Genomic DNA, 115,343 nt, shown 5'->3' with positions numbered 1-115,343 from the left:
CTTCGAACATGCCTGTTTCCTCGACTGGCTGCTGGCCCAACTCCAGCAGCAGCGCCCCGACGTGCTGCTGATCGCCGGCGATATCTTCGACACCGTCAACCCGCCGCTCAAGGCGCAGGAACGTCTGTACGACTTCATCATCAGCGCCCACGAACAAAACCCCGACCTGACCATTGTGATGATCGCCGGCAATCACGACTCCGGTTCACGCATCGAATTGCCCGCCCCCTTGATGCGCCGCTTGCGCACCCATGCACTGGGGCGGGTGCTGTGGCTCGATGACGGACACCTGGATGTCGCGCGCTTGCTGATTCCACTCCCCGACAAGAGCGGTGCCGTGGTGGGCTGGTGCCTGGCGCTGCCATTCCTGCGGCCGGCGGAAGTCACTGGCGCGCAGTTGGGCGACGATTATCTGCGCGGAATCGGCCAGGTGCATGAATGGCTGATCGCCGCCGCCAATGCCAAGCGCCAGCCCGGCCAGGCGCTGGTCGCCATCAGTCATGCACACATGGCCGGCGGCTCGGTCTCGGAAGACTCCGAACGCAGCCTGATCATCGGCAATGCCGAGGCGCTGCCGGCCAGCCTGTTCGATGCGAGCGTGAGTTATGTCGCCCTGGGGCATTTGCACAAGCCACAACGGGTGAATGGCGAAGAGCGGATTCGCTACTGCGGCTCGCCGATTCCACTGTCATTTTCCGAAATCGGCTACCAGCACCAGATTCTCGATGTGCAATTGGACGGCGAAACCCTGGTCAGCGTCGAGACACGCCTGATCCCCCGCGCCGTCAACCTGCAGCGCCTCGACGCCGAGCCGCTGGCCGAGATTCTCAAGCAACTGGCGGACTTGCCCGATGTCGACCTGCTGGCGGAAACCCAGCGCCAGCCGTGGCTGGAAGTGCGGGTGCGGCTCGACGAACCGCAGCCCGACCTGCGCCAGCAAGTGGAAAACGCCCTGCAAGGCAAGGCCGTGCGACTGGTGCGGATTGCCGCCGAATACGCCGGTACCGGTCGCGACGAGGACAACACCCCAGACCAGTTGATCGAGCTGGACCAACTCACGCCCCAGGAATTGTTCAGCCGCGCCTGGCTGGAGAACTACGGTAATGAAGTCGACGAACAGACCTTGAAGGATTTCGCCGTGCTGCTCCAGGAAGTGCAACAGGAGGCAGAACAGCCATGAAAATCCTCGCCATCCGCCTGAAAAACCTGGCCTCGCTGGCCGGCCCGTTTGAGATCGACTTCACCGCCGCCCCCCTGGCCAGCGCCGGGCTGTTTGCGATTACCGGCCCGACCGGCGCCGGCAAAAGCACCTTGCTCGACGCGCTGTGCCTGGCGCTGTTTGGCGCAGTACCACGGTTGGGAGACACCGGCCAGGCGAAAATGCCCGACGCCGACAGCGATATTTCCATTGGCGATCCGCGCACCCTGATTCGTCGCGGCACCGGTGGCGGCTATGCCGAAGTGGATTTCGTCGGTGTCAGCGGCCGTCGCTACCGTGCCCGCTGGGAGGCCAACCGCGCACGGGACAAGGCCAGCGGCAAACTGCAAAACAGCCGGCAAAGCCTGATTGACCTGGACAGCGAGCAACTGCTGGCCAGTCAGAAAACCGAATACAAGACCCAACTGGAACTGGCGCTGGGTTTGAATTTCGAACAGTTCACCCGCGCCGTACTGTTGGCGCAAAGTGAGTTCAGCGCATTCCTCAAGGCCAACGACAACGAGCGCAGCGAACTGCTGGAAAAGCTCACCGACACTGCGCTCTACACGCAGTTGGGGCGCCGCGCCTTCGATAAGGCCAAGGATGCCAAGGAAGCGCACAAGCTGTTGCAGGACCAGGCCACCGGCGTCACCCCGCTGGCCGTCGAAGCCCGTGCCGAGCTGGACGCGCAGTTGGACGAAGCTCAGCAACAGCTCAAGACCCACCAGGCTCAGCTCAAGCAGTTGGAACTGCAACACACCTGGCTCAAGGCGTTGCGCGAATGGCAAGCACGCCAGCACAGCGCGCTCGAACAACTGCAACAGGCCGAACGGGATTGGCAAGGCCAGGCACAGCAACGCCTGGACATGAGCCGCCTGGAACAGCTGGCACCGCAGCGTCATCATTTCGCGCGCCAGGCCGAGCTGGCCCATCAGTTGCCACCGCTGCGGGTGCAGATCCGCCAGCACCTTGAGCAAGAGGCGTCGCTGCACGCACGCCAGGCGCAATTGCAACAGCAACAAGGCAACGCCCAAAACGCCTTGAGCGACGCCTTGAAACAGCAAACCGAGGCCGTGCCGCTGCTGCGCCAGGCATTCGAGGAACACAGCACCCTCGCTCGCCTGACCCGCGACCTGAGCCAGAGCGGCGAACAGAAGCTGCTCAGTGAAAAAGCCTGTACCGAAGGCCAGGCCACCCTGGGTGCCCTTCACGAACGCCAACAGCACGTCGCCGCCCGTTTGCAGCAATTAGCCGCGCAACTTGAGCAGAGCGCCACGCTGGCGCCATTGGGCGAGGCCTGGAACGCTTACCGCGACCGTCTGCAACAGTTGATGCTGATCGGCAATCGCCTCAACCAAGGCCAGGCCGAACTGCCCACGCTGGAACAACAGGCGGCACTCGCCCAGGATCAATGGACGCAACAGCGCAGCGCCCTGGACCTGCTCTATCAGGAGGCGGGCGCGGAACCCCATGCGGTCGCCGAACAGATCCAGTTGCTCGATAGCTTGCTCAAAGACAATCGCAAGCAACAGCGTGCCTTTGAAGACCTGGCACGGTTGTGGGACAGCCAGCAACAGCTGGAGCAGCGCACTCAGGAACTGGCGGACAAACAGGCCACGGTCCAGCAACAACGCGAACAATTGAACCAGGCAGGCCTGCAAACCAAGGCAGAGCTGAGCGTCGCCGAACAAACCCTGACCGTCACCCGACAACTGCTGGAACGCCAACGCCTGGCCCGTAGCGCCAGCGTCGAAGAGCTGCGCACACAGTTGCAGGACGACCAGCCCTGCCCGGTCTGCGGAAGCGTCGAGCATCCCTATCATCAGCCCGAAGCCCTGCTGCAGAGCCTGACGCGGCACGATGAAAGCGAAGAAGCCAACGCGCAGGCGGCCGTCGACCGCCTCAAGGAAAAACTGACCGAATTGCGGGCCGATGTCGGCGGGCTGATCGCCCAGCAAAAAGAATTCCTGATACAGCAGGAACACCTGAGTAGCCAGCTGCAGGCGCTGGCGCCCACTCTGGCAGCCCATCCACTGTCGACCGCACTCTTCAATCAGGACGCCGCCAGACGCGGCGCGTGGCTGAGCCAGCAGTTGAGCCAGCTCACCCAGAGCATCAGCCAGGATGAGCAGCGCCAAGGCGCCCTGCTCAACCTGCAACAAAACGCCGGCCGCCTGCAGCAACAACTGCAAGCCGCCCAGGAGGCGAGCCAACTGGCCCGCCAGCGCTTGGTGGACCAGCAACGCGAACTGGGCAACGACCGCGAGCGCCTGGAAGAGGAACTCAATGGCTTTTCCGAGCTGCTGCCGGCGCAGATCCTTGAAGGTCTGCGGCGTGAGCCTGCGGCCACGTTCATGCAGCTTGATCAACAGATCAGTCAGCGCCTGGAACAGGTGGGCCAACAGCGTGAAGAGCTGGCCGAACACCAGCAGCGCCAGCAAACCATCGAGAAAGAACTGGACCGGCAACAGCACCGCCAGCAGCAATTGGAGGTGTCGCAACAGCAATTCATCGAACTAAGCAACCAGCAGCAAGCCGCCCAGGCCCGGCTGAGTGAACTGCTGGGCAAGCACACCAGCGCCGAGCAATGGCAGCAGCAACTCGAGATGGCCGTCGAGCACGCTCGCAGCAGCGAAGCCCAGGCCAGCCAAGCGTTGCAAGACACGCGAGACCAACTGATCCAACTGGCCGCCGACCTCAAGGCCCGGCAAGCACACCAGCACGCCCTGGAAACCGAGCAACAGGCACTCGCGCTTCGCCTGGGCGACTGGCGCGCCTTGCACCCCGACCTCGACGACGCAAGCCTCGCCCAGCTGTTGAGTGTCGATGACCAGCAAGCCAGTGCGCTGCGGCAGCAGTTGCAACACAGCGAAAAAGCCGTCGAGCAAGCCAAGGTGCTATTGCAAGAACGCGACCAGCGGCTCAAGGATCACCAGGCCCTGCACAACGGCAACCTGGAGGCCGAGCAGTTGGACAGTGCACTGGCCGAACTCAACCGCCAGTTGAACGCGGGCGAAAACAACTGCGCCGAACTGCGCGCCCGTCAAGCCGAGGATCAGCGCCGTCAAGACGCCAACCAGGCCCTGGCGCTGGCGATCGACAAGGCGTATGACGAGTGGCAGCGCTGGGCCCGCCTGAATGCGCTGATCGGCTCGGCCACCGGCGATACGTTCCGCAAGATCGCCCAGGCCTACAATCTTGATTTGCTGGTGCACCATGCCAACGTGCAACTGCGCCAACTGGTGCGACGCTACCGCCTCAAGCGCGGGGGCAGCATGCTGGGGTTGCTGGTGCTGGACACGGAAATGGGGGATGAGCTGCGCTCGGTGCATTCGTTATCTGGCGGTGAAACCTTCCTGGTGTCGTTGGCGCTGGCCTTGGGGCTGGCGTCGATGGCCTCGAGCACGCTGAAGATCGAGTCGCTGTTTATCGATGAGGGTTTCGGCAGCCTCGATCCCGAGTCACTGCAATTGGCGATGGACGCACTGGACGGCTTGCAGGCGCAGGGCCGCAAGGTTGCGGTGATTTCCCACGTACAGGAAATGCATGAGCGGATTCCGGTGCAGATTCAGGTCAAGCGCCAGGGCAATGGCTTGAGCACCCTGGAGGTCAAGTGAGCGGCGTGGTGGTGTATTCGTTTCGCCGCTGTCCCTACGCCATGCGGGCGCGCATGGCGCTGCACTACTCACAGGTAGCGGTGCGGATTATCGAGGTCAGCCTCAAGGCCAAGCCGGCCGAGATGCTGGCGCTGTCGCCCAAGGGCACTGTGCCGGTGTTGAGTGTCGACGGTCAGGTGCTCGATGAGAGCCTGGCGATCATGCAGTGGGCGCTGGCCCAACACGATCCCGAAAACTGGTTGCTCCAGGATCAGCCGGCGGTACAGGCGGCGATGGCGCAGTTGATTGAAGAGAACGATCAGCGCTTCAAACTGCACCTGAACCGCTACAAATATGCCGAGCGTTACCCGGAGCAACCAATGGAGCATTATCGGGCCGAAGGCGCGGTATTTTTGCAGAAGCTGGAAGCCTTGCTGGCTGAGCGCGACTATCTGCTGGCTGACCATCCGAGCCTGGCGGATATCGCCCTCATGCCGTTCGTGCGGCAGTTTGCCCATGTTGATCGGGCATGGTTTGCACAGACCCCGTATCGACGTGTGCAGGCGTGGTTGCAGCGATTCCTCGAGTCGCCCCTGTTCATCGCAATAATGGCAAAAACCCAAGACTGACCGTGGAGCGTGGCAACCGGAAAGTGGCGAAAGGCTTGTCCTGATGCTGATCAGTCAAGCCTTTATGTAGGAGCGAGCTTGCTCGCGAAGAACTCAATGCACCGCGATTATCCAGAAGGCACGCGTTATCGTTGATGTTTTTCGCGAGCAAGCTCGCTCCTACCACGATCGGGGTTCGTTTGACTGCGCAGCAGCCCCACGGCAGTACCGTAGCAGCGACCGAGATGCACACGCTGCACTTACTCACTCAGCTTTGGACTTTATGATCCAGCGCCGCATAAAAGTTGGCGCTTTGTTGCAGGTATTTCTGGGTGTAGCTGCGGGTGCTGGAAGCTTTGCCGGGGATGTCCACACTGGCGCTGGCAGGCAACGCCACCGTGGCCGAAACAGCGGAAGCGGCGATGATCGAGAAGAGATTGAAATTCATGTCGGTAACCCTTGTGTCTGGTTGGCTTGATGGCTTGTGAAAGCCTTGAAGCAAACTTACGCCTGGGAGGATTAGCCCTTGAAATTCTTTGAAACAGTAGCTGTTATCACTGCCATTGATAGAAGCAGGCAGGCCCCGTCGTGCGGGGCCTTTGGTTCATTTCCCGAGCAGGAACTTGAGATCGCTCGGGGCGTCGATCGGTAATTTCTGCGTGGTTTTACCCAGCAGACCGGTCTTGGGATCGCGTTCGATCACCACGATTTCATTGCTTTTCTGATTGGCGATCAGCAAGAACTTGCCACTCGGGTCCAGGCTGAACTCACGGGGATGATCGCCTTCCACGGAACGGCGCTGGACTTCCTGCAACTGCGCGCAGGCCGGATCGACGGCGAACACCAGGATCTGATTGGCGGTGCCACGGTTACTCACATAGAGAAACTTGCCATCATCGGAGGTATGCAGCGCGGCACCCGCCTTGTCCGATACCGGTTGCCCGGCAGCCATGTCGACCAATTGACGCTGGATCAACTTGCCATCCTGATAGTCGAACAGCGCAATCTGCGCGCTCATCTCCAGGGTCAGCCAGGCATGCTTGCCGTCCGCGCTGAACAACAGGTGGCGCGGGCCGCTGCCGGGCGGCAACTGCACGAAAGCCGGAGCGGCCGGCGTCAATGGCCGTTCATGATTGGCCTTAGGGTCATAGTGGTAGACAAAGATCCTGTCTGCCCCAAGGTCGTTGGCAAACACGTACTTGCCATCCGGTGATGACACCACCGAATGCACATGGTTGGACGCCTGGCGCTCGGGATTGACGCGGCTGGCGACATGCCCGCTCAGTTGCACCGGGGGCGACAGCTTGCCCTCGGCATCCACGGGCAACACCGCCAGACTGCCGCCTGGATCTTCCAGCACCGAATAGTTGGCGACGAACAGATGACGCTCATCAGTGGCGCTGCTTGAATGTGTCGGCTCGTTGCCGAGGCTTTGCACCTGGTTGATCAAGGTCAACCGAAAGGTCTGCGGGTCGATGCTGTAGCTGCTGACGCGCCCCACTGGATCCTGCTGGCCCGGGCCGTTTTCATTGACCACATACAAGCGCTTCTGGTCTTTGGACAGGGTTAGCCAGGACGGATTATGGGTGTGCGCAGCCAGCACCGGCTTACCGTTGAACTGGCCGGTACGGCTGTCAAACTGCAGGCGGTAGATGCCTTCACTGGCACCTGCGGTGTAACTGCCCACCAGCAGCTCATAGGTGTCTGCGGGCGCGGCCTGGACCGACATGGCACCCACGCTGCCAGCCATCAGCAGCGGCCAGAATTTACGCATCATCGGCTTCATCCTCATCGTTATTGTTGCCCGTGAAGGCGTTCGAGCAAATCAGCCGGTGTTCGCCCGAGTCACCGCTAAGGGTCCAGCTTTGCAAAGTCTGGTCAAATGTGGCGGCCTGGACCTGCTCCCGGCTGAAGCGCCAGCGTTTTTCCGCGCGGCCGTCCATGGCAATGATCAGCAACTGCTGTGCGTCGAATTCGAACTCGAAAGCGTGCAACCCATCGATTTCGAGCATGTCGCTGGTTTCAAGTTCAGTGGACAAGGTTGGAGTCGCGTCAGTCATCACAGGGCAATCATCAAAGAGAAAGGCGCCCATGATAGGCCAGTTTTCCTGCACTCCCAAGGTCGCCGGCCCAGGCTGATCACCCTGCGATTTCAGCGCGTGTTTCCGACCCGACCTGGCACACCCCGCGAACGGCGGGCGGGTATCTACATACCACCCGCATGGGACAGGGCTGAGGATACTTTTATCGTCGTCATTCCGACGGCCCTGAACGTATGAAAAGGACTTCCCATGCCCTCGCCCTCCCCGGTCGACCTTGTCTCTGCACTCGCACAAAACGTCAGTCGGCAATTTGCTAGTCGTCCGACTTTCGAACAGGTCGCGCAACACATGCTTGAACAAGCCATCAAGGAAATATACCCCGCACTGACCTTCGACCTCTCCACGACCCAATTGGCGACTCCAAATGTCGCCTCGCGCGGTTGGCGTCTCCAACCATTTCTACGCCGAGTTTTCGATTACCTGGCCCTGGGCACCCCCGTGGATTTCAGGCTTGAGGACCCCAGTCCGTGTTTCCTCTCTGAAAATATGCCGCACCCACTCAGGTCAGCCGGAAAAAACCTGGACATGAAGGTCATCGAAAAACGCTTGCTTGAACTGCCTGGGAGCGTGCCGATCGGATTCAAGGACGCACTGACCCGCTATTGGAACGCCGACATCGGCACCGACACGCACCCCAGCATCAGCCGCTGGCGCTGGCTCAGCGAGGTATTCAAGAACCTGCTGCATATCCGCGGGCTGCAACAGCCAGGCCTCACAGATCAGGCGCGTGAGGCGCTGAACCAGATCGTCCGTTGGCCTACGCGTGAGCAACGTTGGCAGCACAACAGCCAGGCCCCCGTCTACGCCTACAGCCTGACATACAGCCTCGCCCAAGGGCTCACCCGCAGCGTGCTGCCTGGCAACGAAATCCTTCTGGTCCACACGTCAAAAAGCACAACCGTTTTCCTGCTTTGCAGCCCCGGCAGCGCCGTGCAGTCCTTTGAATCGCTGGAGGCCTGCAACCGTCACCTGGGCCAACTGATCGCCAGCCGCTACCTCGTCGACTCCGTCACCTGCCAGCGCAACGAGATCAGTGGCGATGCCTTCGACACCCAGGCGGCGATGTTGCTGGAGCAGCAATTGGCCGACCTGAAAGCTGTGCAGTTGCCCTCCCGGATCGGCCTGCAGGATCTGCACGCGCTCTACACAGAATTGAGCGACCCGGCGCGTTTTCTGCTCGACGCTCCACGCCCCACACCTGAAATGTCGGCACGCCTCACGCCACTGCTGCCCGAATGGCTGAAAGCCGCCAGCGTCGTCGATCAAACGAAGTTCCAGCGCTACAGCCTGGCACTGGCCAGCGCCAAAAAACGCCGTCAAGGCCGAACCTTTCTCAGCGACATCCAGGACATCAAGACCTTTACGCAAGACGCCTTGCTCAAGCACATGCAGCAGGCGAACGACCGTAGCCCGACCAGGGTTCCCGCCAGCCACTACCTGCCCGACGATGTGGAACTGACCTTCATCGCCGCCGCGGGCTATCCGGGAACAACCGGCATCATCGAGAAAAAAACCATGAGCCTGACCGAGCTGGCGATCAACAACCTCGTCGCCCGCCCAGGAGGACACTTGACCCTCAGCCATCGCCTGGGCCTGACCCTTCCCGCATGGTTGACGCCGGACTTCATTACCCGCACGGACGGGCTGATCGAACAGGTCGACATCGGCACGACCTATCCCCGGTATCTGCAACAAAAACTGTTCGACGATTTGCCTCAAGCGCGGGAACATCAACAGCTGTTTGCCGAACAGGTCCCGGCACAGCTGTCGCTTGAAGCACTGAAACAGGTGCTCAACAACGAAAACGGCATGACTCGCCAAGGCCTGGGCCTTGTCGAAGCCCTTCTTGAACCCGACGCCGAGGGTCAACAGGTCAGCGGTCGGCTGGTGGTCATTCGACACCTGGCCTTGCTGCGCAAACCCGAGGCCCGGCCCGATCCCGTGACCAATATGTTTATCATCGAGCCGCAGGACGCTGAAACGGGCCCGCACCTGCTCTATCGCCCGTTCTACACGCCCTCGCTGCAGCAATTCGCGACGCGCCAGGCATTGTTGGAAGCCATCGTCGAACCTGGGGAGCTGCAAAACAGTGTTCTGACCTGGCTGTCCGACACCGCCCGCTCGGTATATGCCAATGGCGGCTTCCGTGAGCCGCACATTGTGCGTTTCCTTAGCGGCGACGAGTTCAGCCTCCCCGAAATACCCGCTCCGGCGACACTCGCCATCAACGGCGTCAACGACGAATTGCTGCAATTTCTGCACAACGGCAAATTGCTGCAGTACCTCTACGGCAGCACTGCGCGAGCGCTGGTTGCCCAGGCCGATCGAGATTCGGTCTCCAACAGCGAAAGCCGCTGGGCGGTGTTTATCGAGGGCGGCAGCCTGCTGCTCGGTACGTTGATGTTGGCGCCTTTTCTGCCCGGCTCGATCGTGGCCGCTACTTGGCTATGGAGCCTGATAGCCAGCGCCAGTCATGATATTCCGGCCCTGGCCAGCGAAGATCCGCTGACACGAGAACTCGCCACCGTCGATTTGCTACTCAACCTCAGCATGCTGGCGATCCCGCTCCTCGCCGCCACCGCTGTGCATGCACCGCTGCCCAAAACCCTCAAGCAGCACGCGATGAGCCCGCCCGCGCCACGCGTTATCCCAGAGCAGTGGCCGGTGCCCAAAACGCCGGACATTCTTGAAGGGCCTGTCGCGTTGCCCGGTGAACACCCCGACGCCACCGGCATGAGCCTGGATTTCAGTTTCGCCAGCGCCCGTCACCGCCTGACGCCGGAGCAACACGCCCGACTGCTGAGCTTGCAGGTGCCGCGCCCCGCGTCACTGCCTGAACCGCTTGAAAATGGCATATTCAGGGGTTTGTACGTGATCGGCGACAAATGGCACGCCCTGGTTGAAGACCATTTGTATCAAGTCAGCCCGCAATCGGATGGCAGCGCGACGATCGTTGATTCGCTCGATCCGGCACGCAGTGGCCCGGTGTTGCAATCGAACCCACACGGCAACTGGACCGTGGATCTGCGCCTGCGTCTGCGCGGGGGTATGCCACCCAAACGCGTAAAGGACCTGCGCCTGCACAAAGCCCAAAGACGGGTCGAACTGCTCGATGCGATGTTCAAACTGAATGCGCAAAAGACCGCTAACGAAAAGGCCCTGAACATTGCCAGGCATTTGCTGGCCCAGTCCGAGAAGGAGAAGAGGAGCGACTTTACCGATAGGCAGCGTACGCGCATACGTGAAAAGTTTTATGAACTGCTCCAGACGCACACCGACACCGTTGTGAAAGTGCTGGACACCCTGCCTGAACATGCCGAACTGGGTATTAAAACAGTCCCAGAGATCATTAGCAGCATGATGGAATGGGTGATCGAACGTGCCGACGAGGCCGTCCATATCTTAATGATCGAGCTAAAAATCCTGCTCGAAAATGTAGAGCTGGGAGAGACTGTCATCGATACGAAGAAGGATAAGGTGTGTGACATCTACGATCGTGTGACCTATTGGCATGAACTCAGGGACCGCTACCTGGAGCAGTTATTGAACCTGGATGCCGCAGCGTTCGAACGTCTGACCGAGGACAGGCCGTGGCATGAAAGTAACGCATTGACCACAAAAGCCAATCAGTTGAATGTGCTTTGGTATATGGCTATCGAAGATTTCGATTTCGGCCTGGACGACAACCTGCGTAGCATCCTCGAGTCATTGAGGGAACAGCTGCGCTCCCACTCCGACCTGCGAAGATACGACCTGACCCCAGCGGAACAACTTGAGATACTCGTCAGCCTGTCGGAGCAGTATGGTAACTCCCTCGACGCTTTGCAGGGTATGAAAACCCTCTATGTCGACGAGATTGACGAAGCCTATTTCGACAGGCTGCTCAGACTGGTCGAAGGTCTGTATCAGGACGCGTTGCAAAAATTGGCCGCAGAAGTCAAACCCGAGCCACAACCGCGCAAACGCCCGCCCCGGCAGCCCAAAACAGCTGCCGGGCGCCCTCAGAAAAAGGTCATCAAAACCCGCAAGAATGGCGTGCTGATTGGTGACCTGAAACCGGCCAGCGAAAACTTCCCCCTTGAAGTCGTCGAGCTGCGCTCCGAAGCCGATGACAAGTTGCTTGCCCGGTATTCGCGTCATGGCGACGTCTGGGACATCGTCGAAGAAGCACGTCCGGCCCCACCGCCCAAAACAAGGTCTCTCGATGTGGTCAAGGGTGATGTGCGCAAACTGCTCGGGCAGCTGGAAAAACATCTCAGTAACGCTGAAAGCTACAAAAAACGCTGCCGCTTTCCTCAGGAAATCGAGGAAATCCTCAACAATGAGGCCAACCGCTTCGGCAAGCTTTCCGAAGAGTTCGAAAGAGCCCTCGGCGCCTCGAAAACCTCCCGCACCCAGGCCGATCAAACCCTGATCGAGCAAATGTCAGACGCCATTTCGCGCCTGAAAACCAAAGGCAGTGCGTTGCGCACTGAATTAAGCCTGCACTTGCCGCCTACCGACGGCAACCTTCGGTACTTGTTCGAAAAAAAACTGATCCAGATCGCGCGACTCGGCGAACGCATTGCCTTGAAAGGTGTGCGCAAGGATTTCCTCGAAGAATACGCCATCAACGACCGTGACGGTCGTCCCCTCTGGTACGCGCATTTTCACTACGCAACGGCCGACACCCCGAAAGCCGATTACAGCGTCGCCCATTTGAAAACCAAGGAACAACGCAAGGAACACTACTATTCACAGCTGGCCAAGGCGGATAACCCTTACGCAGTGGTGGATGTGCACCGGGGCCTGCTCGGCAAAGCCCTGGCGCAACGCTGGTTCTTGCCCCTGGCGCCTTGATCTCGGCAAAGGTGCCCGGCAAGCGCCAGGAACTGGATACGACAAAGCCGCAAACCCGGGTTTGCGGCTTTGTCGTTGCAGCGTCCGGTCAGTGCGCGAACAGCGAATTGCCCTTCTGCCCCGCCAATTTCTCGGGTTTGATCAGGAACCGCGCCAGCGCCGGCAGCAGCCACAGCGCGCCGAACATGTTCCAGAGCAGCATGAAGGTGAGCATCAGGCCCATGTCCGCCTGGAACTTGATCGCCGAGAAGATCCAGGTGCACACGCCGATCGCCAGGCACAGGCCGGTGAAGAGCACGGCCTTACCGGTGGATTTCAGCGTCTGGTAGTACGCCTCCTGCAACGGCAGCCCTGCGCGCAGGAAACTTTCCAGGCGGCTGTAGATGTAGATGCCGTAGTCCACGCCAATCCCCACGCCCAGCGCCACCACCGGCAAGGTCGCGACCTTGACGCCGATGCCCATGAACGCCATCAGCGCGTTGCCCAGCACCGAGGTCAGCACCAGCGGCAAGACGATACACAGGGTCGCCGCCCAGGAGCGGAAAGTGATCATGCACATGGTCGCCACACACAGGTACACCAGCAGCAGGATGATCAGCTCCGACTCCTTGATCACCTCGTTGGTGGCGGCCTCGATACCGGCGTTACCGGCGGCGAGGATAAATTCCAGGCCGTCCTTGTTGTTCTCCTTGGCAAACGCCTGCACCGCATGCACGGCGCGGTCGAGGGTTTCGGCCTTGTGGTCATTGAGGAAGACCAGCACCGGCGCCACCGAACAACTGTTGTTGTACAGGCCATCGGCGCGGGCGATGGAGCTGTTCAGTACATCCGGGTTGCGCGACAGGGTTTCCCATTTCAGGTTGCCCTCGTTCATGCCCTTGATCATCTGCTTGGACACGGTCACCAGGGAAATCGCCGACTGCACGCCCTCGGTGTTCTGCATCTTCCACATCAACTGATCGATAGGCGCCATGGCTTCATACCGCGAGCAGCCTTCGGCCTTGGTCTTGACCATCACCACCAAGACGTCGGAACTGGTGGAATAGTTGCTGATGATGAAGTTGTTGTCTTTGTTGTAGCGCGAGTCCGGGCGCAACTCTGGCGCGCCCTGGTCAAGGTCGCCGATTTTCAGGTTCTGGCTGTACCAGAGGCCGCCGCCAAAGGCGATCAGCGCGAGAAGGATCGAGACCGGGGCCACCTTGGGGCTGGCAAATTTTGCCAGCAACCGCCAAAGCGCATGTTCGCGAACCGCATCTTTTTTGCTGCGTTCAATGGCGCGTTTGCTGATACCGACGTAGGAAATCGCTACTGGCAGCAGGATCAGGTTGGTAAACACGATCACCGCCACGCCGATGGACGCACCGATCGCCAATTCGCGGATCACCCCGATATCAATGATCAGCAAGGTGATAAAACCCACGGCATCGGCGAGGATCGCGATCATTCCCGGCAGGAACAGCTGGCGGAAAGTGCGCCGCGCGGCGGTCAGCGCGTTGTCGGCCTCACTGGATTGCAGCGCGATACCGTTGATTTTCTGCACACCGTGGGAAATGCCGATGGCGAAGATCAGGAACGGCACCAGCATTGAATACGGGTCCAACCCGAAGCCCGCCGCGTGCATCAGACCCAATTGCCAGACGACCGCCACCAGGGTGGTGATCAAGACCGCAATGGTGCTGCGGATACACCAGGTGAACCAGTACAGCAGCACCAGGGTGATGATGAACGCGATGCCGAAGAACAACACCACCATGATCAGCCCATCGATCAGGTCACCGACTTTCTTGGCGAAACCGACGATATGAATCTTCACGTTAGGGTTTTGCGCTTCGAACTTGTCGCGGATCTTTTCTTCAAGCTCGTGGGAAAATTTCTGGTAGTCCAGCGCCAGCAACGTGCCCTGGTCCTGGGGGTCCGGATAAGACTCCAGCAGCGGAATGTCAACGATGCTCGACTTGAAATTGTTGGCGACCAGCCGTCCCACTTGCCCGGACTTGAGCACGTTATTGCGCAGTTGGTCGAGGCTTTCCTGGGAGCCGTCGTAGCTTTGCGGGATCACTTCGCCGCCGGCAAACCCCTCTTCGGTCACTTCGGTCCAGCGTACACTGGGGCTCCACAGGGATTTGAGACCGGAGCGATCGACGCCGGGAATGTAGAACACCTCGTCATTGATCTGCCGCAGGGTCTCCATGTACGCCTTGTTGAAGATATCGCCGTCCTTGGCTTCTACCGAGATCCGCACCGTATTGCCCAGGTTCGCCAGGTCATTGCGGTGCTCCATCATCTTCACGATGAAGGGATGTTCGAGGGGGATCATTTTTTCGAAGCTGGTAGAAGGCCGGATCAGCGTCGCCTGCCAGAACAGAAAGACGCTGACCAGCAGGCAGATGACAATCACTGCCGGGCGGTTGTTGAAAATCAGGCGTTCCAGAAACGTCGCCTTGTCGTTGTGATGACTGCTCATGTAGATCCCCGCCTTCTTATTATTGTGCCTTGGCTTACTTGATCAGCGCGGCGCCGTTTGGCGCGGCCACGCGCACGCCGCCCTGTCCCACCAGAATCAAGTTGCCATTGCCTGCCGCCGTCACCGCCGACAGCGAAACCCGGTCCGCGCGGTTGAATACGCTGAAGCTCACTCCGTCGTCGTGGCTCACCACCACGCTGCCGCCGTTGCCCACCACCACCAGAGAACCGTCGTCCAGCAGCGTCGCGCCCGACAGACCGAACTCCAGGGCGCCACGGGCTGCCTTCAGTTCCACCGGTTGCCAGGTATCACCGAAATCCGTGGAACGGTAGAGATTGCCGCGCAAGCCATACACCAGCAACGTCCGCGGCTGAGCGGTGCCGATCACGCCGAACAGCGAACCCTCGTAAGGGCCTGCGAGTTTTTCCCAGGTGTGCCCGTCGTCGCTGGAGCGGAACATGCTGCCCTGCTCGCCGACAATGAACAGGCCGGCGTCCTTGATACGGGCGATGGCGTTGAGGTGATATTGGTCTTCGTTGTCCAGGCGATCGCTGACATCTGTCCAGGTCTTGCCGGCGTCGCGGGTCTCGACCAGTGCACCGTAGGCCCCCACGGCGAACCCGTGGTCGGCATCATTGAAGAACACGTCCAGCAATGGCGCTTCGCGGCTGCGGTCTTCGAACTGCTGGGTCCAGGTCGCCCCCGCATCGCTGCTGGCCAGAATCTTGGCGTCGTGGCCCACCGCCCAGCCATGCCGGTCGTCGATGAAAAATACCGCCGTGAGCAGTTGCCGGGTCGGGACCTTGGCCTGGGTCCAATGGGCGCCCTGATCATCGGAATAGAGGATATGCCCGCGATCACCCACCGCAACCAGGCGTTTGCCGGCGTGGGCGACGTCAATCATCAGGCTTTTTTCGGCCAGGGCCGATTGAATGGCAAACACCGCCGGCGCGGTGTCAGTTGTAGCCTGGGCCGTTGTCGAAAAGACCCCAGTCCCCATCAGCGAGAGCGCTGTGGCCAGCACCGCGACCTTGCGCGACGCTCGCGGGCGGCAAAAACCCACACCCATGACAGGCTCACTCATAGACCTTTCTCCCATTTATTATTGTTAGGTCGTATCGCCTTCCCGAGCGCTCGCGCCCAGAACACTGTCCTGAAACCTGCAATCTAGAGCCACTGGTGAAAGCAGGGCCATCCTATCGGGCTTTCGAATCGCCTGACAATCAGCGCTACGTTATCTTTTGTTAACTGAAGGCCTTTTGCCTTGGAGCTGAATATAGCTGCATTCGCCAAAGTGATGACACAACGGCTTGACGCATTCGGTATTTTTATTCCGATTATTGATATTAGAGAATTTTTATTCCATAAATACCCTTCCTGAAAATACTCATCCCAAAGGATCACCGCGATGCGAGAACTCGGAGTCGGCTTGATCGGTACAGGCTTCATGGGCCGCGCCCATGCGCTGGCGTTCAACAACGTACGAGCGGTGTTTGAATTACCCGTCACTTTGAAGCTGGCGGCCCTGGCCGACGCCGATGTCGAGCGCGCCCGACGCTGCGCCACGGCCTGGGGGTTTGCCAGGGCCTGGGGGTTTGCCAGGGCCCACAATGACTGGCAACAGTTGATCGACGATCCGACGGTGGATGTGGTCGCCATCACCACCCCCAACCACCTGCATTACCCAATGGCCATGGTCGCAATCGCGGCGGGCAAGGCGGTGTATTGCGAAAAACCGCTGGCGGTCAGCCTGGAACAGGCCGCTGCCATGCGTCATGCCGCCAGCGCGGCCGGGGTGGTGACGCGAGTCGGCTACAACTACCAGCACAACCCGATGATTGTTCTGGCCCGACAGATGATCGACAGCGGCGAGTTGGGACAGGTCCTCAGCTTCCAGGGTGAATTCAGCGAGGATTTCATGGCCGATCCGGCGTCGCCCTGGTCATGGCGTTGCGAAGTGGAACATGCCGGCGGTGCATTGGCCGACCTGGGCAGTCATCTGCTGTCCATGGCGCGGTTTCTGGTGGGGGATGTCGAGAGCGTCTGTGCCGACACTCAGACCATTCACACACAACGTCCTGCCAGCGCCGGGAGTGCCGAACGGCGTCCGATCGTGGTGGACGATCACGTCCACGCCTTGCTGCGGTTTGCCAACGGTGCGCGCGGAACCCTCAGCAGCAGCTGGCTCAAGCGCGGCTACAAGAACCACCTGAGTTTTGAAATCAGCGGGACACGCGCAACGCTGGCGTTCGATCAGGAACGCTTGAATGAACTGCGCCTGTGTCGTGCTGGGGAGGACGGTTTCCAGCGTGTGCTGGCCGGTCCGGCCCTGCCTGGGTACGCGGCGTTCAGCCCGGCGGCAGGCCATCAGTTGGGGTACAACGAGTTGAAAACACTGGAAGTGCATGAGTTGATCATGGCACTGGCAGGCCAGGGATCGACCGGCACCGATTTTGCCGCGGCCTGGGAAGTGGAGCGCTTGGCTGTAGCGATTCGGCTTGCCGCGCGGCAAGCGCGTTGGGTCAGGGTGAGTGAGGTGTGAAGCTCGTTTGTAGGAGCGAGCTTGCTCGCGAAAGACCGGAGGACGCCTCGGGAAAGCAGATTCCCCGAGGCATCGTTAGCGACCTTCGCGAGCAAGCTCGCGCCTACACGGTGAGGCGCATGCGAGCGGAAAAACCGGCCGCTTCCTGATCTAACGCAAGGCCCTGCGCAGTACCTTGCCCACCGTGGTCTTGGGCAGTTCCTCGGTACGAAACTCGACAAACTTGGGCACCTTGTACCCGGTCAGATACTCCCGGCAATGCACGAGCAATTGCTCCTGGGTCAGGCTCGGATCCTTGCGCACCACAATGATCTTCACCTTTTCCCCGGTAACCCCATCTTCCACGCCAATCGCCGCGACTTCCGCAACACCCGGGTGCAACGCCACCACGTCTTCGATTTCATTGGGGTACACGTTGAAACCCGAGACCAGGATCATGTCTTTCTTGCGGTCCACCAGCCGAATGTAGCCCTGCTCGTTCATCACGCCGATATCGCCGGTGGAGAACCAGCCGTCGGCATCCAGCACCTCGGCGGTTTCCTTCGGGCGTTTCCAATAGCCCTTCATCACCTGCGGGCCGCGTACCTGCAATTCGCCCTGCTCACCCACCTCGGCCAGCTCGCCGTCTTCACGCACAAAACGCACCCAGGTCGACGGCAACGGCACCCCGATGGTGCCGGTGAATTCCATCTCGCGCATCCGCGCAATGTCGATGGGGCTGATGCTCACCACCGGCGAGCACTCCGTGAGGCCGTAGCCCTCGATGATCGGCAAACCGGTGACCTCCTTCCAGCGCTTGGCCACCGCGGTATGAGTCGCCATGCCGCCGGCGATGACCAGGCGCAGATCGGAAAAGTCCCGCGCACAGAATTCCTTGTTCTCCAGCAAACCATTGAACAGCGTGTTGACGCCGGCGATGCCGTTGAAACGCTCCTTGCGCAGGATCATCTGCACGCGCTTCACGTCCCGCGGATTGGCGATCAGGATGTTGCGCCCGCCCAGGCACATGAACATCAGGCAATTCACGGTCAGCGAAAAGATGTGGTACAGCGGCAACAGGGTGACGTTGGTTTCCTGCTGGTTCTGGTCCAACTGATCGCCGACCCACGCTTTGGCCTGCAACAGATTGGCAATGATATTGCGGTGACTGAGCATCACGCCTTTGGCATCGCCGGTGGTCCCGCCGGTGTATTGCAGGAAAGCCAGTTCTTCGCGCTCCAGCGACACCGGGGTGTGCGTCTGCCCCCGGCCCTGTTTAAGTACGCTGTTGAAGCGCAGCGCCCCCGGCAGTTTGAAAGGCGGCACCTGTTTTTGCACACTGCGCAGGATGAAGTTCATCGCCGCGCCCTTGAAGGTGCCCAGCAAGTCACCAATGGCCGCGATCACGATGCGCTTGACGTTGCTGCCCGCCACGACTTTTTCCAGGGTGTGGGCGAAGTTCTCGAAGATCACCACGGTTTCCGCGCCACTGTCCTTGAGCAGGTGCTTGAGTTCGTGGGAGGTGTACAGCGGGTTGACGTTGACCACCACCGCGCCAGCCAGAATGGTGCCCAACAGGCAGATCGGGTACTGCAGGCAATTGGGCATCATCAAGGCCACACGGTCGCCCTTGCGCACACCCTGGGCTTGAAGCCAGGCGGCGAAGGCGATGCCTTGGGCCTGCCAGTCGGCGTAGGTCATTTCGGTGCCAATGCTGACGTAAGCCACGCGGTCGCGGTACTTGTGCAAGTGCTCGAGAAACACCTCGCGCAACGACGGGTAGTCCTCGATGCCTGCGTCGATGTCGGTGGGCACGCCGGGCAGGTAGGCGTTCAGCCAGATGCGTTCTGCTTGGTCCAGGCTTACAGCGTTCATGGCAGTCTCCTTGTTGTTGTTTTTGTGGGGCTACTTTTCGACGATAGCGGTAATGCCCAACCCGCCGGCGGCGCAGATGGAGATCAGACCACGCCCGCCGCCGCGCTGGTGAATGGCTTTGGCCAGAGCCGCCAGTTGCCGGCCGCCGGTGGCGGCAAACGGATGACCACAGCCCAGGGAGCCGCCGTTGACGTTCATCTTGGCGCGGTCGATGCTGCCCAGTGGCGCGTCCAGCCCCAGACGATCACGGCAATAGTCCGCGTCTTCCCACGCCTTGAGGGTGCACAGCACCTGAGCAGCGAAGGCTTCGTGGATTTCGAACAAGTCAAAATCATCGAAGCTCAAACCTTCACGCTTGAGCATGCGTGGCACCGCATAGGCCGGCGCCATCAGCAGACCTTCGCTGCCGTCGACAAAGTTCACCGCGGCGGTTTCGCCCGTGCGCAGGTAGGCCAATACCGTCAGTCCACGCTCCGCGGCCCATTCCTCGCTGGCCAGTAACACCACCGAGGCGCCATCCGTCAGCGGCGTCGAATTGCCCGCCGTGAGAGTGCCGTTCTGACGGTCGTAGGCCGCAGACAAACCGGCGAGCTTTTCCAGGCTGGCATCGGCGCGCAGGTTGTTGTCACGGGCCAGGCCACGATACGCACTGATCAAGTCGTCGAAGAAACCGTCCTGATACGCCGCATTCAGCCGCTGGTGGCTGGTGAGGGTCAATTCGTCCTGGGCCAGCCGCGTAATCTGCCAGCGCTTGGCCATTTCCTCGCAGTGCTCGCCCATGGACAAGCCGGTGCGCGGTTCACTGTTGCGCGGCAGCAGCGGCTTGAAGAACATTGACGGTCGCACACTCAGCAGACTGCGCAGTTTGTTCACACTGCCTTTGGCGCGATTGGCGGACAGCAGCGTGCGGCGCAGGGACTCGTTGATGCCGATCGGCGCGTCGGAAGTAGTATCCGCACCGCCGGCGATGCCCACTTCAATCTGCCCGAGGGCGATTTTATTGGCCACCAGCAATGCCGCTTCCAGGCCGGTGCCGCAGGCTTGCTGCAGGTCGTAGGCCGGGGTTTCGGCAGACAAGGTGGTGGACAGCAGCGACTCACGCGCCAGGTTGAAATCCCGCGAATGCTTGATCACCGCCCCCGCGGCGAATTCGCCCAGGCGTACGCCGTGAAGGTTGTAACGGTCGACCAGGCCTTGCAGCGCGGCCACCAGCAGATCCTGATTACTGTCGTGGGCATACACCGTATTGGAGCGGGCAAACGGAATGCGATTGCCGCCGACAATCGCCACGCGGCGGGTCGGGGCAGGACTGAAACTGTAGTCACTCATGGACGACTCTCATCAAAACGTGAATGCCAGATAAACAAGCCGCGCATATGCGGTTTGTCCCCGGCCAGGTTGCGCACCTCGAACGCACGTCGCGGACCGGCCGTCGGCGCATTCCACAAGGCGACCTGGCCGGGCAGAAAGATCGGCAACTTGAAATCGCAATGCGCCTCGGCCACGTCCAGCCCGCCCGGCGGTTGCTGGGCGGCCAGTGCGCGACCCAGGGTCCACATGCCATGGGCAATGGCGCGGCGAAAACCGAACAAGCGCGCACCGATCAACGAGGTATGGATCGGGTTGTAGTCGCCCGAGACCTTGGCAAATCGTCGCCCCAGATCAGCGGGCAATGCCCAGCGCTGAGTGCGCACCAGCCCTTGGTCGGGCAGCGACAGGTTGTGACCCCACGGCTCGCCCACTGGATCGACGACGTCACGGCGCAAATACAGGCTGTCGCTTTCCCATGCCAGCTCGCCCGCGCTGTAGGCGCGGGTGGCGATGCTCAAGGCCTGGCCCTTGGGATGGGCGACCCAACGTTCGGCATACACCTCCAGGCGTAGAGCCTGGCCTGCTTCCAGGCGCCGGTGCTGACGGATGCGATTGGCCAGGTGCACCATGCCGCTGGCCGGATAGGGAAAACTCGGCCGGGTCAGCAACATCAGGTGCAGCGGGAACGCCAGCACATGGGGGTAAGACAACGGCACGCCTTGCTCGCGACGAAAACCGCAGGCGCGGCCATAAGCGGCAATCGCCGGCGCCGAAAGCTCCACCGCCGCGCGTACCAGCCGCTCCTTGGGCAACGCGGGCGCGTCATCGAGCGTGGGTTTGCGCAGTGCCAACAGCCCATCCAGCAGCAGGCGGTTGCGCGACGGCGGCGGATCGATGATCTGCGTCACATACTCCATACTCAGGCTCCCAACAGGCTTTGGCCGCAGACCCGGACCACTTGGCCATTGACTGCGCCCGAGGCTGGATGGGCCAACCAGGCAATGGTTTGCGCCACATCGACAGGCTGTCCGCCCTGGGACAGGGAATTCATCCGCCGCCCCGCTTCACGAATCATCAGCGGGATTTTTGCGGTCATCTGCGTCTCGATAAACCCCGGTGCCACCGCATTCACGGTGACCTGTTGCGCGGCTGCCAGCGGCGCCAGGCCTTGCACCAGGCCAATCACTCCGGCCTTGGAGGTCGCGTAATTACTCTGCCCCAGATTGCCGGCGATTCCAGAGATCGACGACACGCAGACAATCCGCCCCCCGGGATTGAGCCCCTGCCCTTGCAGCAAAGCCATGCTGAGTTGCAACGGCGCCTCAAGGTTGACCGCCAGCACACTGCGCCAGGCCGCTTCGGACATTTTCGCGATGGTCTTGTCACGGGTGATCCCGGCGTTGTGGACCACTACATCAAAGGCACCGTGTTCGTGGATATGGGCCTGCAACTGCGTCGTGGCATCGCTGGCGGTGATATCCAGCGCCAATGCGCTGCCACCGACCTGACGGGCCGCCTGTTGCAGGGATTCCAGGGCTTGGGGTACGTCGACACACACCACCTGCGCACCTTCGTTCGCCAGGACCTGGGCAATGGCCAAGCCAATGCCTCGGGAAGCCCCGGTGACCAGGGCGCGACGGCCCTTCAACGGCAGGTCCCAGTCAATCTCCAGCGCGTTATCAACGGGTTTTTCCAGACGCACCACTTGCCCGGAAACGTAGGCCGAACGCCGCGAAAGAAAGAAGCGCAGGCTACTTTCCAGCACACCTTCAGCGCCAGGCGCGACATACACCAATTGCACGGTGATCGCCCGGCGCAATTCCTTGGCCAGTGATCGCACCAGGCCCTCCAAGGCACGTTGCGCGACAGCCTGGGGCAACGCCGTGCAGTGTTCGGGCGCCGTGCCCAGCACCACAACGCGAGCATGTTGCCCCAGGCGCTTGGCGTTGGTATGGAAGAATTCGTACAGCTCATCCAATTGTTTGAGATCGACAATCTCGCTGGCATCAAACACCGCGCCCTGCACCTTGACGGTGGATGGCGCCTTGATTGTCGCGGGTTGCGCCGTCACGGTATCCGTGGCGCGAAAGATCCGCTGCACCTCGCCTGCCAGGCGCCCTGCTCCCGCGACGATCACCGGGTTGACCAGGCTTTGCTGACCGCTGCGATGGCGTTGCAAGGGTAACGGTTGCGGGAGCCCGGCAGTCTTGGCAAACCAATGCCCCCATGGGGAATTGACGAAAGATAGGTAACGGTCGCTCATAGGTAATCCTGTTGCATTTCTGTGGGCGCGAACGGGCTCGCGAAGAACCATGACGATGAGGCGACCACCCTGAATAAACGCGGCGCTCTTGGGTTCTTCGCGAGCAAGCTCGCGCCTACGATTTAAGGGTCAATCGACCGATGCGTTCGCGTCTTGGCTGGCCCGACGTTTGGTCGCGGGTTTGGCCAACTGATCCAATGTCTGTTGGCGTTGCTGCAGCGCCTCCAGCAGCCCGAAGTCCTGAGGGAAATCGTCGACCTGAATGCCGTGATCGGCGTATTCCACATAGCGCGCCAGCAATGCCTCTTCGTCGTCGCTGATCAAATCCAGGGCCCGGGCCTTGACTCGCCATTGGGTAAACGCCGTGCCGGAGATCGGCATCGGTTCAAGCACGCCTTGGCGCGTCGCGCTTTTGAGCCGCGCCTCGATCAACTCCACCTGCGGCAACAGGCGGAACGCCAGCTCGCCATAGGCCAGCTTGTCGACTTCCGGCCGTGGGATATAGGAATTGGCCAGCAGCCGGTCACGACTTTCGCCCGGGGTCTGCACCAGGTCCGCTACTTCGGCCAGCAGGCGATCGGACGGCTTGCGCTGCGGGATGCCAAACGGAAAGCTCAAGCCACGAATCACCCGCGCAGCGGCTTTTGACGGGTAGTTGTCGAGCACTTCCGCCAACGCCTCATGGGCCCGCAACAGCGCGTCCTGGGCCGACCAATGCACCAGCGGCAAATCTGCCTGGGGCCGGCCATCGTCTTCGAAGCGCTTGAGTACGCAAGACAGGATGTAAAGCTGGGACAGTATGTCTCCCAGACGCCCGGTAATACTTTCCTTGCGTTTGAGCGCGCCGCCCAGCACGCCCATGGAAATGTCGGAAATCAACGCCAGTACCACTGACAGGCGATTGGCTTGTCGGTAGTAGGACGCCAGCGCTGGATCAGTCTTACCCGGTACGGAAATCAGCCGTCCGCCTGTCAGTGAATGCACCGCCGCGCGTACGGTGTTGGCCAGCACGAAACTCAGATGACCGAACATAGCACTGTCGAATTCCACCAGCGCCTTGCGTCCGTCGCTGTTGCGCGCCGCTTCCATTTCGCGGAACACATAGGGATGGCAGCGAATCAGGCCCTGGCCGTAAATGATCAGGCAACGGGTCATGATGTTGGCGCCTTCCACCGTAATCGCGATGGGGCTTTGCTGGTAGGCACGGGCGAGAAAGTTGTTGGGCCCCATGCAAATGCCCTTGCCGGCGACGATATCCATGCCGTCGTTGACAATGATCCGCGCCCGCTCGGTGACGTGGTATTTGGCAATCGCCGAAATCACCGAGGGTTGCTCGCCGGCATCCAGGGACGCCACCGAGACTTTGCGCACCGCGTCGCAGGCATACAGGTGCCCGGACATGCGCGCCAACGGGGCCTGCACACCTTCGAACTTGCCGATGGGCAGACCGAACTGCTTACGCATCGCTGCATACGCCGTGGTGCCGCGCACCGCGACTTTGCCCAGGCCGACGTTGGCCGATGGCAGGGAAATCGCACGCCCGGCCGCCAGACATTCCATCAGCATGCGCCAGCCATTACCCACTTGTTCGCGACCACCGATCACCCATTCCAGAGGAATGAACACGTCTTTACCTTGGGTCGGGCCGTTCTGGAATACCGCGTTAAGCGGCCAATGCCGACGACCGCTCTGCACCCCTGGATGGGACGTTGGAATCAGCGCGCAAGTGATACCCAAGGAGCCCGGCTGCCCCAGCAGACCTTCCGGATCCTCGGCACGAAAGGCCAGGCCCAGCACCGTCGCAATAGGCCCGAGGGTGATGTAGCGCTTGTCCCAGGTGACGCTGAAACCCAACACTTCCTGGCCCTCGTGAATGCCTTTGCAGACGATGCCCAGGTCGGGAATCGCCCCCGCATCGGAGCCGGCATAGGGACTGGTCAGGGCAAAGCACGGGATGTCTTCGCCTCGGGCCAGGCGCGGCAAGTAGTAGTTGCGCTGGGCGTCGGTACCGTAATGCAGCAACAGTTCGGCCGGACCCAGGGAGTTGGGCACCATCACCGAAATGGCGGCGGCCGAGCAACGGGTCGACAGCTTCATCACCACTTGCGAATGCGCATAGTGAGAGAAGCCTTTGCCGCCGTATTGCTTGGGAATGATCATCCCCAGGAAACCCGCTTCCTTGGTGTACTGCCACCCTTCAGGCGACATGTCTTGCCAGACCTGGGTGGTTTCCCAGTCGTTGGCGATGTCGCAAAGGGTTTCCACTTCGTTGTCGAGGAATGCCTGTTCTTCGGCACTCAAACGCGCAGGCGCCGCTTGCAACAGGCGCTCCCAACGGGGTTTGCCACTGAACAGCTCGGCATCCCACCACACGGTACCGGACTCGATGGCCGCACGTTCGGTGTCGGACATGGCCGGCATGATGCTGCGAAACAGGCTTAACGCCTTACTGGTCAACAACGCGCGGCGCAACGGCTTGAGCGTCATCAGCAACGCCGGCATCACCACCAGCAATGCGGCGACGCTGATCCCCAGTCCCGCCACCGCGTTGAACAGATAACCACCGGCCAGCCAGACCAGGCCGGCAGCTAACCACAACACAGCAGTGGCTTGTCGATAGGCCAGGGTAATAGCCGCGGCGAGCCCCGCCAATAACCAGATAATCATGGAGACACCTCGACTCAATTCAGGGTACGGCACACAAGCGAGCAGGTCGAAATGACCCGCGACTTAACGCCACACTACAAACTTGAAAAGATAAATTCAAATTATCTTTTGAAATTTTAATTTAATTGTTTACCCAAAAAATTTGCGGCTGAGCAGCTCAGCCGGATTGATCATTCATGGAAATTTGGATGCCTTCTTGTGGCGAGGGCTCGCCGTATCGCCCCCGTAGGGCTAAAACAGCCGCTATTGGGGCTGCTGCGCAGCCCAACGGGGGCGATACGGCGGTCCGGCGAGCCCCCTCGCCACAAGGTTTGCTTATTGCTCCGACTTCAACTCAGAAAGCGTAGGTGGCCGTCAGGCTGAGCACTTCGCCCTTGGCCTCGGACTTGCCATCCAGCGATCCAGCACCCAGGCGATCTACGTTCTTGGTCTTGAGCTTGACGGTTTCCACAAATTGCCGGGAATACGCGCCGTCGATACTCAACCCCGGAATCGCCCGGATGTTGTAGCCAAAACCGAGGGACGCGAAGGTCCGGTCACCATCCGGAATACGCGGGTCACGGGTGGAGTTGCGGGTCGGCGTCTGGTCGAAGGCCACACCGGCGCGCACGGTAAGGTCATCGGTAAGCCGGTAGTCGCCGCCGAATGAGTACATCCAGGTGTTCTTGTAGTTATACGGAATCGACACAATGGTGTTGCCTTCGGACTTCAAGGTCAGCGCCTTGAACGAAGACCATTGGGTCCAGGTGACGCTGGCCCCCAGGCTCAAGCGGTCGGAGAACTGGTGTACCCAGTCCAGCGACGCATTGGCTGGAATGTCCAGTTGCGTTGAAGCGTTGGCACCACCTGGATACAGTTTCAGGCCAGGATAGGCCAACTCGACCAGCGTCTTGCCATCCACCACAGGGGTGGTCATCAGGCCTTCCGATGTCGGGTCGGCGTAGACGTTGTACTTACCCTCCAGCTTGTTCTTGACCTTGGCGTGGTAGTTCAGGCCAATGGTGTCCTGCAACGTCGGCTTCCAAGTCACACCGGCAAACCAGCCCAGCGAGTTATTGTCGACCTTGACCCGCATCAAGGCATGGCCCTGCCCTGCGGGAAACGGAATGTTGCCCAGATCCGGCGACTGCGATGCGGCGGCAAAGAGATCGACGTTCTGGCTTACAAACCCTTTGGTGTGCTGAAGAATCGCACCGGCGCCCACGGAAAACTGGTCATTGACCTTGAACGACAGCGAGCCGGTCAAGCCAACGGTTTCGATTCGCGTGTCCACCGCGAAGTCCCGACCTTTCCAGTCGGAATCCCAAGTGGTACGGGCGCCCATCGGCACCACCTGGCTCAGGCCGAAAGCAAAACGGTCGTTAATCGGGATCACCATGAAGCCGGTCGGTATATAGGCTTCGAAGCCGCCTTGGCCACCGTCACCGGTACGGGGTGTCGAGCTGAGGCCCGTGCTGGGGTCAAAGACCGTGTTGGATGCCGGATTGCCCGCGTAGTCATACGCGGATCCTTTGTATTTGATGTCAATGTTTGCGTAGCTGAGGGTGAACTGCGAAACGGTCTTGTCAATGAACGCCATGGCAGCCGGGTTGTTGAAGGCGGCCGACGGGTCGTTCTTGAACATCGAACCACCGCCGAATGCCCGCCCCCAGCCCGCGGCGTTAGCAGTCGGAGCCATGAAGCCGCCCGCCTGAGCCGAGCCGGTTGTCGCCAGCAGTCCACTCAGCAGTGCCAAGCCGAAGAACACCTGCGCCTGTTGTTTCTTATTATTCATGCTCCACTCCTAATTTTTTTTGTCCGCCACGGTCCGTCGAACCGATGCGGTTTACCTCAACAGGCGCCTCTTGCGAGGCGCCTGCACTTCAGAGGTGATCAGCTCTTTGCTCTACAGACTCGAGGGTTCAAGGAGCGAGGCTCAAACCGGGAGCCTTGACACTCAAGGATTGGACGGCGCAATTGCCGGAAAGCGCCTGGTTAGACGCAGTCAGCATCTTGGTCGCCTGATTCCAGGCTACGGTGATCGTGCCTGCGCCACAGTTGGAGGACGGGAATGCGACCGTCCAGCCCACGTTCTTTACGGTACCTGCGCCGATTCCGGTGCTTGGGGTAAAACTGGTAGCAGTCAATACCCAGCCCGGAGCCGGAATGTTTTTCAGCGTGGGCAAGCCGCACAGACCACCGCCGGTCAAGGCGGCCGAAGTGATGGTGGCAACGCCGCCGGTGACTGTCCCGCCGAAGGTGATGCCGCAGGTAACAGGTGCCCCAAAGGAAGACGGCGACGTCACCACAATGGTGCCCGGGTCAGTGGTGAACGCACCATTCGGAGTAATCGACGCCGCACTGGCCATCGATGCGGCACCAAAGCACATTGCAAAAGAAGTTGCACAAACGAGGGTTTTCAAGCTTTTCATTGTTTTTCCTCACATGTAAGGCGAAATATTTCGCCGGGGTAATGGCCATGATCGAGAGGTCACGGTGAAACTGCGGAACTTCCCTTTCCAGCCAAATCTCAATTCAATTACCACTACAACTTAAATGGCTTATTCGACGACCTTGAACGTCGGCGGCATCTTGATCGACACCGTCTTGATCGTGCAGTCTTCGCCGATCGGCACGTTGGCCGCCTCCAACTTCCCAGTGGCGTTATCCCAGGTGCCTTCCGCCGTGGATGGGCCGCACTTGCCGCCCAGGCCGAAGGCGTGGACATCCACGCTGATGTTCGACATCGAGCCGCTTTTTGTGTCTTTGGCCACCAATACCCAAGGCAGGTTGATGGCCTCGACACGGCTGCACTTGAGGCCTCCATCGAATTCAACGGCGTCGACATTGACGGACGAACCGTCAGGCGCGACTTTTCCGGCGACCTTGATGGTGCAATCGGCACTGATAAGAGCGCCCTTGGAAAAACTGATCGGCCCCTGGGCCGTGAAGGAACTGCCGGCAGGCTCGATACGCGCGGCCTGGGCCTGGTGGTAGGCAATAAGACCCAGTGCGGCGAGCACAATATGGGTGGTGAACTTCGCTGTTTTTTGCATGTGTACGTCCTTCCCTTTATCTTGTTTTTTTTCAGGGGCAAACAATCTTCTTGTCACTTGAGCAGCACTCGATATCGGCAAATCGTGGGCGATAAGGTCCTGCGCGATATAAATCCCGAATAAGCCTTACACTCGTTGATTCACATTAAAACTTACGTGTATTGCCGTACTGCTCAAGTAGCCTGGAGCGCTTTGGCGGATGAATATTGGCCAGTGTTACATCACCCGAATAGTGTTTGAGTACCCGGTGATCCATGCGTCGCCGCCACAAGTAAGGTACATACGCCCAGACAATCATGCTGGCGTAGCCATACGGCAGTTGTGGCGATTCATCAAAGTGGCGCAAGGACTGATAACTGCGCGTGGGGTTGGCGTGATGATCGGAATGGCGCTGCAACTGGAACAGAAAGATATTGGTGACGATCCGGTTGCTGTTCCATGAATGCCGGGGCGAGCACCGCTCATATCGACCGTTGGGCAACTTCTGCCGCTGAAGGCCGTAGTGCTCGACATAGTTCACCACCTCCAACAGGGAAAAGCCGTAGATGCCCTGGATCAACAGAAACGGAATCACCGCCACCCCCAGCCAGGCGATCATCACCCCCCACAACACCACGCTGTACATCCAGGCGCTGAGCACGCCGTTCTTCCAATGCCATACCGGCAGGCCGAGTTTGCGCAGGCGTTCACGCTCCAGGTTCCAGGCCGAGCGCGCGCTGAACCAGACCGAACGCGGCAGGAAGGCCCAGAAACTTTCCCCCAGTCGCGAACTGGCCGGGTCTTCCGGCGTCGCTACGCGTACGTGGTGGCCACGGTTGTGCTCGGTGTAGAAATGTCCGTAGAAGGTCGGTGCCAGGGTAATCTTCGCCAGCACGATCTCCAGCAGACGCGGTTTGTGACCCAGCTCATGGGCGGTGTTGATCGCGATGCCGGTGGCGGCGCCAGTGGACATGGCCATGCCCAGGTAGGTGAACCCACTGACCGCACCGTGCAATTGAGTACGTGAAGTAATGTAGCTGGCGGTCTGTGCAACCCAGCTCGATGGATCGAGGGACGCGGTGAGTTGCAGCAGGCCGCCGCTGATGATCCAGTCTATGCCGCTGACCGCCAGCCAGCCGGTAATCACCAGCGATGAGATGACGAAGAGCACGCCGGTATAGACGATCCAGCGGTAGTACTTCTGCGCTTCCAGACCGTTGACGGCAGACTCCGGCGGGTTGCTGACGTCTTCGCCCAACAGGCCGTCAATCAATGGAATCAAACCGAAGATCACCAGCACGCCGACCCACCACAGTGCTTGCACGCCCGTGGTGATGGCCAGGGTTCCGGACAGTAAAGGCGTGGCCAACGGCATGATGCCAAGCCACCACAGATGACGCTTGCCATCGGTCCATACCTGTGGAGCCGTGAGGGTCTGGTTCATGGCAGCCACCGGGCAGCAGGTGCAACCAGGCTGGCAAATGAAGGGATACGGGCAGTCGACAGGCTTGAACAGCACTGGCAGCTGCTGAAGTTCGGATATGCGATAAAAGGCGTTTTTTTCATTATTTTATTCGCTCTTCGGCATTTCAAAAATCATTTCAAAACAAACATTGAAATATTTTTTTAAATAGATAGCGCGGAATCGATAGGTCGTCAACTACTTTCTCGAGGCCTTTTTTACGTGACTGCTCAGTCTCTTTTTCAGCCGTTCGGTCACGTGTCTAGAGCAGGCCTTACGAAGTCTCGCCCGCGCTGCAAGGACCACGATTATTTGCTCGCCACAACCAAGGTCGGCTGCAGAGCGGCGTCGGCTGGCGCGGGTCCGGCACGCTTGGCGATCTGTTCGACCAGCGCCGCCACACGCTCGACAGCGGTGATCGGCAACATGTGGCCGCGTCCTTCGACCAGTTGCAGCTTCAACCCCGGCACCTTGTCTGCCAGCGCCTGGCCGTGCTTGCGAAAATCCAGGACCTGATCCTGGGCGCCATAGATCAAGCCGATCGGCAGTCGCAACTGTGGATAGCGCTTGACCATGTCGGGCAAGTAATCGTTGACCTGGGAAATTTCGCTGGAGGCCGCATAGAAGTTGTCAGGACGCATCCCCAGCATGCCTCCGCCACGGGTGGCGAAGTCCGCCGGAGCCGGGTCTGGCGCAAACACGCCTTTGACGACCGAAGCGCTGGTCAGCATTCCCAGCGGCGCGGTCAGCGTGTGCGAGACCCAACGGCGCAACCATCCAGGACGCACAGCCAGTGAAAGAAATACCAGCGGCAACATGCGCTGGGGGTGAGTCAGAGGCGCCACCAGGACCAACCCCGAGACCGCGTGCGGATGATCCAGGGCCAGGGCCAGGGAAATCGCCCCGCCCAGGGAGTGCCCCAGTACTAATGGCTGCCCCAGGTCCAGAGTCTGAATAAACCTGGACACTTGCCGTGCCTGGCTTCGCAGGTCGGCCCCGGTGCCTTTATGCCGAGTGGAATAACCCGAGCCGGGCCGGTCGAGGGTGATGACCCGAAAGTGCTCGCGCAATTGCGCGGACAAGGCATATGTCAGGTTGCGACTACTGCCCATCAAGCCGTGGATCATCACCAGCGGCGGGCCCTTGCCCTCTTCTACATAATGAAAGCGCTCGCCATCGACCTCCAAAAAGCGTCCGTTGACGGGTACAGCCGTTTCAATGCGCCGCGTCATCCAGGCGCTCAGGCCCCACAACACTGCGCTGACGCCTGCAAACACACCCACAGCGATAACCCACTCGACAGCCATAGCTCGGTCCTCTGCTTTCCCTGCTGCTGACCGTCCGACCGGAATTGATCAAGACCTCAGCCACCGCCCTCCCCTTGGACCTTAACTGCGTGTGTGAGGTGCGCGTCCGTCGGACAAGTCGCACATCAGCGACAGGTGGGTAGCGTAGGCGATATTTTCAGGTAGATTATTTAAAATCTTTTTTAAAATAATTAATTCATTTTTCCTTTGCAATGGTGTCTTATCTAAAAGCCAAAACAAAAACAGGAGCAAATCCGATGTCACAACCCGTAAGGCGCATGACTGATTCAGTCGATATCGCCATCATCGGTTCCGGTTTCGCCGGTCTGTGCATGGCGATCAAACTCAAGGAAGCCGGGCTGGATGACTTCTTTATCGCCGAACAGGCGGACTCATTGGGCGGCACCTGGCGCGACAATCACTACCCTGGCTGCGCCTGCGATGTGCAGTCCCATGTGTATTCATTTTCCTTCGCGCCCAACCCGCACTGGACCCGGCAATTTGCGCCACAGGCCGAAATTCGCGCCTACCTGGAAGACTGCGCCGAGCGTTACGGATTGGCGCCGTACCTGCACTACGGCATGGGACTCGAGCGAGCGGTGTTCGATGAGCAATCCCAGCGCTGGCAGTTGAGTTTCACCCATGGCCGCCAGGTCAGCGCGCGAGTGTTGGTTTCAGGTATGGGTGGCCTCTCGCGTCCGGCATTGCCGGCAATTCCCGGACTTGAGACTTTCCAGGGCAAGCGCTTCCATTCCCAGCAGTGGGATCATGACTATTCATTGAAAGGCAAGCGCGTAGCGGTGATCGGCACCGGCGCCAGCGCGATTCAATTCGTACCGCGGATCGCCCCGCAGGTGGCGCACCTGGATGTCTTCCAGCGCACCCCACCCTGGATCATGCCCAAGCCGGACCGGCCGATTTCACGCTTCGAGCGTTGGGCCTTCAAGCACCTGCCATTCACCCAACGCATGGTGCGCAGCGCTTTCTACTGGGCCCTGGAAGGTCGCGTGGTGGGCTTTGCCCTGCATCCGCGGCTGATGAAGATGGTGCAGAAAATTGCCCTGCGCCACCTGCACAAACAAGTGGCCCGGCCTTCCCTGCGCAAAGTCCTGACCCCCAACTACACCATCGGCTGCAAGCGTGTATTGATCTCCAACGACTACTACCCCGCGCTGTCGCGCAGCAACGTACAAGTAGTCACTGACAGCGTGTTGCGCATTGAAACTGACGGCGTGATCACCGCCGATGGCATCAAGCACCCTGCCGATTGCCTGATCTTCGGTACCGGTTTCCAAGCCACCGATCCCCTGCCCCGAGGCTGCATTATCGGCCGCGACGGCGTGGACCTCATGGACACCTGGCGCGACGGCGCGCACGCCTACCTGGGCACTACGGTACCGGGCTATCCGAACCTGTTCCTGATCGTCGGTCCGAATACCGGGCTGGGCCACAACTCGATGATTCTGATGATCGAGGCACAAGTCACCTACATCCTCAAGGCCCTGCAACAGATGCGCCGACACCGGATCGACAGTGTGGACGTCAAGCCGGCGGTGGAAAGCGCCTACAACGAGCAGTTGCAGGGCAAGCTCAAGCGCACCATCTGGTCCACCGGGGGCTGCCAGAGCTGGTACCTGGACCCACGCACTGGCAAGAACACCACCTTGTGGCCCGGTTCGACCTGGCGTTTCAAGCAGGTCACGCGTCACTTCGCGCTCAAGGACTACCTGACCACGCCGGCCGCGGTCGACCCGACGCCACAGTTGGTCAATGCGCCCCACATCACCACAGAAGGCAGCCTGTCATGAAGTCATTCAACGGCCGCGTGGCGGCTATTACCGGTGCGGCCTCGGGCATGGGCCGCGCCTTGGCATTGGCCCTGGCGCGAGAAGGTTGCCACCTGGCCCTGGCGGATAAAAACACCTTGGGCCTGGAACAGACGGTGCAACTGGTCGAGCACTCGACCCTGGTCCCGGTGCGTATCACCCGCTGTTCCCTGGATGTCTCCGACCGCCAGGCAATGGGGGATTGGGCCGCCGCCTGCGCGGCCGAGCACGGCCAGGTCAACCTGATTTTCAACAATGCCGGGGTGGCATTGTCGAGTACGGTGGAAGGCGTGGACTACGCCGACCTGGAGTGGATCGTCGGCATCAACTTCTGGGGCGTGGTCCACGGCACCAAGGCATTCCTGCCTTACCTCAAGGCCAGCGGCGACGGGCATGTGATCAACACGTCCAGTGTATTCGGCCTGTTTGCCCAGCCCGGCATGAGCGGTTACAACGCCACCAAGTTCGCCGTGCGCGGTTTTACCGAATCCCTGCGTCAGGAACTGGACATGCAACGCTGCGGCGTCTCGGCCACCTGCGTCCATCCCGGCGGAATTCGCACGGACATCTGTCGCAGCAGCCGGATCGACGCGAACATGACCGGTTTTCTGATCCATAGCGAGCAGCAGGCCCGGGCCGATTTCGAAAAGCTCTTTATCACCGATGCCGATCAGGCGGCCAAGGTGATTCTGCAAGGCGTGCGCAAGAACAAACGTCGCGTGTTGATCGGCCGTGATGCCTACGCCCTGGACCTGCTCGCGCGCTGTATGCCGGCCGCTTATCAAGCGCTGGTGGTATTTGCCAGCAAACGCATGGCGCCGAAAAGACCCAAGGCGCCGGTTTTGGAAACCACCGATGAACAACGTCTCTGAACAGGAGTAGCCCGATGCTGCCCATTCGCCGTGACCTGCGTTTCACCCTGCCCGCCGACCGCATCAAGGACTGGCATGAGCAAGGGCCGTTTATCACGCATTTTTTCAATGCCTTGTCGCTGCTATTTCCACAGGGCGAACTGTTCTTCATGGACAGCGTGCGCCATTACCGCACGTCCATCGAAGATCCCGAACTGAAGAAGCACGTCCAGGGTTTCATTGGCCAGGAAGCCATGCACAGCCGGGAACATGTCGCCTACAACGACCTGCTGCAAGCCGCCGGACTACCGGCCCACACGCTGGACCGTCGACTGAAAACGATCCTCGACCTGCAAAAAAAGCACTTTCCTGCGTCCTTCAACCTCGCAGTGACTATTGCCCTGGAGCATTACACGGCGATGCTCGCGGAAATATTGCTCAGCGACCCGTCACGCTTCGGTGACTCGATCAAGAGCTATCAGCAAATGTGGTACTGGCACGCCCTTGAGGAAACCGAACATAAAGCCGTGGCCTTCGATGTCTGGAACAGCGTGATCAAACCAGGCCCCAAGCGCTATCTGCTACGTACCGGAACCATGCTGTTCACCACGGTATTGTTCTGGCTGGTGGTGTTTGATTTTCACCTGCGCCTGCTGTTCGCGGATCGACGCGCGGGCGGACATCTCAAGGGGTTCTGGCGGATGCTGAAGTTTCTTTACGGGCCCAAGGGGGTCTTCCCGCGCATGGCGCTGCCTTGGTTACATTATTTCAAGCCGGGGTTTCACCCCTGGGATCATGACAATCGGGCACGTCTGGAGGGGATTGCCGGGTTGGTCGAGGAGATCGAACGCAACAATGGACTTGCCGGATAATGCCCAACGGGGGGGGGGGGACGCAATCGCGCTACCCCCCAATGCCTTGCGCCACCTTATGCGCACGTTCACGGACAAAGCCTTCCAGCGCATGTCCCGGCAAGGCCTTGCTGAAATACCATCCCTGGATAATCAATTCCGCCTCCGACTGCAAAAAGGCCAGTTGTTCGGCGGTCTCGACACCTTCCACCACGACGCCGAGGTTGAGTGCCTCACAAAATCGCAGCATCCCGGTCAGCACCTGCGCGCCCTTGGGGTCATGCTGGGCCACCACAAAACTGCGATCGATCTTGATGAAGTCCACCGGAAACTGGTGCAAGTAGCTCAGCGCCGAAAACCCCGTGCCAAAGTCATCGATGTAGACCTTGGCGCCGATGCCTTGCAGCTTTTCGATCATCTGCCGCGTGACCTGAATGTCCCCCACCAACGCATCTTCGGTGATTTCCACTGATACCTGGCCATGGGCCTGGGACAGAATCTCGACCAGCCGCTCGCCATAGGCCGGCGTGGTCAGGGTAGCGCTGGAAATATTGATGGTCATCGGCAACGAAAAACCGACCTTTTGCCACTTCTGGTACTGACGTACCGCCTGGGACGCCACCCATACGTCAACATCCGGCATCAACCTAGCCTGGGCCAGCCATTGCAGGAACTCCCATGGCGAGTGCACCGTACCTTCGCTGTCACGGGCACGCATCAATGCTTCGCAACCCGTACACAAGCCGGTCAAGGTGGATACTTGAGGCTGAAACTCGAGGTAAAACTCATAGTCGCTGATCTGCTGGATCCGACTCAGTGCGTTGGCCTGACGAGCCAGGACCTTATGGGAAGTCAGTACCGGGTCCAGCTCCAGCAGGCGCCCCTTTTCTTCCAGGCCGCGAAAGGTCATGTCGAAAGACTTGAGGTACACCGTACCGCCCTCCGTGGCTTGCCGATGGATGGCCCGAACGTAGGGGATATAAATCAGCATGCCTACGCCCAACAGGACCAGTTGCAATACCACCGCGGCCCAATCGCCGTGGGTGCTCAAATAGGCATTGAGCAGGACCGGCGCGGTAAACGGCACGCTGACCACGGCCGGCGAAACCCAACCTGACTGCACCACGATCAAGGCGAGCAGCGAGTTGCAAACCGGGACCAACAAGAAGGGTATGAACAGCCGTGGATTGAGGATGATCGGCAAGCCGAATAACAGCACCTCACTGACGTTGAACAACGACAACGGCAAGCTCGCCATCGCCAGCAAACGCATCGACTGGCTTTTGGACACCAGCAGGATCGCCAGCAGTAGACACAGCGAGCTGCCGGCGCCGCCAATAAACGCGAAACACCCCAGCAAGCCGTTGTTCAGGATGTATTTGATCGGCTCGCCGGCCGCGAGGGCCGCGCTATTGAGGGTTACGGCATGATCCAGCACATCGAACAGCGGCTGGATCGCGTACACGCCGTGAATGCCAAAAAACCACAACAGCGAATTGATCGCCGTGACAAACATCCCGCTGCCAAAGGGCGTCTCCAGCGCGTCGAGCACGACAGGTCCCTGAAGTTGCGTCACCTGGGGAATCTGCAACAGTAATGACAACACCGCCACCAACAGCAAGGCCGTGATTGCCCCCGGCACGACCATGTTGATCGTGCCCTTCAGGTTATGTACCACCAGGTCTTCATTGATCAGTCGCGTCCAGCGTTGCCGGTGCAACCAGGCAATCGCGGGGACGACGAGCAGTGGCGATGCGATCGCGATAAACAACACAAAGGTCGCCGATGCACGGGGGTAGTCCCGTAGCACAAAGAGTGCGGTGACCACATGCGCCAGGCACAGAAACGCCACGGGCAACTGCGGCAGGCGGTGCTGGATCGCCAGCATATAGCCGATCGACGCCGCGACCAGCAACGGAACCACTGAACTGATTTCGCCGTGCAACCCCGCCAGGAGCGCCACGACCTGCGGATCCCCCCCGAGCATCCGGGCGCACTCGGAAAGGATCAGGAACCCGGCCGACACCAGCAGACACGGCAAAATCCACAACAACCCCTCGCGGATAGCCCGTAGCGACTCAGTACTCGCCAACGCCGCCAAACGCTGGGTGAAGAACAGTTTGAACAGCGTTTGCGCCATGGCTTATCCCTCAGCCGTAGGGGGTTCAGGGCTTGCGAATACGGGTGAAAACAAGGCTTGGGCCATTGTGCTTGACCGTTGGTCAACGCTACACGTCATGGCACCGGAAGGGGAAGGGATTTACTCACATGACTGGCGATTACGCAGGGTTTCTTCATCTGTCTTGATCTGGAGCGCCAGCAATGGCACAAATCTTGGTGTAATCTTGCCAAATATTACAAACAGGCCGTCCAGGCATCAGATCGATCCTGGCGGTTTTTATGAACCCGTCATAATCCAGTCAGGTCATAGGCTTACACACTGACAGGCCGGCATCGAAATGAGTCGAGTCGGGCAATCCAAGGATATCTATTGAACATGCAAGGCAGGCTTTCAAATCGCGCACGACCTTTGTTTTTAACCGCAGTGCTGTGGCTGTGTGGAGTAGCGGTACTGTTTCTGGTCAAGGCCGCCATCGAGTCAGTGGAGGGTCCCATCAACAAGACCTGGATTGATTTGGCTCTGGTGCTCACGGCTTACCTGTTTTTTTTCCTGCTTGATCCGCTGCAAAACCGGGTTTCAAACCTGTTGCGCAAGCGCGCCAGGCGCAAAAGCCGTTCGCGCCAAACGTCGCTCTGAAGCGTGATCAGCGTTTCATCCTGGAGTACGGCCTTGTCTGAACCTGGCGAAAACCACCAGCTAGCCCTGGATATTTTCCTCGAACAGCGCCCGGCGTTGCGCGCCGAACTGGATACGCTGAACCCGTTGGCGGCACAAGCCAAGAAAGAATCCATGGCGCAGTACCGCGCCGAGCGCCTGCATGAAGCTTTTGAAGCGGAAGCCGAACGCCTCGGCCTATTTGCCTGGGAACTGACCTTGCAACTGGTTGCCCGCTCGCCCGAGGACTTCGAGGCGCGACGCCTTGAAGTCCACAAGGAAGTCGCCCAGATGGCCGGCCTCAGTTGGGAAGCGTACTGCCAACTCCACGGACTCGCTGACTGACTGGCGTCAAACCATCGCCAGCGGATGCTTGCGCTTTGGCGCGCCGAACACCCGATCAATGGCGTCCAGATCATGCGCGTCGAGAACAAGTTTGGCCGCGGCGGCGTTAAGCCGAACGTGCTCGGGCGTTACCGCCTTGGGAATCGCGATGACACCCGGCTGGCGCAACACCCAGGCCAGGCACACCTGGGCCGGTGTCACAGCGTGACGGAGGGCAATTTGCCTGAGGGTCGGGCTGGACAGCACATCACCGCCCTGAGCAATCGGGCAGTAAGCCATCAACGGCAGGTTATGTTGTTGCCACCACGGCAACAGGTCGAATTCAATCCCTCGCTCCTGGATGTTGTACAGCACCTGATTGGTCGCGCAGGCCGGTGACGCCAGTTCCTGAAGATCCGCCACATCGAAATTGGACACGCCCCAGCGACCGATCTTGCCGGCTTCACGCAGACGCTCGAACGCCTCCACAGTTTCTTCGAGGGGGTATTGCCCACGCCAATGCAGGAGATACAAGTCGATATAATCGGTGCCCAGCCGCCGAAGGCTGGCCTCGCACGCCCGGGGAACACCTTGATGGCTGGCGTTATGCGGATAAACCTTGCTGACTAGAAACACCCGTTCCCGTCGCCCGTGTATCGCCTCGCCGACCACCTCTTCAGCACCGCCCTCGCCGTACATTTCCGCCGTATCGATCAAGCTCATGCCTTCGTCGATGCCCAGTTGCAGTGCCGCGACCTCCGCGCTTCGCTGCCCGGGGTTTTCCCCCATGCGCCAGGTGCCCTGGCCGATGACAGGAACCGGGGTGCCCGCCAGATCAATGGTGCGCATGCCAACCTCCAAATGAGTGTGCGATCTCATAGTGTGGCATTCACCAGGCAAAAGGGTTCAATGGAAAGGCCTGGCCAATTCGCGGCCTCAAGGCGGCTAGAGGGCTTGATAAAATGATGATGGGGGACGTTGGCGGGAACATTGGGTGCAGGAGCGAGCGACCCCGCTCCCACACCGGACTCGGTATAGCCTTAGAAGGCGAGACCTACCTTGAAGCCATATTCGTCACGCTTGAGCTTGGTGTTGTCGGCGACCGCCGAATCACCATCCAGCTTGTATTCCGTGCGGGTATAGTACAGACCGGCCATGACCGGCAGGTCGCCGTTCTGGTTCATCAGCAGGCTGACTTCCGCGTACGGGTTGGTGCGGTCCTTGAGGTCCACGGTATCGCTGCCGATGCCATCGACCTTGAGCCGGGCGCGTCCGTCGAGGGTGTGACGGGCGCCGACTTCCACGCGCATGGTCATGTCATCGAACTGGTGGTTGTAACCCACGGCAGCCTTCGCAAACGGTGATTTGTTGGTGAGCTTCATGTCGTAGTCGCCGGATTCCGGCTCGTAGCGAGTCCAGCTGTAACCGCCGCCCACCAGCACGTCGACGAAGTTGCGCGCATCCAGCGCGGCACGCCAGCCCAGATCGAGGTCGGCCTGGCCTTCCTTGAGCTTGTTGTCGCTTTTCTTGCCGAATTTGGCCTCGACCCCGGCCTGATAGATAAACCCGGACTCAGCGGTGAGCTTGTTGCCAAAGTTATAGAACAGGCCGGCTTCAGGCATGTGCTCCTTGTCACTTTCGCTGCCGCCTTCAAGCTTGAAGTCGTTGTAGGCCCCCAAGATACCGAAAGTCGAAATCGGGGCGGTGGACGGGGCGGCAAACACGACGCCAGGCACGGTGACCAATGCCAGGACCGACGAACCTTTCAGCAGCTTTGCGAATAGCTTGGACATCGTTTACATCTCCTTGTCTGAGCAAATTATTCAGGAATCGCTTCGAACCCCCGAGCAAACCAAAGGTTCGATTTAATTTGCGACAATTTTGAGATAAAACGGTTCAGGCAAGGCTCTAGGTCAAGGGTCTTGATTGATCAAACGGCGGGAGCAGCCAGCATTTCCATCAGCCTGGGCCGCAAGTGTGGGTCCGCGGGCAAACGCAACCCGAAGCTGTTTTCCAGCAGCGCGAGCAACTCATCCACCGCGTGGATGGAGCGCTTTTCGCTGTCCCGGTCCAGATAATGCACGGCGTAATGACCGTTGTTTAAAGTACGGCGCAGGCCGGGGCCGATCAGCGCGACTTTCAATTGCCCGAGAAACGGTGATTGGGGATGGGTGCAGACGTACCAGTTGCCGATTTCGTAATCGAAGTGCGACTGCGCCTGCAGATCGAACACATAAAGCCCACGCCATTCTCCGCCAACCTCGGCCCATAAGGTGTAGCTGCCCTCCTCCGCGGTCAGGCGATAGCGTTCATGCGGCGTGGCCTGGGGCGCCTCGGTGTCCACCCGCAACGGACAGGTGGGCACCATTCCACCAAAGCCAACGTCAGTGATGTAGCGCACACCGTCCAGTGTCACCAGGCTGAGGCGATGGGTGCGCGGCGTGAGCGCATCGGGCGGACCGCCCATCACTACCCGGCCAGTGATGCCGCGCGCCTCGAAGCCCAACATCTGCAGCAACGCCAGGAACATCTGGTTCAATTCGTAGCAATAACCACCGCGGCCGTCCAACAGGATCTTTTGCTCAACGCTGGGCAAATCGATGGGCACTGGCGCACGCAGCAGACTCGAGAGGGTTTCAAAGGCGAAGCTGCTGACATGACGCAACTGCAGCTGCGCCAGGGTTTGCAGGGTCGGCGGCGGCGGCGTGGCATAACCCAGGCGTTCCAGGTACAGACGGCTGTGGGTCAAACGTGGCGAATCCTCGGGCATGGCTCGTTCCTTGGCGCTGGGCAAAAGCCATACTAATACTCGGAACCACGTCAGTTGCCAATTGTGATCTGCATCAATCACCCCGCGTTTTCGCCGCAAACTTTCTGAACCTTTCTGAACCGTATTGAATCCATTCCATATCAACACAGGGAGTCGATATGAGTACCGCAACGATCTACACCATCCACTACCGGCTGCATGGCGAAGTGAAATCCTTCGTGGTACGCGCGGAGGTGATGAATAACGCTGAAGCCTGGCACTGGGCCAGCTGTGACGCAGGGGTTGCCCATGTCGGCCGTATCGGCCGGCCCGGCCATGAACGCACCAAGAAAACCACGCGGCCATGGGCGGAAAAATACGGCATCACCGACGTAACCTGGGTCGCGCCCAAGCGATTTGGCGAGTGAGTGAAGCCCGCAGGGCGCTTGTTTCAAAGGCCCTGCGGGACATTTCCATCAAGGTTTCAAATCACCCAACGGATCATAAGCCGGCTGTCTGGCAGGCTTTTCCTTGTTTTCTTTATCCAGCGGCGCAATTGCCGGGCCTACGGGATCGACTTGCGGGTCGGCCAGATCCGGCGAGTCCGGGTCGAAACCCAATTCGTCACCATCAGTGGCATGTTCCGACGAATGCGGACCATCAGGCTTTTTAGAATGCTCAGTCACAATAACCTCCTGTACTCGCCGCTTTATAGCGGACGGGCTTCATCGTGCAGGTGTTCCAGATGCTCTTCCACCTGCTCTTCTTCTTGCTCACGCCTGACCGGGTCGTTAGGGCGGTTGGCGTCGTTATCACGCTCCACCTCGCCCGGCATGATCGGTTCATCAGGGTTTTCGGGGCCGGGTTGCTGCTGATACCGGGTCATGGTCCACCTCACTTGAATTTCGTTGCCTACAGGACTTAGAGAAAACCCTGGCGGCCATCGTTCAAACTGAATGCCGGGCGGACGCCTTGAGCGACTTTGTCACTACGGCTGCAAAGCATGAGAAGATGCCGCGTCGCTCAATGCCCTTACTTCCCTCATGGAGACTGCAGCCCGGATGTTCGAGATCAAACCTTGCGACCCGCAAACCTATCGCCAACAGACCCGGCGCAGCACGCTGATCGTCGCGGTGATATTTGTCGCCCTGGCAATGCTGCTATCAACCTTGGCGGTGAGGTTGTTTGGCGAACCCGGCGGCGATAATTTTCGCTTCAACGTCGCGGGTGTGCTGGCCGGCGTGGTGCTGACCGTGATGCTGGTGCGCGGCCCTTTCTGGTCCCAGGCCTGGCTGGCGCCGGCGGTGTATGGCTGGCAGCTCAAGCGCAACCTGATGCGCGTGACCAATGTCATGCACCAGGTCAAGGAACAGGTGCAGGCCAACGACCCGGCGGCGATGAAACTGCTGCGCTTCTATCACTTGGGTCTGACGCAAATGCATGAGTTGGATGCCAACTCCAGTGCCCAGGCGCAACTGGTACGGGAAATGGATGAGCACCAGACCAGGATGCAAGCACTGGGGATCAAACTCGAGCAGTCACGCCTGGACCCGGCGTGGCTGCAGGCGCTGAAAAACCCTTGAGAATCGGCGGGACGGACAGCCGCGATGAGTCCGTGGGCTCATCGCGGCGCTGGCACGGCGCACGGGTTCAACCGGCCAGCACGGCACTCAAGTCCAGGCGCCCATCCCGGAGCGGCGGACACCAATAATAGCCGCCCGTCAGCGGCGTGCTGATGCGGTACAGGCCATCGACAATGCCGTCTTCCAGGCCACTCATGCGCCGCAGCTGAGCCTCAAAGGCATCGAAGGAATGCCCGAACGCGAGGAACATCAACCCCGCCTGACCATTTTCCGCCCAAGGCATGGAGCGGCGTACGACAAACGCTTCGGGAGTGAAGCTTTCCTGGGCGGTACGCTTGACGTGCGCGTACTCCGGCGCGTCGTCCAGTTCTTCGTTGTCGCCATGGCGACGACCGATGATATGGTCGCGCTCCTCGGCCGGCAACGCGGCGAACCCATCCAGGTCATGTTGCCATTGCTGGATCGCGGCAAAACTGGCACCGCTTGCACCCACCGCGGCTTCGACGGCCGCATCGTCATGGGGGTTTTCGGTGCCGTCTTCGTAATCGGTCAGGTCGAAACCGCTCTTGTAGCGGAAGCCTTCGGTCATCTGCACCAGGCGAAACGCTGGCGCCAAGGTTTTTTCAAAGGCTCGGCTGCGTAGCAGCAACTCACCCCGATCCTCGCCATGCAACCAGCACCACAGCGCGTGCTGGGTCGATGGATTGTCGGCCCCCGGACCGCTGACGTGCGGAAAGCTGCGCAGCCCCTCGATCTGCGCGCCAAGCGCGTTGACCAGTGGCTCGCCGAGCCCTACCACCACAGCCGAGTCGACCAACTGCAAGAACGCATCGAGTGCCGCGGGTACGGCTTCAATCGACTCGACGGCAAAAAACAGATGGCGTGCCTGCAAAGGCACCGGTGCGGCAAGAATGCCCGGCTGGTACTGACTCATGTGAACTCCTTCAAGTAAGCCCGCCAGTTTACCCGGCGCACGCCGCTGTGCGTAGGGGATAACGCGTAAGCCTTGCAACAGAGCCTTCAGATAGGGGAATCTCTAAGCCACGCTGTGCAACCACTCCAGGGGTAGCGACATGACCACCGATCACTTGCTTGCCAATCTGTTTCCCCGTGCCAACGATATTCCCGAGCAGTTCCGGCTTCCGGCCCCGATCGAACAACGTGACTATTTGGTGGACGGCCAGTTGCGCACGTGGGATGGCCCCTTGGCCCAGGTGCGCAGCCCGGTGCACGTGAGTGGGCCCGAGGGCGATACGCCGGTGATCATCGGCAGCACCCCGCTGCTGGATGCCGAGACCGCCTTGACCGCCCTCGACGCCGCCGTGCGCGCGTACGACCGCGGCCAGGGCGTCTGGCCAACCTTGCGCGTGGTTGAACGCATCCAGCACGTCGAAGCCTTTTTGCGGCGCATGCGCGAGCAGCGCGACGCCGTGGTGAAACTGCTGATGTGGGAAATCGGCAAAAACCTCAAGGATTCGCAGAAAGAGTTCGACCGCACCTGCGATTACATCACTGACACCATCAATGCCCTCAAGGAGCTGGACCGCCGCTCCAGCCGCTTCGAACTGGAGCAGGACACCCTCGGGCAAATCCGCCGCGTGCCGTTGGGCGTGGCGTTGTGCATGGGCCCTTACAACTATCCGCTGAATGAAACCTTCACCACGCTGATTCCGGCGCTGATCATGGGCAACACCGTGGTCTTCAAACCGGCCAAGCTCGGCGTGCTGTTGATCCGGCCGTTGCTGGAGGCGTTTCGCGACAGCTTCCCGGCCGGAGTGATCAACGTGATTTATGGCAGCGGGCGAGAAACCGTCAGCGCGCTGATGGCCAGCGGCAAGATCGATATCTTTGCGTTTATCGGCACCAACAAGGCCGCCAGCGACTTGAAAAAGCTGCACCCGCGCCCTCACCGCCTGCGCGCCGCCCTGGGACTGGATGCGAAAAATCCGGGAATTGTGTTGCCCGAGGTTGACCTGGACAACGCGGTCAATGAGGCGGTTACCGGTGCCCTGTCGTTCAACGGCCAGCGCTGCACGGCGTTGAAAATCCTTTTCGTGCATGAGGCTGTAGTCGACAGTTTTATCGAAAAATTCAACCACAAGCTGGCGACACTCAAGCCCGGCATGCCTTGGGAAGATGGCGTGTCCCTGACCCCCTTGCCGGAGCCCGGCAAGGTCGACTACCTGCATGCCCTGGTGGCCGACGCCGAAACCCACGGCGCCCATGTAGTGAATCGCGACGGCGGGATCAGTCGCGGTTCGTTTTTCTACCCGGCGGTGCTGTACCCGGTGAACCCGCAGATGCGCGTCTACCATGAAGAACAGTTCGGCCCGGTGGTGCCTATCGTGCCCTACCGCGAACTGGAGACGGTGATCGACTACGTCCTGGAATCGGACTTCGGCCAACAGTTGAGTCTCTTCGGCACCGATCCCGCGCAAATCGGCAAGCTGGTGGACACCTTCGCCAATCAGGTCGGCCGGATCAATATCAACGCCCAATGCCAGCGCGGGCCGGACACGTTCCCGTTCAACGGGCGCAAGAACTCGGCCGAAGGCACGTTGTCGGTGCATGATGCGCTGCGGGTGTTTTCGATCCGCACGCTGGTGGCAACCAAGTTCCAGGAGCCTAACAAGGACTTGATCAGCGATATCATTCGCGATCGGGCCTCGAGCTTTTTGACCACGGACTATATTTTCTGAAATGACACCCACCCTAGGAGCAGGCTTGCTCGCGAACTGGCGTCACCGGCAGCGCGTGTTATCTGGATAAACGCAGTGTCCTTGAGGTTTTCGCGAGCAAGCTCGTTCCTACGGTGGGCTGGGGACGTCTTGACCAATGAAGTTTCTTCCCGCTGTACGCCTGCACCCGTTTGCCCGGCGCTTGCTGCGTCCGCTACTCGACCCCTATCGCCGCTATCGTCACGCCAAGTTGATCCATGCGATCCGCGTGTCCATTGGCTTGCTGGCAACCATCCTGCTGACCACCGGCCTTAATTTGCCCCACGGCGAATGGGCCTCGGTGACGATGCTGGTGGTGATCGGCGGTTTGCAGCACCACGGCAATATCGGCAAGAAAGCCGTCGAACGCGCTTATGGCACGCTGATCGGTGCCAGCGTCGGTTTGCTGCTGGTCGCCCAACAGGCCTACCTGGGCTTGCCGCTGCTGACCTATCTGTTGATGTCCGTGGTGTGCGGGTTCTTTTCCTATCACGCCATCGGCAAAGGCGGGTACACCGCGCTACTGTCAGGCATCACCGTATTTATCGTCGCCGGGCATGGTGAGAATCCACTGTCCGATGGTTTGTGGCGCACCGTCGACATTCTGATCGGCATCGCCCTGGCCCTGGCGTTCTCCTTCGCCCTGCCGCTGTATGCCGTGTATTCCTGGCGTTACAACCTGGCCAGCGCGCTACGCGATTGCGCGACGCTCTACAGCCGGACGATCAATGGCCAGTCGATGACCGACGATGAACACCTCAAGCTGCTCAACCGCTTGAATGCGGTCATGCTGCAACTGCGTTCATTGATGCCATCGGTGTCCAAGGAAGTACGGATGTCCATGACCGAACTGGATTCGATCCAGCGCCACTTGCGGATGTGCATCAGCACCCTGGAGATTCTCGGCAATACGCGTCCTGATCCACGGGACGCACAGGCCATGGCGCGGATGCAGCTGGCACTCAAGGCTGAGCATCGGCAGATCCGGGTGCAGTTGATTGGCATGGCAAGGGCCCTGAAATCGGGTGCGACCCAGCGTCTTGAACGCCTCAGCGGCACGCCGACGGCCGAGGCGGGCTTGGCGGTTCCAGTCCACAATGCCTCGGACGGTTATCGATTGCTGACCCTGCAATTGGCGGCGAACATCGATGGCATGCGTCAGCGGCTGGTGAAAACGTCCAGGCACTGGAAGATTTAGGGACACCGGCGGTGTAAAAAAAACCGGGCAGCCTGTTGTTACACGAGCTGCCCGGTTAATTGCCTGCAGTTTGTATTATCTGAGCCCTACCCCCAGGAGTTGGTTAAATACCCACTGTTTGTAGGTGCCTTCCGACCCGCTGACGATGTTCCTCCCCCACCAGTAATCAAAGAAGAAGAAGTTATGGGACCAGGTGCTGGACCAGTAAGGCGCGTTACCCATTGGCCAACGGTTGCCATAAGCGCGACTTAGATCACGCAACTCACTCAGGGACGCCACGCGCACGCCTTGACTCCTGGCCCGGTTGTTGATGTCGGTCTTGGTGCCCTGGCCCAGGCCATAGCACAGCACAACGCCGCTCACATACAGCGTAAAGCTGCGCGTTTGCGCGGGTACGGAAGCGTCACGCACGCTGATCATCGCCGATCCGTTACCCCGCACCGTCACGTAACCCGTGGAGTCCACGACGGCCACCGAGGTGTCGCTGGATGAATAAATATAATTGGGCGTGCCACCGGAGGCCACGCGTCGAATCGAGTTGCTGGAGTCGAACGTCGGCAACGTGGAGGAGTTACCCGGGATCAAGTAAGTGCGTCCATTGAGGGAGACTGAGCTCTGATCAAAAATCAGCGGTTTGAGCAGCGAAATGATGTATTCGGTGGTGGGGAACGCCACCGCCTGGGACTCATCTTCACTGCCGTCAAACGTGACCTTCATGTGCACGGTGACGCGCGCATTATTCGGCAAACCCAGCAACCAGGCGCGGCTCACCGGAATATTCGCCAAACCGTTGGCTTGCTCTGCCCCAGTGAGCGCATGATTCGTCAGCAATACCAGCGGCGAAATCCCCACGGCCGAGGTGGTGACTTTTAACCAGACACGCTGCCCGGCAACACTTAACGGCCACTTCGGCGAGGCCGCGATGGCATCGCCCGGAAGGTCGGGAGGATTGAGGCTGCCACCGTTGGCTACCCGATTGATCAACACCCTTGGCAACTTGGCCGACTGGATGTCTTTGACTACCACGGTCTGCACCTCGGAATTGGCCGAGCCGCCCGCTCCCAGTTCCACCGAATAATGCAGGTTGATGGTTTTGCCAGCGCTGGTGCCGAGGATCGCGTTGCTGATATTAAACGTCACCGTTCCGCCAGCCAGACCGTTCTGGGTCTGCATATACGGGATGGTGCCATCCGCGTAAATCCAGTGCAGGGTAATCCGGTCCTGGCCGCTCATGTCCTCGTAGGTCACCAGCACCTGGCATTTGTTTTCCGAGACTATCGGATCAATCGAAACACTTGCGCCCGTGGCAGGCGTGGAGAGGTTGATCGCCGGATGCGGGAAGGTCCTGACTTCGCGCTGGATCATATGGTGCCTGACGTCAAACAACACCGCGTCGTCGATGTAATTGCTCTGGTTGAACGCCACCCAGAAGCTGATCGTCAACGGCGTCCAGTCTTTCAGGTTGCGCAAGCGGGTCACTGGGGAAAAGCTGGCAAGACCGTCGAACACTTCGGCCGGGCTGACGGGACGCGCCCGCAGGTCCTCTTCATCATAGGGCGTGTCGTCGATAAAGGTGCCTTCATAGCGCAACCACATACGCTGATCCACGTGGGCATACATCCACGGTTGCACACGGGTCCTGTCCAAGTCTTCAAGGCGCGGAATTTCCAACACGGCACTCTCGCCGATGCTGTCGATCAATGGTCCAGGCAGGCGGTGCAACGACAGCAAGCGCAGGCTCAGCACCGGCGAAGGCGTTGCATAGCCGTTGCGGATCACTTGAAAAGACACCTCGATATCCCGGCCATAGGGATGGATGTTGAAACCAATCGCCTCGGTCGGAATCGTGAAGTCAATGAAGTCGCCGCTCTGGCCGTCCTTGATTTCGTAATGGGTGCCGCTACCCGCAAGCCCTTTCCAGCTGACTTCAACCTGGTCGGCGAGCTTAATCTGCTCATAGCGGACCCTGACCGTCGCGCCAGCCGGCCAGACCACCGCCGGATCCAGCTCATCGGGTTCAGTGGTGGCCTGCAGTACTTCGGGTAAAAACAGCTCGCCCAACGCGGTCCCGACGGTCACTTGCAGTTCTTCGGAGTATTGAAGAACGTTGAAACGATCGATCCAGTAACTGACGGTGAGCGTGCCGTCCACGTTATCGGTAAACAATGACTTGGGGATGTCCAGAATCAGCGGTTCGGCGTCCTCGAACAAATGGTAATCAAGCTCCAGTTCGCCGCCGAGTGACCCCGTGTATTTGACGGTGACCCAATCACCGCCCTTGAACGGTGTACCCAGTTCAAGGGTACCGGTACTGCCAACGGTAACCGGATCGACGTTGCCATTGATCGCCTCGAGAATGACCGGTGCAGGCAAGGTCCTGGGCGGACGGCCGATCTGCACCCATCGGCGGTCCGACTCCCGAAGCCCGATGGCTCCGTTGACGTTATAGTGGACATTGCTCTCGCGCAGTCCCTCGAAACGCATGTACTCGGCGTTCAAAAAGTCCCGGGTACGCGGATGGAAGCCGGCCAGCCGTGTAGACGAAACACGCTCTGAGGTGCCGTCCAGGTGTTTACCCAGGATGACCACCTCCAGGGAATCACCGGCACCGCCCGGTGGCTGGTAATCAGGCATGGCCGCGGTAATGCGCGGAAGGTCCGGCGGAATATACGATCCAACGGCTTCCAGGACGTCGGGCCGGGGCAACTCATAGCGCGTCCCGACCACCGAGACGGTGGTCTTCCTGGAGGGGAGATCATCTTCGCCTGCGCGTTCGCGCACGTAAGAGACAGTCATCGTGCTTTGAATCAGGGAGATGATCAGGTCATTCCTGATGGAAAACTCGTAAAACTTAGGCACCCTGTCGACGAGTTGCCGCAAGGACTCAGTGACCACCACTCCGTCGGCGGTGGTGCCCTGCACCGTCAGATAAATATAGTCGCCTACCAGGAAGTCCGGATCCCTGCGTGGGACTTCCACTTCGGCAAACACAGGCAGCGTGGTGAGTGAGTCAGCGTCTACCACCGAGGTGATCAGATTGTCCTGAATCACTTCGGGCTGGCGCAGCAGCTCCAGTTCCAGATCCACCTGCACCGGCACCGGCTTGCACCAGGGCTGCAATTCTCCGGAGCGGTTACGCACCTCGTCATACAGGTAGAACTGCACGACAAAATGACCGCTCCCCACCAGGTTCAGGAAGTCTGTGCCAATCACGAACTCCAGGTCCTTCCCCACCTGATCGGCGGTAATCGGTGGCACGTCAAAACGTTCCGCGCCCCAATAGAACATCACCAGATCGTTGACCCGCATGAACTCCCAGGCCTTGATCGTTGCAGTGACGTCCATATCGGCACCGATGGCTGTATCCGACAAGGTAAGGATCAGTTTGGAGTGCCAATTCTCCTGCGGGCGCTCATCGGCTCCACCCGGCCGCGTTTCCTTCACGAACACGATTTGGGGAATGGACGTGCTGGACGTATTGGAGCCGACCCTCAGCACCTCGCCGTAGACATCCGGAACGAAGCCCAGCTCCACCAGACTTCGCGGCACGTTCAAGAAAAAGCGCTGGTCGCCCACATCTGACGGCTGCACCTTGTTCGAGGCCGCGATCTTGCCATTCATCCAGATCAAGTACGTATCGCCGACATTGAGCTTCGTCCAGCGCTCGAAGACGAAGTCCAGCCCTTCTTCAATATGACGAATGCCCACCCCATACGCGGCGCCGTCTACCGGTACTACCTGCTGGGGGGATGTGTAGGGGGAGTCCAGGTCTTCGAGAATCATCACGCCTGGACGGGTCAGCGATTCCTTCACCTCGGGGGGCTTTCTTTTTACGGGTTGTGGCCTGACAGCGACCGGCCTGGCAGTCTTGCTCTCTACTGGCTCGGGTCCAGTATCGGCGGATTTAGTTGGCATGATCGAACTCCAAGTTGAACCGCGTGCGGATAAAGCACGCGCCAAAGTCGATCAAATACCCGAACCACCGTAGCGTCTACCTGTCAGAATTGACAGTGGCGACAGAAGGTATGCCCGACAGCTTGCTCCGCGAAATCGCCGTCGGCACCGATAACCTGTGTTTACACTTTGTCCGACATTTTTTTCACGATTTATTCACACCCGGGCCCGTAGTGTGAAGCCTCATCCGTTACAAACGCTGCACATCAAGCCCGCCGCCCCAGCGGGCTTTTTTTTGCGCGTGGTTTGACGGCGTCCGCGGGGGCGTATCCATGAAGCTGGCCCGCGCATTGCGAGCCGGCTTGCAGTCGATCAAAGGGCTACCTTGCCGGGTGCGGGCATCGCCGCCTGCTCGCGAATGGCGCGCTGCGTATCGAGTACCCGCGCCAAGGCCAATTCGGCTTCCGGACTTTGCTGCGGTACCCGAATGGCCGCAGAGACCAGGGTGATCAGCTTGGCCATGACTTCGGCGTCGGTGGCCGGGCGGCCCAGACTCATGGAGTTCATCAGCAAGCGCAGCTCGGTGCCGGCCATGACTCCGGAGATTGCCTTGAGGGCAAATTGCAGGCGCACCCCCAGCTCATTACGTGGCAGGTCCGGCAAAGCCTGCGCGAACGCTTCGAAAAAACGCTGGAAAACCGGCTGGTAGTGAACCTTGAGGTATTCCTGGATAAACGGCGAAGTGTCGCTGTAGACGCGCCCCAGGAAACGAATGAAGGAGCGCCCTTCGCCACTGGCCGGGTCGGCACGCTCCATGCCCATGGCCGGCGCGAACAACACGCCGAGCAACGTGTCACAATCCAGCGGCCCATCGGATTCGGCCTCGCACCGCGCAAGCAACTCCAGGCGCTGCTCGTTGAGCGGCTCCAGGCGTTGCATCAGCAGGGTTTTCATCAGGGAATCCTTGTCCCCGAAGTGGTAGTTCACCGCCGCGAGATTGACCTGGGCCTTCTCGGTAATCTGTCGCAGCAGGACGGCGTCATAACCGTACTTGATGAAAAGAGCCTCTGTCGCGTCCAGCAATCGGGTCTTGGTAACGTTTGGAGCACTGAGTTTCTTCACGGCCATATCAGTTCCACGGCGGAATATTGTTTTAAAAATAATTTTGATTTTTTATACCGGGGCCGTTGATCGAAAGCAAGTAGTGACACTGCGCCATACTATCCAAAGGCCATGCCGGGGGCGTCATGAGCGGTGTTCCAAAAACACCTGCCAGAGTTTTTCCTCCACTCTCTTGCTGGGCGCGGCAAGAAAAACCGCTCTATCTCTGTGGCTGGCGAAGCCCGGTGATCAAGGTTACTATTCAAACAATGTTTTAAAAACAAGAATAAAATCCAGCTATTGGCAGCCGTCCCGCGCCCCCGGAACTTGTTACAAGAATTTTCAGGGTTAGGCTCGGATCGCCGTAGCGCAAGGCGTAGTCATGATGACAAGCACCCCACCGCTCCCAGGCTTCATTTCCCTGCAAGGCATCGGCAAAAGTTATCAATTGGCCGGGCAGCATCTGGCGATTCTCAATGACGTCAGCCTGTCGATCGCCAGCGGCGACAGTTGCGGCATCCTCGGAGCTTCCGGCTCCGGCAAAAGTACCCTGCTCAATATTCTCGGCCTGCTCGATTTGCCCGACTGCGGAGCGTACTGCTTTGCCGGCCACGACATTTTCAGTGCCACACCCGATCAGCTCGCCGCGATCCGCAACCAGCAGATCGGCTTCGTCTTCCAGAGTTTCAACCTGCTGCCGCGTCTCAGCGCCCTGGACAATGTGGCCCTGCCCCTGAGCTATCGCGGAGTATCGCGCCATGAGTCGCTGGAGCGCGCCCTGCACATGCTCGATCAAGTCGGCCTGGCCGAGCGCGCCCACCATCGCCCTGCCGATCTCTCCGGTGGGCAGCGCCAGCGGGTAGCGATTGCCAGGGCGCTGGTGGGTGCACCGTCGGTGATTCTCGCCGACGAACCCACCGGTAATCTCGATAGCCACACCGCCCAGGAAATCATGGACCTGCTGCTGGCCCTCAATCGCGAACAACACGTCACGCTGATCATCGTCACCCATGACCCGCACATTGCCGAACGCTTGAATCGCAAGATTCTGGTGCGCAACGGCGTCGTGCAGGAGGCCGGGCGCCTATGAATCTGCGGGTCGAACAGAGCCTGAGCCAATTACTGCACGAAGCATTCGTCAGCCTGCGGACCTTGGGCAAGCGTTCGATCCTCGCACTGCTGGGGATCGTGATCGGCAGTTCATCGGTGGTGGCGCTGATCAATATCGGCCATAACGCCGCCGAAGATGCCGCGCTGATTTTCAAGGACATGGGCACCGACACCCTGGTGGCGCAGTTCCCACCCAAAGGCAACAGCAGCGTCCCGCGACCCGCCAGCCTGGATCTGGAGGCGGTGCGTAAAGCCGTACCGCAAATTGCCCATATCGGTGCCATTAGCCTGTTCAGTGGCCCCGTGGTGTTCCATGGCCGTACCACCAACGCCAGCCTGGTAGGCAGCACGCCAGACCTCAAGGACGCCATGCGCTTGTCGCTGCGCGAAGGCCGGTTCCTTTCCGAGTTCGATCACGCGCAAACCTACGCCGTGGTCGGCGAACACGTTGCCCAGGCCTTGGGCGCACCGGGCGACCCGCTGCTGCTGGGTGATCGCGTGCGGATCAATGACTATCTGTTCGAGGTCATCGGCATTCTCCACAACCAGCCCCGGGCGATGCTGATTCCGGTGCAGGCCAACGACTCGCTGTTCATTCCCGCCAAAGGCATGCGCCGCATCTATCCGACACCACAGATCGGCAGCGTGGTAATCCGCGCCGCCTCCGGCCAGGATATGGAGCGCGTCGCCAGAGAGGCAGCTACCGCGTTGCGGCCGCAGTTCACCGACCATGACGTCGACATTCAGGTGCCACAACAAATGATCGATGGCATGACCCGCCAGAGCCGCACCTTTGCCTATCTGCTGCTGGCCCTGGGCGCCATCTCGCTGGTGGGCGGAGGTGTCGGGGTGATGAATGTGATGTTGATGAACGTCTCGGAGCGACGCCGGGAAATCGGGATTCGCATGGCCCTTGGCGCTCGCCAGCGGGATATCCGCAACCTGTTCCTGCTGGAAGCGGTGACCTTGACCGCCGTCGGTGCGATGTGCGGTGCGGTGCTGGGCATGAGCGCCGCCTACCTCTATGCCTGGCTGTCGGGCTGGCAATTTTCCCTGGCCGTCGCCGCCCTGCCCCTGGGCGTGGGCAGCACCTTGCTGGTGGGATTATTTTTCGGTATTTACCCGGCCATCTCGGCGTCACGCTTGCAACCGGTGGAGGCGTTGCGCGATGAATAAACCGCTGCTGTTGATCCTTGCCCTGTTGAGCCTGCCCGGCGTTGCCGCCGACAGGGAGCTGCGCCCGTCGGCCCCGACCATTACCCGCAGCGGCTATGAGCGCGGCGTGTCTCTCAACGCCCAGGTCACCACGCTGACGCTCGGTGATGCGGTGTATCTGGGCCTGCGCAATAACCCGCGCATTCGCAGCGCCTACCTGCAGCGCGTGGCGCAGAAGTTCGACCTGCGGGTGGCTGAAGACACGTTCAACCCCAAGCTGGTGCTCAACAGCTATTACCGCAGCACCCAGGGCTCCGAAGATCGTGCCCGCAACGCCAACCTGGCGCCAGCCGCCACGTTGCTGGGAGAATACGGTACCCGACTGAGCATGGCCTGGACCCAGCAACTGAACAACGCCGACCGTGCCGGACGCTACCGCAGCGACGGCCTCGACCTGGCAATCATCCAGCCCCTGATGCGCGGCGCCGGATGGGATGCAACCACCGCCCCGCTACGCCTGTCGCGCCTGGCGGAACAGGCCAACCGTCTCAATCTCAAGGCAAACGTGGCACAGACCATCAGTCAGATTATTGCCACCTACCGGGAGCTGCTGCGTTCCCAGGAGCAACTGAGCATCAGTCAGGAAGCGCTCAAGCGCTCCATGGCGCTGTTGGACGTGAACAGGGCGCTGATCGATGCGGGGCGCATGGCCGAGTTCGAAATCGTCCAGACCGAAGCCGACATTGCCACCCAGCAACTGGGGGTCGAGGAAGCCCAGAACCAACTGGACATCAGCCGCCTGAGCCTCCTGCGCTTGCTCGCGCTGGACCTGTCGACACCGATCCGCGCCAGCGAGGCCCTGGAAGCCTCGCGCATGGATATCGACAAGCGCCAGGCCTTCAATCTGGCGCAGGCCCAGCAACCGGAATACCTCGCCACCCTGCTCGGCAGCCAACAAGCCGACCTCAACCTGGTGATTGCCAAGGACTCCGGACGCTGGCAGGTCGACCTGGTGGCAGGTGCCAATCAAGTGCGTGATGTCACCGATAACGCTACCGGCAATACCCATAACCGGCGCTGGGACAGCTATACCGGGATCCAGGTGCAGATTCCGATCGGCGACATCAGCACCCGCCAAGCCGAGGTTCGCGCACGGGTCAATGTAGAGGACCAGGCCATTCTGATCACGGATGCCCGCCAGGAACTGGAGCGCAACGTCAACAACGTGGTACGCGACCTCGGCACTCGCTGGCGCCAATATGAAATCGCCCAGCGCGCCGTCGAACTGTCGAGGCGCAAGATCGACATCGAGCGCGATAAACTCAGTGCCGGACGCTCCACCAACTTCCAGGTGCTGAGCTTCGAAGCCGACCTGCGTAACGCCGAAAATGCTCGCCTCAATGCACTGATTGCCTATTTGAATGCCCAGACCCAGCTCGACCTGACCCTGGGCATGACACTCGAAAGTTGGGAAATCGCCCTCAATGACTACTAATCAAAAACGCCTGTCGGGCGCTGTATTGCTGGTGCTGCTGGCATGTGCCGGGATCGCGCTGGTCAACCACCAGACGCCTGCCACCGCACAAGCCGACGCCGCCGAGCAATGGCTGGCGGTGAAGCCCGATCCACTGGTGCACCAAATTGGCTTGGTGGGCAAGATCGAACCGGAGACCACCCTCATCCTCACCGCGCCATTTGACGGCAACGTGCAGGCCAATCTGGTTGAGCAGGGTCAACGCGTCGACGCCGGTCAAGTGCTGCTGCGCATGGACCCGGCGACCCTCGAAGTACAACTGCGCGATGCGCTTTCCGCGCAACTCAAGGCACGCCGCACGGTGCAGGAAATGCAGGACTGGGACAGCGGCCAGCAAGTCAGTCGCGCCCGACGCAGTCTGCGTACCGCCGAAATGGCCGCCAGCAATACCCAGCGCAAGCTCACCGAAAGCGAAAACCTGTTCAAGCGCGGCATCATTCCGCGCAATGAACTGGACGACCTCAAGCAGCAGGCCCGGCAGCAACAGTTGGACCTGGCGGCGGCGCGCAGTGAACTGCAACAGACCCTGGAACAAGGCAAAGGCGAATACCGCCAGATCGCCGATATGGAGTTGACCAACGCCACGGTGAAATATGAGGCCTTGCGCATTTTGCTCGATGGCAAGGAGGTCAAGGCGCCATTCTCCGGCATCATCGTTCCCGCGCCGGGCAGCAACGGACCGCCGGGTTCGAGCAGCAACAACGTCCCGGTACAGGCTGGCACTAAAGTCACCCAAGGTCAGGTGCTGTTCGGATTGGCCAATATCGAACGCCTGAAAATCGTCGCCAACGTCTCGGAACTGGATATTAATCAATTGCACCAAGGCCAGGCCGTGGAAGTCATGGGCGATGGTTTCGACGACGAACGCCTGAACGGTTCGGTCAGCGTGGTCAGCGGCCTGGCACTGTCCAACGATAGCCAGGGCAGTGCACAGTTCCCGGTGACACTGTCGATCCCCACGCTCACCCCGCAGCAGTTGCAAAAGGTGCGTTTGGGCATGAGCGCAAGGTTGACCATCGTCACTTACAGCAATGACCAGGCAATCATTGTCCCGGCCCAGGCGATTCGTCGCGATGCGGCTGACATGAGCGTGGAATACCGGGAGTCGATGGATAAGCCGGTGGAGCGAGTGACGGTGACCACCGGGCAGTCCACGGCGTCGGGGGTGGAAGTGTTTGGACTCAAGCCGGGGTTTGTGAAGGTTGGGGGTTGAGGCTGGGACGCGGTTGATCAAAGGCGGTGAGGTTGACTGCGGGGTGCCTGGGGGCTCGGGCAACCGATGAAATCGCCCCCTCACCCCAGCCCTCTCCCGGAGGGAGAGGGGGCCGATTGGGGGATATTTCAGACATTTTCCGACCTGCAAGAGCGGCTTTGAATCCACAATCAAGAGGGTTTTTCAGGTCGCCAATGTTCTCAGCACACTTCGGTCAGCCCCTCGCCCCGTCGGCATAGGTATACCCAATTTTCAGAAACTGACGAATTTCCCCGTGGCGAGCGGGCTTGCCCCGCCTTGGACTGCGAAGCAGTCCCAAAAACCAGCCGCTACGGAGTCTCTGATACACCGCATTCGGCTTACTGGGACGGCTTCGCAGTCCAAGGCGGGGCAAGCCCGCTCGCCACAACAGCCCTATCTGCCTGGATTTAAGCGTTGAGGCAAAGTTGTGTAGATACCTATGCCCTTTTGGGGAGGGGCTTGGGTGGGGGGCGAGCAATCTTCAACCCGCGACCAATCGCGCCGCCAACGCCTTGGCCTGCAAGGCTACATCGGTCACCGCCGTACTTTCCCACCACATCCCGCGCAACGGCGGCCCCATGGCGAACAGTCGCTCGCTGGCGATGCCCTGCACATCCAGCACCGCGCCGGACTCATCCGCGGCGATCCCCAACGCCAGCGGCCCTGGCTGAACCAGGCCACGCGCCAGCAGTTGTCGGGGCAGCGGCCGGGCAACCCGGCGCCAGTCGTACTCGATACCACTGGAATTAATCAACGCGCAACCACTGACAAATGTCGCATGCAACTCGCCACGGCGGCGCAGACGCAGGGTAACTTGACCATTCGCCGACGGCTCCACTCCCTGGAACGACGCGGCTTGAATGCGCAACCGCCCTTCCCCATGCAACCGCTCCACCAACGCTGCACTCAAGGGTGGCGAGCGGTGATGATGGCTTTCCCACCAGGGCCGTACATGACGCACGAACTGACGCTTGTGCCGTTCACTGGCCTGGCTCCACAAGCGCGCGATGTGTACCCGTACGGTGTCCAGCGGCGCCTGCCAGTCGATGCCTTGCGCCATCGCACGCCGACATTGCCGGCGCACTTCCCGCATTAATTGCAGGGGGCTGCAAAGACGCTGGTCCCCAGCCAGGAAGTCCTCCCAGGCCGGGGGCTGGCGACGGACATGAGGCAACAGGCCGTGGCGGGAAAACACCTCGATAGGCCCGCGATGACCGGCCTGCTCCAGCGACACCACGGCATCCACCATGGTCAGGCCGGAGCCGATGATCAGCACCGTCGACTGCGGATCCAGTTGACGCATGGCGTCCACATCCCAGGGGTCGACGGCGGCCGCGTTCAAACCGCTGGAAGAGGTCTGCGGCGTGCGCGCCGCCGGGAACATACCGGTGGCCAACACCGCACAATCACCCCGTAGCTGCTCGCCGTTGTCCAAGGTCAGCAAGGTCGAGGACCTGTCCACCTGCACGTCGATCACTTCGGCGCGGATGTGTTCGACGCGGGACGCCGACAGCGCCTTGGCCTCAGCCAATCGCTGTTGCGCGTACAGGCCGAAGAGCCCCCGAGGCGGAAACAGTTCGCTGACGGGCACGTGCTGGCGGTCCGACTCCGGCCACCCGCCCGCGGCGATATGGGCGGTCAACCATTGGGTCAAATCATCGGCATTGTCCGGGTCGACACTCATGCGCGCCGCATTGCCGTTCAAGGTGTGGCCCAACTCCACTGCGCTGTAGGCTTCGCCACGACCCAGCTCGTCGCGCGGCTCGATCACCAGGATCTGCCGGGCGCCAGGCAAGCGCAGCAGTTGCACCGCCAGCAGTGTGCCGCTCAAGCCGCCGCCGATGATCAGCACATTGGCGGTGCGGATCCCCTGTCCGTCTTCGGTTTCATTCATGAACATGCGCCCTTACTGTCTCGCCCAATAGATGTCGTGCACCTACAACCCGGCAGCGGTGCCGCTGAATATTTCGCAGTATCCGGCAAGCGGCCTGCGACGCATAGTCGAGTGCGACGTTGATAATCCATTCGTCGCTCATAAGCGCGACGCGAACTGAGTACGCGACCTGAACAGCGCGGAAATCGAAAATAAACTAAACCTTTGCCCCACCTCCCGGTTCGAAAAAATAGCGGCACCTTGACCGCACCAAAACCTGGAGAACGACATGTACAAATTACCGATAAAACAAATAGGTTTGTCTTGCCTGCTCATCGCCGCCAGTATTCAGGGCGCCATGGCCGCCGCCTCCAACAACTTCGTGGAAGAAGCGGCGCAAGGTGGCATCAACGAAATTGAAAGTGGCAAATTGGCCCTCGAGAAAAGCAGCTCCGCCGACATCAAGACGTTCGCCAATCAAATGATCAGCGATCACCGCGAAGCCAATCAACAACTCAAAAATCTTGCCAAAAAACTCGATATTGAAGTGCCTGACGATGCCTCGCTCACCGCCAAAGCCAAGCAGATGATCCTCGAAATCCGCGACGAGTCCTTTGATAAGGCCTACGCCAACAACCAAGTGATGGCTCATGAACAGACCGTCGAGTTGTTCAAGAAAGAGGCCGCATCCTCGGATCACCCCGAGCTCAAGGCCTTTGCCGAGAAAACCCTGCCCAAGCTGCAGCATCATCTAGACATGGCCAAAAAACTCCAGGGCCAGTACGCCAAATAAGACGACGGGCATCCCCGCAGTCGCGGGGTTGTGCCCTGACCACTCGTCGGCACTCTTTAAGGTTTTATTAAACCCTTGCTCCTTCTCTGACTTCTTAACTAACACACGCTTACTTTTTTGCCCGTGTGCAACGCGCCGACGATGTCAGTTCGGGCGCCCACGACTCACCGTAAAATCCACAGGGTAAGCGTCATGAATCATTTAGGACTGTCGATACTTGAAATAAGAAGCCTGATCGAAAAAGCGCTCCAGCCCGACCACTGCATCTGCGAATGCCATGACGGCAAGACGTTGAGCATCGATTTGACCTGTCACGCCGACCCGGCGCTGACTCTTCATTTAAGCGGTATTGCCCTCAGCGACTTAAACTCCTTCAGGGCTGTTGCCGACCTCATTGCCAAGGCTCGCTACGAGCTGATATCCACACGTTCGCCGCAAACGACTGGTCATGCGACCAGCCGATCAGGCGCAGCCGACCTTCGGCAGCACACTCGCAACGGCTCGCCTTCGCGTTACGCCGGCAGATGATCCGGTGGCAGCGGCCCCGGCGCATTGCCGGGAGCCGCGGAGCGACCGCTGGGGCTAAACCCAGCCGCCATCGACGATAAAGTTCTGCGCCGAACACATGGCCGACACGTCAGAAGCCAGAAACAGCGCCATATGGGCGATATGCTCAGGTTGCACACTGCCCGGCAAGCATTGGCTGCGACTGATCAGTTCCCGTGCCGCGTCATCGACCCAGAGCGCCAGTTGCTTTTGCGTCATGACCCATCCCGGCACCAGCGTGTTAACCCGGATATGCCAAGGTCCCAGCTCCCGCGCCAGGCCGCGGGTCATGCCGTGGGTCGCCGCTTTACTGGCTGCGTACACCGGGTAACCACCGGACGCCATCATCCAGCCGATCGACCCCAGATTGATGATCGCGCCCTGCCCCGCGGCCTTCATCATCGGAACCACCGCCTGGCTGGCGAAAAACGCGTGCTTGAGGTTAACCCCGATCAGTTTTTCGAACATCGCCGAATCGATGTCTTCCAGGCTGTGCCGTACATCGTTGGCGGCATTATTGATCAACACCGTGATCGGCCCCAGCGCGTGGGCGATGTGGGCGATGGCGGTTTTGTAGGCGTGCTCATCGGTGACATCGCAGTGCACGAATTCGACGCGATGGTCGTGGGCCAACAGCTCGGCAGCCAGTTGCTCGCCCTGGCTTTGGGCCATGTCGACAAATCCGACGTGTGCGCCCTGCTGTGCAAAGGCGCGCACCAGTGCTTCGCCAATCCCCGAGGCGCCACCGGAAACCAGGACAGTCTTACCCTTCAGGTCGGCATACACCACCTGGGAACCGGCAACTTCTTGATTATTCATAAAATGCTCACCCCAACCAATTAGTCTTATTTTATATTGCAAAAAAGCCAAGAAACGCTATAAATTTGCAGAGCAATCGCACTATATCTGAAAATTAGTAGAACTATTCCATTCAAAATAACAAAAGGAAGTTCAACGATGCCACACTCTCGACACCTGCTTTCGAGCCTTGGCCTGTCCCTGATGATGGCCAGCCTCGGCGCCCAGGCCGCCGGCTTGTCCAGCGAACACAAACCTTTCGGCAAAACCAACGACGGTACCGCCGTCGAGCAATACGTGCTGCGTAACAGTCATGGCATGCAAGCCACGGTCATTACTTACGGCGGCGTCCTGCAATCCCTGATCGTGCCGGATAAAAACGGCCAGCTCGACGACGTGGTCCTGGGCTTTGACGATGTACAGGGCTACCAGAGTGGAACCGCCTTCTTCGGCGCCACCATCGGACGCTTTGGCAACCGCTTGGCCAAAGGCGCCTTTGAACTGGACGGCAAGCGGTACCAGGTACCGCTCAACGATGGACCCAACGCGCTGCATGGCGGTGCCGAGGGTTTCGACAAGCGCGTCTGGCAAGCCGAACCGGTCAAGAGCAAGGATTCGGTGGGCGTGACGTTGAGCTACCTGTCCAAGGACGGCGAAATGGGCTTTCCCGGGAACCTGAAAACCCAGGTCACCTACCGTCTCAACGATAAAAACGAGCTGCACATCGAGTACACCGCGACCACTGACAAACCGACGGTGCTCAACCTCACCAACCACAGTTATTTCAACCTGGCCGGTGCCGGTAACGGCGACATCCTCAACCAGCTCGCCACCTTGCACGCCAGCCATTACACGCCGGTCAACGGCACCTTGATTCCCACCGGTGAGTTGGCCCCGGTCGCCGGCACCCCGATGGACTTCCTGCAACCCACCGCCATCGGCAAACACATCAAGGACGATCATCCCCAGCTGAAATTCGCCGAGCCGAAACAAGGTGGCTTCGACTTCAACTGGGTCCTGGATGCCAAGGGTGATCTCGGCAAACCGGCCGCCGAGGTACACGATCCGCAATCCGGGCGCCATCTGCAGCTCTACACCACGGAACCGGGCGTGCAGTTCTATACCAGCAACTTCCTCGATGGTTCGGTCAAGGGCAAGGCCGGCAAGACTTACAACCACTGGAGCGCGTTTACCCTGGAAACCCAGCACTACCCTGACGCGCCGAACCAGCCGAACTTCCCTTCGACGCGGCTGGATCCGGGGCAGACGTATACGCAACACACGGTGTTCAAATTCTCTACCGACTGAGTCGGTCATTGAACCTCGCTTCAATCGGCGCGGGTCGAGCACGCCTCATTGACGCTGGTCGGTACCTGCACGTATCAGGTGCCGGCCCGCTGCACAGGCGCGGCGGGAGCATCTGATACGCTTTTTTCTGGAGCATCTGAATCTGTACCGAACAGCCTTCATTCGTGACAATGAATCACTCCCGAGGCACTCGCGGAGCCCGACGGGAATCGTCCTGTCGTTCATCTTCCTTTCGGAGGCCCCATGGCTAAGATGGCATTTTTTCTGTTCGGCTTTTTAGCACTGACCATCGCGATTGGCCTGCTCGCCACGGTCTCACCGGTTTGACGCGTTCAACCCGCAAACAACATCGGGTACAAAGAAAGCACCAGCAGCCCCGCCATTGACCAATTGAACACTCTCAACCAGCGCGGATTACGCAACACGCTGCGCAAACCGCTGCCAAACCCCGCCCACACGCACACACTGGGTAGGTTGATCAGCGCAAACACTATTGCGATCACCAGCACGTTGGTGAAATAGCCTTGCGCGGGGGTATAGGTAGTAATCGCGCCCAACGCCATGACCCAGGCCTTGGGGTTGACCCACTGGAACACCGCCGCGCCCAGGAAAGTCATAGGTGTGTGGTTGCCGTGGGTGTCATCCGACAGAGGGCTGGACGTCGCAATCTTCCACGCCAGGTACAGCAAGTACGCCGCCCCGACATAGCGCAACGTCGCATAGGCCCCCGGCAGCGCCTTGAACACTTCCCCCAGGCCCAGGCCGACCGAGATCACCAGCACCATAAACCCCAGGCTGATCCCCAGGGCGTGAGGCATTGAGCGCCGAAAGCCGAAGTTCACGCCGGACGCCAATAACATCGTGTTATTCGGTCCCGGCGTGATCGAAGACACGAAGGCGAACAGCGCAAAGGCTGAAAGCAGGCTTGAGGACATGAACATGGGGCGTCATCCAGGCGAATTGTTGTCGCCCTGACAGTAGAGTGTTCGGCGCAGCCTCGCCCCGTACAGCTATAAGCAGATCGAGAGATACACTTTCTTCACGGATGCGCCGCATGAAGCCTGGGAGGTAGACGTCCAATAGACAAACCGCTGGTCAGCGGTCGACTTTATCCAAGGTGAGCCACGCTGACGCTGAGGCAGGATCAATAGGAAATAACGCACGCTCTGCTCATTGCCAAATATCATTGCGCGCGGGCTTTTTGTTTGGGGGCCTTTCACATCCCTTTCACAGTCCAGCGCTTATGGTGATCCCAGCTCCTAAGTGAACACCTTTAAGCCCGCTCTCCCCATCGCGGGCTTTTCTTTGTCTGGCGTTTCGATAGTGATGTTCAACCGGCGTGAGCATCCGTGCAGCCTTCGATATCCAGCGCCATCACCGCGTCCGAGGTCATGACTTCGGCATATTCGCCATCAAGGATTGCCAGCGTCAGCGCATGCACCGTCGCAGCCGTCCAGGACTTCCCTGCGGCGCTCACCACCGGCACCGCCGTGGTTGCATCAGACGGCAGGATGATGCGGTAGCCGAGGGCTTTTCCAGCACGCACCGTGGCATCCATGCTGTTGTGGATCACCACCCCCGTCAGCACCAAACGCTCCACCCGCATGCTCTTGAGCACGTGGTCCAACTCAGTGCCGATAAAGGCGCAGTTCTGCTGCTTGACAATCACCGCCTCTCCCGCGAGAGGCGCGACCTCTTGCTTGATGGCATTCCACGGGCCGTGGACGTGATAGGTCGATGACGGCGCTTGCTCATCGTGCTTGATGTGCACCACGGGCCAGCCCTTCAGCCGCCAATGCGCCAGAAGACGCTGAATTGCCGCCAGGTAGCCGGGATGACTCTTGCCCTCCCACACCGGCTGATCAATAGCGTCCTGGACATCCAGGATGACGAGGGGTATGGGACCCGGTTGAGCATTCATAAACGACGTTCTCTCATCAGTTGGCCTACGGTGAGCAAGCAGCCAGGCTGCTGCTTGCGAGGAAGCTATTTACCGACCCGCTCAGCGCAGCCTGCGTTGCTGTCCCCCGCATACACCCAAGTGGCGCTGAACTCGAAAGCGTGTCCGGACATAGTGTCCGTGCACGCACCGCCAACCACCTCCAACATGAAGGCCTTATCACCCTCCTTGCCGGTGTACCTGACCCCGTCACCCGAGGTCACTTGCTGCGCGGAGAGCTGCGTGCCCTGCGGGTTCTCAGGCGTTATCCAGGTCAAGGTGTTGCCGCTGACGTGGATTGACCAGAACGGCTCATTGCCTCTTGCGATGAACTGGGGAAGGGATTTATCTGCCTGAGTCGTCGTGGGGGAACCTGGGATCGGCGCTTGCGTGGAGCCTTCAGGAGCGGCCGGGTCCGTCATGCTGCAGGCTGCCAGACTCAGGGTTAATAACGGCGTAGAGAGGAACGAAAAACACGAGAATTTCATGGCATCAGCTTTTGCAAAATAGAAGGCTGCAACATAGCAAATCTCGGGAGAGGTTGGAAAAACGCCCCGCCCCAGGGGCCAAGGCTTGAGTGGCGCGGCGGATTCATTTGCTGAGAACAGGCAGCCACCACCCGTATTGACATATCGCTAAATCTCGATATTATCAGTCCATGGAATTGATCGAAGTCTTCAAAGCCCTCTCAAACCCTACACGCCTTGAAATCTTGAAAGGCTTGAAGGATCCCGTAAAGAACTTCCCTCCACAGGATGAAGGTGACGTTCTCACGGTGGGCGTCTGCGTCAGTAGTATTCAAGAAGGTATCGGCCTGTCGCAGTCAACGGTGTCTGGTTATCTTGCAACGCTGCAACGCGTGGGTTTGGTCGAAGTCAGGCGCATCGGCCAGTGGACCTACTATAAGCGGAACGAAGCCACCATCAGGGTACTTGCCGAGATCATAGGGAAAGAGCTGTAATTTTTTACCGCATAATATCGAGATATCTCGATATTCCTTTTTATAGATACGAGGATCTGCAATGAAAGCGATGATACTTAAATCATTTGGTGGCCCGGAATCCTTCGCCCTCCGCGACGTGCCCAAACCAGTGCCGCAGGCGGGACAGGTATTGGTCCGCGTACACGCAACCTCCATCAATCCATTGGATTTCCAGGTCCGACGTGGCGATTATGCCGACCTGGTGCAACTGCCGACCATTACCGGACATGACGTATCTGGCGTTGTCGAGGAAGTCGGGCCGGGTGTGACGACCTTCGCTCCAGGAGACGAAGTCTGGTACACACCCCAAATATTCGACGGGCCTGGAAGTTATGCCGAGTACCACGTTGCTGACGAAAGGATTATCGGCAAGAAGCCGCCCTCGCTGAGCCATCTTGAGGCGGCGAGCCTGACCTTGGTGGGCGGGACCGCGTGGGAAGCACTGGTCGTGCGTGCGGCACTCAGAGTAGGCGAAAGCGTTTTAATACACGGTGGCGCGGGCGGCGTCGGTCATGTGGCGATCCAGTTGGCAAAAGCCATGGGCGCCAAAGTGTTCACGACCGTGCGCGGGGCAAACGTTGAGTTCGCACGAAGTCTGGGCGCCGATGTGATCATCGATTACCAAAAGCAGGATTATGTCGACGCCATCGCACGAGAAACGGGTGGCCGTGGAGTCGATGTAGTGTTCGACACCATCGGGGGCAACACCTTGTCGCGCAGCCCCGACACACTCGCTCAACTTGGCCGCGTGGTCACGATCGTGGACATTGCCCAGCCGCAGAACGTCGTCCAGGCCTGGGGCAAGAACGCCAGTTATCACTTCGTTTTCACCAGACAGAACCGCGGCAAGCTGGATGAGTTGAGCGCATTGATAGCCCGCGGTCAACTGCGGCCACACGTTGGCGCCGTCTATTCGCTTGCCGACATTCCGCTCGCCCATGCGCTGCTGGAAAGTCCCAACAACGGAGTTCGAGGAAAAATCGCGATTGCCGTCGGGCCAGAGTCAAGCAAGGTATGAACACGAGGCGTGTCTTCCAGCAGCGCAATTGCAGGTTGAGGAGCAACCGTGCTCAGTTGCGCAGCAACTTGCGCAGGGGCACGCCATCCTTGAGCACCGGTGACTTGATCACGATGTAGCTGAAGTACTTGGAGATGCCGATGTTCTTGTCCAGCAGACTTTCCACCACTTCCTGATAATGCTGGATGCTACGGGTCATGAAGCGCACCAGGTAGTCATAGCCGCCACTGATCAAATGGCATTCAAGCACTTCGTCCACCAGGCGAATGTTGGATTCGAACTTGGCGAAATCTTCGCGCTTGTGGTCGCTGAGGGTTATTTCAGTGAATACCATGACCGAATCGGTGATCTTGGCCAGGTTCAAATGCGCCTTGTAGCTGGAAATATACCCGGCCGACTCAAGCCGCTTGACCCGCTGCAGGCATGGGCTTGCCGACAACCCAACAGCATCGGCGAGGCTGACATTGGTCATGCGGCCATCTTTTTGCAGTTCAACCAAAATGCTGATGTCAATTCGGTCCAGCTTGACTAGCCCTTCCATTGCATACCTCGTGACTGCCGTTTGTAAGACAATCTTCTAGCAAAATCAGCGCCGTAAAGACAGCTGATGCTGCGCCACCAGATCCGCCATGCTGTTGATGCAGTATTCCGCCGCGCAAGAGCTGGGTTGCCGGGCCCGATGGCGGCCGATCAAGCAACGGTCGAGCGCGCCTTGTGCGACGACCGACGGTCGTGTCACATGCAGCACCGGTTGCAATTCGGCCCCTTGATGATCAAGCCATTGTGGGTCCTGCGCAACGGAAATGAAGTCCTCCACCTCGATCCCCAGCCGCTCGCACAGCGACCCACTGTCCTGCGCATCCCGGTCACCGCGTACCAGCAGGCGATAGAACTTGCGCAGGTACAGCATCGCGCCCGGCGCATCCTCGAAAAGTGGCCAGTTACCCGCAGACCGGGCAAAGCTCATGCCCTCCTCCCAACTGGCGTGCAGCCCCCAGGCCTGCGCCAGCTGGCGATGGGCAAAACACAGCACGCCGCTGAACCCCAACTCGGCAAAGCGTGGATACAGCGTGGCAACCACTGTATTGAACTCGGCCAGCACCTGCGCCTTGGGCGGCTGCCCGCCACGACTGTCGAGCAGCGGTTGCAGTGCCGCCCAGACGCCCGAATCCCGATCCACCAGCACGTCGTCGCAATCGATCAGCAACGCTCGATAATCTGTCAATCCCATGCGGATTCAAGCCTCCAATGATGCAGTATGGGCGCCCATGCGCCTAAGAAGTGTCGGACGCTGCCGCGAACTGCCCGACGCGGGCACAGGTTCAGTTCAGGGCGCGTGCCAACGCCTTGTCAAGAATCACCAGGGCTTCATCGATCTGCGCCTCGGTGGTCACCAACGGTGCCAAAAAGCGCAGTACGTTGCGGTGCACACCACATTTGATCACCAGCAAACCGCCGTCCCGGGCGGCGTCGATCAGCCGTTGATTGAGGTCGGGGTCCGGGCTACGCGCCGCGTCATCCTTGACCAATTCGATTGCCAGCATAAAACCGGTGCCACGCACGTCGCCGATGCACGGGTAACGCACCTGCAACCCGAGCAAGCCCTGGCGCAAGTATTCACCCAACACCTGGCTGCGAGCCAGCAACTGCTCTTGCTCGAAGGCCGCGATCACCGCGAGCGCCGCCGCGCACGCCAGGGCATTGCCGCCATAAGTGCCGCCCAGCCCCCCGGGCAATGGTGCATCCATGATAGACGCCTTGCCGACGACCCCGGACAACGGCAAGCCGCCGGCCAGGCTCTTGGCCACGGTGACCAGGTCGGGCTGGATGCCGGCATGCTGAAAACCGAACCAGGTGCCCGTGCGGCCAAAACCGGTCTGGATCTCGTCGAGGATCAACACGATGCCGTGTTTGTCGGCCAGGCCGCGCAGGGCCTGGAGAAACTCCGCCGGGGCCGTGAGGAAACCGCCATCGCCCTGCACCGGCTCGATGATGATGGCGGCCACCCGCTCCGGTGCCACTTGGGTGGCCAGTAGCTCATCGAGGGCCTTGAGCGCCAGTTCGCTGGTTACCCCGCGATAGGCGTTCGGGTAAGGGGTGTGGAACACCTCGGGCGCGAACGGCCCGAAGTTCTGCTTGTAGGGTTGGCTCATGCCGGTCAGGGTGGTGCCCAGCAAGGTGCGACCATGGAAGCCGCCGCGAAAGGCGATGACCGCCGAGCGATTGGTGTGGGCGCGGGCAATCTTCACGGCGTTCTCCACCGCTTCGGCCCCGGAGGTGAAAAATGCAGCTTTATAAGCCTCTTGCCCGCCGACCATTTCACACAGGCGCTGGGCCAGGTCGAGGTAAGGCGAGTACGCGACCACCTGGAAGCAGGCGTGAGAGACCTTGTGCAATTGCGCCTGTACAGCGGCGACCACCTGCGGGTGGTTGTGCCCGATATTCAGCACGCCGATGCCGCCGACGAAGTCCAGGTACCGTTTGCCATCCACGTCCCACAGCTCGGCGCCCTGGGCGCGGTCGATCACCAGCGGATGCGCGGTCACCAGGCCACGGGGCACGAACTGTTCGCGCTGACGGAGCAAATGAGAGGTTTTGTCGACTTTGCTGTTCATGGCATTTCCCATTGTGAATCCGGCAACCTGGAAGTGGTTGCGATACTTCTCAGAGTACGGCGTACGGGAAACCAACTCAGCCGAACTTGGCCCGTGAGAAATTCAGATCGACTGTTTTGACCCCGCCTTTCAACAGATCCTGCGTCGCGCTTGAAGGATGATGATCGTTACCTTCAGCCAACAGGAAATGCCCATGGCCTTGCTCTACAAAGCCGACCCGATACGCGGCCAACACTGGCAGGCACTGTTCGCCGAACACGCGGCGGACATTGCCTGGCGTGCCTGGCCAGACATCGGCAACCCCGACGAGGTCGAGTACCTGGCCGCCTGGCAAGCGCCGGAACATCTCGAGCAGTTGCTGCCCAACCTGAAGGTGCTGTTTGCCTTGTCGGCAGGTGTCGACCAACTGGATCTCGAACGTCTGCCCCCGGACTTGCCCGTAGTGCGTCTGCTCGATCCTGGCATCACCCAAGGCATGTGCGAATACGCCAACTGGGCCGTGCTCAGCCTGCACCGCGACATGCTGCGCTACCGCCAGCAACAGAGCGCGCGCTGCTGGCAGGCGCACCTGCTGCAACCGGCGCAAAAGCGCCGCGTCGGGGTAATGGGGCTCGGCGCCCAGGCCCAGCAGATTCTCAGCAGCCTGGCGCCCCGAGGGTTTGCCTTGTCGGGATGGGCGCGCAGTGCCCATCGGATAGCGGGCGTGACGTGCTATGCCGGCGAGCAGCAACTGCCGGCGTTTCTCGGCCAGTGCGATATTTTGCTGTGCGTGTTGCCACTGACGCGACAGACCCAGGGCATTCTGGATCGACGCCTGTTTGCGCAACTGCCACGCGGTGCAGCCCTGATCAACATGGGCCGTGGCGGTCACCTGGTGGAGAACGACTTGCTTGAGGCGCTGGACAACGGCCAACTGAGTGGCGCGGTGCTGGACGTATTGCAACAGGAGCCGGCGCCGGCGGATCACCCGTTCTGGGCTCATCCGCAGATTGCGCTGACGCCGCATATCGCGGCGATGACCCAGCCGGCGAGTGCGTTCGGCGTGCTGTTGGAGAATATCCGCCGGCATCAGCGCGGGGAACGTATGGTGGGCGAGGTGGACCGGCGCAAGGGCTATTGAAAGAGCTAGCGGGTTCCCGAGGCAGCAGCGCGTCGGCTCGCGATAGCGGTGTCTCCATCGATGAAGGTATCGATTGAGACACCGCTATCGCGAGCCAGTCGGCGGCGTTTCAAACGCGCGCCCTAGCGACGCAGCCTTTCGCTGATCGCCGCCCCCACCTGCTGCGTCGAACCCTGCCCGCCCAGGTCCGGGGTAATCGGCCCCTCGGCAATCACGGCCTCAATCGCCTGCATGATCCCCGCATGCGCCGCGCAATAGCGCTCTTCGCCATTGCCGAGGAAATCCAGCATCAACGCTGCCGACCAGATCATCGCAATCGGGTTGGCGATGTTCTGCCCATAAATATCCGGCGCCGAGCCATGCACCGGCTCGAACAACGATGGAAAGCGCCGCTCCGGGTCCAGGTTGGCCGACGGTGCGATACCAATGGTGCCCGCACACGCAGGCCCCAGGTCAGACAGGATGTCGCCAAACAGGTTGGAGGCCACCACCACGTCGAACCGATCCGGTTGCAACACAAAGCGCGCGCACAGAATGTCGATATGCTGTTTGTCCCAACTGACCTCGGGGTAGTTCGCGGCCATCTGCGCAGTGCGTTCATCCCAGTACGGCATGCTGATGGAAATGCCGTTGGACTTGGTCGCCGCCGTCAGCTTTTTACGCGGCCGGGTCTGGGCCAGCTCGAACGCGTATTTGAGGATGCGGTCAACGCCACGCCGGGTGAACACCGACTCCTGCAACACGAATTCATGTTCGGTGCCTTCGAACATCTTGCCACCCACCGACGAATATTCGCCCTCGGTGTTTTCACGGATCACCACAAAATCGATATCCCCAGCCTGGCGCCCGGCCAGCGGGCACGGCACGCCGGGGAACAGGCGCACCGGGCGGATGTTCACGTACTGGTCGAAATCGCGCCGAAACTTGAGCAGCGAACCCCATAGCGAGATGTGGTCAGGAACCTTGTCTGGCCACCCCACGGCGCCGAAGTAGATGGCGTCGAAAGCCTTGAGCTGATCGAACCAGTCATCGGGCATCATCTGCCCGTGCTCCAGGTAGTAATCGCAGTGAGCCCAGTCGAGTACTTCGATGCTCAGGTTCAGGTCCCAGGTCTTGGCCGCCTGTTCCAGCACGCGCAAACCTTCGGGGAGTACTTCCTTGCCGATGCCATCGCCGGCAATCGCGGCGATTCTGAATGCCTTGCTCATGATGCACGCCTCGCGAAAATTCAGTTCAACCCGCCGATGTGGAAGGCCTTGATTTCAAGGTACTCATCCAGGCCGTACTTGCTGCCTTCACGCCCCAGGCCCGACTGCTTGATGCCGCCAAACGGCGCCACCTCCATGGAAATGATCCCGGTGTTGAGCCCCACCATGCCGAACTCCAGGGCTTCGCCGAAACGCCACGCGCGCTGCAGGTCCTGGGTGAAATAGTAGGCGCCCAGGCCGTAAGGCGTGGCATTGGCCAGGGCCAGCGCCTCGGCCTCGTCGGTAAAGCGCATCAGCGGTGCCACCGGGCCAAAGGTTTCTTCATTGGCCAACAACATACCGGCGTGGGTATCGCCCAGCACCGTCGGCTGCACGAACTGGCTGTCACCTGTGGGAACCGCGCCACACAGCAGCTTCGCACCCTGGCTCAAGGCATCGTCGATATGTCGCGCCACCTTGCTCACCGCGGCAGCGTTGATCAGCGGGCCAATCGTCACCCCGTCCTCCAGGCCATTGCCGACCTTGAGCTTGCCCACCTCCTCCACCAGGCGCGCGGCGAAACGCTGGTAAATGCCGGCCTGCACCAGGATGCGGTTGGCGCACACGCAGGTTTGCCCGGCATTGCGAAACTTGCTGAGCATCACGCCGGCCACCGCCTGCTCCAGATCCGCATCGTCAAACACGATGAACGGCGCGTTGCCGCCCAGCTCCAGGCTGAGGCGCTTGATATGCTCGGCGCTCTGGCGCATCAGCAGGCGGCCGACGGCGGTGGAGCCGGTAAAGGAGAGCTTGCGCACCGTTGGGTTGCCGGTCAGCGCTGCGCCGATACCGGCAGGCAGCCCGGTGAGTACATTGAACACGCCAGCGGGAATCCCGACACGCTCGGCCAGCACTGCCAACGCCAACGCCGACAGCGGTGTGAGGTCCGAGGGTTTGACGATGATCGGGCAACCGGCGGCCAGCGCGGGTGCACATTTGCGCGTAATCATCGCGTTGGGGAAATTCCACGGGGTAATGGCCGCGCATACGCCCACGGGCTGCTTGAGGGTCAGCAGGCGACGATCAGCACTGGGCGCCGGCATGGTTTCACCGTAGACCCGGCGGGCTTCTTCGGCGAACCATTTGACGAACCCGGCGCCGTAACGAATCTCGCCCTTGGCTTCCGGCAGCGGCTTGCCCTGTTCGCACGTCATGATCAGCGCCAGGTCGTCGAGGTTGTCGAGCATCGCCTGATACCAGCGCTCCAGCAGTGCGCCGCGCTCGGCAGCCGGGCGCGCGCGCCAGTCGGGCCAGGCACGTTCGGCGGCGTCGATGGCGCGGTGGGTGTCGACCGCGTCCATGGCGGGGACCCGCGCCAGCAACTGGCCGGTAGCGGGGTCGTGAATGTCCAGCGTGGCACCGCTGTCGGCCGCGACCCACTGGCCATCGACATAAGCGCGTTCAGCCAAGAGGCTGGGGTCTTGCAGGTGAGTATTGAGCATGATTGAGTCCTGATCCGAGACAGGCTCCAGTCTAGGCAGGTGCCACGGACGAGGATGCCGAAAGCGCGGTGTGAGCAGCGTGCCGTGCTGAAAATCCTTCCAGGACGGCAGGCTCTGCTATGCCTTCAACGAGCCGAGCAAGCCTTGCAAAAAGCGCTCGCCGGCATGCATCTGGCTGATCTCGATAAACTCGTCTGGCTTATGCGCCTGCTCGATGGAGCCCGGACCGCACACCACCACCGGCACATCCAGGCGCTGCTTGAACAAGCCGCCTTCGGTGCCGAACGAGACCTTGGCGGTGCCGACATCCGGCGCGGCGAACTGTTTGAGAAAGCGCACCGCCTCGACGCTGGGGTGAGTGTCCAGGCCGGGGTAGACATTCAGCGTCTGGATCTCGATCGCCGCCACGCTGGACAGCTTCTGGGCCTCACGCACAATCACTTCGGCACGTTCGCGCATGTGCTCCAGAAACTGCTCCAGGTCATCGGCCGGCAGGTTGCGCACTTCGAAATCCAGGGTGCACAGGTTGGGTACGATATTCAGCGCCTTGCCACCGCCAATCTGTCCCACATGCACGGTGCTGTAGGGCACATCGTAGTCCGGGTCCTGGGCACCATGGCGTTGCAAGTGCTGCTGGCTCTCGCGCAATGCGGCGATAAAGTCGCAGGCCACGTGGATGGCATTCACCGAACGCGGCGCCAGCGAGGAATGCGCCTCCAGTCCACGGCAGTAAGTGCGGTAGGAACCCTTGCCCTTGTGACCCAGCACGAACTGCATGTTGGTCGGCTCACCGACCAGGCACAAAAATGGCCGCACAGGCGCCAGGTGCAGCACATCGAGCAGACGCCGCACGCCCACACAACCGATTTCCTCGTCATGGGACAGGGCCAATTGCAGCGGGCGGTTCAAGGTACAGGCAGCGGCGTCGAGCATGGCATCGACGGCCAGGGCGATGAAGCCCTTCATGTCGCAGCTGCCACGCCCATAAATGCGCCCGTCCTGCACGGTGGCGGCAAAGGCCGGGAAGGTCCACGCCTGTCCCGCCGCAGGCACCACGTCGGTATGCCCGGACAACAGCACGCCGGGCTGGTCCCTGGGTCCCGTGCTGGCAAACAGGTTGGCCTTTTTCCCGCTTTCGTCCTTGACGATCAGCGACTCGATGCCCTGGGTCAACAACAGGTCGCGCACATACGCTATCAAGGCCATGTTCGACTCGGACGAGACCGTCTCGAAGGCCATCAGTCGTTTCAAGATTTCCAGTACGCGGGGTTTCATGCGCAGGCTCCCGCGTTCAGGCTCGCCAGGCCGCGTTGGGTTTGCAGCAAGTGCCCGGCGTCGTGATGGCACAGCACTTCACTGCCGTTTTCCAGCGTCCGACGAGTCGGTGCAGTGCGGTTGCACAGCCCATCGACCCGCACCGGGCAGCGATTGAGAAAGGTGCACAACTGCGGCACATTGGCCTGCGCGCCAATCGGCGGCAGCTCCCCACAACGGGTATCACAGTGTTCCAGCCAGCCCTGGCGCAGCTCGGGCACCGAGTGGATCAACAGGTCGGTATACGGATGGTACGGCGCCTCGGTAAACGACTGGCGACTGCCGGCCTGCACCTTGTGGCCGCTGTACATCACCATAACGTCGTCGCACAGCGCGCGCACGGTGGAAATGTCGTGGCTGATAAACAGGTATGACACGCCCAACTGCTGGCGCAAATCCCGCAGCAGTTCAAGAATCGCAGCGCCCACCACGGTGTCCAGCGCCGAGGTCACTTCATCGCAAAGGATCAGGTCCGGTTTGGCCGCCAGCGCACGGGCCAGGTTGACCCGCTGTTTTTGTCCGCCGGACAATTCGCTGGGGCGGCGCTCGGCCAGGTTGCGTGGCAGACGCACCAGGTCCAGCAGTTCGCCGACGCGTGCCTGCAACGCGGGCCCCTTGAGGCCGAAGTACATCTTCAGCGGGCGGCTGAGAATGGCCGCCACGCTGTGCATCGGATTGAGCGCCGTGTCAGCATTCTGGAAGACCATCTGGATCCGCCGAAACTGCTCCGGCGTGCGCTCGGACAAACTGCCGCCCAAGGGTTGCCCATCGAACGCGAGACTGCCGAGGGCCGGGGTCAGCAACCCGGCAACCACTCGGGCCAGGGTCGACTTGCCCGACCCGGATTCTCCGATCACGCCGATGGCCTGGCCTCGGCGCACGGTGAGGTCAATGTCTTCCAGGACGCGGATCGACGGCATGCCCTGAGGGTTTTTATTGCCGTAGCCGGCGGTAAGCCCACTGATGCTCAGCAGCGGCACGTCTTCGCTGATCCCACAGGGCGGACGAATGTTGCTATCGGGCCGCGCGGCCGCCAACAGACTGCGAGTATAGGCGTGGGCCGGGGCATTGAGCAGCGGCGCGGTGGCGCCTAGTTCAAGGACCTGTCCGCCATTGAGCACGACGATCTGGTCGGCCATCTGCGCCACCACCGCGAGGTCGTGGGACACGTACACCGCCGTGGCGCCCCGTTCGCGTACCACGCGCTTGAAGGCCCGCAACACGTCGATCTGGGTGGTCACGTCCAACGCCGTGGTCGGTTCGTCAAGCACCACCAGCAACGGATCGCTGATCAACGCCATCGCCGCCATCACCCGCTGCAGTTGGCCGCCGGAGACCTGGTGCGGATAGCGCTGACCGATGCGCTCCGGATCTGGCAGCGCAAGGTCACGGAACAGCCCGATGGCCTTGGCTTGCAGTGCGGTCCGACTGCCCAGGCCATGGATCAACGCGCCCTCCACCACCTGGTCGATGAGTTTTTGCGCCGGGTTGAAAGCGGCGGCCGCACTTTGCGCGATATACGACACGCGATTGCCGCGCAGGCCCTGCAGCTGTTTTTCGCTGACAGCGAGCATGTCGTGCTCGCCCACCTGGACCACCCCGCCGGACAAGCGACAGCCGCTGCGGGCATAACCCAGCAGCGCGAGGGCAATAGTGGTCTTGCCCGACCCGGACTCGCCGATCAGCGCCAACACCTGGCCTTTTTCCAGGGCAAAGCTCACACCCTTGACGATCTCCACCTCGCCGCGTTCGCCACAGGCGACCACGCGCAGGTCTTCGACACGAATCAATTCAGTCATTTCAATGGCCTCCCGCGCGTCGATTACGCCGCGATGACAGATAGTCGATCAGCAGATTCACGCCGACGGTGAGTGTGCCAATGGCCAGCGCCGGAATCACGATGGCCAGCGCCCCCTGGCTGAGGCCGCCGATATTTTCCCGCACCAGCGACCCCAGGTCGGCGTCGGGGGGTTGCACGCCGAGGCCGAGAAAACTCATGCCGGCTAGCAACAACACGATGTAGCCGAAACGCAGGCCCAGATCGGTCAATACCGGATTGAGCATGTTCGGCAGGATTTCCCTGCACGCCACATACAACCGGCGCTCACCCCGAGTGCGGGCGACTTGCACGTACTCCAGGGTTTCGATGCTCACCGCCATGCTGCGAGCGACGCGGAACGAGCCGGGGATGTAGCTGATGACGGCGGTGCAGACCAGCAGCGTGACGGACGAGCCAAAGGCCGAGACCATGATCAAGGCGAACATTTTGCTCGGTATGGAAATGAGGGCATCCATGATGCGACTGATGATCTCGTCCAGCCATTTGGGCGAGACCACCGATAACAATGCACAACCGGTGCCCAGAGCGCTGGCCAGGACCGCAGCCACCAGCGCCAGCCCGACGGTGAAGCGTGCTCCCACCAGCACCCGGCTGAGCATGTCGCGCCCCAGGTAGTCGGTGCCGAACGGGTAGGCCAGGCTGAAGCCTTCAAAAACGTTATCGGACACCACTTCCCCTACCGGGTGCGGCGCCAGCCAAGGGCCGAACAGCGCGATCAGTAACCAGGACACGCACACGGCAGCACCCACCAGCCCCAACCAGGATGGGCCGTTGGACACTTTGGCGAGTGCCAGGGCGGAAGACGCAGGCTTGGACTTCGCAATGAGCGTGTTCATTGGTTTCTCAGCCTCGGATTGGAAAGAATTGCGCACAGGTCGGCGAGCAGCACCAGGCCCAGGTAAGCCGCACAGAACAACATGGTGCATGCCTGCACCAGCGCCATGTCGCGGTTGGTCACGGCATCGACCATCAAGCTGGCGATGCCCGGGTAGTTGAAGATGGTTTCGACGATCACCACGCCGCCCAGCAGATAAGACAGACTCAGGGCAATCGCATTGGCAATCGGTCCGATCGCGTTGGGCAAGGCATGGCGCAGCACAATACGTATCGGGCCTATGCCTTTGAGACGCGCCATTTCCACATAAGCGCTGTCGAGCTGGTCGATCACGGCGGCCCGGGTCATGCGCGCCATTTGCGCGACGATCACGCAGCACAGGGTCATCACCGGCAAGGCGTAGGTACGCACGAATTGCCAGGGTGAGTTGATGTCGCTGGCATAGGACAAAGACGACAACCAACCCAGGTTGACCGCAAAAATCAGCACCGCCAGGGTCGCCACCAAAAACTCCGGCACCGCGACCATGGCCAGGGTCACAAAGCTCAGGAAGCTGTCGATGCGCCCGCCCCGGCCCATCGCCGAACCGATGCCCAGGACCAGCGCCACCGGGACCGAGACCAACGCGGTGGTGCCCGCGAGCATCAGCGTGTTGGGCACCCGACCGGCCATCAGTTCACTCACCGGCGTGGCGCTGGAAACCGACACGCCCATGTCACCGGTGAGCAGGTTCATGAGCCAGTGCAGGTAACGCAGCACACCGGGCTGGTCGAGCCCCAGCTTGAGGCGCAATGCCGCGATCTGTTGCGGGGTGGCAAACTGGCCAAGCGCTTGTTGCGCCGCATCCCCCGGCAATACCGCGGTAATCGCGAACACCACCATGGACACGATCAACAAGGTCATGACCCCGGCGCCGAGGCGCCGGCCGATCAACCACAATGTAGTGCTATTCATCGCCCTGCCCTCGCTGCACTCACGCGTCCAGCCACACTTGTTCGGAGAACATGTAGCCCATGAAACCGCCAAGCGGGTTGGCCACGTAGCCCTTGACGCGCTGGTCGACACCGTCGATGTTGCTGATGAACACCGGCACACCGATACCGCAGTGGTCATGCACCAGCGCCTGCATGTCGTGGTACATCTGGGTGCGCTTGACTTCGTCGGTTTCAGCACGTGCCAGCAACAGCAACTGGTCGAACTGCTGGTTTTGCCACGCGGACTCGTTCCACGGCGCCTTGGACTGGAAGAATTGCGAGAACATCACGTCGGCATTCGGCCGCGGATTTATATTCCCGAAGCTCAATGGGTGCTTCATCCAATGGTTGGACCAGTAGCCATCGGTGGGCAGGCGGCTGACGTTGAGTTTAAGCCCGACCTGTCTGGCCGATTGCTGCAACAGCACCGCAATGTCCACCGAGCCGGTCGCTGCGGGCGAGGCCACCAGCGGCATGGTGATGTTCTCCATGCCGGCTTTCTTCAGCAGGAACCTGGCTTTTTCCGGGTCGTACACGGTTTGCGGCAGGTCGGTGTTGTAGTAACGCGCGCCCGGTGAGATCGGATGATCGTTGCCCACCACCGCGTACCCACGGAACACCGCGGACTTGACCTGTTCACGGTCCAGCAGCAGCTTCATGGCTTGGGTGAATTCCGGGCTTTTGCCGGGCATCTGGTCCTGACGGATGATCAAGTCGGTGTAGTTGCCCGACGGCGCATCGACTACCCGGTGCCCGGCGCTGTCGCCGATGCGCTTGGTGGAGCGCGCGTTGACTTCGTTGATCATGTGCACGTCGCCCGACAGCAACGCATTGACCCGCGACGGCTCATCGGCGATGGCAATGAACTCGATTTCGTCGAGGTACGGCAAGCCCGGTTTCCAGTAGTTTTTGTTGCGCAGGGCAATCGAACGCACCCCGGGCTTGAATTCACCGACAGTGAATGGGCCGGTGCCAATGCCCTTGCTGAAGTCGGTCGTGCCATCCGGAACGATCAGCAGGTGCGAGACCGCCAGGATCGAGGGCAGCTCGGCGTTCGGCGAGCTGAGGCGAATCTGCACTTCGTTGGGCCCGCTCGCCTTGATCTCGGCGAATTGCTCGACCAGCGCCATGACCTTCGAACCGGTGATCGGGTCCTTGTGCCGGCTCAGCGAAAACACCACATCGGCGGCGGTCAGCGGCTTGCCGTTGTGAAAGGTCACCTCTTTGCGCAGGGTAATGGTCCACAACGTGGCATCGGTACTGTCGATACGCTCGGCGAGTTCCAGTTGCGCAGTCATGTGACTGTCGAAACGGGTCAAGCCGTTATAAAACATATAGTGCCGCACATAGTCGGTGGACATCGCGCCTTTGGCCGGGTCAAGGGTATCGGCGGTGGAGCTGGACACACCCGCGACCCGGATCCTGCCGCCTGGCTTGCCTTTGCCCGGTGCCTGCGCTTCATTGGCAAACAGTTTGCCGGCCGCGCCGAACAAGCTGCCGGCGCCCGCTGCAGCCACACCGGCGACGCCGAGCATGTGCAGGGCGTTGCGGCGCGACATGCCGCGATTGAGACGTTCGAATACCCGCAGGCTTTCTTCGCCGCAGATGAGTTCGGGAATGTTCTTGTTATCTGTCATGGCAAGGCTACCTGTCGATGATCGGGAGATTCGAGTGCTCGTGGCTATCCGGAGCGTCCTGGAAACACAAACGACGGTGACGCAACGACTGCAAAACTCAGTGTAAGTAATCCTGGAAGCGGTACCAGGCGCCCACAAAGGGCAGGAACCAGGGTTTGCCGAAATGTCCGGGGATCGCCGGCCATTGCAGTTCGCGCCAAGGGTTGGCCGCGGTATTGCCGGCCATCACTTCGGCCATGACCTGGCCCATATGCACCGACATCTGCACGCCATGGCCGCTGTAGCCCATGGAGTGAAAGACGCCGCCGTGCTGGCCGGCGCGGGGCAGGCGATCGGACGTCATGTCCACCAGGCCGCCCCAGCAGTAGGCGATATTCACGCCCGCCAACTGCGGGAACATATTCAGCAGCGCCGCCTGCAACACCTTGCCGCTCTTGGCGTCGGAGACGCTGTTGGACATGGCGAACCGGGCACGCCCGCCGAACAGCAGACGGTTGTCCGGGGTCAAGCGAAAGTAATTGCCGATCTGGCGGCTGGTGACATAGGAGCGCTGCTGCGGCCACATCTGCTCGATCAGCGCCTGGGGCAAGACGTCGGTCACAATCACAAAACTGCCCACCGGCACGATCCGCCGGCGGTACCAGCCGAGACCACCGTGCTGACTGGCGCCGCTGGCCAGCAACACCTGCCCGGCGTGCAGTGAACCCTTGGTGGTATTGACCTGATAGCCGCCCGCCTGGGCTTTCCAATCGTTGACCTGGGTATGCTCGTGAATCATCGCGCCACGCCGGGCCGCCGCCTCGGCCAAACCGACACCGAAGCGACCGATATGCAACTGCACACCGTTGCGTTGCAGCAAGCCGCCATGAAACTGCGTCGAATTGACTTCCGCACGCGTCTGTTGGGCATCGAGCAACTCGACATCGGCATCGACCTCTTGGCGAATCAGCTCGCAGCTACGCGCCAGGCCTTCGTAATGCATCGGTTTGGCGGCCAGCTTGAGCTTGCCGTTGCGCACCATGTCGCACGCGATGCGTTCCTGCTCTACCAGCGTCACGACAGTCTGCACTGCACTTTCATAGGCCTGGTAATAAGCGCGCGCCCGGGCGGCCCCCAGCGTGGCATGCAGCCCGAGGTAATCCTGCGCCACCCCGGTGTTGCACTGCCCGCCGTTGCGCCCCGACGCTTCTCCGATCACTCGCCCGGCGTCCAGCACCACCACGCTGGCGCCTCGCATGGCGAGAGACCGCGCGGCCGAGAGGCCGGTCAAGCCGCCCCCCACCACCGCCACGTCAACCTGCCTGGGCAAATCACCCCGCTGCGCGCCAGTAAAGGCCGGCGCGGTGTCGAGCCAATACGATTCACTGCCCATGTCCACCCCGCCCCTGTTCAACCAAGAATGCCGATCGCATTGGTTTTATAGACCGACCAGTGCGGGCAGCCCACCGATATCGCTGATCTGCTGATAGCCAAAGGCGGCATTGGCAGGCACTTCATGCCCACGCGCGACGAACGCCTTGTGCTTGATCTTCATGTCATGGGCCGACATCAGGTCATAACGGAAGCTTGAAGAGACATGCAAGATGTCTTCCGGGCCGCACCCCAGATTGTCGAGCATGTACTCGAAGGCCGCCAGGCGCGGTTTATAGGCTTGAGCCTGCTGGGCGGTGAACACCTTGTGGAACGGGGCGCCGAGCTGCTCGACGTTGGACATGATCTGCGCGTCCATCGCGTTGGAAAAAATCACCAGGGGAATCTTGTCGGCGATTTTCGACAGGCCGCCGGGCACGTCCGCATGTGGGCCCCACGTCGGCACCGCGTCGTAGTACAGCTGACCTTCCTCGCGATAATCGATACCCCAGCGCTTGCAGGTACGGGCCAGGGCGGTCTTGAGAATTTCATCATACGGGCGCCAGTCACCCATGACCTGGTCGAGGCGATAGGCCGAGAAGTCCTTGACGAACTGGTCCATCTGCTCCGGCTGGATGCGATCGGCGAACAGCTCGCGGGTCATGGTGCCCATTTGAAAGTTGGTCAGCGTACCGTAGCAGTCGAACGTAATGAATTTGGGACGAAGAAAGCTCATTGAGTGCGGTCCTGAAGTTCGTTGAGTGTGACAAGCCTCCGCTGCCCTGGCGGCGCGAACGCCTCGTTGCAGCACAGCTTCATTACACCACTGTGAAATCAGCAGATGGCGTCAAAAACACCGTTTGCTCAATACAAACCACCGTTTTTACCGTCAGTGCCAGCAGAGTTTGCGGCGTGCTCCAGCCTTGGGCGGAACCCGTATTTATGCGCCTTTGTGGGGGTTGTGGCATGGAAAGGCTCAAGAACAGGGGTCGACAGCGGCAGAAAGTGTGGTGCATCCGCGTGATCACGTACGGTGCTTGGGGCAGGCGCTTTTGCGGAAAAAAATCGTCGAGGCATTTGCTGCTGACCACCCCCCGAAATTAAGTAGTAACTATGGTCCGGTTACCCCCCTGCGCGACAAATCTACCGAATATCCAGCACCCTCTTGCCAGCCCTTTAATCAGGTGGGATACAGGCTTCCAGTGATGCACACAACGTTCAATGGAGGCTCGCCATGTCTGCCCTGCCACACCCCACTTACCTCTACCGCCCGATGACCGCGGCCGACCTGCCGGCCGCCCATGCTTTGTCGGTACAACTGAAATGGCCTCACCGCCTGGAAGACTGGGCGATGCTGCAACGGGTCAGCGAAGGTTTCGTGGTACTGGATGGCGAGCGCCTGATCGGCAGCGCCTTTTGCTGCCCCCAGGGCGATTACGCGACCATCGGCCTGGTGATCGTCAGCGATGAATATCAAGGCCAGGGCATCGGGCGCCGCTTGATGGAAAAAGCGCTGGACGCCTGCCAGTCGCGCACGCCGATGCTCAACGCCACCCTCGCTGGCGCACCGCTTTACATCAGCCAGGGATTTGTCGAAGTTGGGCGCGTGCAGCAGCACCAGGGCCAGGCGCGCATCCCCGCCCAAGTGGAGCTGACGCCCGGCGAAACCTGCCGCGCGCTGCACGCCGATGATCACGCCGCGCTCGTGGATCTGGCCAACGCCGCCACGGGCCTGGACCGCCGGGGGGTACTGCGGGAACTGCAGGCGGAGCACGCCGTGGGCATCGAATGCGAGGGCCAGTTGCGTGCTGTTGCCATGCTGCGATCCTTTGGTCGCGGGCGCTGCATTGGGCCGGTGGTGGCGCAGAACTTCAACCAGGCCAAACACATGATTGCCGAGTTGCTGGCCCAGGTGCCGGATGCCTTTGTACGCATCGACATTCCCGCCGATTGCGGTCTCGGCGAGTGGCTTGAACAGGCCGGTCTGAAGCACATCGACACCGTCACCCAAATGGCCCGGGGCACCCCGCCCCAGACTAGCGCAGACGTACACCCTTTTGCCCTGATCACCCAAGCGATCGGCTGACTTTCATTCTGGAGCATTGCCCATGTCATCTCCCCGCATTTTGCTGCTGGCTCGCGCCGACGGCAGTCGTACCGATACGCCTTTGCACCGCGCCGCCCTCGACGCACGTGATCCGTTCGGCGACGCACGTCAACTCGCCTGCCAGAGCGACGATGGGGTGTCCGCCGGCCTGGTGAGGTTCAGCGGCGAAATATCTATCGACGATTTCCCCTACAGCGAAACAGTAGTGGTCCACGCCGGCCATGTCGTACTGCAGACGGCGCAGTTGCGGCTGGAACTGGGTGTAGGCGACAGCGCCGTGATCGGTCGTGGCACGCACCTTCGCGTGCAGGCGAGCGCCGGCAGCCAATGGGCGTTCTGCGCGGTTGACATGCCCGACGCGCCCCTGCGCCCCGGCCTGACCTGGCTCGACCCGCGCACACCGCTCAATCCCTCCGCCGCGCCAGAAGCGCAGATCCTCATCGGCGCCGCGCCACAATGCCGTGCGCTGAGTCTGTTCGACGATGCCAGTACCGAGCTGCGCGTGGGCATCTGGGACTCGACGCCCTACGCCCGCCACGCTCGTCCGCACAAACTGCACGAATTGATGCACCTGCTTGAAGGCAGCGTGACCCTGCAAGACCCCGAGGGTGCCTCGGTAACGGTCAACCGCGGCGACACGGTGTTCGTCGCCAAAGGCGCGCCCTGCGCCTGGGACAGCAGCGTGTATGTGCGCAAGGTGTATGCGGTGAAATGAGCTTGGGCCCGGCTGTTCGCAGCCCCCGTCAACGTACCAAGGAGCCAGTTGGATGACCTCTCCATCGTCGAATAGCAGCAACCTCGATATGCACACCGCCCAACAGTTTTATATCGACGGCCGGTGGTCTCCCCCCGCAATCGCGGCCAGCCTGCCGGTGGTCAATCCTGCCAGCGAGGCAGTGATCGCGCAGGTCGCGTGCGGGTCTGCCGAGGATGTCGATCGCGCTGTCGCGGCAGCGCGCGCCGCATTGCCTGGCTGGTCCGCCTGCGCCCCTGCGGTGCGGGCACAGTTCCTGGCAAAGATCCACGAGCTGATGCTTGAACGCAAGGAACTGCTGGCCCAGACCCTCACCCTGGAAATGGGCGCGGCGATCAATTTTGCGCGGGCCATGCAAGTGCCGCTGGCAGCCGAACATGTGCGTGTCGCAAGGGATGTGCTGTCCAGCTATCGTTTCCAAACGGTTGAGCACGGCACCGCGATCGAACGTGAGCCGATCGGCGTGTGTGGGCTTATAACGCCGTGGAACTGGCCGCTTTATCAGATCACCGCCAAAGTCGCCCCAGCCATCGCAGCGGGTTGTACGGTGGTGCTCAAACCCAGCGAACTGTCGCCCCTCAGCGCGCTACTGTTTGCGCAACTGGTCCACGATGCCGGTTTGCCACCTGGCGTATTCAACCTGGTGAACGGCAGCGGCGCCGAGGTCGGCGCGGCCATGGCGGCGCACGCGGACATCGACATGATTTCCATCACCGGCTCCAACCGTGCCGGCGCGCTGGTGGCGCAGGCGGCCGCGCCTACGGTGAAACGCGTGACCCAGGAACTCGGTGGAAAATCGCCGAACGTGCTGTTGCCTGATGCGGACTTCGCCAAGGCCGTGCCACTCGGGGTCATGTCGGCGTTTCGCAACGTAGGGCAATCCTGCAGCGCCCCGACCCGAATGATCGTGCCCAGAAACCGCTTGGCCGAGGTCGAAGCGTTGGCCGCGGCCACCGCCAATTCAATCGTCGTCGGTGACCCGCTGGCGGAGGACACCGTACTCGGTCCAATCGCCAACGAAGCGCAGTTCAAGCGTGTTCAAGCAATGATCGAGGCCGGCCTGGACGAGGGCGCGAAACTGTTGTGCGGCGGACCAGGACGGGTGCCGGGCCTGACGAAAGGCTTCTACACCCGGCCGACGGTTTTTTCCGAAGTGAAGTCCACCATGCGCATCGCCCAGGAGGAAATTTTCGGTCCCGTGCTGTGCATCATTGCCTATGAAACGCTGGATGAAGCAATCGCGATCGCGAACGATACGGTGTACGGGCTCGGCGCCCATGTACAGGCACAGGACCTTGACCTGGCCCGGGCGGTGGCCTCGCGCATTCGCGCCGGCCAAGTGCATTTGAACTATCCGGCGTGGGACCCCATGGCGCCCTTCGGTGGCTACAAGCGTTCGGGGAATGGTCGAGAGTACGGTGTGTACGGTTTTGAGGAGTACCTTGAAACCAAGGCCATCATTGGTTTTGGCGAACGGTAGGTGACTGCCGGGAGGATAACGGCCGTTGCGTGCGGCGAATGATCCGCACGCGACCGGCTCCGTTTCAGGTTAAAAGTCCGCCACCTTGCCCCAGGCCGACGATTTGAAGCGATCCGGGTGATAAGGCTGCGGATCAACCGTAGGTGTCATGCCGCTGACGATGTCGGCAATCAAATGACCGGCCCCCGGCGCAATGCCGAAGCCGTGTCCACTGAATCCGGCGGCCAGCACCAGGCCTGGCAGGCTGGCGATTTCGCCGATGCCTGGGACACCGTCCGGGGTACTGTCCACGTAACCCGCCCAGGCGGCCTTGATTGATGTGTCTTTCAACGCCGGAACCAGTTCCACGGCACGCTTATAGGTCAGCGCAACCACCGAGGCATCAGCGCGAGGATCGAGGATGCGCATTTTCTCCATCGGCGTAGGTTGGTCCAGGCGCCAACGTTTCCAGCTTTCATGGCCTGAACGCCAGCCCTCCAGCCCGCCAGGTGCAAGGTTGCGCCAGCGACGCTGAAACATCGGCAGGAATTGCGTGGAGAACCCGAGCAACTGGGGTGTGACGTCGACCCGGCCCCGGCCGCTGATCGCCAGCGTGTAGCTGCCGTCGGCGCGGCGCGTCATGGACGCTGCGGTGGTGTGCAACGCAGAGGGGATTTCCTCGCTGGGGGCGGTGACCGCGAGTACCGTCTGACGAATCGTCGCCTGCGGAAAACGAATCCCGTACTGGCGACAGAACGAGGACGCCCATGCGCCCGCGGCGAGGACCGCCAGCCGAGTACGGATGGTGCCTTTCTCGGTCACCACTGCGGACAATCGACCGCCTTCAGTCTCGACCCCCCGCACCGCGCAGTCCTGGTGCACGGTACTGCCCAGAGCCATGATGGCGCGAGCCACCGCGGGCGCCGCTCGCGAAGGGTCGGCGACACCATCCGTGGGCGCGAACACGCCACCTTTCCAGGGTTTGCCAGTCGACCTGCCGCGTTCGGCGGCTTGTTGCGCGGTGAGCATATGGGTCTGCACATTGACCGTGCGGGCAAACTCCCCCCAGCGCGCCCACCCCTCCAGCTCCTTGTCATCGTTGCTCAGATAGAGCAGGCCGCAGCGAGTAAAGCCGGTTTGTTCACCGGTTTGCGCGCCGAATTGCTCCCACAACGCGAGGCTTTGGGTAACCAGCGGCAACTCACGCGCATCGCGGTTCTGTTGACGGCACCAGCCCCAGTTACGACTTGATTGCTCGGCACCTATGCGGCCCTTTTCGACCAGGGCGACCTTCATGCCGCGCTTGGCGAGGTAATAGGCAGTAAAAGCGCCGATGATACCGCCGCCGATCACGACCACATCAGCCTCCGCTGGCAGATCGGTGCAGGTTTGCACAGGAATTAAAGGTGCTGGCATGTTCTGAATATCCGTAGTGGGTCAGGAATGGCGTAGGCGGCACCGCAGCGGATCGTACCCCACGGGCTCTGTCGCCACGAGGGTAAAAGTGCCATGGCGGTCGAATGCAATTGCCCATGGGTTACCGAGGGGCAACCCGTTATTCGACGCCAAGGCACGGCGGTACGTCATGGATTTATTACACCACCATGAAGCCGTGCATAAGCGGTTAAAAGTAAGCGCGCCTTGATAGAAACCACCGTTTAGCGGGCCTGCCTCGGCAGACTTTGCCGACCGAGGGAGAAATGTTTCACAGCGCCGCCAATACGCGTTGCGAGCGGTCACGGCCACAGCGTGTTCCGGCTGCGGTGTTAACTCTTTCAATGCGCTGTGTTGACCCGGGGAGCGAGTGAATCTATGATGAAAACCATAAACCTACCGACCGGTAGGTAGCAATCAACCAGGACTGTACACATGAACACCGTGCAATCGGAGCGAGTGCCCTTGAAACTGGCAATCGGCCTGGGCGTCATCGGCGCCCTCGGCCCCTCCGCCATCGACATGTACCTTTCAAGCCTTCCCGAAATCGCCCGGGACTTTGACAGCAGTTTCGCCAGCGTCCAGCTCACCCTGACGTTTTTCCTGCTGGCGATGGGCGCCGGCCAATTGTTGTTCGGGCCCTTCGTCGATGCCTACGGACGCCGTCGCCCCCTTCTGATCGGCCTGATGCTGTTTATCCTGTGCTCGCTGGGCTCGGCCTGGGCACCCACACTGCAAACACTTATCGGCTTTCGCTTCGTGCAAGGGCTCGGCTCTGCGCTGACCTTGGTGGTGATCATGAGCATGGTCCGAGACGTCAGCCGGGGCGCCACGGCGACCAAGCTGTTTGCGCTGCTGATGACCATTGAAGGCGTCGCGCCGATCCTGGCGCCCGCGCTGGGCGGTTTCATCGATACCCATTTCGGCTGGCGCGCCGTGATGCTGACACTCGCCCTTTTCGGTATCGCGGTGCTGTGCAACAGCTGGCTGAACCTGCCCGAAACCCTCGCCGTGCATAAGCGCGAGCCGTTGCACTTCTTCGCCGCGTGCCGGACTTACCTGGCGATTGGCAGGGATCGGCGTTTTCTCCTGCCAGCGCTGAGTGTGGCTGCCGTGTTCTTTTTTCTGTTCGCCTACATCGGTGGCGCGACGCTGGTGTACCAGGAAATCTATGGCCTGAGCGCACAATCCTTCGGCCTCTTGTTTGGGGTGACGGGCATCGCCATTCTGTTCGGCGCCATGGCCGCGGGCAGACTCATCTCGACCCTGGGGCTCAACCGGCTGACCTGGATCGGCGTCGGCTGCATGGCAGCGGGCGCTGTGGCAACCGTCGCGGCCGCCTCGACGCCCATTGGCTTGCCCGGTATTGCAGCGGGGATGGCGTTGGCACTCTTCGGCCTGGGCATCGCCGAATCCACCCTGATGTCGCTGGTCATGGCGTCCCAGGAACGTGCGCTGGGTTCGACCGCTGCCCTGCTGGGAGCGATTCAACTGTCCCTTTCTTCAAGCGCCACGCCGATTTCGGCACTGGTATTGGGACAGGGCGTCATCGCCTGGACAGGCCTGTTGACGCTCAGCGCACTGCTGGTATGCCTACTGACGTGGATAAGCCTGCCAAACAAAAGTGATGCTACATTCAGCCTCGCCGGCCACTGAAGAGACGATTTATGACTTCCCCTCGCCTGACCCCCGCCGCTGAACGAATCGTTCAACTGGCCTTGCAACACTTCGCCAATCGCGGCTACGACGCCGCCTCATTGAACGACATAGCGGTCAGTGCAGGGATCAGGAAGGCTTCGCTGTACGCGCATTTCACCGGCAAGGACGAGCTTTACTGCGCGGTGCTGGACCTGGCCTTGAAATCGGAGCAAGACTACGTGGACGGGCAATTCTCGGCCGCCACCAGCGACCGCGTGCCGGGCGAACGGTATGTCGACCACCTGCAGAGTCGCTTCGGCGACAGCAGTGCGCTGCGCTTCCTGCTCCGAGCGGCCTTCTACCCCCCCACCTCCATCGAGCAGAAAGTGAAATCCGCTTTCGAACACTACCTGGCCGGCATTGCCGAGCGGTTTCAGGCAGCGCTCAAACGCGCCTGTCCCGATCTCGGGCTACAACAATCCAGCGTATTGGCCGAAGCTTATCTGGCACTGATCGACAGCCTCCACGTCGAACTCATCTACGGCAACGCGCCCGCGTATGCGCGCCGCCTGAATGCGCTGCGCCAATTGATCAACCTCATCGACGTTGCGGCACTGGCGGGCATTGCACCGAGTGAACAGGCGCGCTGAAAGGTTAATTTCAGAGTTATTCTCTTGGGGCGGACCTACCCTCATCGAAAAATATAGTAGAAATAAATCAGCGCACTGTTCCTGCATTCGAAACTTCCGGCAGGGGAAGCCTTTTAATACTGAACGCATTGTCGGTGCCTTGACAGTTCAGGCACTCATATAACCACAGACTGGACTGCAGCTCTTTCTTTTCTTCGAATATGCTAGTGTAAGTTGCCTTAACTTTGATAATAGATGACTGCACCTCTCCCGAGCCACAGTGTTCGGGTGCGGCGTGGTCAAGATCAGCGGGATAAAATCCGATACCGCATACAGTACCGCTCACTTTCTCTTGAATTTTCGACAAAGGAGCGACGGGAAGTTCCAGGCTTCCATTTCCAGGTATTGACAAATTGGCCATATTGACTGCTTCAAACGCATTTGACTTAAACGCATCAAACGTCTTGCCATTATAGGCAACACTTACGCTGAATGACTTAGCCGTAAATTTCGATGTGTTTGCATATTCAAGAGTCAATGACTTATCTGGATCACCCAGCCACCCCTGAAACTTAGCGCCTTTCAAGTTGACCACAGTAGGATGAGTGTTCCTGACAAACTCGTCACAGCTGGTGGGTGGTGTTTTAGGCGGATTGACATAAAAATAAATGGCAAGCCCTGTGCCAATCGCACCCAACACTGTGCCTATCACCCCCACCCACAAACCGATGTAACTTGCCTTACTGGGAATAGTCCATTTTGTAAATTGATCTTTAGTTATCTTTAACATTTATCAACTCTGTCCTTATTGTGTTCCGCATACACCAGCACGTCCAACCTGCATAGTTGCCGACTGACGCCCACCTGAAAACGCTATTTACACATAACTTACTCAAGTCAAAAAGCATTTTCCATTACTGAACATCAGGTGAGGCCGGTGTCGATCATTCGCTGACCGAACAGTCCGTTGTATGCAGTCCTGTGCCCGCGCCACACCCTCACGTTTCCATTCAATATCTCGGGCTCAAGTCGCAGCCAGGGACCGCGAAATGTTTTGAGGAGCCGGGCTCTGTCGATCCGAAAGTAACGAGAACAGAGAGAACGGTCCTCATTGGGGACGACGAAGGATCGATTTTCTGTACGCTGTTTTCATCCCATGTGCCAAACCCGAACTCATCCGTCTTTATTTAAGTTCCCGAATTTGCCTCGACGTTTTTCATTACCATCGAACGTCGCTAGGCCTGTGCTGTTGAGCAAGATAGATCCGTCTTCATCTTCGCCTCGGAATACAAGCTTCCCTTGAGGAACGTTGAGGCTTTGATTTCCTGAAACAGGCGTTGCGCCATACGGACCCTCTCGCCCTTGGCGTATATCTTGGTAGAGACATATTCCAGCGCATCAACCACTTCCGAAATCAGGTCCTCCAGCTCTTGCTTCGCCTTTTCCAGACGATCATTCACGGACCCCGGACCGAGCTGGCCCGGCCATTGACTGCGCCCGGGATCGGGAAGAACGGCCCGACGTTGCCGGTGCGACCCACCAGTCGCGCCCAGAAATACAGGCTCGCCCCCGCCAGCAGGCTGTGCATCTCGTGCTTGGCCTGCGGGTATCCGGGCGACCGATATTCTTGAGGTTGTCGGCTGCGCGCTATGGCGTTGTACCTGAGGAACAATCGTCGCTCTATACCCTGATGCTTAGCTGATACCCTTGCGCCGCAATGCTTTACACATTCAAGTGCCATCTGGTGCCAGATAGCTGCAGGGGTGCATCCTCTGCCCTCAGAACCTAGCAAGACAAAGACGTCAATACAGTGAACAGAGAGATCATCCTAATGCGCCATGGCCAGCCGAACCTGACCATGAACGGTAACATTTCAGCACTGGATATGAAGCACTGGATTGAGCATTACAACTTATCTGGAATCGTCAATGAACCCGCACCGGAAGCGAGTGTGAGGCTAGCGGCGACTGCTCAAACGATCGTATCGAGCAGTGCTCCTAGAGCGCTTACATCAGTAAGGGCGCTGGGCCTTGAACCTGTGCTAGTAGATGCGATTTTTTGTGAGGCGCAACTGCCCCATGGTCGCTGGACACTGCCGCGCCTTTCGCCATTTACGTGGGCCTTTATCCTTCGGATTTCATGGTTGTGCGGCTTTTCAGGAACCGTCGAGTCTGCCCGCCAGGCCAAGGTGCGGGCGGGCGAAGCAGCTCAACAACTTCAAGACCTTGCCGGCGCAGGGCCGGTGCTGTTACTGGGTCATGGATTCATGAATCGAATGATCGCTAAGCAGCTGGAGGCTGCCGGATGGACTCGCCAGAAACGCAATGGAAACCGGTACTGGAGCGCAATGGTCTATCAGAGGGTTCAGAGCTAATACGTTACGCGCGAACAGCAAACAATTCGCGCTTTTGCAAGTAATCTGCGAACTGAGTAGCGGCCCGGCGAAGCAACGCTTCCTGCTCGGGCACTCGGAACGGGAGATCACCAAGCGCGTGTACCGACGCATCGGCGCGGTCGCGCAGCCTTCTAAATGAGCTAGTTTCGGAACTCCACCCTCTGAAGTTTCGGAACTCCAGCACTTTCCTGCGCGCAATAAAAAACCCCGTAGACCATTGATCTACGGGGTTTTCAAGAGTGGAGGCCGAGGTCGGAATCGAACCGGCGTAGGCGGATTTGCAATCCGCTGCATAACCATTTTGCTACTCGGCCTCAAACGATCGATGTCCTGCTTGCTGACATCCACCGCATATGAACTTGAGTGGGCTGCGTGAGCCTTACCTCTACTCTATCTCATTGAAAACATTAAGGTTTTTTACGCCTCGATGCGTTCGATGGCGGCAATTATGTACTCATTTGCCGGGGCTGGCAACCCCTTGATTTCAAAAAATATTCTGTCGCTGCCTGGGGCAGGGGCGGCTTGCGGGTGCTCGCCCCTGCCCTGCCGTGGCTCAGTAGCCCAGGGACAGGCCGGTGTTACGGCGCGGGTCGTTGGCGCCGTAGAAACGGTTGTTGCCCACGGGTTTGCCATCCAGGGAAGGCGCGCCGACGAGGATCGCGGCGAGGTGGTTGGCGTCTTGCGAGCCGGCGAAGGTATGGCCCCAGCTTTCGAGGATTTTCCGGGTGTCGGGGCTCAGGGCGAAGGCTTCGATGTTGGTGCTCTCGGGCATCCATTGCTGGTGGAAACGCGGGGCGTTGACGGCTTCCTGGATGTTCATCTTGTAGTCGATGACGTTGAGGATGGTTTGCAAGGTCGCGGTGATGATCCGACTGCCGCCGGGCGTGCCTACGACCATCACCGCCTTGCCGTCCTTGGTGACGATGGTCGGGCTCATGGATGACAACGGTGCCTTGCCCGGGGCGATGGCGTTGGCCTCGCCCTGGATCAGCCCGTACATGTTGGGCACGCCGACCTTGACCGTGAAGTCGTCCATTTCGTCGTTGAGGATCACGCCGGTCTTGCTGGCCATGACCCCGGCGCCAAACCAGTCGTTCAGGGTGTAGGTCACCGAGACCGCGTTGCCCCACTTGTCGACAATGGAGTAATGGGTGGTGTTGGTGCCCTCATGCGGCGAGACGCCCGGCTTGATCGCTTGGGAGTCGCCGGCTTTTTGCGGGTCGATGGCCGTGCGCAGTTTTGCCGCGTAGTTTTTGTCCAGTAAATGCGCGACCGGGTTTTCCACGAAGTCCGGGTCGCCCAGGTAGCTGTTGCGGTCGACATAGGCGTGACGCATGGCTTCGATCTGATAGTGCAGGCCCTGGGCCGAACCGTAGCCCAGCTCGGCCATCGGGTAGCCTTCGAGAATGTTCATAATCTGGCAGATCACCAGGCCGCCCGAACTCGGTGGTGGCGCCGAGATCACATGGTAGCCACGGTAGTCGCACTCGATGGGCGCCAGTTCACGGGTCTTGTAGTTGTCCAGGTCGGCCTGGGCGATGATGCCCTTGCCCGCCTGGCTGGAGTCGACAATGGCCTTGGCGACCCAGCCCTTGTAGAAGCCGTCGGTGCCCTTGGCGGAGATTTCCCGCAGGGTTTTTGCCAGGTCCTTTTGCACCAGTTTCTCGCCGACCTGCAGCGGCTTGCCGTCCTGCAGGAAGATAGCGCGCAGGTCTCGGTCTTTTTCGAATTCGCCGGTGGCCGAGTGCAGCATGTCGACATCGCCCTGGTCGAGGACGAAACCATTTTCCGCCAACGCAATGGCCGGCTTGATCACCTGGGCCCGCTTCAGGGTGCCGTATTTGCTCAGCGCCATTTCCATGCCTGACACCGTGCCCGGTACGCCGACCGATAAATGCCCCTTGGCGCTCAGGCCTTCGATGACATTACCGTCCTTGTCCAGGTACATGTCCGGCGTGGATGCCAAGGGGGCTTTTTCGCGGAAGTCGAGAAAGGTTTTGCGTCCGTCCGCCAACTGTACCGTCATGAACCCACCCCCGCCCAGGTTGCCCGCGGCCGGATACACCACCGCCAGGGCATAACCGACGGCGACCGCCGCATCCACTGCGTTGCCACCGGCCTTGAGCACATCGACCCCAACGTGAGTTGCCAAGTGCTGGGCGGTGACCACCATACCGTTTTCGCCAGCCACCGGCGCCTGGGACGCCGCTTGAACACCGCTGAAGGTCAGGACCAGGGCCGTTGTTATCAAGGTTCGGGTAAAGGGTTGGTAGTTCATCCATGGGTACTCTGTTTATTGGAATTTTTCAAAGTAGTCGTTTTCATCGGCGAGCCCCAGCACCGTGGCGTTTTTATGACAGAGGCTGTCGGTGATGGAACGCAAGGCACGACTCGCAGTCGTTCGTGACGGGTGACAGGCGTGTTTTTTTGTTGTTCTTGCGGACCTCTTCGCAAGCAAGCTCGCTGCCACATCCGACTGTATTCCAACGCTAGAATATGATCAGTGCCCGCTGTGGGACATGGCTGCGGGCTGTTGCAACAGCGCCAGGTCAATCTCGTTGAAGCGCAATACCCGCCCTCCCGTGTCCGCCGCCACCTTGTGCGCGACCGCCTCGTCGGCAAACGAGGCCAGCACCACGCCCATGGCGCCTTTGAGGCCGGTGCCGAGCACATAGAACGCGGTTCGGGCATCGATCAGATGGGTGTCGTCGGGGGCTTCCCACTGACTGCGGCCCATGTCATGCACATACAACCTGGCGCTCTCATGATGATTCTCCGGTTGCAGCCACCAGCCGATCATTTCCGCCGTGGAGCAGAACTTCTTCGCGGCGCCCTGCTCCATCACTTGCCCCTTGGGTCCGGGAAAGTCGTTGATGACCATCCCGCACACGTGGCATTCATCGCCGGGATGAAACGCCACCGGCTCATTGCCAGCAGTCGACTGCTGCGGCTTGTCGCACCCGGCCAACAGCAGGCTCAAGAGCAAAGCCGCCCCTAGTGAATAACGCATTTTCATGTTGTGTCACTCCCTCAATAAAAATCACACAGCGCGCCGCCTGAACAGCCAATAAGCCAAGGCCAGAGGCGTCAAGACCCACAACACCAGACACAACCAGAGCATCGCTCCCGGCACCGCCAGATCGCCGCCCAACGCCATTACACCCACCGACGCCGGCCCCGCATCGAAACCGGACAGGTTGATCAGCCGATATACATCCGCCGGGTTCAACAGCAGCAGCCAGGGCAACAGCGTCGGGCTGAACTGGCCTTCACTGAGCACCAGCAGGGCCAACAGCGCCAAGTCGAAGACCAGCACGAAAAAGAACCACACGCCTAATGCCAGCCCGGCGGCCGTGGATTTTTCGGCTGACAGGCTGCTCAATACATAAGCCAGGCTGAGAAAGCCCCACCCCAACAAGGTAGAGGTCAACATGAAGCGACCAAAAGCCCAGAGCAGCAGGCTGAACTCGACGTCGTTGACCAGCACCGCAATCGCCAGCATCGCGCAGCCAAAACCGATCAATGTCGCCAAGGCCAGGATCAAGCCATGCCCGACAAATTTGCCCAGCAGCAACTGCCCGCGCCCCAGCGGGTAGGTCAGCAACAACAGCAACGTGCCGCTTTCGTCTTCGCCGACAATCGCGTCATAGGCCAGCAGCAACGCAATCAACGGCATCAGGAAAGTCGCCAGGCTGGCCAGGCTGGCGATGGTCGCGGGGATGGAGGTGAAGCCCACCTGCCCGGACGCAGCCGCGCCCAGCCACGCGATGCCGATGGCCAACACGGCGAACAACAGGCTGATGGCCAACAACCAGCGGTTGCGCAGGCCGTCGCAGAACTCCTTGCGGGCCATGTTCCAGATCGGGCTCATAGGGCACGCTCCATGGCGCTGTTCATGTAATGGCGGTAAAGGTCTTCCAGGGATGGAGTAATGATTTCCACGTCCTGCGGGCTATCGTGATCCAGCAACTGACGCAGCAGCTGGAGTTTGCTGCCGTTGAGAGCCGCCACTTGCAATCCCCCGGCGCCCCAGGGCTGAGTCACATGACCGGCCTCGTTCCAGCGTTGTTGCAGATGTGCAGCACACTGCAAACCGTGGGTGCGGATCAAGGTGGGCAACTGCGCCTGCTCGCGCAATGCCGCCAGCGTGCCAAGCGCCAGCAAGCGCCCTTGCGTGAGGATCGCGGCACGATTGATATGCGCTTCAACGCCAGGCAACACGTGGGAACACAGAATGATGCTGGTGCCTTGCCCGCGCAGGCGGTCCAGCAGGTGATACAGGTCCTGGGTCGCAATCGGGTCGAGGCCGACGGTGGGTTCGTCCAGCAGCAACAGGCGCGGCTCGCCGAGCAGCGCCTGGGCCAGCCCCAGACGCTGGCGCATGCCCTTGGAGTAGGTCTTGACCCGGCGTCGGGCGGCGGCCGTGAGGCCGACTTCCTCGAGCAGCCCATTGACCTGCGCGGTGGATGCGCCTTTGAGCCGGGCGAAATGCCGCAAGGTTTCCAGGCCACTGAGTTGCGGGTAGAAGGTCACGTTCTCCGGCAAATAGCCCAACACCTGGCGCACCTGCGGATCGCTCGGCGCACGACCGAATACCCGTACCTGCCCCCTACTTGGCTGCAATAGGCCGAGGATCAGTTTCATGCTGGTGGTCTTGCCGGCGCCGTTATGGCCGAACAGCCCCAATACCTCCCCCGGCGCCAGGTTGAGGTTCAAGTCATGCAGCACAGTGGCTTGCCCATAACGCTGGGTAACGCCTTCGATCTCGACGACAGGCATCATGCGGGTTCCTTGAGCAGGGTACGCGTGGGGGCTTGCATCAGTGGATGGCTGTCCATCACTCCTGGCGACTTCATCACCGGAAACGCCCGTTGCACCCAGCGCAGCAACTCAATGCCGGGGCTGTTCATCAGTAGCCGCACCTGGGGATAGAGCCACAGCAGGCGGTCGACGTTGTCATTCGGTTCATAAGCCACGTCCCCGAGGCCGTCGCTGTTGCGGTCCCAGCCCAGGTAGTCGCTCCAGTAATTGCCGCGGCCTTGCACCGACCATTCCTGCAAGCGTGTCGCCACGTACTTGACCTGGCGTTGGTTGCCGACGAAGGCGTTGTCGGCAATCTGATTGTCTTCGGAGCCGGCCGTGAGGTGAATGCCTATCGCGCTGCGCTCAAAATGGTTGTGCTCGATGCGATTGAACAGCGAGTTGTAGATAAACAGCGCCTTGCCTTCGGCGCCACTGATCATAGTGTCGCCGGTGGTGCCGTCGCGCACGTCGCTGACGACGTTGTCACGCAAGGTGGAATAGGTGATGTAGTTCATCAGGATCCCGTAGTTCTGGTCCTGCTCGGAGCGATTGCCGATCACCGTCAACTGGCGGCTTTGCATCAAGGCGTAGCCGGTACGGGTACGCCGGGTGATGTTGCCCAGCACCTGATTGTCGTTGGCGAACATGTAGTGAATGCCGTAGCGCAAGTCTTCCAGGGTGTTGCCTTGCAGCAGGTTGCCATTGGACGTGTCGATGTAAATGCCGTCACGGGCGTCGCGCACCTGGTTGCCGATGACCCGTGCGCCCTTGACCGCATACAGATGAATGCCGTTGCCACGGTCCTGGGAACGCATCTGCGGGTCGCCTTGAATGTGGTTATCGAGCAGGCTGACATCCGCCGTGCCGTCGACCCAGATGCCAAAGCCCTGCCCGCGCATGCGGTTGTCCTTGATCACCGCGCGCTGGGCCTTGGGCAGGATAAAGATGGCCGCGTTCATGGCGGTGAGATCATGCCCCCAGTCGAGAAAGGAGCAGCCCTCGACGCTGACATCAGCCGCGCTGATCAGCAGGCTGTTACCCTCGCCTTGACTGTGGATGACCGCGCCCGGCTCGCAGGTCAGTTGCAGGGGCTGGTCGATGCTGAAGGTGCCGTGGTAATCACCGGCGGGCAAGCGCCAGTGATGCGGCGCGACGCGTTGCAGGGGTAAATCGGTGATCGGGTGTACCGCCGCCCAAGCATTGGCCGATACCAGCCAAAATACCGCCCCCGTGAACAGGCTTCGAAATCGAGCCACAGTGTGTTCCTTGTCTTATCCGAATGTACGCCCCGAGTAGTGCGTAGCCACTGCCTCGCTGGCGCTCGACAGTGGCTACGGGGGGCTCAAGTCACGTTTGTCGGGAGACTCGGCTTCAGACGGGTTCCACCAGCATCCGCCCGACCATTTCCATGTGCAGCGCATGGCAGAACCAGCTGCAGTAATACCAATGCAGGCCGGGCTTGTCGGCGATGAAGGTGATGGAAGACGTCTGCTGTGGGCTGATTTCCATGCTCACGCCATGGTTGGTCATGACAAATCCGTGGGTCACGTCTTCGATCTGGTCGATGTTGGTGATGGTCACGGTGACTTCGTCGCCGTGTTTGACGGTGAACTCCGTCAAGCCGTAGGTCGGCGCCATGGACGTCATGTAGACCCGCACCTTCTGGCCATCGCGGATCACCTTGTTGTCGGTCTCCAGCTTGATGCCGTCCTTGGCTGCTATCGCCACCGTTTCAGCGAAGTACGGGTCGTCACGCTGCCAGATTTTCTTCGGCTGGATCTGGTCCCGACGCGCCATCACGCAATCGTGGGGCTCGGCAAAGGTCGGGCCGTCGTGCACCAGTTTCATTTCCTCGCCGGAGATATCGATCAACTGGTCGTTTTCCGGGTGCAGAGGGCCGGTCGGCAGGAAGCGGTCCTTGGAAAACTTGCTGAGCACTACCAGCCATTGACCGTCGGCATCACGGGTCTCGGTCAGCGAGGCATGGTTGTGGCCAGGCTGGTAATGCACATCGAGTTTCTGCTTGATGTAGTTGACCTTCTCGCCACCGTAGGCACGGATCGCTTCGGCGATATTCCACTTGACCACCTGGCTGTCGATAAACAGCGTGGTGTAGGCAAACCCCCGGCCGTCGTAAGTGGTGTGCAACGGGCCCAGGCCCAGCTCCGGTTCCCCGACCACCACGCCACGCGGGTCCTTGATCTTGTCGCTGAACAGATCGTCGAGCTTGTCGATGGCAATAATGGTGCAGGTCGGCGACAGCTTGCCGTTGGCAATGAAGTACTTGCCATCGGGCGAGGTGTTGCAGCCATGGGGGTTCTTCGGCACCGGAATATAGCGGGTGAATTCGCTGTCCTTGCCGTCATCACCCTTGCGCCCGTCCACTACCGGAACCTTGACACCGTCCAGGTTGATGAACTTGCCGGCCTTGATCGCCGCTTCAATGCGCGGGATGTTGAAGACCACCACCCAGTCGCGCTCGTTGCGCATCATGCCACCCAGGTCCGAGGCCTTCTCGGAGTTGTAACACGTGGCTGCAGCGTACTTGCCGGTGTAGTCCATGTCAGCGTTGTCGAGGTTGCCATCGACGATCACCTGGAAGGCCATTTCCATCTTTTCGGCGTCGATGGCGTTGAACAGGGTGAAGCTGTTCTTGTCCTGCAGGTCGAAGCTGCGGCCGTCGTTGGGGTGCGGGATGATGAACTCGGCATTGCAGAACACGTACTTGGTGTAGGGCACCTTTTGCAGGCGCAGGCCATGGATGGCTTGGGCATTGGGCACAGTGACGATCTTGTCGCACTTCATGATGTCCAGGCGAATCCGCGCCACGCGGGTGTTGGCCTTGTCGTTGATAAACAGGTATTTGCCGTCATAGCGGCCGTCGGTGGTGGACAGGTGCGGGTGATGGCAGTCGCCGTTCAAGTACTTGGCGCCCTCCCCCAACACGCGCTTGCTCTCGTTGGTCAGGCCCCAGCCAGTGGCCGAGTCAACATTGAATACCGGAATGCGCATCAGCTCACGCATCGACGGCACGCCGAGTACGCGCACTTCGCCTTGGTGGCCGCCGCTCCAGAAGCCGTAATACTGGTCCAGCTCGCCCGGCCCCACATGGACTTTCGACTTGGCGTCCTTGGCTGCCGCCGCGAAGGACTCACGGGTAAAAACCGTGCCGCCAAGGGCCGTGGCGCCCGCCAGTACCGCGCCGGTTATCGCCCCGGTGCCGAGAAAACCGCGTCGACTCAGGCCTTCCGGTTCCGGGGTTTGCCCGGCGTTGTTCGCTTCGGTGTCGTTCATGATGTGCTCCTGATGGAAAAATAAGTGCCCAAGGCCGTCATTCAGGCGCCGCCACCTGCACCACCGGGATCAACTGAGCGGCGGTGGGTGCGGCCTTGTCGCGTTTCTTGCGTTTATTGATCAGTGGCGGGCATTTGTGGTCGTTGTGCCAGGTCATCTGGCAATCGAGGCAGTAGTGACATTCATTGGCATTGATATGGCCGTCGGGGTGGATCGCCTGGATCTCGCATTCCTTGGCGCACAGCTGGCAGGGATTGCCACACTCCTTGCGGCGCTTGAGCCAATCGAACAGCCGGAACTTGCTGGGAATCGCCAACGCCGCGCCCAACGGGCAGACGTAGCGGCAATAGACTTTGCGCGTAAACAGGTTGATCACCAGCAGCGCCACGGCATACAACACGAACCACCACTGACGGTCGAACTTGAGGGTGATAGCGGTCTTGAACGGCTCCACTTCAGCGAACAACTCGGCGCTGGCCAGGGATTCCAGGGAGATGCCAAACAACGCGAGCAGGATCAAATACTTGATCGCCCACAGCCGCTCATGCACGGCAAACGGTAATTCAAACTGGCGCACCCCGAGCTTGCGCGCCGCTTCGTTGAGTAATTCCTGCAACGCGCCAAACGGGCACAACCAGCCGCAAAATACCCCGCGTCCCCACAACAGGAGGCTGGCAGCGGTAAACACCCAGAGCATGAAGATCAACGGATCGGTGAGAAACAGTTCCCAGCGGAACTGCTGGGCCAGCGCATGCACGAAGGTCAATACGTTGACCACCGACAGTTGCCCCAACGCATACCAACCGATAAACACCACGGTGAACAACAGGTAACCACGGCGTACCCAATGCAGCAGACGCGGGCGACGGGCCAGGCTGTCCTGCGCAAACAGGATCGCCGTGAGCACTACCAGGGCAGCGCCGAGGACCAGGATCTGGAATTGTTTCTGATACCAGATCGTCAGCCACATCGGCCGGTTGGCTTCGTCGATGGCCGCCTGCTCCGCCGCCGTCGGTAACGGCCGCTCCAGGTACTGCTCGGGCATTTGATATGGCAGTTCAAAGCTGACGAATGTGCCGCTGACCGGACCGGTCTGACGCCGCACCAGCAGCTCCAGGGTCCAGGCCGAACCGGGGTCGAACGCGGCCTGGGGCCGAACGATAAATACCGACATCTCATCGAATTCGGGCATGCCCTCGGCAAACACGTCATACAGCCGTTGGTGATCCATGTCGCGAAAGCTAATGACATTGCCGAACTGGCGCAATTGCACCCGATCAAAGATCCCGCCGCGCACATACCCCGAGCCCTTGAACGAAAACAGTCCGCGCCCCAACAGCGCAATCGCCTGCTCGCCCGGCTTGAGGCCTTGCATCAGCACGCGGTATTGAGCGTCCCCCAGCAGATTACGGCCTATGCTCGGTGCGTTGACGTGCGCGACGTAGAGATCGATAAAAGTCTCATCAGCCTGCCTTTCAGGTGCGATATCAACCCCTTCGGCCTCGGTGCCGTTGAACGCGGCATCCACCTGGCCACGGGTCAGGTTCAGGCGGCGGATCGCGCCATTGCCGGTCAATTGTTCCCAGGTGGCGGGCGCGAACAGATCGCTGCGTATCAGCGCGGGACGCTGCGCGCTACGGGCCTTGTCCTCCACCAGCTTGAGCGACACCGCCACTTCGTGGGCGGCGCGCATGATCACTTCATTGACCACCATCGCGGTCACCGTGGCCCCGGCAACCGCATCCACCGTGACCGCCTGGGTGTCACTGGAGCGCCCCACTACCACGCGCTGCTTGACGTTGATGCCGCTGTAGCGCGCGGTAAAGTCGTGCAGTTTGACTTCGGGAATGCCGATCAGCAGGATCGGTTCGTGGTGTTCCAGCACATAGGCCTCGCGGATCACCCCGGCCGGGTCGAGAATCACTTGGGTGTTGATCGGTTTGCCGGAATAGGCCGGGATATCCAACACGTCAAGGCTCTGGAAGACGTAGCCGATGACTTGGTTGTTGGCCTTGAGGGTACGGACGTTGAACTTGCCTTCGGGGCCGGAGATGGCATCTACCTGGGGGAAGACCTTTTCGATGCGTTGCTGTTCGATAGCACCGTACGACTTGGCCTGGAGCGGTTCGGCAGCGCTGAGCAGCAATAGCAGAATAATCAGCCAGGTAAACGGGCTGGAGGCCGGGTTGGCGAGGGTCAAGGGGATGGCGCGGTTCATGGCTGACTGACTTCAACGGCCGTAATATGCAACCGATGGTAGGTGGCAGGTTGCTATTGAGCCCTTGATTGAAATCAAGTTGAGCGACAAGGTGGGTGCGGCGGTTGGGCGCTGGGGTGGCAGGCTTGAGGTCCGCCCCTCACCCTAACCCTCTCCCCAGAGGGGAGAGGGAACTGACCGAAGTGGAATAAGAAATTTTGCGACCTGGAAAACCCAGTCGATTATGGATTCAGAGCCGCACATTCACGTCGGCGCAAATCGTCAATATTCCCCGATCAGTCCCCTCTCCCCTCCGGGGAGAGGGCTAGGGTGAGGGGCGGTTTTCAAGCAGATAAATGCATGCCCGCCTGGACAAAAAACTACCCCACCGCCAGCCCCTTCCCCGCCCGTTCCAGATGGCGCCACAGCCAAGCAGGCAACACCTCCGGATCCAGGCTGTCGATCAAATTCTTCAGTCCCAATCCCAACTCCGTATCCCCCTCGATCACCAACCTGCGTCGAAAAAACAGCGTATCCGGATCCTCCTGGCGACTGGCCAGCAGCAAAAACTCGCGCCAGTTACCCCTGATAGTCACCTGCGCCTCGGCCCGCTCGGCGATGCGCAGTCCGTTTCGATCCAGGGTCAGAAACCACTGCAGCCCCAGGTCCGGTATGCGTAAACACAGCCAGCGTCCGCGCAGCAGCTCAAACCCGCCATCGCGCAACGGTTCCGCCAGGCAACGGTTCAGCGTCTGTTGCAATGTCAGCCGTTGCACCACAAACGGCACTTTGTGCAACAGCGGCAAAACCCGGTCGGCGCCTTTGAGCAACCATTGTTTGCGGCTCAGCACAGCCCCACCTCCTCAACCCGCAACATCCCGGCCTGGCCATGCCAGTAGCCATTGCACCCTTCGACATACACCGGCGGCGTGGCGCCCTGGCGTACCCGGTCGAACGCTTCGACGATGCCGGGCATGCCTTGTGCCCGGGGGCTCAGGCGCAGCAGGTCTGCGCCGCAGCTCAGCAGCCCCGGATAATCCGCCAACAGGTTGGTGACCTCCGCCGACAGGGTCTGGATTCCATTCAAGGTGAACAGCGGCTGCCCTTCCTGACTGGTCAGCGTCATGCCGTCCGGGTAGTTGAGGCAACAGAACTGGCAATCATCCTTGGGCCGGTTTTCGGCACGCGCGGTGAAACATCGCGCGGAGTATGCGAGGGGCAAATGCCCATAGGCGAAGATTTCCACTTCCGGCAACGGCCGGCCCAGTTCGCGCACTTGCTCCAACACATCGCCCACCAGCGCAGCCGAACATTCCACCGGTGGCACCCAGCGCATCATCCCGGCGTCGAGTACCTGCGCCAGGGCATGCCCGTTGTATAGATTCAGCGCCGGACCGCCCACGAACGGCAACTTGCGCTCAGCGAGGAACTGCACCGCGCCCATGTCGTTGGCCTCCACCAGCACTTCGCCGTTGTCACACAGACGACGCAGGCTCGACAGCTCCGACGCGGCTTCAATCAGGGTCAGGCTCGACAGCACTATTTGCGCGTTACCGGCGGCCTGCAACTCACGGCCCAGGCCCAGCCATTGATCCAGGTTGAATGCCCGACGCTTGGAGCACACGGTTTCGCCGAGGTAGATCACGTCCAGCGGCAGCTCTGCCATCTCCGAATAAAACTGCCCCAATTGTTGCTTGTCCCAATAAAACAGCACCGGTCCCAGGCTGAGTTTCATGTCGGTCTCCTCACTGCCACGAACGATGGTAGGCACCCAGAGTGGTCTGGCTACCCTCGGATAAACCGGCCAGCACCTTGCGCCATTGGTCCTTGACCACAAAGCTCTTCGGTGCACTGCGATGTGCATCCAGCGCGGCACGCCAGACGCCGGTAACTTGTTCGACGTACGCCGGGCTGCGCTGGCGGCCCTCGATCTTCACCGCCGCAACGCCCATGGCGATCAGTTCCGGCAACAGGTCCAGGGTGTCGAGACTGGTGGGCTCTTCCAGGGCGTGGAAGCGCTCGCCCGCCACCACGAAACGGCCCTTGCACAAGGTCGGGTAGCCGGCGGGTTCATCCGGGGTGTAGCGGTCAATCAACACTTCACTGAGGCGCGCACTCAGGCCGTCGGCGTCTTCGCTCCAGCGCACCGCCTTGGCCGGCGAACACACGCCACACAGGTTCGGTGATTCACCGGTGATGTAAGAGGACAAATGGCAACGCCCCTCGGCCATGATGCACAGGCTGCCGAAGCCGAACACCTCGATCGGCACCGAACTGCTGGCCGCCACTTGCTTGACCTGGGCCAGCGACAGCACGCGCGGCAGCACCGCACGCCGGATGCCATAGCGTTCGGCATAGAACTGCAACGCCGCCGCATGGGTCGCTGAACCCTGGACCGAGAGGTGCAACGCCAGGTGCGGATGACGTTGGCTGGCGTAGTGCAGCACCCCGGGGTCGGCAGCGATCAGCGCATCGACGCCATGGTCCGCGGCGCGGTCGACGGCACGCTGCCAGCGTTCCCAGCCCTTGGGTTGCGGGTAGGTATTGACCGCCACATACAGCTTGCGCTGGTGCTCGCGGACATGCGCGACGGCGCCGTCGAACTGCTTGTCGTCCATGTTCAGCCCGGCGAAATGCCGGGCGTTGGTGTCGTCGCGAAAGCCGACATACACCGCATCGGCACCTTGGCGCACGGCGGCTTTAAGCGCAGGCAGATTGCCTGCTGGGCAGACCAGTTGCATGGTGAATCCTCTTCGAAAAATCTCGCGTGCACGCCCAATGCCCTGCGTGGGGACGTGGGCTTTTATTGCATCAATTCAGCAAAGGACAGGAACCGCACCAGGCCGCCCTTCTCAATCAACTGCTCACGCTCCACCACCGCCAAGCCATCGGCCCAGCACGCGGCGCTCAACATCGCCGAGCTTTGCCGGGGATGCAGCGTGACGCATGCCTGGCCGTCGATCCCCGGCGTCAACCGCGCTCGCAGGTATTGCCGGCGCCGGTTGCGCTGGGTCCACTCGAAATCGGCCGGCAACCGCACCGCCAGCGTCGTCACGTCAGTGGCGCCTTGGGCGCGCAACAGAAACGGACGCACCACCACCAGCGCGGTGATCAGCGCTGCCGACGGGTTGCCCGGCAGACCGATCCACGGTTTGCCAGCCACCTCGCCAAAAGCCAAGGGCTTGCCGGGCTGGATCGCCAGCCGCCAGAAGTCAACGCGACCGAGTTCCTTGATAGCTTGCTTGAGGTGATCTTCTTCGCCCACTGACACGCCGCCAGAAGTCAGCAACAGGTCGCACTCCGAGGATGCCAGGGTCAATGCATCGCGGCTGACGGCCAGCTCATCAGCCATCACGCCATAGTCGTGTACCTCGACACCCCAGCCTTGCAGCAACGCGGCCAGGCAATGCCGATTGCTGTTGTAGATCTGCCCCGGCGCGAGAGGGTCACCCGGTTCGCGCAGTTCGTCACCGCTGCTCAGCAGGCACACGCGCAACGCGCGATAGACTTTGACCTGGGCCAACCCGGCCGCCGCCAACAGGCCCAGTTCCTGGGCTCGCAGACGTTTGCCGGCCGCCAGCAGCAAGGCGCCCTGGCTGACTTCTTCCCCCTGCCTGCGCACGTGTTCACCGGCTCGCATCGGTGGGCACCAGATGCGTTGACCGTAGACCCGGCAACGCTCTTGAGGCACCACCGTGTCCGCGCCCGCTGGCAGCGGCGCGCCGGTAAAGATCCGCATGGTCTGGCCGCTGCCCAACGCACAGGTCGCTTCCGTGCCAGCGGCAATCCGCCCGGCCAGGCGCAAGTAGCCGCCCTCGGCCGGCAGGTCGGCGGCGCGCAGTGCGTAACCGTCCATGGCACTGTTGTCCCAGGCCGGCAGGTTCACCGGGGAGAAAATATCGCTGGCCAACACCCGCCCCAACGCCAGTGCGGTTTTCACCTGTTGGGTGGTGGGAGGTGGCGGAGCCTGGGCCAACAGGCGCTCGATGGCCTCGTCCAGCGGGATCAGCTCACCGCGTTCACAGACCGATGTAGTCACGCGCGCACCTCGCAGGGTTCCAGTGTTTGCGCCGCCTGCGGCTTGAGGTGCGGAGCGAAATTGCACGGCCCGGTGCGACTGTCCAGTTGCCCCAGCAGAATCTCGTCCCAACCGGTGCGGCAGGCCCCCGGCGAGCCCGGCATGCAGCACACCAGCACGCCGTTACTGAGACCGGCCAGCGCACGGGATTGCAGGGTCGACATGCCGATTTCCTGCAGCGAGACCTGGCGAAACAATTCGCCAAAGCCTTCGACATGCTTGTCCAACAACGGCAGTACCGCCTGGGGCGTGTTGTCTCGCGCGGTGAAACCAGTGCCGCCGGTGGTCAGGATCACTTGCACGTGGGGGTCGGCGATCCATTGCGAAATGCGCGCACGGATCTGGTAAATGTCATCCACCACCAGGGCGCGATCGATCAGCGCGTGCCCGGCACCTTGCAGCCGATCGCAAAGGGTTTGCCCGGAGGTGTCGGTTTCAAGACTGCGGGTATCGCTGATGGTCAGCACCGCGATGTTCAGTGAAGCGAAGGTGCGTTGGGTCAAATGTGCCATGGTGAAAATCCCGGGATAAATGAGCAATGGGCCCAGCCTGCACCGCAAAGCGCGGCGGGCCTATTCCTCCGAGGAGGTACCTCCAGACGGATTCAGGGTGCCAAACGGCTGCGTCGCCATGCCGCGTCGTGTCGGCGGTAATCGAGGCGGTCGTGAAGACGGTCGGCGCGGCCTTGCCAGAACTCCACACGTTCTGGCCGCAAGCAGTAGCCGCCCCATTCCCGTGGGCGCGGCGGCTGTTGCCCGGCGAAGCGTTGGGTAACGTCGCGCAGACGGCCCTCCAGCTCGGCGCGATGGGCGAGCGGTTGGCTTTGCGGCGAGGCCCAGGCGCCGACCTGACTGGCTAACGGGCGGGAGGCGAAATACTCATCGCAAAGTGCCGGCGCCAGCCGTGCCACCGTGCCTTCGATACGCACCTGGCGCTCCAGGCCCGGCCAGAAAAACGTCATGGCGGCATGCGGGTTGCTCGCCAGTTCCAGGCCCTTGGCACTCTGGTAATGACCGAAAAACGTGAAACCCTGATCGCTGAAGCCCTTGAGCAACAGGATCCGACAATGCGCACGGCCCTCGGCATCGACAGTGGCCAAGGCCATGCTATTGGCTTCCACGGGGGCTACTTCAGTCTTGCGCGCCTGCTCCAGCCACTGGCCGAACAGCGCGATGGGATCGTCTTGCGCCAGGTCGTCCCGCAAGCCGTACAGGGTGTAATTGCGGCGCATCTGCGCGAGGGAAAGGGGCATGGAGCGAACCTCTGGACAGTTCGCCACAGTCTGATCGGGCCCCGCTCGCCACACCTTGATCACGATCAACTGCGCGCCGCGTCATGGGGTCGCAGTGCGCTATTTGAGTCCCAGGCGCCGGGCCAACTTGTGCAGGTTGCTGGCGTCCAGCCCCAACAACCGGGCGGCCCTCGCCCAGTTGTCGGCGGATTGGCCCAAGGCCTGGCGAATCTTCTGGCGCTGGCAATCGTCCACCGCCTCGCCCAAGGTTTGAAAGGCCGCCGCCGGCACCTCCGTCACCGGCGCTTGCGGCACGACGGCGCCGCTGCTGTCGAGGTCCAGCAGTTCGGCGGCCAGGGTCATGATCTCGTGGCGGTTGCCACCCCGACTCAGTTGCTTCAACGCGGCGCGACTGATGACATGCTCCAGCTCACGCACATTGCCCGGCCAGCCATAGCCGAGCAACGCCTGCTCGGCCGCCGGTGACAGGCGCAGGCCGCGCAGTCCAAGGCGGGCGCGGTTGAGTTCAAGGAAGTGCCCGGCCAGCAACAACACATCCTGCCCACGTTCGCGCAACGCCGGAATCGGTACCGGGTATACCGAGAGCCGGTGGTACAGATCGGCACGAAACAGGCCGCTGCGGATGCTGTCGGGCAGATGGCGGTTGGTCGCCGCGATGATCCGTACGTCCACATGCAACGGCTTGTCGGCGCCCAGACGCTGGATCTCGCCGTTCTGCAAGGTGCGCAGCAGCTTGGCCTGCACGCTCAACGGCAGCTCGCCGACTTCATCGAGAAACAGTGTGCCGCCATTCGCCGCGTCAAAGCGCCCGGCGCGATCACTGGTGGCGCCGGAGAAGGCGCCTTTGACATGCCCGAACAATTCGCTCTCGGCCAAGGATTCCGGGAGCGCTGCGCAATTGACCTGGATCAGCGGCTTGTGACTGCGACGTGACAGTCGATGCAGGCGCCGGGCGAACAGCTCCTTGCCGACACCGGTCTCGCCCAGCAACAGCACCGGTAAATCCGCCTCGGCCAGCACATCCAGTTCGTTGAGCAATTGATGCAGCACCGGGCTCTGGCCGAGGATCTCGGCGTCTTCGACGCTGGGCAAGCCTTCGCCCACATCCCGGCGCGACAGGCGCAGGCTACGGTTTTCCTGTTCCAGGCGGGTCACGCGCACCGCCGCTTCGATCTGCAGGGTGCAGCGTTTGAGTTGCTCACGGGCGCTGGCATCAAAGGTACCGGCGTGCAGCGCGTCCAGGGTGATCGCGCCCCAGGGCCGACCCTCGACATACAGGCTCACGCCCATGCAGTCATGCACCGGCAGCGGCTCGCCGACCTGGTTATCCAGCAAGCCATCGTAGGGGTCCGGCAGGCGACTGTCAGGCTCGAACCAGGTCGGTTCACGGGACGCCATGATCGCCGCCAACCGTGGATGGTGCGCGATCACAAAGCGTCGGCCCAAGGCCTCATGGACCAGCCCGACGCTGGCCACCGGGCGCAGGCTGTCGTCGCCATCCAGGCGCAACAGGCCTACGGCGCCGCTGTTGAAATATTCGCGCAGGGTCTGCACCAGCCGTTGCAGGCGCACGGCATTCGGCAGTTCAACAATCAGGTCGGCCGACAGGCTTTCACGCAGCATGGTCATAGATACCCTTGATTGGTCGGTTCTACCCTGCAGCATCAGGGTAATCCTGACCACTACAAAAAATTAATCACTGTTTTTCAATAGCTTGGCGATGGCATAACGCATGCAATGCGGGTGTATCTGTTCACTTGATGAGGAAAACCGATGAACGCCATCGCTGCACGGACCCTGCCCCAGGCGCAACTGATCGAACATTTGCTGGAGCGCTACCACGCCCGCCATCGCGAGCAGCTGCCGGAGCTGATTCGCCTGGCCAGCCGGGTCGAGCAGGTCCACGGCCATCACCTGCACTGCCCCAACGGACTGGCGGATTTGTTGCGGGACATCGAGCAAGAACTGGAGGGTCATATGCTCAAGGAGGAACAAGTGCTGTTCCCGATGTTGCAAATGGGCATGGGCCCCCAAGCCGCGCCGCCGATCCAGGTGATGCGCCTTGAACATGAACAGCACGCGCAGGCGTTGGAGCAACTGCTGGCGCTGACCGCGCAGATCACCCCGCCCGCCGACGCCTGCAACACCTGGCGCACGCTGTATCGGGGACTTGAGCAGTTTCATGGGGACCTGCTGGAGCATATTCATCTGGAAAATGATGTGTTGTTTGTGCGGGCACTCACACACCCCGCATGACCCGCGCCTACCCAACCATTAGCGCAGCATCAGCTTCGCCAGAATCACGATCAGCAGCATATGCCCCAGGATGCTGCGCCGTATCCACATCGCTCGTGCCGGACTCAGGCGCTGCTTGCCCAGCCAGTAAGCCAACAGCAAGTAGTGCCCGATGATGCTCAGCGCCAACAGGATCTTGAGGCTCAGCAACGCCGCGAAGTGGCTGGCCCACGGCGCCCCCAGTACTCCGCGGTAATGCCAGGCCAGGCCAATGCCGGCGCCATACAACAGCACGACCACGGCATGCAGCACCTGCCGCGAACGCCGCGCAATCGCCTGCTCCGAGGTGAATTGCGCCGACCAGGCCAGCTCCTCACGGGCGCGGTGCCAGATGAACACCTCGAAAAACAACGTGCCGATAAAGGCGATCGCTGCCAGCAAATGCACGATCAGTAACCCCGAATACAGCATCCTCGATCTCCTAGCCCGGATGGCCGTCAACCCGCGCACGCCACAGCATTGGCCCGTAGCGCACTACGTACAGTCCCAAGCCGAGCACCCAGCACAGGCCGGCCAACCACAACGCAGCATACGGCCAGATCAGCACCAACAGCACCCGGCTCAGGCAGGCAAGGTTAAATAGCGCAAACGCCAGGGTCATGCCCACGGGAGGCGTCAGCGGACGGCCGGTATGGCCCAGGCTGACGCGGGCAATCATCGCCAGAATCAACCCGCCCATCGCCCCTATCGTCAACGCATGCACGGCCAGGCTCGGGTTCAGCGGCACGCCGAAATGCCACAGCGCCATGCCCAGGCACGCCAGCGCCAACCAGCCATAGGCCAGGTGCAGCGACCAGAGTAGCGGCACGCGCCATAAACCCCGGTCATGCCAACGCACCAACCGCAGCAGATGCCCAAGCCCCAACAGCGCAAACAACAGGCCGATCCAGACGCTGGCGGTCAACGCCGCTGCGCTCGCATACAGCAGCGCCACCCACGCCGAGCCGCCCAGCAACAGGCGATCCAGCCAGGGCCAGGGTTGCACCGCATGGGTCCGGCCGAGGCCGCGCTGGGTGAAAAACGGAATCACTCGGCCACCGATCAGCCCCATCATGGCCGCCACCAACCACAGCCCGGTCAGCACCGCCTGGCGTTGCCAACCTTCATCACCGCGCAGCAAACCCAACAGCGACAAGCCATCGGCCAGGGTCAGCAGGAGTAACACCAACACAATTGGGTAATTACGCTGTTGTCGCACCTGCCACAGGGTCCAGCCCATCACCCCGGCGACGGCCAAGGGAAACGCCAGCTCCAGCGTCGCCAACAACGGCCACGGCAGATTGAATAACCACGCCAGCCGCGCCGCCAGCCATACCGCCGCCAACAGCGCCAAGGGCTTGCCACTCAACCCCGGACGACCGGTCCAGGTCTGTACGGCGGTCAACAGGAACCCCGCGATGATCGCCAGGGCGAAACCGAATAACAGCTCATGCCGATGCCACGCCAACCACCCACCCGCCGGCTGCCAGGTGCCACTGGCACCGGCCAGCGCCAGTAACCATAAAGGCACCGCGAGCAGCGCCAACAGGCAGCCACCGAGGAAGAATGGCCGGAAAGCCAGACGAAATAACGGGGTAATCGACATTGCCTTGCGCCGATCCAGCACTTGCATACAGCCACTCCTCAAGTCGTTGCCGGCCCGATCATCCGGGATTGCCCACGCCTGTCTCTTGTCACAGATCAAGCCGAAGCAAGAGCCAGCGCAATATCCTTGGGGCCGTTGCCGAATCGGCTTGCAAGGCGCGCGCCGGGTTTCGGAATGCGCCGAACACTTCTGTAGGAGCGAGGGCGCGCCTGGCCCTTGCTCGCGAAGACGTTAACGATGACGAGGGCATTCTGGCTACGCGCGGCGCCTTTGAGTTTTTCGCGAGCAAGCTCGCTCCTACCGAGGGCGTGGAGGGTTCAATTGACCATTCATGGGTAAAAATGACCCTGATCAAGAGGGTGACTTTTACCCTTTGATTGCTCTAGGCCTCGTATTACCTGCCCTTCCGACTGGCCCGGCTCTTGCTCTATCGGGTTATCCCTCCCTTACCTGCCTCACGGAGTCCCCCATGAAAAACCTCATCCAGCCCCTGGCCTGGTTTGTGATCCTCGGTTCGATGATGGCGGCGGCCAGTGGCCTGTCGTTGTGGCTTGTATGATCCCGTCCCTGGTCTGTCCCAAGGATGCGCCCAGAGTCCTGCATCGCGTCCATCACCAGATCCTGCGCAGCCATCATTTGTTCGAGCCGTTGAACGAAGAACAGATGGATGAGTTGATGGCCAGCAGTCACTTGTTGAACGTCGACAAGGGTGAGCCGCTGTTTCGCCAGGGCGAGCCGGCTGACGCGTTTTACTTCGTGATCGCCGGCGCGGTGAAGATTTACCGCCTGACCCCGGATGGCCAGGAGAAAGTCTTCGAAGTGATCGCTGAGCGACAAACCTTCGCCGAAGCGATGATGCTGATGGACACCCCCAATTATGTGGCCTGCGCCGAAGCGGTGTGCCCGACGCAGCTGTATCGCCTGTCCAACGCCACCTACATGCGCCTGCTCCACAGCAACAGCCGCCTGACCTTCGCCCTGCTGGGCAAGTTGTGCGTGCGCCTGCACCAGCGGGTCAACGAGATCGAAACGCTGTCGCTGAAAAACGCCACGCACCGCGTGGTGCGTTACTTGTTGACGCAACTGGTGCGCCTGCACAGCGCCGACAGTTCATTCGAATTGCCAATGGCCAAGCAACTGATCGCCGGGCATCTGTCGATCCAGCCCGAGACATTTTCACGGATTATCCGCCGGCTGATCGATGAAAAAATTATCACCCAGGATGGTCGACAGATTGCCATTCTGGATCGTCCGCGCCTGGAGCAGTTCGAATGAACGAGGCGCGGGTCTGCCTGTACTGCGAGCATCCGAATGCGCTGCAGCGGGATGCATGCGAACGCTGCGCCATGGCCCTTCCCGCCTCGGGCGCCAGCCTCCAGGGGCGACGGCTGAAGCGTTTCCAGTGGTTCTGCCTGGGCCTGGCAGTGTTTTGCATCACGATGTTCTTCTGGCTGCCCCGGGACTTTTATTGAGCCTGGGGCTTGAGCCTCGGTTACTGACGTTCGGTCAATTGCCGGTACAGCTGGGGCAGCCGCAACGGCAATTGCTCCGGCTGGCGAATCAGGGTGTAGCCGTGGGCTCCAAACATGTACGGCAGGTAATCCCGGGCTTTTTTATCAATGGTGATGCAGAACGGGATCAAGCCCTGCCTCCGAGCTTCCACCACCGCCTGGCGGGTGTCCTCGACGCCGTAGCGTCCTTCATACAGATCCAGGTCATTGGGCTTGCCGTCGGTGACAATCAGCAGCAGCTTGCGCCGTTGTTTACAGGCGCCCAATGTGTGCGTGGCCTGACGAATCGCAGCCCCCATGCGCGTGTAATACCCCGGTTTCAGCCCTTGAATGGAGCCACGTGTCTGGTCGTCGTAAGGTTGCTGGAATGACTTGAGTTGTTGCAGACGCACCTGATGGCGGCGCAGCGAAGAAAAACCGTACAGGGCAAACGCATCGCCCAGCCCAGCCAGGCTCTCACCAAACAGCAGCAGGCTGTCGCGGATCACGTCGATGACTTTCTGCGTATCGTTCAAGTGGGCATCGGTGGACATCGACACGTCGGCCAGCAGCAGGCAGGCCAAATCGCGTCGGGTATGACGCTGCTCCATAAACACGCCGCGTTCGGCGCAAGGTCCGTGCTGGCGTTCGACATGAAAATCCACCCAGGCTTGCAAGTCCAGTTCCGCGCCCTGGGGTTGCTGACGCAGCCATTGACGGTCGGTGCGCAGTTGCTGGAACTGGCGGCGCAAACGCGCGGCCTGTGCCTGCAGGCGTACGGGCAGCGGTTGCGGTGTGCTGTCGCGCGGCTGCATCAGTTGCAGGTTGACGACGCTGTCTTGCAGGCGCTGTTGGCGATAATCCCACTCCGGCAGCTTGATGCCCTCGCCCAGCGGGATATCGTCGATGTCTGCCGGTGGCAGATCCAGGTGCAATTTCAGGCCGCCACTCTTGCGCACGCGCTGGCGTGACAGGCTGAGCTGATCGAGATCTTCGGCGACGCGGGCGGCATCCTCGTCCTGGCTGTCGTCGGTCCAGCGATCCAGGTCCACGTGCTCGGTCCAACTGAACAGGTTTTCCAGGCGCACCACCAGTAAGCCGCCATCGCGGACCTGATCGTCGACGCGACTGGCACGCTTGGGAGCGCCCTGTTGTTCGCCGGAACGCGTGGCGAGGTCGTCCTCCGGTTCTTCCACGTCGCCTGCCTGCGGGCTGTCCAGTTGCAAAGGCGGATACAGCCAGAGCGGCAATGGCCAGGCAGCGCGTTCACTACGCGGCAAGTGGCGGACGCTGCCGGGCTCGCGCAAGGCCTTGCGCAAGGCTTTTTCCAGCGCGGCTTCGCCAGGAGGGAGGCTGGCCGGGTCCGGACGCAGTTGCAGATGGGCGTCCACCAGTCGCTGGTAGCTGGGCAGCAACGCCGGATAACGCTGCAACAACAGCCAGGTCCAACGCTGGTTATCCCGCGCCCAATGGCTCATCGGCCCGGACTGCGAAGCCAGCAATGCCAACCAGCGGTACAACTGAAGATTTAGCGAGACCGTGGGAAACACCGCCAGACTCGCGGGCAAACGCAGACGGCTGCCATCACACGAAGCCAGGGGCGCTTGCTTGCAGGTGCCGGCGATGCGCATCAGCAGATTGCGGCGCAGCAACAGGTCACGCTCGCTGGCGGCCTCCAGGGCAATCCCGCTGGCGCCGCCCAACGCATGGAACAACAGCGCCAGGCTGCGCTGGCGGTCCACCAGATCGACCCGCGCCTGCGGGAAATCGGCGCTGGCGCGGCGGGTTATAAAACGGTGCCAGACGCTGCCGACCCACTCTTCCAATTCCAGGGTAAACGCCATATCAAGTGCTCCAGACGTAAAACGGCCCGCAGTACCTGCCGGGCCGCCCTCTTGGGGATTAACGTTTACCGCTCAACACACACTCGGCGCCGGCTCACCCAGCCCCCGACCGCGCTGACGGAAACTCCACAGGTAGCACAGCAGTCCCAGCAGGAACACCACGCCACTGGCCAATCGCGCCCAGAACAACAGCGCCAGGTGATCCACCGTCGCCATGAACGGCAGCGCCACGCCGTCGACCTGCCAGCGTTGCAGCCAGACCTGCACCGCACCGGCGGCGGTGAGGAACAAGGTGATCATCACCATTGACACCACCATCATCCAGAAGCCCCAGATTTCCAGCGTCTGGGAGCGCTCGTCCGGCGCTTCGCCGAGGCCGCGCAAACGCGGCATGGCGTAGCTGATCAGGGTCATGACGATCATCGCGTAGGCACCGAAGAACGCCAGGTGTCCGTGGGCCGCCGTCAGTTGGGTACCGTGGGTGTAATAGTTGACCGGGGCCAGGGTATGCAGGAAACCCCAGACCCCCGCGCCGAAAAACGCCGTGACCGTGGTGCCCTTGGCCCACAACGTCGCCGCCCGGTTCGGATGCTGGCGCCGACGCTGCTTGACCATGGTGAAGGCGAACATCACCATCGCCAGGAACGGCAGAGGCTCCAGGGCCGAGAAGATCGAGCCGACCCACAACCAGACCTCCGGCGCGCCGATCCAGAAGAAGTGGTGACCGGTGCCGATGATCCCGGTGATCAGGGCCATGGCGATGATCACGTACAGCCATTTCTCCACCACTTCACGGTCAACGCCGGTGACCTTGATCAGCACGAAGGCGAGCATCGAGCCCATGATCAGTTCCCATACGCCTTCCACCCAAAGATGCACCACCCACCACCAGTAGAACTTGTCACGCGCCAGGTTGCCGGGGTTGTAGAACGAGAACAGAAAGAACACCGCGAGGCCGATCAGGCCGGTCATCATCACCATGCTGACGGTGGTCTTGCGCCCCTTGAGCAGGGTCATGCCGATGTTGTAGAGAAAGCCCAGGCACACCACGACAATCCCCATTTTGGTAATCGTCGGCTGCTCGAGAAACTCCCGGCCCATGGTCGGCAGCAATTCGTTGTGGGTCATCTCGGCCAGGGCCGCATAGGGCACCAGCAAGTAACCGAGGATCGTCAACACGCCGGCGGCGGCAAACACCCAGAACAGCACGATGGCCAGCGTGGGACTATGCAGTTCGCGATCAGCCTCTTCCGGCACCAGGTAGTAGGCGGCGCCCATGAAGCCGAATAACAGCCAGACGATCAGCAGGTTGGTGTGGACCATCCGCGCGACGTTGAACGGAATCAACGGGAACAGGAAGTCACCGACCACGTATTGCAGGCCCATGATCAAACCGAACAGCACTTGGCCGAGAAACAGGATCAGGGCGAAGACAAAGTAGGGTTTGGCCACGGCCTGGGATTGGAATTTCAGATATGGATTGGCAGTGCGCATACCTTAGCCCTCCTTGTTTGGCGGCCAGCCGTTGGTGTTGATCTTGGAGCTCCATTTGAGGAACTCGGCCATATCGTCCACCTCCTGGTCGCTGAGGTTGAATTGCGGCATGGCACGTCTGCCGGGAACGCCCAGGGGTTGCATTTTCATCCAGGCGTGCAGGAAGGGTTTGAACCCTTCGTCGCCGCCACGGCGAGTGAACACATTGCCCAGCTCCGGCGCAAAGTACGCGCCCTCGCCCAGCAGGGTGTGGCAGCCGATACAGTTGTTGCGCTCCCAGATGCCTTTGCCGCGAACCACGGATTCGGTGAGCAGGTCTTGGTTGCTGCGGGTTGGAAAGGTCTGTTCGGTGTGGTAGGTCAGGGCCAGGAATATCAGGAAGAAGAACACGCTTCCTCCGAAGTAGATATTCCTGGCCATGCCCTTGGTGAAGGTCTCTGACATGGTCGCTTCCTCATTGCTTGGCGGGGGTCATGATAGGAAGTCGGAGGGCGGAAACTGCTTGATGGCGATCAAGAAATGCCGATGGTTTTGGTCGGGTATTTTTTGGGCTGGGGTTGGGGTTGGGTACATATCCGTTGCTGCGGTAACGGCTTCTTATGGTTTCGCTCTTACAGCGACTCACTTTTGAACAGCGCAAAAGTAAGCAAAACGCTCTTGCCCCACCACTCGGCACCTCGCTCAGGCTCGGTGTGCCCTCTCTCCGGCATTGCTCCGTGGGCCGCCGCGACGGGCCATCCATGGCCCAACGCGGCTATCCCGGCATCCATGCCGGGATACCCACTGCGCAATGCCTACGTTCGGCCAGCGTGGTTAACGGGGCGCCTAAGATCC

Annotated in this window: 96 protein-coding genes, 1 tRNA gene and 1 pseudogene (1 of these 98 running past the window's edge); 33 read left to right on the top strand and 65 right to left on the bottom strand. The window is 60.6% G+C overall.

The window, feature by feature from the left end:
- The 3 genes in view from AC6CIA_RS22940 to AC6CIA_RS22930 are tightly spaced (each overlapping or abutting the next) and all read left to right on the top strand, a layout consistent with a single transcriptional unit that may run on beyond the window.
- Positions 1 to 1,180, top strand: the 3' portion of a protein-coding gene (locus tag AC6CIA_RS22940) for an exonuclease SbcCD subunit D C-terminal domain-containing protein (RefSeq protein ID WP_498315381.1). Its footprint begins 62 nt before the window's first position; 1,180 of the gene's 1,242 nt are visible here — the last part of the coding sequence; the start codon falls outside the window, past its left edge; the stop codon is at positions 1,178 to 1,180.
- A complete protein-coding gene (locus AC6CIA_RS22935; protein ID WP_498315379.1) occupies positions 1,177 to 4,815 on the top strand; it encodes an AAA family ATPase in 3,639 nt (1,212 codons plus the stop codon). The genes AC6CIA_RS22940 and AC6CIA_RS22935 overlap by 4 nt, the downstream gene beginning before the upstream one ends.
- Complete coding sequence (locus AC6CIA_RS22930; protein WP_498315377.1) at positions 4,812 to 5,423, top strand: glutathione S-transferase; 612 nt, start codon at positions 4,812 to 4,814, stop codon at positions 5,421 to 5,423. The genes AC6CIA_RS22935 and AC6CIA_RS22930 overlap by 4 nt, the downstream gene beginning before the upstream one ends.
- Positions 5,424 to 5,670: 247 nt before the next feature.
- Here AC6CIA_RS22930 and AC6CIA_RS22925 read toward each other — a convergent pair whose 3' ends face one another.
- The 3 genes from AC6CIA_RS22925 to AC6CIA_RS22915 all read right to left on the bottom strand — a co-directional run bounded on the left by AC6CIA_RS22925 (position 5,671) and on the right by AC6CIA_RS22915 (position 7,462).
- A complete protein-coding gene (locus tag AC6CIA_RS22925; RefSeq protein ID WP_084380193.1) occupies positions 5,671 to 5,850 on the bottom strand; it encodes a hypothetical protein in 180 nt (59 codons plus the stop codon).
- A gap of 156 nt (positions 5,851 to 6,006) precedes the next feature.
- The gene (locus AC6CIA_RS22920) at positions 6,007 to 7,179 is read right to left on the bottom strand and encodes a lactonase family protein (RefSeq protein WP_498315375.1); all 1,173 of its coding nucleotides are present in this window, start codon (positions 7,177 to 7,179) and stop codon (positions 6,007 to 6,009) included.
- Positions 7,169 to 7,462 (bottom strand): DUF5629 family protein, encoded by a 294-nt coding sequence (locus AC6CIA_RS22915; RefSeq protein ID WP_498315373.1) that lies wholly within the window; start codon positions 7,460 to 7,462, stop codon positions 7,169 to 7,171. The genes AC6CIA_RS22920 and AC6CIA_RS22915 overlap by 11 nt, the downstream gene beginning before the upstream one ends.
- A gap of 567 nt (positions 7,463 to 8,029) precedes the next feature.
- Between AC6CIA_RS22915 and AC6CIA_RS22910 the strand changes: the two genes are divergently transcribed.
- On the top strand, positions 8,030 to 12,343 hold the full coding sequence (locus tag AC6CIA_RS22910) for a dermonecrotic toxin domain-containing protein (RefSeq protein WP_498315371.1): 4,314 nt from the start codon (positions 8,030 to 8,032) through the stop codon (positions 12,341 to 12,343).
- An 88-nt stretch (positions 12,344 to 12,431) separates the two neighbouring features.
- Here the strand turns inward: AC6CIA_RS22910 and AC6CIA_RS22905 are convergent, their stop codons facing one another.
- Both AC6CIA_RS22905 and AC6CIA_RS22900 read right to left on the bottom strand, forming a co-directional pair.
- On the bottom strand, positions 12,432 to 14,807 hold the full coding sequence (locus AC6CIA_RS22905) for an efflux RND transporter permease subunit (protein ID WP_498315369.1): 2,376 nt from the start codon (positions 14,805 to 14,807) through the stop codon (positions 12,432 to 12,434).
- Between the two features lie 34 nt (positions 14,808 to 14,841).
- A complete protein-coding gene (locus tag AC6CIA_RS22900; RefSeq protein WP_498315367.1) occupies positions 14,842 to 15,891 on the bottom strand; it encodes a WD40/YVTN/BNR-like repeat-containing protein in 1,050 nt (349 codons plus the stop codon).
- Positions 15,892 to 16,215: 324 nt separating this feature from the next.
- On the opposite strand from AC6CIA_RS22900, the gene AC6CIA_RS22895 reads away from it, so the two are divergent.
- The gene (locus tag AC6CIA_RS22895; RefSeq protein WP_498315365.1) at positions 16,216 to 17,349 is read left to right on the top strand and encodes a Gfo/Idh/MocA family protein; all 1,134 of its coding nucleotides are present in this window, start codon (positions 16,216 to 16,218) and stop codon (positions 17,347 to 17,349) included.
- A 150-nt stretch (positions 17,350 to 17,499) separates the two neighbouring features.
- Here the strand turns inward: AC6CIA_RS22895 and AC6CIA_RS22890 are convergent, their stop codons facing one another.
- The 10 genes from AC6CIA_RS22890 to AC6CIA_RS22845 form a co-directional block, all read right to left on the bottom strand.
- On the bottom strand, positions 17,500 to 19,203 hold the full coding sequence (locus tag AC6CIA_RS22890; RefSeq protein ID WP_498315363.1) for an AMP-binding protein: 1,704 nt from the start codon (positions 19,201 to 19,203) through the stop codon (positions 17,500 to 17,502).
- Positions 19,204 to 19,233: 30 nt separating this feature from the next.
- On the bottom strand, positions 19,234 to 20,532 hold the full coding sequence (locus AC6CIA_RS22885) for an acetyl-CoA C-acetyltransferase (RefSeq protein ID WP_498315361.1): 1,299 nt from the start codon (positions 20,530 to 20,532) through the stop codon (positions 19,234 to 19,236).
- On the bottom strand, positions 20,529 to 21,431 hold the full coding sequence (locus AC6CIA_RS22880) for a MaoC/PaaZ C-terminal domain-containing protein (protein ID WP_498315359.1): 903 nt from the start codon (positions 21,429 to 21,431) through the stop codon (positions 20,529 to 20,531). Before AC6CIA_RS22880 ends, AC6CIA_RS22885 begins: the two co-directional genes overlap by 4 nt.
- A 2-nt stretch (positions 21,432 to 21,433) precedes the next feature.
- Complete coding sequence (locus tag AC6CIA_RS22875; protein ID WP_498315357.1) at positions 21,434 to 22,777, bottom strand: 3-oxoacyl-ACP reductase; 1,344 nt, start codon at positions 22,775 to 22,777, stop codon at positions 21,434 to 21,436.
- 129 nt (positions 22,778 to 22,906) lie between these two features.
- The gene (locus AC6CIA_RS22870) at positions 22,907 to 25,444 is read right to left on the bottom strand and encodes an acyl-CoA dehydrogenase (RefSeq protein WP_498315355.1); all 2,538 of its coding nucleotides are present in this window, start codon (positions 25,442 to 25,444) and stop codon (positions 22,907 to 22,909) included.
- A 334-nt stretch (positions 25,445 to 25,778) separates the two neighbouring features.
- Positions 25,779 to 27,218 (bottom strand): outer membrane protein transport protein, encoded by a 1,440-nt coding sequence (locus tag AC6CIA_RS22865; RefSeq protein WP_498315353.1) that lies wholly within the window; start codon positions 27,216 to 27,218, stop codon positions 25,779 to 25,781.
- Positions 27,219 to 27,345: 127 nt separating this feature from the next.
- On the bottom strand, positions 27,346 to 27,855 hold the full coding sequence (gene praB, locus AC6CIA_RS22860) for an alkane oxidation protein activator PraB (protein ID WP_498315351.1): 510 nt from the start codon (positions 27,853 to 27,855) through the stop codon (positions 27,346 to 27,348).
- Between the two features lie 129 nt (positions 27,856 to 27,984).
- Positions 27,985 to 28,479: an alkane oxidation protein activator PraA gene (gene praA, locus AC6CIA_RS22855; protein ID WP_339533144.1), complete on the bottom strand. Its 495-nt coding sequence runs from the start codon at positions 28,477 to 28,479 to the stop codon at positions 27,985 to 27,987.
- Positions 28,480 to 28,624: 145 nt separating this feature from the next.
- Complete coding sequence (locus tag AC6CIA_RS22850; protein WP_498315349.1) at positions 28,625 to 29,902, bottom strand: alkane 1-monooxygenase; 1,278 nt, start codon at positions 29,900 to 29,902, stop codon at positions 28,625 to 28,627.
- A 326-nt stretch (positions 29,903 to 30,228) separates the two neighbouring features.
- A complete protein-coding gene (locus AC6CIA_RS22845) occupies positions 30,229 to 31,227 on the bottom strand; it encodes an alpha/beta fold hydrolase (protein ID WP_498315347.1) in 999 nt (332 codons plus the stop codon).
- A 257-nt stretch (positions 31,228 to 31,484) separates the two neighbouring features.
- Between AC6CIA_RS22845 and AC6CIA_RS22840 the strand changes: the two genes are divergently transcribed.
- The 3 genes from AC6CIA_RS22840 to AC6CIA_RS22830 are packed head-to-tail and all read left to right on the top strand — an operon-like array spanning position 31,485 to position 34,776.
- Entirely contained in the window at positions 31,485 to 33,035 is a 1,551-nt protein-coding gene (locus tag AC6CIA_RS22840) for a flavin-containing monooxygenase (RefSeq protein ID WP_498315345.1), read from the top strand.
- Positions 33,032 to 33,925: an SDR family NAD(P)-dependent oxidoreductase gene (locus AC6CIA_RS22835; protein ID WP_498315343.1), complete on the top strand. Its 894-nt coding sequence runs from the start codon at positions 33,032 to 33,034 to the stop codon at positions 33,923 to 33,925. The genes AC6CIA_RS22840 and AC6CIA_RS22835 overlap by 4 nt, the downstream gene beginning before the upstream one ends.
- Before the next feature lie 14 nt (positions 33,926 to 33,939).
- On the top strand, positions 33,940 to 34,776 hold the full coding sequence (locus AC6CIA_RS22830) for a metal-dependent hydrolase (protein ID WP_498315341.1): 837 nt from the start codon (positions 33,940 to 33,942) through the stop codon (positions 34,774 to 34,776).
- Positions 34,777 to 34,807: 31 nt separating this feature from the next.
- On the opposite strand, the gene AC6CIA_RS22825 is transcribed toward AC6CIA_RS22830, so the two are convergent.
- A complete protein-coding gene (locus AC6CIA_RS22825) occupies positions 34,808 to 36,895 on the bottom strand; it encodes an EAL domain-containing protein (protein WP_498315339.1) in 2,088 nt (695 codons plus the stop codon).
- Between the two features lie 390 nt (positions 36,896 to 37,285).
- Here AC6CIA_RS22825 and AC6CIA_RS22820 point away from each other — a divergent pair, with 390 nt between their 5' ends.
- Both AC6CIA_RS22820 and AC6CIA_RS22815 read left to right on the top strand, forming a co-directional pair.
- Positions 37,286 to 37,513: a hypothetical protein gene (locus tag AC6CIA_RS22820; protein ID WP_498315337.1), complete on the top strand. Its 228-nt coding sequence runs from the start codon at positions 37,286 to 37,288 to the stop codon at positions 37,511 to 37,513.
- 33 nt (positions 37,514 to 37,546) lie between these two features.
- A complete protein-coding gene (locus AC6CIA_RS22815; protein WP_498315335.1) occupies positions 37,547 to 37,876 on the top strand; it encodes a DUF6388 family protein in 330 nt (109 codons plus the stop codon).
- Positions 37,877 to 37,882: 6 nt separating this feature from the next.
- On the opposite strand, the gene AC6CIA_RS22810 is transcribed toward AC6CIA_RS22815, so the two are convergent.
- The 3 genes from AC6CIA_RS22810 to AC6CIA_RS22800 all read right to left on the bottom strand — a co-directional run bounded on the left by AC6CIA_RS22810 (position 37,883) and on the right by AC6CIA_RS22800 (position 40,625).
- The gene (locus AC6CIA_RS22810; protein WP_498315333.1) at positions 37,883 to 38,704 is read right to left on the bottom strand and encodes an aldo/keto reductase; all 822 of its coding nucleotides are present in this window, start codon (positions 38,702 to 38,704) and stop codon (positions 37,883 to 37,885) included.
- Positions 38,705 to 38,895: 191 nt separating this feature from the next.
- Complete coding sequence (locus tag AC6CIA_RS22805) at positions 38,896 to 39,648, bottom strand: outer membrane beta-barrel protein (RefSeq protein WP_498315331.1); 753 nt, start codon at positions 39,646 to 39,648, stop codon at positions 38,896 to 38,898.
- A 137-nt stretch (positions 39,649 to 39,785) separates the two neighbouring features.
- Positions 39,786 to 40,625, bottom strand: a complete 840-nt coding sequence (locus AC6CIA_RS22800; protein WP_498315329.1) for an arylamine N-acetyltransferase family protein — start codon at positions 40,623 to 40,625, stop codon at positions 39,786 to 39,788.
- Between the two features lie 158 nt (positions 40,626 to 40,783).
- Here AC6CIA_RS22800 and AC6CIA_RS22795 point away from each other — a divergent pair, with 158 nt between their 5' ends.
- Entirely contained in the window at positions 40,784 to 41,032 is a 249-nt protein-coding gene (locus AC6CIA_RS22795; RefSeq protein WP_084380245.1) for a DUF6555 family protein, read from the top strand.
- 48 nt (positions 41,033 to 41,080) lie between these two features.
- On the opposite strand, the gene AC6CIA_RS22790 is transcribed toward AC6CIA_RS22795, so the two are convergent.
- Together AC6CIA_RS22790 and AC6CIA_RS22785 are read right to left on the bottom strand one after the other, a co-directional pair.
- Positions 41,081 to 41,290 carry a DUF6021 family protein gene (locus AC6CIA_RS22790; protein ID WP_498315327.1) on the bottom strand — a complete coding sequence of 70 codons (210 nt, stop codon included), beginning with the start codon at positions 41,288 to 41,290 and terminating at the stop codon, positions 41,081 to 41,083.
- A gap of 23 nt (positions 41,291 to 41,313) precedes the next feature.
- Positions 41,314 to 41,490: a hypothetical protein gene (locus tag AC6CIA_RS22785; protein ID WP_498315325.1), complete on the bottom strand. Its 177-nt coding sequence runs from the start codon at positions 41,488 to 41,490 to the stop codon at positions 41,314 to 41,316.
- A gap of 175 nt (positions 41,491 to 41,665) precedes the next feature.
- On the opposite strand from AC6CIA_RS22785, the gene AC6CIA_RS22780 reads away from it, so the two are divergent.
- Positions 41,666 to 42,187, top strand: a complete 522-nt coding sequence (locus tag AC6CIA_RS22780; RefSeq protein ID WP_498315323.1) for a DUF3087 domain-containing protein — start codon at positions 41,666 to 41,668, stop codon at positions 42,185 to 42,187.
- A 67-nt stretch (positions 42,188 to 42,254) separates the two neighbouring features.
- Here AC6CIA_RS22780 and AC6CIA_RS22775 read toward each other — a convergent pair whose 3' ends face one another.
- The gene (locus tag AC6CIA_RS22775; protein ID WP_498315321.1) at positions 42,255 to 43,121 is read right to left on the bottom strand and encodes a Dyp-type peroxidase; all 867 of its coding nucleotides are present in this window, start codon (positions 43,119 to 43,121) and stop codon (positions 42,255 to 42,257) included.
- 139 nt (positions 43,122 to 43,260) lie between these two features.
- Here AC6CIA_RS22775 and AC6CIA_RS22770 point away from each other — a divergent pair, with 139 nt between their 5' ends.
- On the top strand, positions 43,261 to 44,886 hold the full coding sequence (locus AC6CIA_RS22770; RefSeq protein WP_498315319.1) for an NADP-dependent glyceraldehyde-3-phosphate dehydrogenase: 1,626 nt from the start codon (positions 43,261 to 43,263) through the stop codon (positions 44,884 to 44,886).
- A gap of 136 nt (positions 44,887 to 45,022) precedes the next feature.
- On the top strand, positions 45,023 to 46,102 hold the full coding sequence (locus tag AC6CIA_RS22765; protein ID WP_498315317.1) for an FUSC family protein: 1,080 nt from the start codon (positions 45,023 to 45,025) through the stop codon (positions 46,100 to 46,102).
- Between the two features lie 75 nt (positions 46,103 to 46,177).
- On the opposite strand, the gene AC6CIA_RS22760 is transcribed toward AC6CIA_RS22765, so the two are convergent.
- Both AC6CIA_RS22760 and AC6CIA_RS22755 read right to left on the bottom strand, forming a co-directional pair.
- Entirely contained in the window at positions 46,178 to 49,915 is a 3,738-nt protein-coding gene (locus tag AC6CIA_RS22760) for an immunoglobulin-like domain-containing protein (protein WP_498315315.1), read from the bottom strand.
- 453 nt (positions 49,916 to 50,368) lie between these two features.
- The gene (locus AC6CIA_RS22755; protein ID WP_090221415.1) at positions 50,369 to 51,124 is read right to left on the bottom strand and encodes a TetR/AcrR family transcriptional regulator; all 756 of its coding nucleotides are present in this window, start codon (positions 51,122 to 51,124) and stop codon (positions 50,369 to 50,371) included.
- A 355-nt stretch (positions 51,125 to 51,479) separates the two neighbouring features.
- Between AC6CIA_RS22755 and AC6CIA_RS22750 the strand changes: the two genes are divergently transcribed.
- Genes AC6CIA_RS22750 through AC6CIA_RS22735 form a run of 4 tightly spaced genes read left to right on the top strand, consistent with a single transcriptional unit; the run spans position 51,480 to position 56,109 of the window.
- Complete coding sequence (locus AC6CIA_RS22750) at positions 51,480 to 52,187, top strand: ABC transporter ATP-binding protein (RefSeq protein ID WP_498315313.1); 708 nt, start codon at positions 51,480 to 51,482, stop codon at positions 52,185 to 52,187.
- Positions 52,184 to 53,383 (top strand): ABC transporter permease, encoded by a 1,200-nt coding sequence (locus AC6CIA_RS22745; RefSeq protein WP_498315311.1) that lies wholly within the window; start codon positions 52,184 to 52,186, stop codon positions 53,381 to 53,383. Before AC6CIA_RS22750 ends, AC6CIA_RS22745 begins: the two co-directional genes overlap by 4 nt.
- Positions 53,376 to 54,857: a TolC family protein gene (locus AC6CIA_RS22740; RefSeq protein WP_498315309.1), complete on the top strand. Its 1,482-nt coding sequence runs from the start codon at positions 53,376 to 53,378 to the stop codon at positions 54,855 to 54,857. The genes AC6CIA_RS22745 and AC6CIA_RS22740 overlap by 8 nt, the downstream gene beginning before the upstream one ends.
- A complete protein-coding gene (locus AC6CIA_RS22735) occupies positions 54,847 to 56,109 on the top strand; it encodes an efflux RND transporter periplasmic adaptor subunit (protein WP_498315307.1) in 1,263 nt (420 codons plus the stop codon). The genes AC6CIA_RS22740 and AC6CIA_RS22735 overlap by 11 nt, the downstream gene beginning before the upstream one ends.
- Before the next feature lie 502 nt (positions 56,110 to 56,611).
- Here the strand turns inward: AC6CIA_RS22735 and AC6CIA_RS22730 are convergent.
- Positions 56,612 to 58,024: an FAD/NAD(P)-binding protein gene (locus tag AC6CIA_RS22730; RefSeq protein WP_498315305.1), complete on the bottom strand. Its 1,413-nt coding sequence runs from the start codon at positions 58,022 to 58,024 to the stop codon at positions 56,612 to 56,614.
- Positions 58,025 to 58,292: 268 nt separating this feature from the next.
- On the opposite strand from AC6CIA_RS22730, the gene AC6CIA_RS22725 reads away from it, so the two are divergent.
- Together AC6CIA_RS22725 and AC6CIA_RS22720 are read left to right on the top strand one after the other, a co-directional pair.
- Positions 58,293 to 58,796: a DUF4142 domain-containing protein gene (locus AC6CIA_RS22725; RefSeq protein WP_498315303.1), complete on the top strand. Its 504-nt coding sequence runs from the start codon at positions 58,293 to 58,295 to the stop codon at positions 58,794 to 58,796.
- A 192-nt stretch (positions 58,797 to 58,988) separates the two neighbouring features.
- A complete protein-coding gene (locus AC6CIA_RS22720; protein ID WP_498315301.1) occupies positions 58,989 to 59,324 on the top strand; it encodes a DUF1652 domain-containing protein in 336 nt (111 codons plus the stop codon).
- Between the two features lie 54 nt (positions 59,325 to 59,378).
- Here the strand turns inward: AC6CIA_RS22720 and AC6CIA_RS22715 are convergent, their stop codons facing one another.
- Complete coding sequence (locus AC6CIA_RS22715; protein WP_498315299.1) at positions 59,379 to 60,161, bottom strand: SDR family NAD(P)-dependent oxidoreductase; 783 nt, start codon at positions 60,159 to 60,161, stop codon at positions 59,379 to 59,381.
- Positions 60,162 to 60,299: 138 nt separating this feature from the next.
- On the opposite strand from AC6CIA_RS22715, the gene AC6CIA_RS22710 reads away from it, so the two are divergent.
- Positions 60,300 to 61,448, top strand: coding sequence for an aldose epimerase family protein (locus AC6CIA_RS22710; RefSeq protein ID WP_498315297.1), 1,149 nt, complete (start codon positions 60,300 to 60,302; stop codon positions 61,446 to 61,448).
- Positions 61,449 to 61,780: 332 nt separating this feature from the next.
- Here the strand turns inward: AC6CIA_RS22710 and AC6CIA_RS22705 are convergent, their stop codons facing one another.
- The 3 genes from AC6CIA_RS22705 to AC6CIA_RS22695 all read right to left on the bottom strand — a co-directional run bounded on the left by AC6CIA_RS22705 (position 61,781) and on the right by AC6CIA_RS22695 (position 63,875).
- Positions 61,781 to 62,389 (bottom strand): LysE family translocator, encoded by a 609-nt coding sequence (locus AC6CIA_RS22705; RefSeq protein WP_498315295.1) that lies wholly within the window; start codon positions 62,387 to 62,389, stop codon positions 61,781 to 61,783.
- A 389-nt stretch (positions 62,390 to 62,778) separates the two neighbouring features.
- Complete coding sequence (locus AC6CIA_RS22700; RefSeq protein WP_498315293.1) at positions 62,779 to 63,369, bottom strand: isochorismatase family protein; 591 nt, start codon at positions 63,367 to 63,369, stop codon at positions 62,779 to 62,781.
- Positions 63,370 to 63,434: 65 nt separating this feature from the next.
- On the bottom strand, positions 63,435 to 63,875 hold the full coding sequence (locus AC6CIA_RS22695) for a hypothetical protein (protein ID WP_498315291.1): 441 nt from the start codon (positions 63,873 to 63,875) through the stop codon (positions 63,435 to 63,437).
- Between the two features lie 170 nt (positions 63,876 to 64,045).
- Between AC6CIA_RS22695 and AC6CIA_RS22690 the strand changes: the two genes are divergently transcribed.
- Both AC6CIA_RS22690 and AC6CIA_RS22685 read left to right on the top strand, forming a co-directional pair.
- Positions 64,046 to 64,348, top strand: coding sequence for an ArsR/SmtB family transcription factor (locus AC6CIA_RS22690; protein ID WP_339533020.1), 303 nt, complete (start codon positions 64,046 to 64,048; stop codon positions 64,346 to 64,348).
- A 61-nt stretch (positions 64,349 to 64,409) separates the two neighbouring features.
- Positions 64,410 to 65,387: a zinc-dependent alcohol dehydrogenase family protein gene (locus AC6CIA_RS22685; RefSeq protein ID WP_498315289.1), complete on the top strand. Its 978-nt coding sequence runs from the start codon at positions 64,410 to 64,412 to the stop codon at positions 65,385 to 65,387.
- 52 nt (positions 65,388 to 65,439) lie between these two features.
- Here the strand turns inward: AC6CIA_RS22685 and AC6CIA_RS22680 are convergent, their stop codons facing one another.
- From AC6CIA_RS22680 to gabT, 3 genes are all read right to left on the bottom strand, one after another.
- Complete coding sequence (locus tag AC6CIA_RS22680; protein ID WP_498315287.1) at positions 65,440 to 65,928, bottom strand: Lrp/AsnC family transcriptional regulator; 489 nt, start codon at positions 65,926 to 65,928, stop codon at positions 65,440 to 65,442.
- A 45-nt stretch (positions 65,929 to 65,973) separates the two neighbouring features.
- A complete protein-coding gene (locus tag AC6CIA_RS22675; RefSeq protein ID WP_498315286.1) occupies positions 65,974 to 66,618 on the bottom strand; it encodes an HAD family hydrolase in 645 nt (214 codons plus the stop codon).
- Positions 66,619 to 66,709: 91 nt separating this feature from the next.
- On the bottom strand, positions 66,710 to 68,002 hold the full coding sequence (gene gabT, locus AC6CIA_RS22670; RefSeq protein WP_498315284.1) for a 4-aminobutyrate--2-oxoglutarate transaminase: 1,293 nt from the start codon (positions 68,000 to 68,002) through the stop codon (positions 66,710 to 66,712).
- A 193-nt stretch (positions 68,003 to 68,195) separates the two neighbouring features.
- Between gabT and AC6CIA_RS22665 the strand changes: the two genes are divergently transcribed.
- A complete protein-coding gene (locus AC6CIA_RS22665) occupies positions 68,196 to 69,122 on the top strand; it encodes a 2-hydroxyacid dehydrogenase (protein ID WP_498315404.1) in 927 nt (308 codons plus the stop codon).
- Positions 69,123 to 69,244: 122 nt separating this feature from the next.
- On the opposite strand, the gene AC6CIA_RS22660 is transcribed toward AC6CIA_RS22665, so the two are convergent.
- The 9 genes from AC6CIA_RS22660 to AC6CIA_RS22620 all read right to left on the bottom strand — a co-directional run bounded on the left by AC6CIA_RS22660 (position 69,245) and on the right by AC6CIA_RS22620 (position 80,497).
- Positions 69,245 to 70,330 (bottom strand): tartrate dehydrogenase, encoded by a 1,086-nt coding sequence (locus tag AC6CIA_RS22660; RefSeq protein WP_498315282.1) that lies wholly within the window; start codon positions 70,328 to 70,330, stop codon positions 69,245 to 69,247.
- A 20-nt stretch (positions 70,331 to 70,350) separates the two neighbouring features.
- Positions 70,351 to 71,811 (bottom strand): NAD-dependent succinate-semialdehyde dehydrogenase, encoded by a 1,461-nt coding sequence (locus AC6CIA_RS22655; protein ID WP_498315280.1) that lies wholly within the window; start codon positions 71,809 to 71,811, stop codon positions 70,351 to 70,353.
- Between the two features lie 117 nt (positions 71,812 to 71,928).
- Positions 71,929 to 73,086 (bottom strand): acetylornithine deacetylase, encoded by a 1,158-nt coding sequence (argE, locus tag AC6CIA_RS22650; protein WP_498315278.1) that lies wholly within the window; start codon positions 73,084 to 73,086, stop codon positions 71,929 to 71,931.
- Positions 73,083 to 74,924, bottom strand: coding sequence for an ABC transporter ATP-binding protein (locus tag AC6CIA_RS22645; protein ID WP_498315276.1), 1,842 nt, complete (start codon positions 74,922 to 74,924; stop codon positions 73,083 to 73,085). The genes argE and AC6CIA_RS22645 overlap by 4 nt, the downstream gene beginning before the upstream one ends.
- Before the next feature lies 1 nt (position 74,925).
- Complete coding sequence (locus AC6CIA_RS22640) at positions 74,926 to 75,801, bottom strand: ABC transporter permease (RefSeq protein ID WP_498315274.1); 876 nt, start codon at positions 75,799 to 75,801, stop codon at positions 74,926 to 74,928.
- Positions 75,798 to 76,754 (bottom strand): ABC transporter permease, encoded by a 957-nt coding sequence (locus AC6CIA_RS22635; RefSeq protein WP_498315272.1) that lies wholly within the window; start codon positions 76,752 to 76,754, stop codon positions 75,798 to 75,800. Before AC6CIA_RS22635 ends, AC6CIA_RS22640 begins: the two co-directional genes overlap by 4 nt.
- A gap of 19 nt (positions 76,755 to 76,773) precedes the next feature.
- On the bottom strand, positions 76,774 to 78,411 hold the full coding sequence (locus AC6CIA_RS22630) for an ABC transporter substrate-binding protein (RefSeq protein WP_498315270.1): 1,638 nt from the start codon (positions 78,409 to 78,411) through the stop codon (positions 76,774 to 76,776).
- Between the two features lie 97 nt (positions 78,412 to 78,508).
- Positions 78,509 to 79,783, bottom strand: coding sequence for an NAD(P)/FAD-dependent oxidoreductase (locus tag AC6CIA_RS22625; protein ID WP_498315268.1), 1,275 nt, complete (start codon positions 79,781 to 79,783; stop codon positions 78,509 to 78,511).
- A 45-nt stretch (positions 79,784 to 79,828) separates the two neighbouring features.
- Positions 79,829 to 80,497: a haloacid dehalogenase type II gene (locus tag AC6CIA_RS22620; RefSeq protein ID WP_498315266.1), complete on the bottom strand. Its 669-nt coding sequence runs from the start codon at positions 80,495 to 80,497 to the stop codon at positions 79,829 to 79,831.
- 498 nt (positions 80,498 to 80,995) lie between these two features.
- Between AC6CIA_RS22620 and AC6CIA_RS22615 the strand changes: the two genes are divergently transcribed.
- The 3 genes from AC6CIA_RS22615 to AC6CIA_RS22605 are packed head-to-tail and all read left to right on the top strand — an operon-like array spanning position 80,996 to position 84,102.
- Positions 80,996 to 81,847, top strand: a complete 852-nt coding sequence (locus AC6CIA_RS22615) for a GNAT family N-acetyltransferase (protein ID WP_498315264.1) — start codon at positions 80,996 to 80,998, stop codon at positions 81,845 to 81,847.
- 22 nt (positions 81,848 to 81,869) lie between these two features.
- Positions 81,870 to 82,583 (top strand): cupin domain-containing protein, encoded by a 714-nt coding sequence (locus AC6CIA_RS22610; protein ID WP_498315262.1) that lies wholly within the window; start codon positions 81,870 to 81,872, stop codon positions 82,581 to 82,583.
- Positions 82,584 to 82,635: 52 nt separating this feature from the next.
- On the top strand, positions 82,636 to 84,102 hold the full coding sequence (locus AC6CIA_RS22605) for an aldehyde dehydrogenase family protein (protein WP_498315260.1): 1,467 nt from the start codon (positions 82,636 to 82,638) through the stop codon (positions 84,100 to 84,102).
- 69 nt (positions 84,103 to 84,171) lie between these two features.
- On the opposite strand, the gene AC6CIA_RS22600 is transcribed toward AC6CIA_RS22605, so the two are convergent.
- Complete coding sequence (locus AC6CIA_RS22600; protein WP_498315258.1) at positions 84,172 to 85,497, bottom strand: NAD(P)/FAD-dependent oxidoreductase; 1,326 nt, start codon at positions 85,495 to 85,497, stop codon at positions 84,172 to 84,174.
- A gap of 453 nt (positions 85,498 to 85,950) precedes the next feature.
- Here AC6CIA_RS22600 and AC6CIA_RS22595 point away from each other — a divergent pair, with 453 nt between their 5' ends.
- Together AC6CIA_RS22595 and AC6CIA_RS22590 are read left to right on the top strand one after the other, a co-directional pair.
- Positions 85,951 to 87,171, top strand: a complete 1,221-nt coding sequence (locus AC6CIA_RS22595) for a multidrug effflux MFS transporter (protein WP_498315256.1) — start codon at positions 85,951 to 85,953, stop codon at positions 87,169 to 87,171.
- 11 nt (positions 87,172 to 87,182) lie between these two features.
- Positions 87,183 to 87,803 carry a TetR/AcrR family transcriptional regulator gene (locus tag AC6CIA_RS22590; RefSeq protein ID WP_498315254.1) on the top strand — a complete coding sequence of 207 codons (621 nt, stop codon included), beginning with the start codon at positions 87,183 to 87,185 and terminating at the stop codon, positions 87,801 to 87,803.
- Positions 87,804 to 87,870: 67 nt separating this feature from the next.
- Here the strand turns inward: AC6CIA_RS22590 and AC6CIA_RS22585 are convergent, their stop codons facing one another.
- The 3 genes from AC6CIA_RS22585 to AC6CIA_RS22575 form a co-directional block, all read right to left on the bottom strand.
- Complete coding sequence (locus AC6CIA_RS22585; RefSeq protein WP_498315252.1) at positions 87,871 to 88,572, bottom strand: hypothetical protein; 702 nt, start codon at positions 88,570 to 88,572, stop codon at positions 87,871 to 87,873.
- A 445-nt stretch (positions 88,573 to 89,017) separates the two neighbouring features.
- Positions 89,018 to 89,242, bottom strand: a complete 225-nt coding sequence (locus tag AC6CIA_RS22580; RefSeq protein ID WP_498315250.1) for a hypothetical protein — start codon at positions 89,240 to 89,242, stop codon at positions 89,018 to 89,020.
- Positions 89,239 to 89,454 (bottom strand): hypothetical protein, encoded by a 216-nt coding sequence (locus AC6CIA_RS22575; RefSeq protein ID WP_498315249.1) that lies wholly within the window; start codon positions 89,452 to 89,454, stop codon positions 89,239 to 89,241. The genes AC6CIA_RS22580 and AC6CIA_RS22575 overlap by 4 nt, the downstream gene beginning before the upstream one ends.
- Positions 89,455 to 89,613: 159 nt before the next feature.
- Here AC6CIA_RS22575 and AC6CIA_RS22570 point away from each other — a divergent pair, with 159 nt between their 5' ends.
- Positions 89,614 to 90,156 (top strand): histidine phosphatase family protein, encoded by a 543-nt coding sequence (locus tag AC6CIA_RS22570; RefSeq protein WP_498315402.1) that lies wholly within the window; start codon positions 89,614 to 89,616, stop codon positions 90,154 to 90,156.
- Between the two features lie 261 nt (positions 90,157 to 90,417).
- Here the strand turns inward: AC6CIA_RS22570 and AC6CIA_RS22565 are convergent.
- From AC6CIA_RS22565 to norR, 15 genes are all read right to left on the bottom strand, one after another.
- A tRNA-Cys gene (locus AC6CIA_RS22565) sits at positions 90,418 to 90,491 on the bottom strand.
- Positions 90,492 to 90,730: 239 nt separating this feature from the next.
- Complete coding sequence (gene ggt, locus AC6CIA_RS22560) at positions 90,731 to 92,455, bottom strand: gamma-glutamyltransferase (protein ID WP_498315247.1); 1,725 nt, start codon at positions 92,453 to 92,455, stop codon at positions 90,731 to 90,733.
- A gap of 222 nt (positions 92,456 to 92,677) precedes the next feature.
- Entirely contained in the window at positions 92,678 to 93,193 is a 516-nt protein-coding gene (locus AC6CIA_RS22555; RefSeq protein WP_498315246.1) for a nitrous oxide reductase accessory protein NosL, read from the bottom strand.
- A 24-nt stretch (positions 93,194 to 93,217) separates the two neighbouring features.
- Entirely contained in the window at positions 93,218 to 94,048 is an 831-nt protein-coding gene (locus AC6CIA_RS22550) for an ABC transporter permease (protein WP_498315244.1), read from the bottom strand.
- Entirely contained in the window at positions 94,045 to 94,956 is a 912-nt protein-coding gene (locus tag AC6CIA_RS22545; RefSeq protein ID WP_498315400.1) for an ABC transporter ATP-binding protein, read from the bottom strand. The genes AC6CIA_RS22550 and AC6CIA_RS22545 overlap by 4 nt, the downstream gene beginning before the upstream one ends.
- Positions 94,956 to 96,218: a nitrous oxide reductase family maturation protein NosD gene (locus AC6CIA_RS22540; RefSeq protein WP_498315399.1), complete on the bottom strand. Its 1,263-nt coding sequence runs from the start codon at positions 96,216 to 96,218 to the stop codon at positions 94,956 to 94,958. Before AC6CIA_RS22540 ends, AC6CIA_RS22545 begins: the two co-directional genes overlap by 1 nt.
- 133 nt (positions 96,219 to 96,351) lie before the next feature.
- Positions 96,352 to 98,274 carry a TAT-dependent nitrous-oxide reductase gene (nosZ, locus tag AC6CIA_RS22535; protein WP_498315242.1) on the bottom strand — a complete coding sequence of 641 codons (1,923 nt, stop codon included), beginning with the start codon at positions 98,272 to 98,274 and terminating at the stop codon, positions 96,352 to 96,354.
- Positions 98,275 to 98,311: 37 nt separating this feature from the next.
- Complete coding sequence (nosR, locus tag AC6CIA_RS22530) at positions 98,312 to 100,492, bottom strand: transcriptional regulator NosR (protein WP_498315240.1); 2,181 nt, start codon at positions 100,490 to 100,492, stop codon at positions 98,312 to 98,314.
- 359 nt (positions 100,493 to 100,851) lie between these two features.
- A complete protein-coding gene (ubiT, locus tag AC6CIA_RS22525) occupies positions 100,852 to 101,322 on the bottom strand; it encodes a ubiquinone anaerobic biosynthesis accessory factor UbiT (protein WP_498315238.1) in 471 nt (156 codons plus the stop codon).
- The gene (locus AC6CIA_RS22520) at positions 101,316 to 102,206 is read right to left on the bottom strand and encodes a U32 family peptidase (protein ID WP_498315236.1); all 891 of its coding nucleotides are present in this window, start codon (positions 102,204 to 102,206) and stop codon (positions 101,316 to 101,318) included. The genes ubiT and AC6CIA_RS22520 overlap by 7 nt, the downstream gene beginning before the upstream one ends.
- 10 nt (positions 102,207 to 102,216) lie before the next feature.
- Positions 102,217 to 103,212, bottom strand: a complete 996-nt coding sequence (ubiU, locus tag AC6CIA_RS22515; protein ID WP_339533013.1) for a ubiquinone anaerobic biosynthesis protein UbiU — start codon at positions 103,210 to 103,212, stop codon at positions 102,217 to 102,219.
- 62 nt (positions 103,213 to 103,274) lie between these two features.
- Positions 103,275 to 104,510 (bottom strand): molybdopterin molybdotransferase MoeA, encoded by a 1,236-nt coding sequence (locus AC6CIA_RS22510; RefSeq protein WP_498315234.1) that lies wholly within the window; start codon positions 104,508 to 104,510, stop codon positions 103,275 to 103,277.
- Positions 104,507 to 105,061 (bottom strand): molybdenum cofactor biosynthesis protein B, encoded by a 555-nt coding sequence (moaB, locus tag AC6CIA_RS22505; protein WP_498315232.1) that lies wholly within the window; start codon positions 105,059 to 105,061, stop codon positions 104,507 to 104,509. The genes AC6CIA_RS22510 and moaB overlap by 4 nt, the downstream gene beginning before the upstream one ends.
- A gap of 92 nt (positions 105,062 to 105,153) precedes the next feature.
- A complete protein-coding gene (gene pdxH, locus AC6CIA_RS22500) occupies positions 105,154 to 105,801 on the bottom strand; it encodes a pyridoxamine 5'-phosphate oxidase (protein WP_498315230.1) in 648 nt (215 codons plus the stop codon).
- Between the two features lie 99 nt (positions 105,802 to 105,900).
- Positions 105,901 to 107,424, bottom strand: coding sequence for a nitric oxide reductase transcriptional regulator NorR (gene norR / locus AC6CIA_RS22495; protein ID WP_498315397.1), 1,524 nt, complete (start codon positions 107,422 to 107,424; stop codon positions 105,901 to 105,903).
- Between the two features lie 183 nt (positions 107,425 to 107,607).
- Between norR and AC6CIA_RS22490 the strand changes: the two are divergent.
- Positions 107,608 to 108,057, top strand: a pseudogene (locus AC6CIA_RS22490) (hemerythrin domain-containing protein); the annotation flags it as partial.
- Between the two features lie 18 nt (positions 108,058 to 108,075).
- On the opposite strand, the gene AC6CIA_RS22485 reads toward AC6CIA_RS22490, so the two are convergent.
- On the bottom strand, positions 108,076 to 108,507 hold the full coding sequence (locus AC6CIA_RS22485) for a hypothetical protein (RefSeq protein ID WP_339533009.1): 432 nt from the start codon (positions 108,505 to 108,507) through the stop codon (positions 108,076 to 108,078).
- 10 nt (positions 108,508 to 108,517) lie between these two features.
- Complete coding sequence (locus AC6CIA_RS22480; RefSeq protein ID WP_498315228.1) at positions 108,518 to 109,708, bottom strand: NnrS family protein; 1,191 nt, start codon at positions 109,706 to 109,708, stop codon at positions 108,518 to 108,520.
- 528 nt (positions 109,709 to 110,236) lie between these two features.
- On the opposite strand from AC6CIA_RS22480, the gene AC6CIA_RS22475 reads away from it, so the two are divergent.
- On the top strand, positions 110,237 to 110,956 hold the full coding sequence (locus tag AC6CIA_RS22475) for a Crp/Fnr family transcriptional regulator (protein WP_498315226.1): 720 nt from the start codon (positions 110,237 to 110,239) through the stop codon (positions 110,954 to 110,956).
- A complete protein-coding gene (locus AC6CIA_RS22470; RefSeq protein ID WP_498315224.1) occupies positions 110,953 to 111,153 on the top strand; it encodes a protein DnrP in 201 nt (66 codons plus the stop codon). Before AC6CIA_RS22475 ends, AC6CIA_RS22470 begins: the two co-directional genes overlap by 4 nt.
- 20 nt (positions 111,154 to 111,173) lie before the next feature.
- On the opposite strand, the gene AC6CIA_RS22465 is transcribed toward AC6CIA_RS22470, so the two are convergent.
- The 3 genes from AC6CIA_RS22465 to AC6CIA_RS22455 form a co-directional block, all read right to left on the bottom strand.
- A complete protein-coding gene (locus tag AC6CIA_RS22465; RefSeq protein WP_498315223.1) occupies positions 111,174 to 113,015 on the bottom strand; it encodes a nitric oxide reductase activation protein NorD in 1,842 nt (613 codons plus the stop codon).
- A 72-nt stretch (positions 113,016 to 113,087) separates the two neighbouring features.
- Complete coding sequence (locus AC6CIA_RS22460) at positions 113,088 to 114,509, bottom strand: cbb3-type cytochrome c oxidase subunit I (protein WP_498315221.1); 1,422 nt, start codon at positions 114,507 to 114,509, stop codon at positions 113,088 to 113,090.
- Positions 114,510 to 114,512: 3 nt separating this feature from the next.
- Positions 114,513 to 114,953, bottom strand: a complete 441-nt coding sequence (locus AC6CIA_RS22455; RefSeq protein WP_498315219.1) for a c-type cytochrome — start codon at positions 114,951 to 114,953, stop codon at positions 114,513 to 114,515.
- Between the last annotated feature and the right edge of the window lie 390 nt (positions 114,954 to 115,343).

The sequence above is a fragment of the Pseudomonas sp. GQ91 genome (genome assembly GCF_059758795.1).
The sequence above is the reverse complement of the archived record's forward strand: the minus strand, read 5'-3'. Positions and strand labels throughout refer to the sequence as shown.

Bases quoted from the DNA above. Each gene is read 5' to 3' on its own strand.
- AC6CIA_RS22935 (WP_498315379.1), top strand. From the start codon at position 1,177: ATGAAAATCCTCGCCATCCGCCTGAAAAACCTGGCCTCGCTGGCCGGC.
- AC6CIA_RS22925 (WP_084380193.1), bottom strand. From the start codon at position 5,850: ATGAATTTCAATCTCTTCTCGATCATCGCCGCTTCCGCTGTTTCGGCC.
- AC6CIA_RS22920 (WP_498315375.1), bottom strand. From the start codon at position 7,179: ATGATGCGTAAATTCTGGCCGCTGCTGATGGCTGGCAGCGTGGGTGCC.
- AC6CIA_RS22915 (WP_498315373.1), bottom strand. From the start codon at position 7,462: ATGACTGACGCGACTCCAACCTTGTCCACTGAACTTGAAACCAGCGAC.
- AC6CIA_RS22910 (WP_498315371.1), top strand. From the start codon at position 8,030: ATGAAGGTCATCGAAAAACGCTTGCTTGAACTGCCTGGGAGCGTGCCG.
- AC6CIA_RS22905 (WP_498315369.1), bottom strand. From the start codon at position 14,807: ATGAGCAGTCATCACAACGACAAGGCGACGTTTCTGGAACGCCTGATT.
- AC6CIA_RS22900 (WP_498315367.1), bottom strand. From the start codon at position 15,891: ATGAGTGAGCCTGTCATGGGTGTGGGTTTTTGCCGCCCGCGAGCGTCG.
- AC6CIA_RS22895 (WP_498315365.1), top strand. From the start codon at position 16,216: ATGCGAGAACTCGGAGTCGGCTTGATCGGTACAGGCTTCATGGGCCGC.
- AC6CIA_RS22890 (WP_498315363.1), bottom strand. From the start codon at position 19,203: ATGAACGCTGTAAGCCTGGACCAAGCAGAACGCATCTGGCTGAACGCC.
- AC6CIA_RS22885 (WP_498315361.1), bottom strand. From the start codon at position 20,532: ATGAGTGACTACAGTTTCAGTCCTGCCCCGACCCGCCGCGTGGCGATT.
- AC6CIA_RS22880 (WP_498315359.1), bottom strand. From the start codon at position 21,431: ATGGAGTATGTGACGCAGATCATCGATCCGCCGCCGTCGCGCAACCGC.
- AC6CIA_RS22875 (WP_498315357.1), bottom strand. From the start codon at position 22,777: ATGAGCGACCGTTACCTATCTTTCGTCAATTCCCCATGGGGGCATTGG.
- AC6CIA_RS22870 (WP_498315355.1), bottom strand. From the start codon at position 25,444: ATGATTATCTGGTTATTGGCGGGGCTCGCCGCGGCTATTACCCTGGCC.
- AC6CIA_RS22865 (WP_498315353.1), bottom strand. From the start codon at position 27,218: ATGAATAATAAGAAACAACAGGCGCAGGTGTTCTTCGGCTTGGCACTG.
- praB (WP_498315351.1), bottom strand. From the start codon at position 27,855: ATGAAAAGCTTGAAAACCCTCGTTTGTGCAACTTCTTTTGCAATGTGC.
- praA (WP_339533144.1), bottom strand. From the start codon at position 28,479: ATGCAAAAAACAGCGAAGTTCACCACCCATATTGTGCTCGCCGCACTG.
- AC6CIA_RS22850 (WP_498315349.1), bottom strand. From the start codon at position 29,902: ATGAACCAGACCCTCACGGCTCCACAGGTATGGACCGATGGCAAGCGT.
- AC6CIA_RS22845 (WP_498315347.1), bottom strand. From the start codon at position 31,227: ATGGCTGTCGAGTGGGTTATCGCTGTGGGTGTGTTTGCAGGCGTCAGC.
- AC6CIA_RS22840 (WP_498315345.1), top strand. From the start codon at position 31,485: ATGTCACAACCCGTAAGGCGCATGACTGATTCAGTCGATATCGCCATC.
- AC6CIA_RS22835 (WP_498315343.1), top strand. From the start codon at position 33,032: ATGAAGTCATTCAACGGCCGCGTGGCGGCTATTACCGGTGCGGCCTCG.
- AC6CIA_RS22830 (WP_498315341.1), top strand. From the start codon at position 33,940: ATGCTGCCCATTCGCCGTGACCTGCGTTTCACCCTGCCCGCCGACCGC.
- AC6CIA_RS22825 (WP_498315339.1), bottom strand. From the start codon at position 36,895: ATGGCGCAAACGCTGTTCAAACTGTTCTTCACCCAGCGTTTGGCGGCG.
- AC6CIA_RS22810 (WP_498315333.1), bottom strand. From the start codon at position 38,704: ATGCGCACCATTGATCTGGCGGGCACCCCGGTTCCTGTCATCGGCCAG.
- AC6CIA_RS22805 (WP_498315331.1), bottom strand. From the start codon at position 39,648: ATGTCCAAGCTATTCGCAAAGCTGCTGAAAGGTTCGTCGGTCCTGGCA.
- AC6CIA_RS22800 (WP_498315329.1), bottom strand. From the start codon at position 40,625: ATGCCCGAGGATTCGCCACGTTTGACCCACAGCCGTCTGTACCTGGAA.
- AC6CIA_RS22795 (WP_084380245.1), top strand. From the start codon at position 40,784: ATGAGTACCGCAACGATCTACACCATCCACTACCGGCTGCATGGCGAA.
- AC6CIA_RS22785 (WP_498315325.1), bottom strand. From the start codon at position 41,490: ATGACCCGGTATCAGCAGCAACCCGGCCCCGAAAACCCTGATGAACCG.
- AC6CIA_RS22780 (WP_498315323.1), top strand. From the start codon at position 41,666: ATGTTCGAGATCAAACCTTGCGACCCGCAAACCTATCGCCAACAGACC.
- AC6CIA_RS22775 (WP_498315321.1), bottom strand. From the start codon at position 43,121: ATGAGTCAGTACCAGCCGGGCATTCTTGCCGCACCGGTGCCTTTGCAG.
- AC6CIA_RS22770 (WP_498315319.1), top strand. From the start codon at position 43,261: ATGACCACCGATCACTTGCTTGCCAATCTGTTTCCCCGTGCCAACGAT.
- AC6CIA_RS22765 (WP_498315317.1), top strand. From the start codon at position 45,023: ATGAAGTTTCTTCCCGCTGTACGCCTGCACCCGTTTGCCCGGCGCTTG.
- AC6CIA_RS22755 (WP_090221415.1), bottom strand. From the start codon at position 51,124: ATGGCCGTGAAGAAACTCAGTGCTCCAAACGTTACCAAGACCCGATTG.
- AC6CIA_RS22750 (WP_498315313.1), top strand. From the start codon at position 51,480: ATGATGACAAGCACCCCACCGCTCCCAGGCTTCATTTCCCTGCAAGGC.
- AC6CIA_RS22745 (WP_498315311.1), top strand. From the start codon at position 52,184: ATGAATCTGCGGGTCGAACAGAGCCTGAGCCAATTACTGCACGAAGCA.
- AC6CIA_RS22740 (WP_498315309.1), top strand. From the start codon at position 53,376: ATGAATAAACCGCTGCTGTTGATCCTTGCCCTGTTGAGCCTGCCCGGC.
- AC6CIA_RS22735 (WP_498315307.1), top strand. From the start codon at position 54,847: ATGACTACTAATCAAAAACGCCTGTCGGGCGCTGTATTGCTGGTGCTG.
- AC6CIA_RS22730 (WP_498315305.1), bottom strand. From the start codon at position 58,024: ATGAATGAAACCGAAGACGGACAGGGGATCCGCACCGCCAATGTGCTG.
- AC6CIA_RS22725 (WP_498315303.1), top strand. From the start codon at position 58,293: ATGTACAAATTACCGATAAAACAAATAGGTTTGTCTTGCCTGCTCATC.
- AC6CIA_RS22720 (WP_498315301.1), top strand. From the start codon at position 58,989: ATGAATCATTTAGGACTGTCGATACTTGAAATAAGAAGCCTGATCGAA.
- AC6CIA_RS22715 (WP_498315299.1), bottom strand. From the start codon at position 60,161: ATGAATAATCAAGAAGTTGCCGGTTCCCAGGTGGTGTATGCCGACCTG.
- AC6CIA_RS22710 (WP_498315297.1), top strand. From the start codon at position 60,300: ATGCCACACTCTCGACACCTGCTTTCGAGCCTTGGCCTGTCCCTGATG.
- AC6CIA_RS22705 (WP_498315295.1), bottom strand. From the start codon at position 62,389: ATGTTCATGTCCTCAAGCCTGCTTTCAGCCTTTGCGCTGTTCGCCTTC.
- AC6CIA_RS22700 (WP_498315293.1), bottom strand. From the start codon at position 63,369: ATGAATGCTCAACCGGGTCCCATACCCCTCGTCATCCTGGATGTCCAG.
- AC6CIA_RS22695 (WP_498315291.1), bottom strand. From the start codon at position 63,875: ATGAAATTCTCGTGTTTTTCGTTCCTCTCTACGCCGTTATTAACCCTG.
- AC6CIA_RS22690 (WP_339533020.1), top strand. From the start codon at position 64,046: ATGGAATTGATCGAAGTCTTCAAAGCCCTCTCAAACCCTACACGCCTT.
- AC6CIA_RS22685 (WP_498315289.1), top strand. From the start codon at position 64,410: ATGAAAGCGATGATACTTAAATCATTTGGTGGCCCGGAATCCTTCGCC.
- AC6CIA_RS22680 (WP_498315287.1), bottom strand. From the start codon at position 65,928: ATGGAAGGGCTAGTCAAGCTGGACCGAATTGACATCAGCATTTTGGTT.
- AC6CIA_RS22675 (WP_498315286.1), bottom strand. From the start codon at position 66,618: ATGGGATTGACAGATTATCGAGCGTTGCTGATCGATTGCGACGACGTG.
- gabT (WP_498315284.1), bottom strand. From the start codon at position 68,002: ATGAACAGCAAAGTCGACAAAACCTCTCATTTGCTCCGTCAGCGCGAA.
- AC6CIA_RS22665 (WP_498315404.1), top strand. From the start codon at position 68,196: ATGGCCTTGCTCTACAAAGCCGACCCGATACGCGGCCAACACTGGCAG.
- AC6CIA_RS22660 (WP_498315282.1), bottom strand. From the start codon at position 70,330: ATGAGCAAGGCATTCAGAATCGCCGCGATTGCCGGCGATGGCATCGGC.
- AC6CIA_RS22655 (WP_498315280.1), bottom strand. From the start codon at position 71,811: ATGCTCAATACTCACCTGCAAGACCCCAGCCTCTTGGCTGAACGCGCT.
- argE (WP_498315278.1), bottom strand. From the start codon at position 73,086: ATGAAACCCCGCGTACTGGAAATCTTGAAACGACTGATGGCCTTCGAG.
- AC6CIA_RS22645 (WP_498315276.1), bottom strand. From the start codon at position 74,924: ATGACTGAATTGATTCGTGTCGAAGACCTGCGCGTGGTCGCCTGTGGC.
- AC6CIA_RS22640 (WP_498315274.1), bottom strand. From the start codon at position 75,801: ATGAACACGCTCATTGCGAAGTCCAAGCCTGCGTCTTCCGCCCTGGCA.
- AC6CIA_RS22635 (WP_498315272.1), bottom strand. From the start codon at position 76,754: ATGAATAGCACTACATTGTGGTTGATCGGCCGGCGCCTCGGCGCCGGG.
- AC6CIA_RS22630 (WP_498315270.1), bottom strand. From the start codon at position 78,411: ATGACAGATAACAAGAACATTCCCGAACTCATCTGCGGCGAAGAAAGC.
- AC6CIA_RS22625 (WP_498315268.1), bottom strand. From the start codon at position 79,783: ATGGGCAGTGAATCGTATTGGCTCGACACCGCGCCGGCCTTTACTGGC.
- AC6CIA_RS22620 (WP_498315266.1), bottom strand. From the start codon at position 80,497: ATGAGCTTTCTTCGTCCCAAATTCATTACGTTCGACTGCTACGGTACG.
- AC6CIA_RS22615 (WP_498315264.1), top strand. From the start codon at position 80,996: ATGTCTGCCCTGCCACACCCCACTTACCTCTACCGCCCGATGACCGCG.
- AC6CIA_RS22610 (WP_498315262.1), top strand. From the start codon at position 81,870: ATGTCATCTCCCCGCATTTTGCTGCTGGCTCGCGCCGACGGCAGTCGT.
- AC6CIA_RS22605 (WP_498315260.1), top strand. From the start codon at position 82,636: ATGACCTCTCCATCGTCGAATAGCAGCAACCTCGATATGCACACCGCC.
- AC6CIA_RS22600 (WP_498315258.1), bottom strand. From the start codon at position 85,497: ATGCCAGCACCTTTAATTCCTGTGCAAACCTGCACCGATCTGCCAGCG.
- AC6CIA_RS22595 (WP_498315256.1), top strand. From the start codon at position 85,951: ATGAACACCGTGCAATCGGAGCGAGTGCCCTTGAAACTGGCAATCGGC.
- AC6CIA_RS22590 (WP_498315254.1), top strand. From the start codon at position 87,183: ATGACTTCCCCTCGCCTGACCCCCGCCGCTGAACGAATCGTTCAACTG.
- AC6CIA_RS22585 (WP_498315252.1), bottom strand. From the start codon at position 88,572: ATGTTAAAGATAACTAAAGATCAATTTACAAAATGGACTATTCCCAGT.
- AC6CIA_RS22570 (WP_498315402.1), top strand. From the start codon at position 89,614: ATGCGCCATGGCCAGCCGAACCTGACCATGAACGGTAACATTTCAGCA.
- ggt (WP_498315247.1), bottom strand. From the start codon at position 92,455: ATGAACTACCAACCCTTTACCCGAACCTTGATAACAACGGCCCTGGTC.
- AC6CIA_RS22555 (WP_498315246.1), bottom strand. From the start codon at position 93,193: ATGAAAATGCGTTATTCACTAGGGGCGGCTTTGCTCTTGAGCCTGCTG.
- AC6CIA_RS22550 (WP_498315244.1), bottom strand. From the start codon at position 94,048: ATGAGCCCGATCTGGAACATGGCCCGCAAGGAGTTCTGCGACGGCCTG.
- AC6CIA_RS22545 (WP_498315400.1), bottom strand. From the start codon at position 94,956: ATGCCTGTCGTCGAGATCGAAGGCGTTACCCAGCGTTATGGGCAAGCC.
- nosZ (WP_498315242.1), bottom strand. From the start codon at position 98,274: ATGAACGACACCGAAGCGAACAACGCCGGGCAAACCCCGGAACCGGAA.
- nosR (WP_498315240.1), bottom strand. From the start codon at position 100,492: ATGAACCGCGCCATCCCCTTGACCCTCGCCAACCCGGCCTCCAGCCCG.
- AC6CIA_RS22520 (WP_498315236.1), bottom strand. From the start codon at position 102,206: ATGAAACTCAGCCTGGGACCGGTGCTGTTTTATTGGGACAAGCAACAA.
- ubiU (WP_339533013.1), bottom strand. From the start codon at position 103,212: ATGCAACTGGTCTGCCCAGCAGGCAATCTGCCTGCGCTTAAAGCCGCC.
- moaB (WP_498315232.1), bottom strand. From the start codon at position 105,061: ATGGCACATTTGACCCAACGCACCTTCGCTTCACTGAACATCGCGGTG.
- pdxH (WP_498315230.1), bottom strand. From the start codon at position 105,801: ATGCCCCTTTCCCTCGCGCAGATGCGCCGCAATTACACCCTGTACGGC.
- norR (WP_498315397.1), bottom strand. From the start codon at position 107,424: ATGCTGCGTGAAAGCCTGTCGGCCGACCTGATTGTTGAACTGCCGAAT.
- AC6CIA_RS22485 (WP_339533009.1), bottom strand. From the start codon at position 108,507: ATGCTGTATTCGGGGTTACTGATCGTGCATTTGCTGGCAGCGATCGCC.
- AC6CIA_RS22480 (WP_498315228.1), bottom strand. From the start codon at position 109,708: ATGCAAGTGCTGGATCGGCGCAAGGCAATGTCGATTACCCCGTTATTT.
- AC6CIA_RS22475 (WP_498315226.1), top strand. From the start codon at position 110,237: ATGATCCCGTCCCTGGTCTGTCCCAAGGATGCGCCCAGAGTCCTGCAT.
- AC6CIA_RS22470 (WP_498315224.1), top strand. From the start codon at position 110,953: ATGAACGAGGCGCGGGTCTGCCTGTACTGCGAGCATCCGAATGCGCTG.
- AC6CIA_RS22465 (WP_498315223.1), bottom strand. From the start codon at position 113,015: ATGGCGTTTACCCTGGAATTGGAAGAGTGGGTCGGCAGCGTCTGGCAC.
- AC6CIA_RS22460 (WP_498315221.1), bottom strand. From the start codon at position 114,509: ATGCGCACTGCCAATCCATATCTGAAATTCCAATCCCAGGCCGTGGCC.
- AC6CIA_RS22455 (WP_498315219.1), bottom strand. From the start codon at position 114,953: ATGTCAGAGACCTTCACCAAGGGCATGGCCAGGAATATCTACTTCGGA.